Below are 108,663 nucleotides of genomic sequence, written 5' to 3' on the forward strand. Positions count from 1 at the left end.
GCTTCCAGTGGAACTTCACGAACGTGCCCTTGCCCTGCGCGTTCACGAAGCGGAAGGTGTGCACGCCGAACCCCTGCATCGTGCGGTAGCTGCGGGGGATCGCCCGGTCCGACATCAGCCACATGATCGCGTGCAGCGTCTCCGGCTGGAGCGACACGAAGTCCCACAGCGTGTCGTGGGCGGAGGCGCCGGTCGGGATGTCGTTGTGCGGCTCCGGCTTCACCGCGTGCACGAAGTCGGGGAACTTGATGCCGTCCTGGATGAAGAAGACCGGGAAGTTGTTCCCGACCAGGTCGTAGTTCCCCTCCGACGTGTAGAACTTCGTGGCGAAGCCGCGGACGTCCCGCACGGTGTCCGCCGAGCCCTTCGGGCCCTGCACGGTGGAGAACCGCACGAAGACCGGCGTGCGCACCGACGGGTCCTGGAGGAAGGCCGCCCGGGTGAACTCGGCGCAGGACTCGTACGGTTCGAACCAGCCGTACGCGCCCGCGCCCCGCGCGTGGACCACCCGCTCGGGGATCCGCTCGTGGTCGAAGCGGGTCAGCTTCTCCCGGAAGTGGAAGTCCTCCATCAGCGTCGGCCCGCGCTCGCCGGCGGCCAGGGAGTCGTCGGTGTGGTCGACCGTGACGCCCTGGTCGGTGGTGAGCGGCCCGGAGGCCGGGTCCTCGGCGCGGTAGGCCTCCCGCTGCGCCTGCTTGTGGTCGGTCGGGTCGCTCATCAGGCGGACTCCCCGGCGAACACGTCGAGGTACGTCTCGCAGAACGCCTTCAGATCGTCCGGCTTGCGGCTCGTCACCAGCTTGTTCGGCCCGTGGTCGCACACCTGGACCTGCTCGTCGACCCAAGTGGCGCCCGCGTTGCGCAGATCGGTGCGCAGGCTCGGCCACGAGGTCACCACCCGGCCGCGGACGACGTCCGCCTCGACGAGCGTCCACGGGGCGTGGCAGATCGCCGCCACCGGACGGCCCTGCTCGAAGAAGTCCCGGACGAAGGCCACCGCCTTCTCGTCGGTGCGCAGGAAGTCGGGGTTGGCGACGCCGCCCGGCAGGACCAGCCCGCCGAAGGAGTCCGCCGACACCTCGCCGACCACCTCGTCCACCGTGAACGTGTCCGCCTTGTCGAGGTGCTCGAAGGCCTGCACCTCACCTGACTTCGTCGACACCAGGACGGGCTCGTGGCCCGCGTCCAGCGCCGCCTGCCACGGCTGGGTCAGTTCCACCTGCTCGACACCCTCGGGTGCCGTCAGAAAAGCGATGCGCATGTTCGTTCCATGTCCTTTCCTGGCACGCTGTCGGGTCCGGTCACGACTCATCCACTGTCCCTGACCAGCTTCTGGGCCAGCTCCTGCACGGTGGTGTAGCGCTCCTTGTGCGGCAGCCGCCGCACCGCCTCCACGAGGGCGTCCGGCGCGTTCTTGCGGCGCAGGGTCCGGGCGAGCTCCTCGGCGCCCGCGGGGAAGGAGCTGCGGCCCAGGATCCGGGCCAGCTCCAGCCGCACGGTCTCCAGCGACGCCCTGGACGTCCCCGGCACCACCGGACCGCCCCACACCTCCGGGTCGTCCTCGGCGGACGGCTCGGGGTCGTTCCACTCCTCGGTCCGGGTGGGGTGCCCGGACCTGAGCAGACCCTGCAGTTCGTGCTTCATCTCGTCGTCCCGGTGGACACTCAGCCGGTCACTGCCTCGCTGCATGTCTCCCTCCAGATCTTCAGGGGTCGGCCCACCGCGTACCCGTGGTGGGGGAGCCGACACGGGATACCTCCCGCCGATGTCCGTACCGGCCGGGCGCCGCGTCCCGAACCGGCCGGCCGGGGTCTACTGCTCCCTCTCCCGGCCCGGCAGGAACTCCTGCACCTTCGCCTTGAAGCCCTGCTTGATCATGGAGCCCCGGTCCGCGTCGCCCCGCAGGATCGACGCGGCCGTCGCCTCCATCTGCTCCCAGGTCGCGTGCGGCGGGATCGGCGGCACGGCCGGATCGGTGAGGAACTCCACGACCGCGGGGCCGTCCGCCTCCAGCGCGGTGCGCCAGCCCGCCTCGACGTCCTCCGGCTTCTCCACCCGCACCCCGGTCAGACCCAGGGAACGGGCGAACGCCGCGTACGGCACGTCCGGCAGCTCCTGCGAGGGCAGGAAGGACGGGGCGCCCCCCATGGCCCGCATCTCCCACGTCACCTGGTTGAGGTCGCGGTTGTTCCACACGGCGACCACCAGCCGCGGGTCCGGCCAGCGGTCCCGGTACTTCGCCGCCGTGATCAGCTCGGCGAGCCCGTTCATCTGCATCGCCCCGTCCCCGACCAGCGCGATCACCGGCCGGTCCGGATGGGCGAACTTCGCGCCGATCGCGTACGGCACCCCGCAGCCCATCGTCGCCAGCGTCCCCGACAGCGAACCGCGCATCCCGGGCCGCATGGTCAGGTGCCGGGCGTACCAGTTCGCCACCGACCCCGAGTCGGAGGTGACGATGGCGTCGGCCGGCAGCAGCGGGTCCAGGGCCCGGGCGACGTACTCCGGGTTGATCGGGTCGGCGGACTGCTCCGCCCGCCGCTCCATCACCCCGCGCCAGAACCGCACGTTGTCGCAGACCGTCTCGAACCACTCGCGGCCGCGCTCCTCGCCCGAGGTCAGCATCGGGATCAGCCGCCGCAGGGTCTCCCTCGCGTCACCGACCAGGTTCACCTCGTACGGGTAGCGCATCCCGACCATGTGCGGATCGATGTCGATCTGCACCCCCCGCGCCCTGCCGAACTCCGGCAGGAACTGCGTGTACGGGAAGGAGGAGCCGATCGTCAGCAGGGTGTCGCAGTCCCGCATCAGCTCGTACGACGGGCGGGTGCCGAGCAGGCCGATCGAGCCGGTGACGTAGGGGAGTTCGTCACTGAGGACGTCCTTGCCGAGCAGCGCCTTGGCCACGCCCGCGCCGAGCAGCTCGGCGATCCGCTCCACCTCGGCGCGCGCCCCGGCCGCGCCCTGGCCGACCAGGATCGCCACCTTGTCGCCGGAGTCGAGGATCTCCGCGGCCCGCCGCAGCGACTCCTGCGACGGGACGGTCGTCCAGTCGCTGCGGTCGAGGCTGGAGGGCACCATCTTGAACTCGTGCGTGGGCGGCGAGTAGTCCAGTTCCTGCACGTCGCCCGGGATGATGACCGCGGTGGGGCAGCGGCGCGCGTACGCGGTGCGGATCGCCCGGTCCAGCACGTTCGGCAGCTGCTCGGGGACCGTGACCGTCTCCACGAAGTCCGAGGCGACGTCCTTGAACAGGGTGTGCAGGTCGACTTCCTGCTGGTAGGAGCCGCCCATCGCGGTGCGGTGCGTCTGGCCGACGATCGCCAGGACCGGCACGTGGTCCAGCTTGGCGTCGTACAGGCCGTTCAGGAGGTGGACGGCACCCGGTCCGGACGTGGCCGCGCACACGCCGAGACGGCCGCTGAACTTGGCGTAGCCGACCGCCTGGAGCGCCGACATCTCCTCGTGCCGCGACTGCACGAACCGCGGCCGGTCGTCGGCTCGCCCCCAGGCGGCGAGCAGGCCGTTGATGCCGTCGCCGGGGTAGCCGAAGACCTGCTCCACACCCCACTCGCGCAGCCGCTGCAGGACGTGGTCGGAGACCGTGGTGCTCATGAAGGGACCTCCCCGGGCGTCGGGATACGAGGGCATGGGGGCGCTCGTGGTGACCCCTTCCGGGTCACCCCGGGGAGCCGCCGGAAAACCTGGGGGTGTTTGGGGGCAGGGGCCCGGGGCAGGCGCAGCACAGTGCTTCGGACCGGAGGCACGTCCGTGGGGCACCGCACGCAGCGGCCCCGGCAGGCCCGTCCGGCGGCTGTCGCGCGCATCCCGCGCTGACCGGCCGACACACAGCACTTCCAAGGGAGTTGCTACGCATCATGCGAAACCGACCGAGCACGAGGCACCACCCGCACGACGACGCCCCCGACACCGCGCAGGCCTTCCGCCGGCTCGCCGCCCTGCCGCCGGGACCCCGGCGCGACACGCTCCGCGGCGAGATCGTCGAGGCCTGGCTGCCCATGGCCGACCGCCTCGCGGGGCGCTTCCGCAACCGCGGCGAGAACACGGAGGACCTGCGCCAGGTCGCGGCCCTCGGCCTGGTCAAGGCCGTCGACCGCTACGACCCCGACCGCGGCAACGCGTTCGAGAGCTACGCCGTCCCCACCGTCACCGGTGAGATCAAGCGGCACTTCCGCGACCACATGTGGACGCTGCACGTGCCGCGCCGCGTCCAGGAACTGCGCAACCGGGTCCGCCTCGCCGGCCAGGACCTGTCCCGGACCGTCTCCGGGCGCCGCCCCACCGTCGCCGAGATCGCCGAGCACGCGCACCTGGACGAGGACGAGGTGCGGGAAGGACTGGAGGCGCTGGAGAGCTTCACCGCGCTGTCCCTGGACGCGGAGCTGCCGGGCAGCGAGGACGGCTACTCGCTGAGCGACACGCTGGGCTCGGCCGACCCCGCCCTCGACACGGTGGTCGACCGGGAGGCCGTGAAGCCGCGACTCGCCGCCCTGCCGGAACGGGAGCGGGCCATCCTGTACATGCGGTTCTTCGACGACATGACGCAGAGCCGGATCGCCGAGCAGCTGGGGATCTCGCAGATGCACGTGTCCCGGCTGATCAACCGGTGCTGCGGCCGCTTGCGCGAACAGGTGCTGAAGGACGCGGCCTAGCCGGCCGGCCCCCTGCGGCGGCCGGCCGGGGCGGGCGGGGACCGATCGGGGCCAGGACCGGAGTGCTGCGTCACGGCCGCGGGCGTGAAGTCACCCGCTTGGCGGGCCGGTGTCCCGCCAATGGCGGGCGGCCGCGCGCGGTGCGGGACGGCCCGGGCTGTCATGGCTGGGGGCACGGACGTCGTGTCCCGCAGCCGCCGGCCGAAGGAGCCGTCCCATGCGCCGCACCGCCCGTGTCCTGTCCGTCGCCGCCCTGGCCGGTGCCGTGCTGACCGGTGCCGCCCCGGCCGCGCTCGCGGATCCGACGGCGGAGACAGCCCCGGCCACGGCCGCCCCGGACGGCAGCGTCACCGTCTCCGTCCGCTGCGATCCCCTCGGCGCCCCCGCGCCCAAGACCATGAAGGCCGCCTCGGAGGCCTTCGTCGGCGGCACCGTCCAGCTGAGCCTGGTGCCGGGCGGTGACGAACTCTCCGGCCCCGCCTACCGCGGCACCGCCCGGATAGCCCCGGCCGGCGACCTCGACGTGCGGGAGAGCACGGTGGGAGCGGACCAGGCCGCGGACACGGACATCACCGCGGACGCCGCCCCGGACGCGGGCGCGGCCGCGGGCGCGGGCTCCCCCTGGACGGTCGACGGCACCTGCCCGGCGCCACCCGGCGGCCGGGGCGTGCCCTGGCGCGCCGCCCTCGGCGTCCTTGACGGCGAGGGCCCGGCGGCAACCGGGAACGACGACCCCACCGCCGACGGCGACGAGGGTCCCACCACCGAAGGCGACGACGGTCCGGCCGTCGCGGGAGGCGACAGCCCGGGCACGTCCGGGGACGACGGTCCGAGCGCGTCCGAGGACGACGGTCCGAGCGTGCCCGGGGACGACGGTCCGAGCGCGTCCGGGGACGACGGTCCGAGCGCGTCCGGGGACGACGGTCCGAGCGTGCCCGGGGGCGACGGTCCGGACGCGTCCGAGGACGAGGGTCCGGCCGGCTCCGAGGGCGGCGAAGAGGGCTGCGCCCCCTCCCGCGGGCCGAGCTGCGACGGCGGCGTGGACGGCGCCGGGTCCTGCGGGACGGAGCACGAGGGGGGCGCGCGGGCGTCCTGCGCCCAGGACCGGCCGTGCCCGCAGGACCGCGCCGGCGCTCCCTGCTCCGGCGCCGCCGGCAAGCCGTGCCCCCGCGGCCATGACGACTCCGCCTGCGCCACCGCCCCCGTCCAGCGAGGCGTCCACGCCGGAACCGGCGGCACCTTCGACGATTCCGTCCCCGCCCTGGTCGCCGGCGGACTGCTGATCGCCGGGGCGTTCGCCGCGGCCGCGCACCGGCTGTGCCGCCGGAGCACGGCAGGGGACGCCTGACCCCGCCGCGCACCGGTCCGCCCCGCGCTGTGACCGGCGCAACTCCGGCGGACGGCCATGGGAGGACGGCGCACGGGGTACTCAGAGCCTGGGAGCACATCCGGCCCCGTACGAGACGTCACGCACCACCCGGCACACGGGCGGACGGACCGCCCCGGCGCCGCCGGCCGGCGCACCCACCGGCCGGCGACGGCACAGGCCACCAGGCACGGACTGCGCGGAGGACCCCATGCGGCGGACGGCACCGGAAGGGCACGGCCCCGTCCGCTACGGACCGCCGCTCCCCCCGGACGGACTGCCCGTGCCGCCCGAACTCGCCGAGGCCCTCGCCGGGGCCGCCGGCCGCGCCGGCAGCGAGGCGCTCGGCGGCGGCAGCGCCCTGCGGGAGGCCGCCTGCGGCTACTGGGAGCGGCGCGGCATCCCCACCGGGCCCGAGCGGGTCGTGGCCGGCCCCGGCGCCCCCGCCCTGCTCCTCGCGCTGACCGCCGCGCTCGGCGGCGACGTCCTGGTGCCGAAACCCTGCGCGGCCTGGTGGGCGCCGGACGCGCGCCTGCTGGGAAGACCCGTCTTCCACGTCGCGACGCCCGCCGAGTGCGGCGGCGTCCCCGACCCGTACGCCCTGCTGGAGACCGTGCGCCGGGTCCGCGCCGAGGGCGGTGACCCGCGCCTGCTGGTGCTGTCCGTCGCCGACGACCCCACCGCCACCGTCGCCCCGCCCGAGGTGCTGCACGAGGCCGTGGAGGCCGCCGCCGCCGAGGGCCTGCACCTGGTCAGCGACGAGACCTGGCGCGACACCCTGCACGACCCGCACGACACCGTGCTGGTCAGCCCCGCCGAGATGCTGCCGGAGCGGGTCACCGTCGTCAGCGACCTCGCGGGCGCCCTGCTGCCCGCGGGCTGGCCGGCCGCCGTCGCCCGCTTCCCCGCCTCGGCCGCCGGGGACGACCTCCACGCGCGCGTGCTCGACGTTCTCACCGCCCTGGACGCACGGGTCGCCGCGCCGGTCGCCGCGGCCGCCGCCCACGCCCTGACCGAGCCCGAGCCGCTCACCGCACGCGTGCGGGACACCGTGCGCCTGCACGCGCGCGTGGCCGCCGCCGCGCACGCCGCGGTGGAGGCCGCGGGCGCCCTCGCCGTGCCCCCGCGGGCCGGCCGGCACCTGTACGTCGACCTGGCGCCGCTGCGCCCCGCGCTGTCCGCGCGGGGTGTCGGCGACGCCCAGGACCTCGAGGACCTCCTCACCGCCCGGCTCGGCATGCCCGCGCCGGGCGGTCACCGTTTCGGCGACGACCTCGAGGCGCTGCGCGTCCGGCTGTCCACCGGCGCACTGCTGGGCGACACGGACGCGCAGCGCACGGAATGCCTCATGTCGCCCGCTCCATGGGAACTGCCACACGTACGACGCCAGTTGATCCATCTGAGGTCGGTCTTCGACGATCTCCGTGACGACGCTCAGCGATGGGAGCCTCCTCGATGACGCAGCAGTCCGAGTCGACCACCACCACCCGCGCGACCGTGACGAGCGCCCCCACGACGACCCCGGCCACCGTGACGAGCCCGACCCCCCCGACCGCTATGACGCGTCCTGCCACGACGAACCCGCCCGCCGTGACGGGCCCGCCCGTGCGGGAGAGCGACGTCCCCGCGGCAGGGTCCCCCCTCGCGTCCCTCGTCCCGCCGCTCGCCGAGCCCCGTCCGCTGGGGGAGCGGCGAGTGTGGCCGCGCACGTTCCACGACCGGTTGACCGCACCGCTGCCCGGCCTCAAGGCCATCGCCCGCTTCGCCCGGGAGGGTTCCGTCCGGCCCGGCAAGGAGGGCCTCGCCGACATCGCCCGGCTGCCGGTCGCCCCCGGCCCGCTGCCCCGCGTGGACGCCCGCACCGTCGCCGTCACCTGGGCGGGGCACGCCAGTTGGGTGCTGCGCGTCGGCGGTCTGACCGTCCTCACCGACCCGGTGTGGTCCCGCCGCATCCTCGGCACCCCGGCCCGCGTCACCCCCGTCGGCGTCCCCTGGGAGGCGCTGCCGCCCGTCGACGCGGTCGTCATCAGCCACAACCACTACGACCACCTGGACGCCCCCACGCTGCGCCGGCTCCCGCGCGACACGCCCGTGTTCGTGCCGGCCGGGCTCGGCCGCTGGTTCCAGCGCCGCCGCTTCACCCGCGTCACCGAGCTGGACTGGTGGGAGGCGGCCGAACTCTCCGGCGTGCGCTTCGACTTCGTGCCCGCCCACCACTGGTCCAAGCGCACCCTCACCGACACCTGCCGCTCCCTGTGGGGCGGCTGGGTGCTCACCGCCCCCGACGGACAGCGCGTGTACTTCGCGGGCGACACCGGCTACGGCCACTGGTTCTCCCGCATCGGCCGACGCTACCCCGGCATCGACCTCGCCCTGCTGCCCATCGGCGCCTACGACCCGCGCTGGTGGCTCAGCGACGTGCACTGCGACCCGGAGGAGGCGGTGCGCGCGGCCGGGGACCTGGGCGCGCGCCGGATGGCGCCCATGCACTGGGGCACGTTCGTGCTCTCGGCCGAGCCCGTCCTCGAACCCCTCATCCGGGTGCGCGACGCCTGGCAGCGGGCGGGACGCGACCGCGAGGACCTGTGGGACCTGCCGGTGGGGGGCTCACGCGTCCTCGCCTGACGCGTCCCGGCCCCGGACCGGGGGCCGGCGCCCTGCCGGACACGCACCGGACGGCGCCGGCGCGGGCCCCCGCCGGAAGCGGCGCCCGGGCTGCGCCGACGCCCTCACCCTCGCCCGGGGCGGGGCGGATGGCGCAGAGCGGCCCCCGGCACGGGGGCTCGGGCCCTGCGCCGGTCACGCCGTCCTGGTCCCGCGCACGCGACGCCACACGCTCGGGGCCGCGCCGACCAGCACGGTGAGCGCGATCGCGGCGACCACGCCCTCCCAGGGCTCCGGGAACAGCGAGCCGCCCAGGATCCCGATCAGCTGGTAGGTCACCGCCCAGGCCAGACAGGCCGGCAGGTTGCCCCGTGCGAAGCGGCGCATCGGCCACTTCGCGAGCAGGCACGCGAGCATCACCGGGATACGGCCCGCCGGCACCAGCCGGGACAGCACCAGCACCGCCGTGCCGTGGTCGGCGAGCTTCGCCTGGGCCTGCGCGAGCCGCTCCTCCGGCGCCCGGGAGCGGATCGCCTCCAGCCAGCGCGAGCCGTTCTTCGACTTCATGCCGCGCCGCCCCAGCCAGTACAGCGTCACGTCCCCGAGGAACGCCGCCGCCGACGCCGTGACGAACACCAGCGCCAGCGCGAACGGCGCCGTCTGGTGGAAGGCGACCACCGCCGCCGAACTCACCAGCGCCCCGGTCGGCACCACCGGCACCAGCGCCCCGATCAGCACCAGCAGGAACAGCGACGGATAACCGAGCGCCTGCTGCGTGGACTGCGTCGGCAGGACCGTCGTGAGCGTGGCCGACAGCGTCACCGCGCGACCTCCAGGCGCACGCTCTCCCCGTGCCCCAGCCGGTGCACCGCCACCTGCGGCGCCCGCTCGGCCGCCAGCCGCACGAACTCGTCGCCCGGCGCGTGGAATTCGTGGGGGCGCACGGCGTCCATCCCGATCGGCCAGTACGTGCCGTAGTGCACCGGCACCGCGCTGCGCGGCGCCAGCCGGACCAGGGCCTCGGCGGCGCGCCCCGCGTCCAGATGTCCTTCCCCCAGGTACGGTCCCCAGCCGCCCACCGGCAGCAGCGCCACCTCGACCGGCCCGACCTCCTTCGCCATGTCCTCGAACAGGCCCGTGTCCCCGGCGAAGTACGTCCGCGCCTCGCCCTCCACGACGTACCCGAGCGCGGGGGAGCGGTGCGGGCCCACCGGCAGCCGCCGCCCGTCGTGCCGCGCGGGCACGGCCCGTATCCGCACGCCGTCGACGGACGTCTCGTCGCCCGGTGACATCTCGGCGATCCGCAGGTGCCCCAGGCGCCGCAGACCGGGCACGGCGCGCGGCGCGCCCCGGGGCACCAGCAGGCGCGTGCCCGGCGCGAGGCGCGCCAGGGAGGGCACGTGCAGGTGGTCGGCGTGCAGGTGCGAGACGAGCGCCACGTCCGCGTGCCAGGCGTCCGGCGGGGGCAGCGCGCCCCGGCGGCGGCGCAGGTGCGCGAGCCTGCGGGTGAACAGGGGATCGGTGAGCACACGGACGTCCGAATCTGCGACCGTGCAGGTGGCGTGACCCCACCAGGTGATCTCCACCGGCACCTCTTTGCCTCCTTCGCGCGACTCCCCGAAGCCTACGGGCAGGAGTAGGGTCTGCGGCGAAACCCGGAGGTGAGGGGGACGCCATGGGACCGGTGCGGGTCACGGCGATCGCGAGTCTGACGCCGCTGGAGGAACTGGACGCCGAGCCCTTCCTGGTGGACTCCCGCAGCCAGCACGCGATGTGCGCGCGCTGGGCCGCGGAGCGCGGTTACGTCGTCAGCCGCGAGCTGCTCGTACGGGGCCTGCGCGCCGACCACGGGGTGCTGTGGGACGGCGTCCGGCCCGGCGTGGACCTCTTCGTCGCGCCCAGCAGGCGGGTGCTGGAGAGCGCGCTGTCCTCCGTCGAGGAGTTCACCGCCGAGTGCGCCCGGCGCGGGGTGCGGATGGAGACGGTGGGCGTCGCCGAACCCGCCTACGACGCGCAGATGAAGGCCCGCGTGCACCGCAGGCTGTCGATGCCGACGGCCGGCTACGACGGCAGATGACCCCTCGGGGCACGGCGGGCCGGCCTCGGCCCTCGGGGCGCGGGGGGGCGACCCCCGAGGCACGGCGGGCCGGTCTTCGCGCCTTCGGGGCGCGGTGGGTGATCCCCCGCGCGGAGGCACCGGGCCGTCCGGCGTCCGGCGTCGGCGGACGACCCCGAGACCGCGGCCGACGGTCTCCGGGTGCCGCCAGGGACTACCCCGAGGTGCCCGCCGACGCGGTATGACAGGGTGGAGACGGTTCCCACGGACGACGGGGCCGGATCGTGAGGTGTGCGGGGAGTGGGCGGAGGGCGTTGGCGGCGGACCGTCAGTCAGGCCGGGCGGAGCGTCGCGGTGTGGGTCGTGTCCACGGTCACGATGCTCGTGCTCGCGGGCATCCTGCCGGACTTCCGGCTCCAGTCGCCGGACGGCGACAGCGCCACCACCATCGGCGTCACCGCGGCCGTCGGCGCCGGTGTGTTCGGTGTGCTGTCGGCCCTCGTGTGGCCCCTCCTGGTCCGCCTGCTGCTGCTCGTGCCGGCCCTCGTCCTCAGCCTGCTGGTGTTCTTCCTCAACGGCTCGCTGCTGCTGCTCGCCCTGCGGCTGAACCCCTCCGGGCAGAGCGAGGCGGCCCCCGAGACCGCCGTCATCGTCGCGGCCGTCATGTCCGCCGTCGCCTCCGCGACGGGCGGCGCCCTCGCCGTGCGCGACGACGACGCCTACCGGCGCCGCCTGTACCGCCTCGCCGACCGCCGCCGCCGGGGCGGCCCGGCCTGCCCCGCCACCCCCGGCACCGTCTTCGTCCAGCTCGACGGCGTCGGCCACGACGTGCTCCTCACCGCCGTCGGCAAGGGACTCATGCCGACGGCGGCCCGCTGGCTCGGCCACGGCCACGGCCACGGCCAGGACCGGCACGCGGGCGCGACCCACCGCCTCACGCCGTGGCGCACCGACTGGTCCAGCCAGACCGGCGCCAGCCAGCTCGGCATCCTGCACGGCAGCAACCACGACGTCCCCGCCTTCCGCTGGTACGAGAAGGACACCCGGGAGGTGATGGTCTGCAACCGTCCCACCAGCGCCGCCGAACTCCAGCGCCGTGCGGTCGCCCGCACCGGCGACGGCGGACTGCTGGCCGCCGACGGCGCCAGCCGCGGCAACCTCTTCGGCGGCGGCGCCGAGGAACAGGCCCTCGTGCTGTCCATCGCCACCCGGCGGCGCAGCCGCGAGACCCGCTCCCGCGCCGGCTACTTCGCGTACTTCTCCGATCCGGCCAACGCCGTGCGCACCGCCCTGTCGTTCACCGCCGAGGTCGCCCGCGAAGTGGGCCAGTCCACCCGCGCCCGCCTGCGCAAACAGCGCCCGCGCGTCGCCCGCGGCGGCCTCTACCCCTTCGTCCGCGCCTTCGCCACCGTCGTCGAGCGGGACGTCGTGGTCGCCGCGGTCATGGGCGACATGCTCGCCGGCCGCACCGCCGTCTACGCCGACCTCGTCGCCTACGACGAGGTCGCCCACCACTCCGGCCCGCTCAGCCGCGACGCCGAACGGGTCCTCGCCCGCCTCGACCGGGCGCTCGCGCTCATCGAGAACGTCGCCGAACACGCTCCCCGGCCGTACCGGATCGTCGTCCTGTCCGACCACGGCCAGAGCCCCGGGGAGACGTTCCGCGCCCGCTACGGACTCACCCTCGGCGACCTGGTGCGGGCCGGCTGCGGACTGCCCGTGCCGCGCCGCGCCGAGCGCACGCACAGCGGCGCCGAGGCCCGCGCCGCCGTCCGGGCGGCCCTGGGCCGTCCCGTCGAGGAGCGCGGCGAGCGGCACCGCCCGTCCCGCCGCTCGGAGCCGATCGTGCTCGCCTCGGGCAACCTCGGCCTGGTCTCCTTCCCCGACGTGCCGCACCGCATGAGCAAGGAGGAGATCGACGCCCGGCACCCCGCCCTGCTCCCCACGCTCGCCAATCACCCCGGCATCGGCTTCCTCCTCGTCCGCAGCGAGGAGCACGGCGGGCTGGTGCTCGGCGCGTACGGCGCGGAGATACCCGTGGACCGGCTCGACGAGGAGCCGGGCCCGCTGGCCGGGCTCGGCCCGGGCGCCGCCGACGCCGTCCGCCGCACCCACTCCTTCGCGCACACCGCCGACATCATGGTCAACTCCTTCCACGACCCCGCCGACGGCGAGGTCCTCGCCTTCGAGGAGCAGATCGGCTCCCACGGCGGCCTCGGCGGCGCCCAGTCCGAGCCGTTCCTGCTCTCCCCGCTCGCCCTGTCCGCTCCCGTCCCCGACGGCGAGGACCTGACCGGCGCCGAGCACGTGCACCGCGTCCTGCGGCGCTGGCTGAGCGAGTCCGAGGGCCCGCCGGTGCCGCTGGAGACGGCGCGGGAGGAGCGGGCCGCCTGAGGACCGGCCGCGCCCGCGGATCCGCCCCCTCCCGCCGTCCGTACCGGTCGCACGCCCTTCGCGGACGCCCCCCGGCCGGGGGCTGCCGCTGCGCGGGCAGCCGTCACCGTCACGCCCTCCCGCGTTCCCGGACCGCTGCCCGGCCCCGCCGCCCCCGGCCGGTCCTCCCGGGAGGCGCCCCGGCACGGGCACGTCCTCCCCGGCACGGGACGTCGCCGCGTCCCCGGGCGGCCCGCAGCGCGCGGGCCGCCCGGGGACGCGGCCCGCGTCCGAGGAACCCGTCGGCGTCCCGCGGACTCCGCGCGGACGGCCGGTGTCCCGCCCGCCGGGGGCGACCGGCCGAGGACGAAGTCCTCGCGCGACGGGCGCCCTTCGAAGCCCTCGGACGGCGGACGACGAGCCGGCGAGGACGCCGGTCCGCTCCTCCGGGGCGGCCGGCCGCCGTTCACCCCGCACGGGCCGGTCTTCCGGGTGCGGCGAGCGGGAGTGTGATCGGATGGGGCACACGAAACCCGTCCGACGGGAAACTCACGCGAAAGGAAGAACCGTGGCCACCACGCGCTCCGCACACACCGTCTGGGAAGGCAACCTCCTCGAGGGCAACGGCGTCGTCACCTTCGACTCCTCCGGCGCCATCGGCGAGCAGCCGGTCACGTGGGCCGCCCGCAGCCAGGAGCCCAGCGGCAAGACCAGCCCCGAGGAGCTGATCGCGGCCGCCCACTCCAGCTGCTTCTCCATGGCCCTCTCGCACGCCCTCGCCGGCGCCGGCACCCCGCCCACCCGGCTCGTCACCTCCGCCGACGTCACCTTCCAGCCGGGCGAGGGCATCACGGGCATCCACCTCACCGTGGAGGGCACCGTGGAGGGCCTCGACAACGACGGCTTCGTGGCCGCCGCCGAGGAGGCCAAGGTCAACTGCCCCGTCAGCCAGGCACTGAAGGCCGTACCGATCACGCTGTCGGCGAAGCTCGCCTGAGCCGGCCCGCGCGGCGACCGCCCGGCGGGCCGGCCGCCGCCCGGGGCGCGGGGGGGGCCCCCCCCCCGCCCCCCCCCCCCCCCGCGGGGGGGGGGGGCCCGGCCCGGCCCCCCCCGGACGGGGGAACCGCATCGAACGCCGCCGGCGGGGCACCTGTCCTCCTGACCGGCGGCGGCCCGGCCGCCGGGTGCCCGGTGGGGCCACCGGCCCCATTGACAGGAGCCCGCTCGCGTTTTGTGCTGGAAGTCCGAAAAGCGCGGGGCTCCCTGGCGGAAGGGGACAGCGATGGGACGTCCGGTCGGGATCGATCTCGGGACCACGAACTCGGTGGTGGCCGTCCTGGAGGGCGGCGAACCCACGGTCATCGCCAACGCGGAGGGAGCCAGGACCACCCCCTCGGTCGTGGCCTTCGCCAAGAACGGCGAGGTGCTCGTCGGCGAGGTCGCCAAACGGCAGGCCGTCACCAACGTCGACCGCACCGCCCGCTCGGTCAAGCGGCACATGGGCGACGCGCACTGGCGCTTCCCCGAGCGGGGCGACGTGGACGGCACCCGCTACCGCGCCCAGGAACTGTCCGCCCGCGTCCTGCAGAAACTGAAGCGGGACGCCGAGTCCTACCTCGGCGAGGACGTCACCGACGCGGTGATCACCGTGCCCGCCTACTTCGACGACGCCCAGCGGCAGGCCACCAAGGAGGCCGGGGAGATCGCCGGCCTGAAGGTGCTGCGGATCATCAACGAGCCCACCGCCGCCGCCCTCGCCTACGGCCTCGACCGGGGCGAGGAGCAGACCGTCCTCGTCTTCGACCTCGGCGGCGGCACCTTCGACGTGTCCCTGCTGGAGATCGGCGACGGCGTCATCGAGGTCAAGGCCACCAACGGCGACACCCACCTCGGCGGCGACGACTGGGACCAGCGGATCGTCGAACACCTCGTGCGGAAGTTCAAGGGCCAGTACGGCGTCGACCTGGGCAACGACAGGATGGCGCTGCAACGGCTGCGCGAGGGCGCCGAGAAGGCGAAGATCGAACTGTCCAGCTCCTCCGAGACCACGATCAACCTCCCCTACGTCACCGCCTCCGCCGAGGGCCCCCTCCACCTCGACGAGAAACTGACCCGCGCCCAGTTCCAGGAGCTCACCGCCGACCTGCTCGACCGCTGCAGGACGCCCTTCCACCAGGCGGTCAAGGACGCGAACGTCGCACTGTCCGCGATCGACCACGTCATCCTGGTCGGCGGCTCGACCCGGATGCCCGCGGTGACCGACCTGGTGCGCGAGCTGACCGGCAAGGACCCGCACAAGGGCGTCAACCCCGACGAGGTGGTGGCCGTCGGCGCCGCCCTGCAGGCCGGCGTCATCCGCGGCGACGTCAAGGACGTCCTGCTCCTCGACGTCACCCCGCTGTCCCTCGGCATCGAGACCAAGGGCGGCATCATGACCAAGCTCATCGAACGCAACACCACGATCCCCACCCGCCGTTCGGAGATCTTCACCACCGCCGCGGACAACCAGCCCTCGGTCGGCATCCAGGTCTACCAGGGCGAACGCGAGATCGCCGCGTACAACAAGAAGCTCGGCGTCTTCGACCTCACGGGTCTGCCGCCCGCGCCGCGCGGGGTCCCGCAGATCGAGGTCGCCTTCGACATCGACGCCAACGGCATCATGCACGTCTCCGCCAAGGACCTGGCCACCGGCCGCGAGCAGAAGATGACCGTGACCGGCGGCTCCGCCCTCCCCCGGGACGACATCGACCGGATGGTGCGGGAGGCCGAGCAGTACGCCGAGGAGGACCGCAGGCGCCGGGAGGCCGCCGAGACCCGCAACCAGGCCGAGCAGCTCGTCTACCAGACCGAGAAGTTCCTCCACGACAACGCCGGGGAGGAGGCGGGGGTGCCGGCCGGGACCAGGAGCGAGGTCGAGTCGGCGATCGCGGAGCTGAAGACGCTCCTGGAGCAGAACGCCGACACCGACGCCCTGCGCTCCGGCGTCGAGAAGCTCGCCGCCGTCAGCCAGCGGATGGGCCAGGCGATGTACGCCCGGGCTCAGCAGCAGACCCCGCCGGCGGACGGCACGGCGCACGACGGCGGGGGCGCCGGCCCGGCCGGGCAGCAGGACGACGACACGGTCGTCGACGCCGAGATCGTCGACGACGACCGCGACCAGGCCAAGGGAGCCTAGACCGGCACCGGCGCGGACGGCGCACTCCCTGCGGCGCCGGGGGGGGAGCGCTCAGAAGTCCTTGCGGAAGTCCCGCAGGAGCTGCTTGGTGCGCTGCACCGACGCGGCGTGCGCCGTCAGGTGGTCGAGGACCTCCAGGTGCGCGGAGACCTCCTTGCTCGAGTCGAGGTACAGGGCGCCGGACAGGTACTCGGTGACCACCATGTCGGGCAGCTCCGGCTCCGCGAACCGGAACAGCGAGAACGGCGCGCAGGTGCCGGGGTGCGGGCCGGCGGCGAACTCGGCGATCTGCAGGGTGATCCGGTCGCGCTCGGCGAACTCCACGAGCCTGTCGATCTGTTCGTACATCACCGAGGAGTCGGTGCTGACCGGCCGGCGCAGCACCGTCTCGTCCATCACCACCCACAGGTGCGGCGCGTCCGGGCCGTCCAGCAGCCGCTGCCGGGCCAGCCGCAGCGACACGTGCCGCTCCAGCGCCTCCGGACCGGTCTGCCCGACCGTCCCGGCCTCCAGGACGGCCCGCGCGTACGCCTCGGTCTGCAGCAGCCCGGGCACGAAGTGCGGTTCGTAGGAACGGATCAGCCGGGCCGCGCTCTCCAGGCTCACGTACAGGCTGAACCACTCCGGCAGCACGTCGTGGAACCGCTGCCACCAGCCCGGCCGGTTCGCCTCCTCGGCGAGCGCGACGAACACGGCGGTCTCCTCCTCGGACACCCCGTAGGTCTCCAACAGCACCTGCACGTAAGGGATCTTCAGCGCGACCTCGGCCGTCTCCATGCGCCGTACGGTCGCCTGGGCCACGCGCAGCGCACGGGCCGCCTCCTCGCGGCCGAGACCGGCCGCCTCGCGCAGCTCCTGAAGCCGTCTGCCGAGTACCACCTGGCCCACCGTGGGTGCGGGCCGCCGCTCACTCACGTCACGTCTCCCCTACGTGATCGAGGCACGCGGGCCAGTGTGTCATGTCCGGGCCGCGGCCGCACGGGGGCCGCGGCGGGATGATCGCCACGCGGGAGAACGGCGGGGCTTCCCGGCCGCCGGGCATCACGCGGCCGGGCATTACCCCGTGGGTAATCGACCGGACCGGTCGCGGCCGGGATCGTTGGGGCGACGGGTTCCGGTCCGGCGCACTCCGGTCCGGGACCCGCCGTTCCAGCCGCGTCCCGAACCCGACGGAGGGTGATTCGTCATGTCCGCAACCCAGCCCGCAACGCTCACCGCCCTCGCCCGCACCGCCGAGCCGCACAGCGCGCTGCGCCGCTTCCTCGCCCTGGACGCCGTGGTCACCGGCGTCAACGGCGTCGCCTACCTCGCCGCGTCCGGGCCGCTCGGCCGCCTCCTCGGGGTCGGATCGGGCCTGCTGCTCGCACTCGGCGTGTTCCTGACGGTGTACGCGGCCGGTGTGGCCCTGCTCGCCTCCCGTCCGCGGCCGGCCACGCCGGCGGTGCGCGCGGTCGTGGAAGCCAACCTCACCTGGGCGGCGCTGAGCTGCGCGGCCCTCGCGCTGTGGCTGTCACCGACGGCGGTGGGCGCGGTGTGGACCGTCCTCCAGGCCGTCACGGTGGCCGGATTCGCGACGCTCCAGCACCTCGCGCTGAAGGCGCGCCGGGGCTGACGCGGCGGCGGCCGGGCCGGCACCCGGCCGCCCGTCACCTGACGGAACGTCACATCACCACCGTGTGCAGGTACTCGACCGTCGCCGGGTCGGCCGGGAGCAGCGTCTCGATGGCCAGCTCGGCGACGGTCACGTCCATGGGGGTGTTGAACGTGGAGATCGACGAGATGAACGACAGCGTCCGCCCCTCGTGCTCGATCTGCAGCGGCAGCGCGAAGTACGGCACCGGCTCCTCCGGCCCGGCCCCGGCCGCGGTCCCGGGCACCGGATAGGCGGCGACCTCCTCGTACAGCTCCCGCAGCGCGGTGGAGCGGTGCAGGGCGATCTGCCGCTCCATCTGGGCCAGCAGGTGACCGCGCCACTCCGGCAGGTTGCGGATGCGCGGCGCCAGGCCCTCGGGGTGGAGCGTCAGGCGCATCGCGTTCAGCGGGGGAGCGAGCAGGGACTGCGGTACCCCGTCCAGCAGCATCGTGATCCCGCGGTTGGCCGCCATGACGTCGTACCTCGCGTCCACGACCAGCGCCGGGTACGGCTCGTAGCCCTGGATCAGCCGCTCCATGCCGGCGCGCAGCGTGTCGAGGGCCGGGTCGTCCAGCGGGGTCTCGCGGTAGTGCGGGGCGTAACCGGCCGCCAGCAGCAGCGCGTTGCGCTCGCGCACGGGGACGTCGAGGTGCTCGGCGAGCCGCAGCACCATCTCCTCGCTGGGCCGGGAGCGGCCGGTCTCGATGAAGCTGATGTGCCGGGCCGAGGAGTCCGCGCGCAGCGCCAGCTCGAGCTGGCTGACCCGTCGCCGCTCCCGCCAGGCCCGCAGCAACGGGCCGACACCCCGGTCGGAGGGCGGGCCCCCGGCGGCGGAAACGGCTCCGGAACCGGCGGCGGAGCCGGAGGGGAGCGGGGCGGAGGCGAGGGCGCCGGTCGCGACAGTCGTCATACCGTCGACCGTAGTCGAGAAACCGTCGACCGTGGCCGGGGAAATACCGTCGGCCGCAGCCGGGAGAGCGCCGGCCGTGGCCGGGGAACACCGTCGGCCGCAGCCGGGGAGCGGGGTGCGCCGTGCGGCCGGCCGGGAACGGACGCCGGCCCGGCAGGGCGTGGCCCCCGCCTTCCGGGAGTGCTCTGACCAGCGCCGCCGCGCCTTTCCTGTGGCACGCTGGACGGGTACGCGACCCCCAGGAAGGGAGCCGGTCCATGGCCGTCGAACCGCTGTCGCAGAAGGAGATCGAGGACCGGCTGGCCGAGCTCCCCGGCTGGGCCCTCGACGCCGGCCGTCTCACCCGCTCCTACCGGCTCGCCTCCCACTTCGCCGCGGCCGCCCTCGTCGTCCACGTCGCCCAGGTGCAGGAGGAGCTCGACCACCACTCCGAGCTCACCCTCGGGTACCACACGGTCCTGCTGGCGGTGAACACCCACAGCGTGGGCGGCGCCGTCACCGAGCTCGACTTCGAGCTCGCCCGCCGGGTGGAGGACCTGGCCCCGGGCCACGGGGCGCACTGACCCGCGCCACGGAGACGGGCCGGGCGGACGAGGACGGGGGACACGCGGTGCTGGACTACGACGAGGAAGCCGAACGCTACGACGCCTCACGCGGCGGCGAGCCCCGCGCGGCCGCCGCGGCCCGGGCCGTCCTCGGCCTGTTACCGGGCCGCGCGCGCAGTCTGCTCGACGTCGGCTGCGGCACGGGCATCGTCACCCGCAGGCTCGCGGCCGGCCGGGCCGGCCTGCGGGTGACCGGCGTCGACCTGGCGTCCGCGATGGTCCGCCGGGCGTCCCTGCGCCTGCCCGGCGCGGTGGTACGCGCCGACAGCCGCCGACTGCCCTTCCGTGACGGCGAGTTCGACGCCGTCAGCAGCGTGTGGCTGCTGCACCTCGCGGAGAGCGGGGACGACGTGCGGGGGATCGTCGCCGAGTGCGCCCGCGTCCTCAGGCCCGGCGGCGTCTACGTCACCACCGTCGACAAGGCCGCCGCGCACAACGTCGGCAGCGACATCGACGCCGTGCTCGCCTCCCGGCCGCCCCGGGCGGCCCGCGACGCGTCGGCGCTCGTCGGGTCGTACGCCGCCGCGTGCGGCCTCGTCCCCGCCGGACAGGCCCGCTTCCCCGGCCGCGGCCAGGGCCGCAGCCCCCGCCGCACCATCACCGACCTGCGGCGCGGATGGTTCGTCACGCTGCCGCCGGGAGAGCCGCTCGCGGAGCGGTTCGCCGAGCGGCTGGCCGCACTGCCCGACCAGGACCGGCCCCGCCCGGACCCCTGGTTCACGCTCCGCGCGTTCCGCAGACCGCAGGCGCCGCCGGCGGACACGTGAACCCGTGACCGGCAGGGACCGCCCGGACCGGGAACACCGGCCCCGCGCCGGCCGCACCGTGCCGTCGCCCCTCCCGGGAAGCCCGCGCGGCGCGGACCGTGACCGAACCGGCGGCACGCCACCGCCGTACCGCCGCCGGCTCCCCGCACCTGCCTGCCGGCCGACTTCCCACCCGCGGCAACCCGTCGCGCCCCGGCGGCGACTGAAGGAGCGGAACCCGTCCGTCCTTCCCGGGAGGTACGTCTCGTGCAGCACCCGCATCCGCACCCGCCCACCCACCGCAGACGCCGCAAGGCCGCCGTCCTCGCCGCGGTGACCGCCGTGACCGCGCTGGCCGGAGCCGGACTCACCGCGCTCTCCACCGACTCCGCCGAGGCGGCCACCGCCCGCCAGGTCGAGAAGCTCGACCGGGGTGTCGTCAGCGTGCACACCGACAGCGGCAACCTGGTCAGCTGGCGCTGGCTCGGCACCGACCCGGGCGACGTCTCCTTCAACGTCTACCGGGCCGGCACCAAGGTCAACACGACCCCGATCACCGGCTCCACGAACTTCTTCCACTCCGGCGCCCCGGCCCAGGCCGACTACACGGTCCGCGCGGTCGTCGGCGGCGTCGAACAGGCCGACTCCGTCCACGCCGTCCAACTCCGCACCGGCTACAAGGACGTTCCGATCACCCCGCCCGCCGGCGGCACCACCCCCGACGGCGTCGCCTACACCTACGAGGCCAACGACGCCTCCGTCGGCGACCTCGACGGCGACGGCGCCCTGGAGTTCGTCCTCAAGTGGTACCCGACCAACGCCAAGGACAACTCGCAGTCCGGCTACACCGGCAACACGATCATCGACGCCGTCAAGCTCGACGGCACCCGCCTGTGGCGCGTCGACCTGGGCCGCAACATCCGCTCCGGCGCCCACTACACGCAGTTCCAGGTGTACGACTACGACGGCGACGGCAAGGCCGAGGTCGCCATGAAGACCGCCGACGGCACCAAGGACGGCACCGGCGCGGTCATCGGCAGCGCCGGCGCCGACCACCGCAACTCCAGCGGCTACGTGCTGTCCGGCCCCGAGTTCCTCACCATGTTCAACGGGCAGACCGGCAAGGCCATGGGCACCGTCGACTACGTGCCCGCCCGCGGCACCGTCTCCTCCTGGGGCGACTCCTACGGCAACCGCGTCGACCGCTTCCTCGCCGGCACGGCCTACCTGGACGGCACCCGCCCCTCCCTGATCATGGCGCGCGGCTACTACACCCGCACGGTGATCGCCGCCTGGGACTGGCGCGACGGCGCCTTCACCCGCCGCTGGACCTTCGACACCAACTCCTCCACCAACTCCGGCAAGGGCTACGACGGCCAGGGCAACCACGCCCTGTCCGTCGCCGACGTCGACGCCGACGGCAAGGACGAGATCGTCTACGGCGCGATGACCGTCGACGACAACGGCAGCGGCCTGTGGACGACCAAGCTCGGCCACGGCGACGCGGCCCACCTCGGCGACCTCGTGCCGTCCCGGTCCGGACTGGAGTACTTCAAGGTCTCCGAGGACACCAGCAAGCCGGGCTCCTGGATGGCGGACGCCCGCACCGGCCAGATCCTCTGGCAGACGGCGTCCGGCGCGGACAACGGCCGCGGTGTCGCCGCCGACGTCTACGCCGGCAGCGCGGGCGCCGAGGCCTGGTCCGCCTCCGACACCACCCTGCGCTCGGCGACCGGCGCCTCCCTCGGCCGCGAGCCGTCCAGCATCAACTTCGTCACCTGGTGGGACGGCGACCCCGTCCGTGAACTCCTCGACGGCACCCACATCGACAAGTACGGCACCTCCGGCGACACCCGCCTGCTGACCGCCTCCGGCGTCCACTCCAACAACGGCACCAAGTCCACCCCGTCCCTGTCCGGGGACATCCTGGGCGACTGGCGCGAGGAGGTCGTCTGGCCGACCTCGGACAACACGGCCCTGCGCATCTACTCCACCCCGGTGGAGACGAGCACGAAGATCACCACCCTGCTCCACGACACCCAGTACCGCACGGCCCTGGCCTGGCAGAACACCGCCTACAACCAGCCGCCGCACCCGAGCTTCTTCCTCGGCAACGGCATGGCGACGGCACCGCGCCCGGTCGTCTACACGCCGTGATCCTCCGGCTCGCCGATCCCCTCGGACCAGGTCACCCCGAGGGTGTCGGCGAGCCGTTCCAGCGCCCGCCCGCTGCGCCCGTACGCGACGAGGTCCCAGTCGCCCCACCCGGTGTCGCGGCCGACCAGGACGTCGGGGCCGCCGAAGTACTCGGTGCGGGAGCCCAGCTCACGCCACGGCAGCAGTCCCGTCGGCGTCAGGCGTTCACGCAGCAGCGCCTCGGTCCGTTCGGTCGGTCCGTTCAGGCAGGCCGTCCAGCCGAGCGTCGCGGGCAGCCGGCTGACGGCCAGGTGCAGGAAGAACTCCGAGACCGACGGACTCTGCGGCTGCCAGCCGTCCGCGCCGTCGTCGTCCTGCGCCGCGACGAGCACCGGCGGGTCGGCCAGGGCACTGCGGGCCGCCGGATACCCCCATTCGTTGCAGTACTCGTACTCGGCCATGAACACACAGACCCGCAGGTCCTCGTCCGCCCCCACGAACGGGTTGTCGCGCGGCAGCCCTTGGGCGGGCCCGTAGCCGGACGGGTCGGGCCGGACGGTCGGCGGCCACTCGGGGTTGGTCCAGTACCAACGCGGCCGGTCCACGAAGGAGTTGTACGGCAGGTTCCACCACTCGGACAGCGCCGCCGGGACCGGGAGCGAGGGGTCGACGCCCTCCAGCTGTTCCTCGTCCGGTCCGTCCGCCGCCCGTTGCCGGCCGCTCGGCCGGTATCCCCACTCCGTCTGGAACGAGCGCAGCAACTCCCACCGGGCGGCGGTGCCTTCACGGCGGGCGTGCTCCAGCCGGTCGGCGAACAGCCCGTAGTCGATCTCCGTCACGACGCCGATGCTACGCAGGGCGCGCGCCCGGACGGGCACGCGCCCCGCGGCTCAGTTCACCGTGCAGTCCTGCTCGCCCAGCTTGAACGCCGCCGGTTTCGCGTTCGTCCCCGACCAGCTCCCCGTGAAGCCGAAGCCCACCGACGAGCCGGCCGCCACGTTCGCGTTCCAGCCGACGTTCTTCGCCGTCACCGAGGCGCCCGACTGGGTGTGTTCGGTGTTCCAGGCCTGGGAGACGGTCTGGCCGTCGGGGAAGGTCCAGCCGAGGCTCCAGCCGGACCAGGGGCTCGTGCCCGTGTTGACCAGCTTCACGTCCGCCTGGAAGCCGCCCGACCACTGGTTGGTGATCGTGTACGTCACCGCGCAGGCGCCCGTCGGAGTCGGCCCCGGGTCGGTACCGCCGCCACCGCCACCACCGCCGGTGTCGGAGGTGTCGCCGTAGATCACGCCCCGGCCGTTGGTCGCGACGTACACGCGGCCGTAGACCCTCGGGTCGCCCGTGACGGCCGCGCCCGTCCAGCCCCACTGGTGGGCGTCGTCGTTGATCCGCGTCCAGGTGGCGCCCTTGTCCGTGGAGCGGAAGATGCCGCGCACGCCGGCGATCTTCGCGCTGGTGTAGAGCGTCTGGTACGAGGAGCCCGCGGCCGCCTTGCCGAAGCCGACCGTGTCCGCCTGCTCGACGTTCGCCAGCTTCGTGAAGGTCGCGCCGCCGTCCGTCGAGTGCCACAGCCCGTACGCCCCGTCGCTCGCCCCGCCGGCCAGCCACACGTCGCCCTTCACCCCCGGCAGCGCCTTGAAGCGCACGCTGTCGCCGCCGGGCAGCCCCGCCGCCGAGGACGCCGTGAACGTGGCGCCGCCGTCGGAACTGACGTAGAACTTGCCGGACTTGAAGCCGTAGAAGGTCTTCGGGTCGACCCGGTCGGACTCCACGATCGCACCCGCCGGGATGCCGCTCGACGCCGACCAGGACGAGCCGAAGCCCGTCGTGTACTGCACCCCGGTGCCCTGCGGGCTCCACACGAAGCGGCTGCCGTCCGCGGCCGCCGCCACCGTCCCGCCGCCGCTCACCCCGGAGGGGTCGCTGCCCGCGAACCAGTTGGCGCCGTTGTCCGTCGAGAACGCCACGTGCGGACCCGAGTCCAGGTTCCCGACCCGGACCACCGTGTTCGGGTTGGTCTCGGCGAAGTCCAGGCTGGTGGTCGTCGTGAAGTTCGGCGAGGTGAACATCATCGACGGGACCTTCGTCAGATCCGTGTGCCGGAAGCCGCCGATGTCACCGAGCGCGCTCAGCAGCGGCGCGCCCGACGGGGGAGAGGCCAGGTCGTTGACCGCCGTCTCCTCCAGGCCCTGCACCATCGGCCGGATCGTGAACTGCGTGTTCGTGTCCCAGTTCGTGAGGTTCTCGGTGCCGTAGACCGTCGCGCCCGTCCCGTACATCATGCGGTCGGAGTCGAACGGGTCGATCTCCAGCGCCTCCGTCATCCACCCCAGCTTCGGCGTCTGCTCGGGCGGCGTCGGGTTGGCTCCCCAGGTCAGCCACGGCGAGGACGACACGTCCATCGTGTACCGGTTGGCGCGGTTGGGGTACGACGTGTAGTCCCACGCCTTCGTCCAGGTCGCGCCGCTGTCCTTGGACCGGAAGATCTGGGTGTCCGGCCACCAGGAGCTGTAGGCGGTCGCCATGACGGTGCCGGGCTTCAGCCGGTCGACCGTCAGTCCGCTGAAGCCGTAGTACGTGTCGGCCTCCGCGACCGGACTGATGTCCGTCCAGGCGCCGGTCGCCGTCGCGTACCGCCACAGCCGGCCCTTGCCGCCGTCGTACGGGCCGCCCTTGTCGCTGTAGGCGATGTACAGATGACCGTTGACGGTGTCCAGCACGCCCTTGTGCGCCAGGTATCCCGTCGGCTGCCCCGCCAGCCGCGACCAGGTCGCGCCCGCGTCCGTCGAGCGGTACACCGCGTTGTCCTTGTCCGCGACCCCGACGTAGATCGTCCTCGTCGCGCTGCCCGCGGTGCCGGTGGACTCGTCGAAGGTGACCCAGACGATGCCCTGGTTGTCGGAGGCGTAGCCGCTCGTGTCGCTGGGATCCTGGACGTAGGTGCCGACGTTGGGGAAGTTCGTCACCTGCGACCAGGTCGCCCCCGAGTCCGTCGACCGCCACAGGCCCTTGCCGCTGGGCGCGCCCAGGTACAGCACGCTGTTGCGGTTAGGGTCCACCGCCAGCCGCTCGCCCATGCCCCGGCCGGGCATGTTGCCGCCCAGCTTGAACGGCAGGTCCGCCTTCTGCCAGCTCGCCCCCCGGTCCGAGGAGCGCAGCACGGCGCCGTTGCCCGGGTCCCAGCTGTTGGTGTAGGTGCCGACGGCCGCGTACACCTTGTTCGGGTCGACGGAGTCGGAGGCCAGGCTCACCACGCCCGTGTGCCCCCAGTTCGCCCAGCCCACCGAGTCCAGCAGCGGTGTCCACGTCTTGCCGTTCTCCTGCCAGCGGTAGGCGCCGCCGATGTCGGTGCGCGCGTAGGCGAGGTTCTTCTCCTTGCGGTTGAAGACGATGCCCGGCACGAAGCCGCCGCCGTCGATCCGGGCGTTCTTCCAGGTGTACGACTCTGCGGCCAGGGCCGTCCGCGGGCCGCCGTCGGCCGCCAGTGCGGGCGGGGTGCCCGCGAGCAGGCCGGCGGCCAGCGCCAGGACGGCCGTGAGGATGCGGGTTCTTCGCACGGTGGGGGTCCTTCCTCGCGAAACCATGGGGGAGGAATGCGCGGGGTGTGCGGGGGGAGGGGGGATGCGAGGCGTGCGACGACCGGGCGGTCCCCTGTGCGGGTGGGGACCGCCCGGCGCGGTACGCGGAGCCTTAGCGGGGGCTTATTCGAGAAGCTCCGCGTACGAGCCCATGGCCAGGGCGATGTCCGCCTGGGCCCAGAACCGGTGGTACGTGAAGGTGGGCGCGGCACCGCCCGCGAGGTAGGCCTCGATCTTCGACCAGGCCGGGTCGTCCTCGTAGAAGGAGCGGATCGAGTCGAACGTCGACGAGGAGTTGATCGCGTCGCCGTTCGGCATGGTGCCGGTCCAGCCGCTCGGGACGTACACGGCGTCGTCGAAGCGGTTGTAGTCGGTGCGGGTCTCCGGGACCGCGATGCCGAGGGCGTCCTGGTTGTTGTTCCACATGCCGTCCAGGAGGGCCTTCGCCGTGGTCGCGGCCGCGGTGTCACCGGAACGGTCGGCGTAGTACGTCAGGGTCTTGGCGTACGCGGCCGCCACACCGACGTCGTTCGTGTAGTCGGCGACGGTGACGTGGAGTCCCGTGTTGGCGCCGGGGCTCGCGGCGTTCCAGGTGTCGGGCTGGCCCGACCACTGGAGGGTGGAGGGGATCAGGAACGTGCCGTCCGGGTTGACCGTGGTCTTGGACAGCGCCCAGTCGACCCACTTGTCGAGGACGGCCTTGGCGGCCGCGTTCCCCGTCTGCTGGTAGTACTCGGCCACCCGCTCCATCGACCACGCCTGGAAGCCGAACCACTGGTTGGACGGCGGGTCGTGGTAGACGGGCTGCTGGTCGTAGTACATCCCGTAGAACGTCGACTTGCCGGCCGGCGGGGTCGCGTAGCGGCCCGCCCAGCTGTTGGTGGCGCCGCCCGCGATGGCTCCCTCGTTGGACTGGAGCCAGCGGTAGAACTCCACCTGCCGTTCCAGCGACTTGGCCCAGTCGGTCTGGCCGGTCGCCGACTTCGGCTTCAGCGGCGCGTAGGCGCTGAGCGCGTACGCGGCGAGCGGGTTCTGGTAGCCGCCGTGCGCGTGGCTGGAGCCGATGCGCCAGGCCCAGCCCGCCGAGGTGTCGGTGGCGCCGCCCCAGGCGTAGTACCAGGAGAGCAGGTAGTGCGAGGCGTCCTTGCCGGTGCCGGCCGGGCAGGCGGAGGGACCGACACAGTTGCCGATCTTCTTGAAGTACTTGTCGTACATCGCGTACCGCAGGTAGTCGCCCATCTTCGCGGCCTTGCCGACGGTCGCGGAGACGTCACCGCCCTTGCCCTGCTGCTTGGCCCAGACGTCCGCCCAGTACGCCGCCTGCACGGCCCGCGCGTCGGCGTCCGGCGCGTTGGTGAACTTCCACTGCTTGGCGTAAGAAGAGTCGCCCGTGAACAGGTCCAGGTACCCGTTCTTGCCGCCGTACTTGAAGGCGTCGCAGGTCGGCTGCGGCACCGTCTCCCACACCGACTCCTGCGCGCCGCGCTGGAAGGTGTTGATGTACGACGGGCCGGTGTCCGCCGGGCCGGCCTCGCACTTGCCGGGCGAGTTGCCGTAGCCGTAGACGTTGTCGACGTCCTGCAGCCAGTGCATGCCGTAGACGTCGTCGGTGCCGTAGGCGGTCTTCAGTTCACCGGCGATCGGATCCGGTCCCACCGACACCCCGCTGTCCAGCTTCGCCGGGTACTCGTCGGGCGTGTCCAGCTCGGGCGCGTACGTCGCCGGCTTCGAGGCGTTGTAGAAGGAGTTCGTCGGCTGGTCGGCGTGGGTCGGGATCATGTACTTCTCCATGATCTCCCAGGCGCCGTTGAACTTGGTCCAGTCGCCCGTGACCTTGCCGTACATGGCCTGCAGCCACAGGAGGTAGCTGTAGGCCTCCGACGTGGTCTCGTGGCCGTGGTCCGGGGCCTCGACGATCAGCGTCTCCACCGAGTGGTAGGGGATGCCCTCGGGCGAGAAGTAACCGTTCGCCGGGTTGGTGATCTTGCCGTAGAGCTCCAGGAAGCGGGCGTCGTACACCTTCGACGCGGCGATCTGGGTGACCGTGACCGAGGCCTTGCCGTGACCGGCGGCCGTCGAGTCGAAGGTCGCCGAGCCGGTGCCGGTGGCGTTGCCCGTGACGGTCACCTTCTGGGCGGTGTTCCAGTTCGACGGGGTGAAGGTGAGGGTCGCGCCGCCGGTCACCGTCAGGCCCGTGTTCCCGCTGGTGCGGGCGGTGGTGACGGTCACGTTCGCGGACGGCTGGGTCGACAGCTTCACCTCGTACGAACCCGTCTTGCCCTGCTGCACCGCGAGCTGGCCGGTGGAGGCCACCACGGCCGGTCCCGAGGCGACCGTGATGCCGACCGGCGTGGACGACGCGGACGCGCCCAGGCTGTCGTACGCCTTCGCCACCAAGGAATGACTGCCCACGGTCAAACCTGTGGCCGACAGGGAGTACGGCGAGCTGGTGTCGGTGCCCAGCAGCGTCGTGTCGTCGTAGAACTCGACCTTGGTGACGGTCGCGTTGTCGGCGGCCGCGGCGGTCGCCGCGAGCGGCACCGCGTCACCCTGCGTGTAGACGCTCCCCGGCGCCGGGCTGGTCAGCACGGTGGCGGGGGGCTGATGGGCGCCCGTGCACGGGGTGCCGTTGACGGAGAAGGAGGCGGGGGCGGCGTTGCTGCCGCTGTAGGTGAACTGCGCGCCCGTGCTGACCGCCGCGCCCACGGCGATCGTCCCGTTGTACGAGGCGTTCTTCACGGTGATCTGCTGCCCGGACTGCGACCAGGTGCCGTTCCAGCCGTTGGTCAGCTTCTGGTTGCCGGCGTACGCGTACGTCAGGGTCCAGCCGCTGATCGGGTCCGTGCCGCGGTTGGTGAGGGTCAGGTCGGCGGTGAAGCCGGAGCCCCAGTCGTTGGTCTTGTAGTCGACGCTGCACTGGAGTGCCGCCGCCTGAGCGGGAGTCGAGCTCGTGCCGAGCATGGCCACGGGGAGGGCGAGGGCCGCCACGACGGCGGTCCACAGCCGCCGCGCCGCGCGACGTCTGCGTGAGGGATCCATGGTGCTGGTTCCTCCTTGCGGCTCGGAGATGTGGGGAGGAGCAACAAGCCTTGAACCAGTGGGAGCGCTCCCATAGTGGGGAGGGGGTCGAGTGCGGTCAAGGTGCTTGAAGAGTCGAAAAGATTCGACGTGAAAAGTTGAGGGAAAGTCAGCGGCTCCCCTGTTCTTTGCCCACGCTTGGCGCTAGCGTCACTGACACCAGTGGGAGCGGTTCCACCAGTCGACGCGTCCGTCACGACGCGCCCGAGCTGCAAGGAGTCGCTCATGCGCCACCCCCCGCGTTCAGTACTTTTAGCCGTCGCCGACACGGTCGCCCAGACGTAGCAGTGCCGGCGCGACGGCGGCACCTGCCCGGGCAACGGGTACGAGGTCGCCGGTATGCAGGATCTCGTCGACGCCGTACGGTCCACCGGCGCCACGAACGTGATCCTCGCCGGCGGGCTCGCGTACTCCGACGACCTCGGTCAGTGGCCGGCGTACCAGCCCACCGACCCGGCGGGCAGTCTCGCCGCCGCCCGGCACGTGTACCACTCCAGCACCTGCTCCGACGCGAGCTGCTGGAACCCCACGCTCGCCCCCGTCACCGCCCGGGTCCCGCTGGTGGCAGGGGAGATCGGGGAGAACACCTGCTCCCACGGGTTCGTCGACCAGGTCGTGCGGTGGTCCGACGAGCGCCGCCTGTCGTACCCGGGCTGGACCTGGAACACCTGGGACTGCTCCACCGGCCCGTCCCCGATCCCGGACCACGACGGGACGCCCACGGCGTACGGCACCGGGCTGCGCGACCACCTGCGCGCCCTCGGCACCCCGCACCCCGAGCCGGCCCACCCCCGACCCCTGTCCGAGCCGACTCCTGCCTGAACCGACCCTCATCCGAACCGACCCTCATCCGAACCGACCGAGACCGGAACACACCGACACCCGCAACAGAGAGGGAAACCCGCACTCATGAGCCGCAGCAGAACAGCGATACTCGCCGCGATGGCGCTGGTCGCCGGCGCCTCCGGGACGGCGCTCGCGGTCGTCCCCGGTGACGCCGGCATCGCCGCCGTGCCCTGCACCGTCGACTACAAGGTGCAGAACGACTGGGGCACCGGCTTCACCGCCAACGTCACCGTCACCAACAACTCGGCCGCGAAGTCGAGCTGGGCGGTGAAGTGGTCGTACGCCGGGAACCAGAAGATCACCAACGGCTGGAACGCGAAGGTCACCCAGTCCGGGGCGGCCGTCACCGCCGCCAACGAGAGCTACAACGGCACGCTGGCGAACGGCGGTTCGGTCAGCTTCGGGTTCCAGGGCACCTACAGCGGCAGCAACGCCGTCCCGGCCACCTTCACCCTCGACGGCGTGACCTGCAACGTCGACGGCGGCGGCCCCACCGACCCGGGCCCGACCGACCCGGGCCCGACCGACCCCGGCACCCCCGGCACCCGGGTCGACAACCCCTACGCCGGCGCCAAGGTGTACGTGAACCCCGAGTGGTCGGCGAAGGCCGCGGCCGAACCGGGCGGCAGCCGCATCTCCAACCAGCCCACCGGCGTCTGGCTCGACCGCATCGCCGCGATCAACGGCGTCAACGGCGGCATGGGCCTGCGCGCCCACCTCGACGAGGCGCTGAAGCAGAAGGGCTCCGGCGAGCTCGTCGTCCAGCTGGTCATCTACAACCTGCCCGGACGTGACTGCGCCGCCCTCGCCTCCAACGGCGAGCTGGGCCCGACGGAGATCGACAAGTACAAGACGCAGTACATCGACCCGATCAAGGCCATCCTCGCCGACTCCAAGTACGCCGGGCTGCGCATCGTCACCACCATCGAGATCGACTCGCTGCCCAACCTCGTCACCAACACCGGCAGCCGCGCGACGGCCACCCCGCAGTGCGACGTGATGAAGGCCAACGGCAACTACCAGAAGGGCATCGGCTACGCCCTGAACAAGCTCGGTGACGTGCCCAACGTCTACAACTACATCGACGCCGGACACCACGGCTGGATCGGCTGGGACGACAACTTCGCCCCCACCGCGACCCTGATGAAGGAGGCGGCGACCACCGAGGGCGCCACCGTCAACGACGTCCACGGCTTCATCACCAACACGGCCAACTACAGTGCCCTGAAGGAGAACAACTTCACCATCAACGACTCGGTGGCCGGCAAGTCGGTCCGCGAGTCGAAGTGGGTCGACTGGAACCGCTACGTCGACGAGCTGTCCTTCGCCCAGGCCTTCCGCAACCAGTTGGTCACCGCCGGCTTCAACTCCGGCATCGGCATGCTGATCGACACCTCCCGCAACGGCTGGGGCGGCACCGCCCGGCCCACCGGTCCGGGCGCCACGACCAACGTGGACACCTACGTCGACGGCGGCCGCTACGACCGCCGTCTCAACACCGGCAACTGGTGCAACCAGTCCGGTGCCGGCCTCGGCGAACGCCCGCAGGCCGCTCCGGCGACCGGGATCGACGCCTACGTCTGGATGAAGCCGCCGGGCGAGTCCGACGGCTCCAGCAGCGCCATCCCGAACGACGAGGGCAAGGGCTTCGACCGGATGTGCGACCCGACGTACACCGGCAACCCGCGCAACAACAACAACATGTCGGGCGCCCTGCCGAACGCGCCGGTCTCCGGGCACTGGTTCTCCGCCCAGTTCCAGCAGCTGATGCAGAACGCCTACCCGCCGCTGTCCTGACCGGGTGACACCGGGGCGGAGCCCCGCCGGAACCGTGTCGGCCACGACCGCGTTCCGGCGGGGTTCCGCCCTGCCGTTTTTTGCCGTCCCGGCAACAGCGGTGGCCTCGGTCCGGTGCGTCGGCGCACGCTGGCGGCATCACGGACGAAAGGGCGACCACGATGGCGCACCAGCAGCAGGAACACCACGGCGACCAGGACGGCGCCCTTGGCCGACCCGGCCACCATCACGGCCACGGCCACCGCCATGGTCACGGTCCCGGTCCTGGCCACGGTCACGCTCACGGCGACGTCCAGGAGACCGACATCGACTGGGCCGAGATGGGCCCGCACCTGGAGGCCCAGGCCGAGCTGTTCACGCCCCTGTACGAGCGGGCCCTGTCCTGGCTGGGGCAGGAGGTGACCGAGCCGGGTCTGATCGTCGACGCGGGCAGCGGCCCCGGGGTGGTCTCCTGTCTGTTCGCCGAGACGTTCCCCGGCGCGCGGGTCCTGGCGGTCGACGGCTCCGAGCCGCTCCTGGAGCGGGCCCGGGACCGGGCCGCCCGGCTCGGGTACGGCGACCGCTTCGGCACGCTCGCCGGAGAGCTCCCCGGCGTCCTCGACGAGCTGGACTACCCGGCGGACCTGCTGTGGGCCGGCCGCAGCCTGCACCACCTCGGCGACCAGCGGGCCGCTCTCGCCGCGTTCGCCGGGCGACTGGCGCCCGGCGGCACCCTGGCGATCATGGAGGGCGGTCTGCCGTCCCGGTTCCTGCCGCGCGACCTCGGACTCGGCCGCCCCGGCCTCCAGGCCCGGCTCGACGTCCTGGAAGCGGAGTGGTTCGCCCGGATGCGGGCCGACCTGCCGGGTTCCGTCGCGGAGACCGAGGACTGGCCGGCGCTGCTGAACGCGGTCGGCCTCGAGCGCGCCCGTACCCGCAGCTTCCTGCTCGACCTGCCCGCCCCCGCCTCCGACCGGGCCCGCGCGCACATCGCCACCTTCCTCGGCCGGCTGCGCGAGGGCTTCGGCGACGCCCTCGACGCCGACGACCGGGCCGTGCTGGACCGGCTGCTCGACCCGCAGGACCCGGCGGGCGTGCACCGCAGGCCGGACGTCTTCGTCCTGGCGGCCCACACCGTGCACACCGCGGTCAAGCCGGCCTAGGGCCCGCCCCGGACGGACGCCGGACGGGCGCCCGTCCGGCGGATGCCCGTACCGGTCATCCGCCGGACCCCTCCCGGGCCGGCGAGGTGACCCCGAGGACACCGAGCACGGCCCGGGTCGCCGGGCTGGGGTTGAAACGGCTCCACGCCAGGTACTCGAGCCGGCGCGGACCGTCGACGACCGGGACCAGCGCCAGTTCCGGATCGCCGGCGGCCAGCGGGCCGACGAACGCCGACGGCATCAGCGCGACACCGAGCCCCCGCGCGATCAGCCGGGTCATCAACTCCACCACGCCGGCCTCGTACGCGACGTCGCGGACCAGGCCGGCGGCGGTGAACGCCCGGTCGGACTGCGCGCGGGCGGGCGTTCCGGCCACGAAGTCCACGAAGGTCTCCCCGGCGATCTCCTCCAGCGTGACCCGGGAGGCGCCCGCGAGCCGGTGCCCGGACGGCACCACCAGCACGTGCCGGTCGTGATCGAGGACGACGGTCTCCACCCCGGAGGGCCGTTCGCCCTCCGGCAGGCCGAGGAAGGCGATGTCCAGATCGCCCGCGCGGAGCGCCGCCACCAGGTCGTCACTGCGTCCCGACCGCAGGACGACCCGGACCTCCGGGTACCGGGCGCGGTACCGCTGGAGCAGTTCGGGCACGTCCACGGCGGCCGCGGTCACGATGACGCCGACGGCGAGCCGGCCCCGCACCACGCCGGCCGCGGCGGCGGCGTCGGTGACCGCGCGGTCGGCGGCGGCCAGGCACTCGCGGGCGGCGGCGACGAACGCGGCCCCGGCGCCGGTCGGCTCGACGCGTCGGCTGGTCCGGGCGAAGAGCCGGACCCCGAGCTCCCGCTCCAGGCCGGCGATCCGGTGGCTGAGCGAGGACTGCACGACCGCACAGCGCTCGGCGGCGCGGGTGAAGTTCCGGGTCTCGGCGAGGGCGACGGCGTAGCGCATCTGCTGGAGGTCCACCCATCCATCGTCGTCGTTCATGGCTGGCATGACAAGCATGCTTTGGAGTCATGAACGGCGGCGGCGAGACTGCCGTGCATGCAGACCTTGACCGAACGGTCGCCGGGACCGCCGCGGACGGCGTCCGCGCAGCGGGCGGCGACCGTCGCGCTCACCGCGCTCGCCCCGGCCTCCTGGGGCACCACGTACGCCGTGACCACGGAGCTCCTCCCGCCCGGGCATCCCCTGTTCGCCGGACTGATGCGCGCCCTGCCCGCCGGGCTCGCCGGACTGGCGATCACCCGCGTGCTCCCGCGCGGAGACTGGTGGTGGAAGGCCGCCGTCCTCGGCGTGCTCAACATCGGTGCGCTGTTCCCCCTGCTGTTCCTGGCGGCGGAACGGCTCCCCGGCGGGGCCGCCGCCACCCTCAGCGCCACCCAGCCGCTGCTGGTCGCCGGACTGGCCATCGCGGTGCTGCACGACCGGCCGACGGCGTGGAGGTGGACCTGGGGGGTGCTGGGCGTGCTCGGCGTCGGGCTCGTCGTCCTCGGACCGGAGGCACACCTGGACGCCGTCGGGGTGCTCGCCGGCCTCGGCGGTACGGCCACGATGGCCGGCGGAGTCGTCCTCACCAAGCGCTGGGGCCGCCCCGCGGGAGTGGGCCCCCTGACCCTGGCGGGCTGGCAACTGACGGCCGGGGGACTGCTGTTGCTCCCGCTCACGCTCGCGCTCGAAGGGGTGCCGCAGCGGATCGACGCCGCGGCGGCCGGCGGTTACCTGTGGCTCGGCGGCATGGGCGGGCTGATCGCCTACACGGTGTGGTTCCGCGGGCTCGGGCGGCTGCCGGTCGGCGCGTCCGCACCGCTGGTGCTGCTGTCCCCGCTGGTCGCGACCGTCGTCGGTCTCGGACTGGGCGAGTCGCTGAACCTCCCGCAGACCCTGGGGTTCGTCCTGGCCCTGGCCGCGTTGCTCGCCGCACAGTTCAACTCCCCGCTCCCGCCCCGCCGTACGGCGCGCGGCGGGCGCACGGAGGAGGCCGACGGCCGAAAGGAGCGGAACCGATGACGACCGGTTCGACGGAGAACGGTTCGACCGGGAGGGGCTCGGCGGAGCCCGGCCTCCTGGCGCCCCGCAGGACGATCGCCGTGCTCGGAGCCACCGGCATGGTGGGCAGCCGGGTGACCGAGGAGGCCGTGGGACGTGGGCACCGGGTGCTCGCCCTGTCCCGGAAGCCCGGGGGAGGGGACCCGGACGTGAGGCCGGTCGCGGTCGACGCGCACGACCCGCGCGCCCTGCGTGACGCGCTGGCCGGCGCCGCGGCTCACGGCGCCGTCCCGGACGCCGTCGTGGTGACCGTGCGGACCTTTCCGGCCGACCCGGAGTTCCTGGTCGGCGCCACCCGCACGGTGCTGGACGTCGCCGCCGGGCACGGGATGCGCGTCCTCGTGGTCGGCGGCGCCGGTGCCCTGCGCAGTCCCGGCGACCGGGACCTGCTGGTCGCGGACGATCCGGCCCACGTGCCCGCCGAGCACCGGGCCGTCGCCGCCGCCGGGCTCGCCCAGTTGCGGGCCTGCCGGGCCCACGCCTTCGGGGACTGGGTGTACCTGAGCCCGCCGGCGCTGCTCGAACCCGGCACCCGCACCGGCCGCTACCGGCGCGGCACCGACACCCTGCTCACCGCCGCCGACGGCCGCTCGTGGATCAGCGCCGAGGACCTGGCCGTCGCCGTGGTCGACGAACTCGAGGATCCCGGCCCCGAGCGGCACATCACGGTCGTCCACCGGGACGACGCGCACGGGTCGGTGTGAGCCGGGCGCGGACCGACGGAAGACGGGTCCCGCTGGTGCGCCCCGGTGCGGCCGGCCCCTCGCCGAGGACCGTGCCGGCACTCAACTCCCCCTGAACGGGGTTGACTTGGAGAGAGCTCCAAGTGGTTGACTGCCGCGCAGTTCACGCACCGCACAGGGGGTACCACCATGGGCAACTCACCCGGCTCGCCGGACGCGCCGGTCGCTCTGATCACCGGCGGCGGCAGCGGCATCGGCGCCGCCGTCGCACGGCGACTGCTGGACGCCGGCCACCGGGTCACCGTCACCGGCCGGAGCGAGGAGCGGCTGCGCTCCTTCGCCGCCGAACGGGGGGACCCCGGGACACTGCTGACGGTCGCCGGCAGCACGACCGACTACGACTGCGTACAGTCGGCGGTCGACCGCACGCTCGAGCGGTACGGCCGACTGGACACCGTCGTCGCCAACGCCGGCACCGCCACCCACGACTCCGTCGCCGAAGGCGACCCGGCCGGCTGGACCGACATGGTCCTGACCAACGTGCTGGGTCCCGCCTTCCTCGTCCGCGCCTCCGTCGACGCCCTCAAGGAGAGTCGGGGCCGGATCGTGCTCGTCGGCAGCGTCGCCGGCTTCGTGCCCACCCCGGGCAACCTCTACGGGGCGACGAAGTGGGCGGTGACCGGCCTCGCGGAGAACACGCGCCGGCAGGTCACCGAGTGGGGCGTCGGGGTGACCCTGATCGCGCCCGGCCGGGTGGAGACCCCGTTCTGGGACGGCTACGGCAGCCTGCCGCCCGGGCATCTGCTGACCGCCGACCAGATCGCCGACTCCGTGGTCTGGGCGATCCGGCAGCCCGAGGGCGTCGACGTGAACACCGTCGTCGTACGGCCGATCGGCCAGCCCAACTGACACGTCGAGGGCGCCCCCCCCCGCGACGGGAAGGCGCCCTCGACGGAGGCCGAAAGGCTCAGACGACGTCGAACGCGGCCGGGTCCGGGCCGATGCGCCGGTCCTCGTTCAGCGCGCTGATCGCGGCCAGGTCCTCGGCGTCCAGGCTGAAGTCGAACACCTCGATGTTCTCCTTGATCCGGGACGGCGTCACCGACTTGGGGATCACGACGTTGCCGAGCTGGAGGTGCCAGCGCAGCACGACCTGGGCCGGGGTGCGGCCGTGCTTCCGGGCGATGGCGACGATCGCCGGGACCTCCAGCAGGCCCTTGCCCTGGCCGAGCGGGGACCAGGCCTCCGTGGCGATGCCCCGTTCGGCGTGGAACTCGCGGGCGGCCTGCTGCTGGAGGTGCGGGTGCAGCTCGATCTGGTTGACCGCCGGGATGACCGACGTCTCGCCGATCAGCCGCTCGAGGTGCTCCGGCAGGAAGTTCGAGACGCCGATGGCCCGCGCGCGGCCGTCCGACAGGAGCTTCTCGAACGCCTTGTAGGTGTCGACGTAGGTGTCCCGGGCCGGCAGCGGCCAGTGGATGAGGTACAGGTCGACGTAGTCCAGGCCCAGCTTCTCCAGCGAGGCGTCGAACGCGCGCAGCGTCGCGTCGTACCCCTGGTCGCTGTTCCAGAGCTTGGTGGTGACGAAGACGTCCTCGCGGGGCACGCCGGAGGTGGCGATCGCCCGGCCGGTGCCCTCCTCGTTGCCGTAGATCGCCGCTGTGTCGATGCTGCGGTACCCGGCCTCCAGCGCGGTGCTGACCGCCCGCGCCGCCTCGTCGTCCGGCACCTGCCAGACGCCGAAGCCCAGCTGGGGCATCTCGACGCCGTTGTTGAGGGTGATCGGGGGGACCTTGCTGCTCACGAGCTCTCGATCCTTCGGTTGTCCGTCAAGTGTTCTCCACCATCGTCAACGATCACGACGCGTGATGCATTCCTGACCCCCGAATTCGAACCACGGAGCCTCACAAAAGGTCACGACCGATCGCGTGTTGTCGGACTCCGTCGAGCGCTGTCGCATGCCTGTCGCGTGCCTGCCCCGTGCCGTCAGGTCCGGTACAACGCGTCGACCTCGTCGGCGTAGGCGTTCTCGATGGCCCTGCGTTTCAGCTTCAGCGACGGGGTGAGCAGGCCGTGCTCCTCCGTGAAGGGCTGGGCGAGGATGCGGAAGGTGCGGATCGACTCCGCCTGCGAGACCAGGGTGTTCGCGGCGACCACGGCGCGGCGCACCTCCGCCTCCAGGTCCGGGTCGCGCACCAGCTGCGCCGGCGTCATCGCGGGCTTCTTGCGCATCTGCAGCCAGTGCTCGACGGCCTCCTGGTCGAGGGTGACCAGGGCGGCCACGAACGGCCGGTCGTTGCCGACGACGATGCACTGGTGGACCAGCGGATGGTCGCGCACCCGCTCCTCCAGCAGCCCCGGCGAGACGCTCTTGCCGCCGGAGGTGACCAGGATCTCCTTCTTGCGGCCGGTGATGGTGAGGTAGCCGTCCTCGTCGAGGGAGCCGAGGTCGCCGGTGGCCAGCCAGCCGTCGTGCAGGGTCTCGTCGGTGGCCTTGGGGTTGTTCAGGTACCCCTGGAAGACGTTGTCGCCGTGCAGCCAGATCTCGCCGTCGTCCGCGATGTGCACGGTCACGCCCGGGATGGGCCGGCCGACGGTGCCGTAGCGGGTGCGTCCGGGCGGGTTGGCGGTCGCGGCCGCCGTCGACTCCGTCAGGCCGTAGCCCTCGTAGACCTGCACGCCCGCGCCGGCGAAGAACAGGCCCAGCCTGCGGTCCATCGCGGAGCCGCCGGACATGGCGTGCCGCACCCGGCCGCCCATCGCGGCGCGCATCCTGGAGTAGACGAGCCTGTCGAACAGCTGGTGCTGCACGCGCAGCCCCGCGGAGGGGCCGGGCCCTGTGCCCCAGGCCTTGGCCTCCACCGCCTCCGCGTAGTTCACGGCGACGTCCACGGCCTTCTCGAACGGCCCGGACTTCCCCTCCCGCTCCGCCTTGCGGCGGGCGGCGTTGAACACCTTCTCGAAGATGTACGGCACGGCCAGGAAGAACGTCGGCCGGAACGCGGCCAGGTCGGGCAGCAGGGCGGACGCGTGCAGCTGGGGCTGGTGGCCGAGGCGGACCTTGCCGCGGATCGCGGCGATCTCCACCATCCGCCCGAAGACGTGGGCGAGCGGCAGGAACAGCAGGGTCGCCGCCTCGTCACCCTTCTTGGAGCGGAACACCGGCTCCCAGCGCTCGATGACGGTGTCCGCCTCGAACATGAAGTTGCCGTGCGAGACGACACAGCCCTTGGGCCGGCCGGTCGTGCCGGAGGTGTAGATGACCGTGGCGACCGAGTCGGGCGTGACCGCCTCCCGGTGCCGGTGCACCACGTCGTCCTCGATGGAGGCGCCCGCGTCGTACAGCTCCTGCACGCAGCCCGAGTCCAGCTGCCACAGGCGGCGCAGCCGCGGCAGGCGGTCGATGACGGTGGCGATCGTCATCGCGTGGTCCTCGTGCTCCACCACCGCGGCCGTGGCCTCCGCGTCGTACAGCATCCAGAAGCACTGCTCGGCCGAGGAGGTCGGGTAGACGGGGACCACCTGGGCGCCGATGGTCCACAGGGCGAAGTCGAACAGGGTCCACTCGTAGCGGGTGCGGGACATGATCGCGACGCGGTCGCCGAAGCGGACGCCCTGCGCGAGCAGGCCCTTGGCCAGCGCGAGGACCTCGTCGCGGAACCCGGCGGCGGTCACGTCCCGCCACTCGCCGTGCTCGTCCTTGCGGCCGAGCGCGACATGGTGGGGGTCCTCCTGGGCGTGCCGGTAGACGACGTCGGCCAGTCCGCCCACCGGCGGTGCCGGCGCCGACGCAGGAGTGGTGAACTCGCGCAAACCCGCACCCCGCTTCTCGTGGCCGCACAGCGCCGTGAAAGCTACCCCACGCGCGCGCGGGGCGGGAGAGGGGCGGAAAAGCGGACGATGCTCCCGTCCGCGCTGGTCAGCGCAGGAAGACGAGCTCACATGGGGAAGGGCCGGACGGAAATCCGACGGTCGGGTACGTCCCGGTGCCGTAATCTCCACCGAATCTGCCCGACCCGCTCACCCCGCCCGGCCCCTCGACGGGGGCGGGTCAGCCGCGCGCCGACGCCCGCGGTCCGGCCGGGGCCGCGGCGGCCGGTTCCGGCACCGCCACCCGCTCCCCGCGCGCCGGCCGGAGCAGGACGACGACGAGCACACCGGCCACCAGACCGGTGACGCCCGCCGCGACCAGCGCGCCGTCCAGCCCGGTGGCGAACGCGTCCCGCAGGGCGTGCTCGCCGTACGTGCCGCGCAGCGCCCCGGCGCCGCCGCCCGCCAGCGTGTGGGCCGCCCCGTGCGGGAGCGCGTCCGCCATCCGCGAGGTCAGGACGGTGCCGAAGACGGCGACCCCCAGCGCGTAGCCGAGCTGGCGGACCGTGCTCACCGCGCCGCCCGCCATGCCGGACCGCTCGGCCGGCACCGCGGCCAGCGCCGCGCCCGCCACGGTCGGCGCCACGAACCCGGTCCCGATCCCCACCAGCACGAACCCGGGCGCCAGCGCCGTCCAGCCGGACCCCGCGTCCAGCACCGCCTGGCACAGGCAGCCCGCACCGATCAGCAGCAGCCCGCCACCGACCGTCCACCGGGCCGGCACCCCGTGCAGCAGCTTGCCGACCAGCACCGCGACCACCATGGCGGCCACCGTCATCGGCAGCAGCGTGAGCCCGCCGCGCACCGGGCTCATGCCCAGCAGCGTCTGCATCCAGATCGACAGGTACGGCGTCACCCCGAACGCCACCCCGTTGAAGGCGAACGCGCCCGCCATCACCCCCACGAAGGCGGGCACCCGCAGCAGCCGCAGGTCGAGCAGCGGATGGGCCGCGCGCCGCTCCGCCAGCACGAAGCCCACCAGCGCGAGCGCGGCCACCGCGAACGACACCGGCGTCGCCGGCGCCGTCCACCCGTCCGCCCCGGCCCGCACCACCGCGTACGTCGTACCGCCCGCGAACCCGGCGAACGCCACCGTGCCCGCCCAGTCCACCCGCATGCCCCGCGGACCCTTCGACTCCGGCACCACCCTCAGCGTCAGCCACACCGCCAGCACGCTCACCGGAAGGTTCACCAGGAAGATCCACCGCCAGCCCGGCCCCGCGGTGAGCAGCCCGCCCAGCACCGGCCCCACCGCCGCCGCGCCACCGCTGACCGCGCCCCACACGCCGAGCGCGGCCGACCGGCGCCGCCCCTGGTAGACGGAGCCGAGCAGCGGCAGCGTCGTGGCGAACACCGCGGCCGCCCCCACGCCCTGCACGGCCCGCGCCACGACCAGCGCCTGCGGCCCGGACGCCAGCCCGCACCACAGCGACGCCGCCGCGAACACCACCACGCCCGCCACGTGCACCCGCCGCCGCCCGAGGACGTCGGCCGCGGCCCCCGCCCCCAGCAGCAGCGCGGCCAGCGCGAGCGCGTACCCGTCCACCACCCACTGCAGATCGCTCAGCGACGCGTCCAGCGCCCGCGCCATGTCCGGCAGCGCCACCACCACGATCGTCACGTCCAGCAACAGCATGAACGTCCCCAGGCACACCGCCGTCAGCGGCCCCCATCTGCGCATCTGCCCAACTCCTCTTTTCCGTACGGGGATTGCCGGCCGCTCCGTACGATGGGCGAGGGACGGCCGATCGCCGCGGAAACCGGCGCCGGACCGACGGGATCCGACGGGGGAGAAGCCGATGGCGAGGGAAACCCACACCTTCGACGAGCTGGACGTGCAACTGCTGTCGGCGCTCGAGATCGACGGCCGGGCCCCCTTCAGCCGGATCGGCGCGGTCCTCGGCGTCTCCGACCAGACGATCGCGCGCCGCTACCGCAGACTGACCGCCGAGGCCGGCCTGCGCGTGGTCGCCGTACGGGACGCCGAACGCCTCGGCCAGGACCAGTGGATGCTCCGGCTGCGCTGCGTCCCCGACAGCGCCGCCGTCATCGCCGACGCCCTCGCCAAGCGCCACGACACCCACTGGATCGGCCTCGGCTCCGGCGGCACCGAGATCGTCTGCATGACCCGCCCCCGGCACCCCGGCGACCACGACGACCTCATCCTCGGCAAGCTGCCCCGCACCCCCAGCGTCGTGGAGATCCGCGCCCAGCAGCTCCTCCACCGCTTCTACGGCGGACCCACCGGCTGGCTGCGCAAGTTCACCGCCCTCGACCGGGACCAGATCGCCGCCCTCGCGCCCCGCCCCGCACCACCCGCCGGGCCGGCCCGCATCGACCCCGAGGACGAACCGCTCCTCGCCGTCCTCGAACGCGACGGCCGCGCCGGCCACCCCGAGCTCCAGCGCGCCACCGGCCGCTCCGAGTCCGCCGTCAAGCGCCGCCTCGCCTCCCTGCTCGCCTCCGGCGCCGTCTACATCGACGTCGAGTACCACTCCGAGATCCTCGGCCACCCCCTCGCCGCCGCCCTGTGGATCACCACCGCGCCCTCCGCCCTGCACGAGGTCGGCGAGGCCCTCGCCACCCACGACGAGGTCGCCTTCGCCTCCGCCACGGCCGGCCCCTCCCACATCGTCGTCACCGCCGTCGTCCGCGACACGGCGGGCCTGTACGCCTACCTCAGCGGCCCCCTCGGCCGCCTGCCGGGCGTCCGGCACGTGGAGACGACGCCGTTCCTGCGGCGGATCAAACAACTCACCTACCAGCCCCCGGGCCGCTGAGGCGGTCCGGCGCGGCGGCCCGCGCCCCGGGCCCCCGCCGGTGCAGCCGGTCGCCGCCCGCCAGGATCGCCGCCGCCAGCGCGTCCGCCGCGCCCTGGGCGGAGGGCCGGCGCCGGCCGTGCACCAGCACGAAGTCCACCCGGCCCAGCTCGGGCAGACCCGACCGGTCCGGGACCCGCACCAGGCCGGGCGGGATCAGGCCGCGCGAGTGCGCCATCACGCCCAGGCCGGCGCGGGCCGCCGCCACCAGACCGTTCAGGCTGCCGCTCGTGCACGCGATCCGCCACGGCCGCCCCTGCCGCTCCAGCGCCTCCATGGCGAGCGCGCGGGTGATGCCGGGCGGCGGGAAGACGATCAGCGGGACCGGGCGTTCCGGATCCAGCCGCAGCCGCTGCGCGCCGATCCACACGAGCTCGTCGTGCCAGACCAGCTCGCCCCGCGCGTCCTCCGGGCGCCGCTTGGCCAGCACCAGGTCCAGCTTCCCGGCCGCCAGCCGCTCGTGCAGCGTCCCGGACAGCTCCACCGTCAGTTCCAGGTCCACCTCGGGGTGGTCGTGCCGGAAGCCCTCCAGGATCTCCGGCAGCCGGGTCAGCACGAAGTCCTCCGAGGCGCCGAACCGCAGCCGGCCGCGCAGCCGGGTGCCGGTGAAGAACGCCGCGGCCTGCTCGTGCACCTCCAGGATCCGGCGGGCGAAACCGAGCATCGCCTCGCCGTCCTCGGTCAGCTCCACCGAGTGCGTGTCCCGGGAGAACAGCGTCCGCCCGGTCGCGTCCTCCAGCCGCCGCACGTGCTGGCTGACCGTGGACTGGCGCAGCCCGAGCCGCCGGGCGGCCTGGGTGAAACTCAGGGTCTGCGCGACGGCCAGAAAAGTCCGCAGGTGAGAGGGGTCGTACACGCCGTCCACGGTACCCGGTCATCACGATGCGCGATGACAGTCAGAGCGGTAGGACGGATTCCCGATCACGGGGCCGGGGAGGACCATGGAGGGGCACCCTCCGGGCCCGTGGCACGGCGGACGGACCGCGGACGGACGACGTGCCCGAGCGCGCCGAACGCCGCACACCCGGCGGAACGAACGACGTACCCCGAGCAAGTGGAGCACCGTGAAACGCCTGCGCCGGCCGAGCCGGATGCCGATCGACCCGTACATCCTCCTGCTGCTGGGGACGGTGGGCCTCGCGGCGCTCCTCCCGGCCCGCGGCGCCGCCGCCGACGTGGCCTCCGGCGCCTCCACGGCCGCGATCGCCTTCCTCTTCTTCCTCTACGGCGCCCGCCTGTCCACCGCGGAGGCGCTGGACGGACTGCGGCACTGGCGGCTGCACGTCACCGTCCTCGCCTGCACCTTCGTGATCTTCCCGCTGCTGGGCCTGGCCGCCCGCGGAGTCGTCCCGGTGCTGCTCACCGAGCCGCTCTACCAGGGACTGCTGTTCCTCACCCTCGTCCCCTCCACCATCCAGTCCTCGATCGCCTTCACCTCGATCGCCCGGGGCAACGTGCCCGCCGCGATCTGCGCGGGCTCCTTCTCCTCCCTCGCCGGCATCGTCGTCACGCCGCTGCTCGCGGCCGCGCTGCTCGGCAGCACCGGCGGCGGCTTCTCCGCGGACTCCCTCGTCCGGATCGTGCTGCAGCTCCTGGTGCCGTTCGTCTCCGGGCAACTCCTGCGGCGCTGGATCGGCGGCTTCGTCGCCTGGCACAAGAAGGGCCTCGGCCACGTCGACCGCGGCTCCATCCTCCTCGTCGTCTACACCGCGTTCAGCGAGGGCGTGGTCCAGGGCATCTGGCACCAGGTCAGCGCCGTCCGGCTCGCGGGGCTGCTCGCCGTCGAGGCCGTGCTGCTCGCCGTGATGCTCGCGCTGACCTGGTACGGGGCGAAGGCCCTGCGCTTCGGCCGGGAGGACCGGATCGCGATCCAGTTCGCCGGCTCCAAGAAGTCGCTCGCCTCCGGACTGCCCATGGCGAGCGTCCTGTTCGGCGCGCACGCCTCACTGGCGGTGCTGCCGCTGATGCTCTTCCACCAGATGCAGCTCATGGTGTGCGCGGTGATCGCCAAACGCCGCTCGCACGACCCGCGGCCGGAGCCGGTCACCGCCGGCGGGGCGCCGGGCGCGGCGTCCCGGACCGCGGTCGACACGGGGCCGCGGTCGCCCTGACCCCGCCGCCGCGGACGCCGGATCCGGCCGGGGCGGACGCCGGATCCGGCCGGGGCGTCGTCCACCGGCGACGGTATGCGATACGCGGTCGGCGGTGTGTCCGACCAATTACCGGGACGGACGGTCAACGAGGGATAACGTTCCGTCATGACCGCAGTCGCACTCGCACCCGCTCCCCGCGTGCTCGATCCGGCGCGCACCGCATTCGCACCCGTTCCCCTCGCGCTCGATCCCGCGCGCACCGCACTCGTCCTCGTCGACCTGATGGACCGGATGGTCGCGCTGCCCCTCGCCCCCCACAAGGGCAGCGACGTCCTGGCGGTCGCCGAGCACCTCGCGGACGCCTTCCGGGCCGCCGGCGCCCCCGTCGTCCTGGTCCGCGTGGAACGCCCCGGCATCGCCAAGCAGCCGCCCGGCAGCGGTCTGGTGCCCGGCCTGCTGCACGACGGCGACATCGAGGTCGTCAAGCGCACCATCGGCGGCTTCCAGGGCACCGGCCTCGACGAGCAGCTGCGCCGGCGCGGCGTCACCACGCTGGTGTTCGGCGGCATCGCCACCAACCTCGGCGTGGAGTCCACGGCGCGCGCCGCCGCCGACCTCGGCTACGACCTCGTCCTCGTCGAGGACGCCATGGCCGCGCTCATCGGCGCCGAGCACGAGGCGTCGGTGCGGTTCGACTTCCCGCGCCTGGGCACGGTCGTCCGCTCGGACGCCGTGCGGTTCGCGTCCGCGAGCGCCCCGGACGGGTACTCCACGGACTGAGACGCGACGGTACGAGACGCGAGGGGCCCGGGACGGGGACCCCGCGGCGCAGCGGCGCTCCCCGCCGGCCGGGGGCCCGCCGCCGTGCCGCGGGCGGCCGCCTCAGTCCCGGGCGGCCGCGGCCCGCAGGGCGACGCGGTCCTCACCCGCGTACACGTTCATGGAGCTGCCCCGCAGGAAGCCCACCAGCGTCAGTCCCGTCTCCGCGGCCAGGTCCACCGCCAGCGACGAGGGCGCCGACACCGCCGCGAGCACCGGGACGCCCGCCATCACGGCCTTCTGCGCCAGCTCGAACGAGGCCCGGCCCGACACCAGCAGGATCGTGCGGGACAGGGGCAGTTCCGCGTTCTGCAGGGCGCGCCCGACCAGTTTGTCGACGGCGTTGTGCCGGCCCACGTCCTCCCGGACGTCCAGCAGCTCGCCGTCCTCGGAGAACAGGGCCGCCGCGTGCAGCCCGCCGGTCCGGTCGAAGACCCGCTGGGCCGCGCGCAGCCGGTCGGGCAGGCTCGCGAGCAGCTCCGGCGCGACCCGCACCGGGGGAGTGTCGGCGATGGGCCAGCGGGCCGTCGTACGGACCGCGTCCAGGCTCGCCTTGCCGCACAGGCCGCACGACGAGGTGGTGTAGACGTTCCGCTCGAGGGTGATGTCGGGGACCGTGACGCCGGGGGCGGTCCTCACGTCGACGACGTTGTAGGTGTTCGAGCCGTCCGCCGTCGCCCCGGCGCAGTAGACGATGTTCAGCAGATCGGACGCGGCGGCCAGGACGCCCTCGCTGACCAGGAATCCGGCGGCCAGCGCGAAGTCGTCACCGGGCGTGCGCATGGTGATGGCGAGCGGCTTGCCGTTCAGCCGGATCTCCAGCGGCTCCTCGGCCACCAGGGTGTCCGGCCGGCTGGAGACGGCGCCGTCGCGTATGCGGAGCACCTTGCGTCGTTCGGTGACTCGTCCCATGTGGTGATCAGCCCCGGTTCTGTACGTGCCGGCAGTCGAAGCGGTCCTCGCTGCGGAGGTCGCCGTGGGTCACCGGGCCGTGGTGCGGCGAGGTGACCTTCACGATCTCATTGTCCTGCACGGGGAGCGCGGGGCCGCATCCCGTGCGGCGGCACGCGCGCACGGTCGTCGTCCGCGTCCGCGACGGTCCGTCCCGGTGCCCGCCCGGCGCTCGCCCGACCCCCGTCGCACGGCCGGGCGAAGGACTGCTCGGGTGTCCGAGGGTTAGCGGGAAGCCGACAAGCCCGACGCCCGTTTCCTGTCGCTTCACGCGCCCTCGTACCCGTGAGTCACTGATCAGACTGGGCCATCCCGCTACCCACGGCACCGAGGGGATCACCCAATGAACGGCTCGCGCATCGTCGCCGTCGGCCACTACCAGCCCGCCCGCGTCCTCACCAACGCCGACCTGGCGGGCATGGTCGACACCAGTGACGAATGGATCACGAGTCGGGTGGGCATCCGCACGCGCCACATCGCCGGACCCGACGAACCCGTGGACGAACTGGCGGCGCACGCCGCCGCCAAGGCGCTCGCGACGGCCGGACTCGCACCCGCCGACATCGACCTGGTGCTGGTCGCGACCTCCACGGCCGTCGACCGCTCACCCAACATGGCCGCCCGGGTCGCCGCCCGCCTCGGCGTGCCGCGGCCCGCGACGATGGACCTCAACGTCGTGTGCGCCGGGTTCACCCACGCGCTGGCCACCGCCGACCACACCGTGCGGGCGGGCGCCGCGCGCCGGGCGCTGGTCATCGGCGCCGACAAGATGTCCGAGGTGACCGACTGGAGCGACCGCACCACCTGCGTCCTCGTCGGCGACGGAGCCGGCGCCGCCGTGATCGAGGCGTGCCCCGACGGAGCCGAACCCGGTATCGCCCCCGTGCTGTGGGGATCGGTGCCGGAGATGGGGCACGCGGTGCGCATCGAGGGCGAGCCCGCCCGGTTCGCCCAGGAGGGCCAGAGCGTCTACCGCTGGGCCACCACCCGGCTGCCGCCGCTCGCGCGGGAGACGTGCGAGCGCGCCGGCCTCACCCCGGCGGACCTCGCCGCCGTCGTCCTGCACCAGGCGAACCTGCGCATCATCGAGCCCCTCGCGCAGAAGATCGGCGCCGTCAACGCCGTCGTCGCCCGCGATGTCACCGAATCGGGGAACACCTCCGCGGCCAGCATCCCGCTCGCCTTCTCCAAGCTGGTCGAGCAGGGCGCCGTCTCCAGCGGCGATCCGGTGCTCCTGTTCGGCTTCGGCGGCAACCTCTCCTACGCCGGCCAGGTCGTACGCTGCCCGTGAACGGACGGTGGGCGGGACCGGGGCCGACGGGGGCGCCGGTCGGGCGCACCGGCCCTGGCCACAGTGAGCCGCGGACGGCGGACGCGGGACGATCGACACCGGCTGTCCGGCCGCGGGCGCCCGTCGCCGCCCAGGAGGGGGACCGACCGATGTCGTCGACAGGACTGCCGCAGGGTGCGGTGCCCAGGCTCGAACGCCCGGGCCCCCTGCGCGAGCGTGTCTACGAGGCGCTGCTCGAGCTCATCACCACCCGCGCGCTGCGGCCCGGCCGGCACCTCGTCGAGAGCGAACTCGCCGGGCACCTCGGCGTCTCCCGCCAGCCGGTCCGCGAGGCGCTGCAGCGGCTGAACACCGAGGGCTGGGTCGACCTGCGGCCCGCCCAGGGCGCGTTCGTGCACGAGCCCACCGACGAGGAGGCCGACCAACTCCTCACCGTGCGCACCCTGCTGGAGACCGAGGCCGCACGGCTCGCCGCCTCGCACGCCGACCGGGCCGGCATCGAGGCGCTGGACGAGATCCTGGCGCAGGGCACGCTGGCCGTCGCCTCCGACGACGTGGACGCCGCCGTCGCCCTCGACGCCCGCTTCCACGCCAAGATCATGGAGCTGGCGGGCAACGCGGTCCTCGCCCAGCTCGCCGCGCAGGTCGACCGACGGGTGCGCTGGTACTGCACGCCTGTCGCGCGGCAGCGCGGACACCAGTCGTGGATCGAGCACCGGGACCTCGTCGCCGCCCTCGTGGAGGGGGACGAGCAGCGCGCCACGCGGCTCATGCGGGAGCACACCGAGCACACGCGCCGCTCCTACCACGCGCGTCAGGGGGCGTAGCCCGGAAGACGGTTCCGGGCACGCCCGCTGTACATCGTCCGTGGTGCGTCGTCCGGGGCGCATCGTCAGGGGGCTCGCCCGCGGTGCACCGCCCACGGGTGAGAGGTGCTCCGGGCGGCAGCGCCGACCGCCAGCCATCGCGTGTGGCCCGGGCTGCCACCGGTCCCCGTACGCCCTGCCCGGCGAACCCGGTGCCGCCTCCCGGCCCCGGCACGGACCCACGCCGGGGGGGCTCTACGGCGACCGTGACCGCACGGTCGCTTCTCGTCACCCCTCGGCCCCTTCGCGGAGCGGTCCCCGGCCGGGCGTCCGGCCAGCGGATATGCGGGTGAGAGGCACTCCGAAAGCTTGGTATTGTTGTCCATGTCGCCGCGGGGAACACCTCCGCATGACGGCATACACCTGGTCCGGGTGGCGGAATGGCAGACGCGCTAGCTTGAGGTGCTAGTGCCCTTTATCGGGCGTGGGGGTTCAAGTCCCCCCTCGGACACTCAGTTTGACGATACGCCTTGAGGCCTCGACCTGACGGTCGGGGCCTTCGCGGTGTTTTCGTGGCTGATCGTGGTGCCCGGAGCTTCCCGGAGTGAGGCTTCCGCGCCGGCCCCGGTGTTCCGGAGCCGATACGCGGCCTCTCCGTTCGCTTCTTCGTTACTTCGGCTCCTCGGCCTGCAGGCTGCCGTCGCGCAGGGCCTTGTCCGTGGCCCGTCCGATGACAGCGGTCGCTCCCGCGTCCACAGCCCCTCCGACAATGCCCCCCAGGATCGGGATCCCCTTGGCGAGCGTGATCGCGGCGCGCTTGGTCCCGAACTTCGCGACGAGGTGGAACCCGGCCTTCTTGTTGATCGCATGGATCACCGCCACCGGGATCTTCTTGATCATCTGCTCGCCGAGTTTCTGACTGACCTTCACCCCGAAGGCCGCCAGGACGTTCTGCGCGCTCATCCCGATCGCGAGCATCATCACGACGGTCCGCACGTGCGGATCACGGATGTCCCATCCCCGCAGGTGCGCGATGGAACCGGCCATCCGCATGTTGATGGCGATGGACGCGGCCACGTTCGCAGGGATCGTCACGCCCGCGGTGATCAGACCTCCGAGTCCGGTGACGAACCCCTGAGTGCCGGCCGCGGCCACGGACTCCTTGATGAGGCGGGCTATGACCGCGTCGATGTCGTCCTTCATGTCTTCGGGGGAACGGCGCTCATCGTCATCAGGTGCTTTGTAGTCGGCGCCCTGCCGACGCGAAAGACGGTCCTCGGCCCAGGTCACCGATCCCGTGACCGGCCCCACGCCGTTCACCATGACCTTCTCCGCGAGATCGGCGATCCACCGCCCGGCCTTCTCGACCGCTCCCTCGTCAGGAGTCTTCCCGTCGGCCATCACACACCCCTTCCGCGAGCGCTCCACCGGGAGCGTCCCGCACTGCTGCGGGCAGGAGAAGGATTCCGGTCGCCGGCATCCCCGGCAAGACGGTGGGCAGTTGAAGCCACATCCCCCTCGCTACCGCCCGCCCACCCCTCACGTCGCGACGTCCTTCGCCGCGCCGTCCTTCACGAGCTGAAGCGGCTACACCTTCCCATAAGAGTGAAAGCGCCGTCAAACTGCTTCCGTTTGCTTATGTGCGCTCGATTCAGGGAAGTTGAGTGGACTGCGTCGGCTGTCCCGCTCCACAGCCGGCCTCCACCAGGAAGGGGCTCGGCTGCCCGGTCCATGAGACGTACAGGCCGTCCCGGGCCCGAGTGCAGGCGACGAACAGCAGGCAGCGTTCCGCGGCGAGGTCGGCCTCGTGCTGGAGCCGGTCGACCTCCTTCGGGGTGATGGCCGAAGGGTTCGGCACGGCACGGTCGTTGACGCCGACGACGGCGGTGTAGCGGTACTCGAGACCCTTGAAGGTGTGCATGGTGCCCACGTTGACCGCGTCGTCGGTGCGGGCGACTCCCGCGCGGACCCGGCTGGCGGGGACGCCGGCCGCGATCAGACGGTCCTTGGCCCTCTCGCAGGTCTTGTTGAACCGCGCGCAGATCCCGATCTCCCCGTACGCGGCGCCGCCGTCCACCCACGCACGCACCTGCTCGACCAGGGCGTCGAGTTCGGCCTCCTCCGTCTCCGCGGCGTGGACGCGCGGCCCGGAGCCGTGCAGGGCGGAGCTGTACCCGATCAGGGTGTCGTGCCGCCCGCTGTCGGCCAGTTCGGCGTAGGGGCGGCCGAGCAGGAGCCCCGTCGCCCAGCTGAGGATCTCCTGGGTGGAGCGGTAGTTCTTGCGCAGCTTGGTCGAACGGCCGGAGACGTTGATGCCGAGGGACTTCAGCGACACCCGGTTGTCGTAGATCCGCTGGTGCGGGTCGCCCGCGACGAACAGGTCGTCGGGGCGCCGCGGGGCGGCCGCGCGCAGCATCCGCCACTGGGCCGGGTGGAGGTCCTGGGCCTCGTCGACGACGACGTGCCGGTAGCACGGCCCCTGTTCGGTCAGCAGGTCGGTGGCCTCCCCGCAGGTGCCGAGGTAGGTGCGCAGCCCGTCCTCGGCCAGCCGCCGGGTGAATTCCTCCACGGTCCGCCACACCAGCGGTCGGGCGGAGGACGGCAGCGCGCTGCCGCGGCCCCGGCGCTCGCAGCCCTCGTACTCCTCCCGGCCGCGGATGTCCTGGGCGAGGACGACGTGCTTGTACTCCTGGGCGAGGAACTGCGGGGTGCCGGTGAAGCCGGTGGCCTCCGCGGCCTGCTCCCACCGGGCGGTCTCCTCGTACCCGGTGAGCGGCCGGCGCGAGGTGTTGACCACGCGTCCGGCGAAGGCGTCGACGGTCATGACGTCGACCCGGTCGCGCAGGTCCGGGTCGTCGACGAGCAGGCAGAGCCCTTCGGTGAGGGAGTCCACGAGGGCGTTGGTGAAGGTGGTGAGCAGGATGCGGTCGCCGTCGCGCAGGTGCCGCAGCAGGTGCCGCACCCGGTGGAGGGCGACGACGGACTTCCCGGTGCCGGGCCCGCCGGTCACCTGCGCGGGGCCGGAGTACGACGGGCGGTAGGCGACCTTGTGCTGGGCGGGGTGCAGGAAGATCCGCCAGGCGGCGAACGGCTTGTCGAGGATGTCGCGCAGTTCGTCGGCGTCCGCGACGACGGCGATCCGGGTGCGGGTGTGCGCGATGGCGGTCGCGAAGTCGATGGTGTCGACGGGCTCCTGTGAAGCCGCGTCGGCCAGCGCCGGCACGACGACCTCCTGCCACGTCTGCTCGACGCTCGCGCCGAGGGCCAGGTGCTCCAGCACCTTGTACTGGTCCGGCGGGAAGAACGGCCCGAAGACGTCGAGCTGTTCCAGGCTGGTCAGCACGCGTGCCTGCGCGAGGGTGGTGGCGTCGATGCCGAGCGCGGCCATCTCGCCGTCGGAGACCTTCGCGAAGAGCCGCCGCTCCTCTGCGGGCGCGATGCGCTCGTAGGCGGGGGTCAGTTCTTCCAGGGTGGCGATCTCGCGGAGTTCCACGGCGCCGGTGACGGTGTTGATGGTCGCCTTCTGCTTCACCGCCCACCCGGTGGCCTCGTCGTGCGGACCGACCCGGAGCAGCACGAAGGTGTCGCCCGTCTCGGGCGCGAGGACCACGCCGCGGTACCCCTGGGTGATCCGGATGGTCCGGATCTGCCGGTCCTTGGCGCCCTTCAGGGATTCCAGCTTCAGGCCCGGGTCCTTGAAGAGCTGGTCTAGGGTGAGCCGCTCGAACTTCTCCCAGGCGTCGAACACGCCGTTCCTGACGTGCTTCTCGAGCTTCTCCAGCTGCTGGCAGAAGGCCTTGTCGAGGGCGAGGTGCGGCATGCCGGGATTTTAAGGCCGTCCCGGCGCGACCGCGGGCCGTGGACGAGTCGGCGGTCAGCCGACGGTGAGGGCCGTGATGTACGGACCGACGGGATGACGGAGCGGCCATCGCCAGAGGGCAGGGCGCGGCTCGCCGTAGCAGCCGGAGCACAGGCTCCCTCGAGCGGTGCCGTGCCGAGCCCGTGCGCTGAGTGACCGCGCGTTCCTGCTACTGCCGGCGGATGGTGATCACTTCCACCTCGGCGTTCATCGCGCGGAGCCGCCTGACGTGCTGCAGGAGGGAGACCTGGGCGAACGCGAAGAGAGAGGTGACGGTGATGTCCTCCCCGTCCTTGAGGAGTATCCCCAGAACCACATGGAAGGCTCCGCTGTCCGGAGCCTGTTCATCGGCCGCGCGATCCGCAACCTGCTGCTGGAACGCCGCTCGCATCTCAGGATCGGTCCGAAGGGCCTCGACGGCCACGGACGCCTGGGCGAAGAGGTGGTTCAGCGGTGACGTCTTGCTGTCCGCCTTCTTGATGCAGATCAACTGGCCCTCGGGGCCGAGTACGTCGCAGATCTCCAGGCCGCCACCTCGGAACTTCTTGGTGACCGGGTTCGACTTGTCGAAGAGCGTGTAACCCTCCTGCTTGGCGACCTGCTTGTTGTACCAGTCCTCGTCGTGGGAGTCCCGGTTCTTGACCTTCGTCCCCTTCGACCACGGCGGGAGAGACACCGTCGGGGCCTTCCCCAGAAGTTGCCGCAACTCGTCCTCGAGTGTCTCGACGAAGATGGCACCCACCTCGTACCACTGTCCGTGGCTGTAGAAGAAGCGAGCGGATCCCACCGGAACATCGGCCAGGAGCCAGTGCGTCCCCTTGACGGCGCTGCTGGCCGGGGTCTGGCAGTCCTCATCGCTGAAGAGCGTGACACGTACGTGTTCCAAGGCCTCCAGGCGGGTGCCGGCCGGCTTGCCGCGGACGTACTCCAGCAGGTCGGAGAGTTCGAGATCCGCCACCTCCACGCGGGGACGGCCGGGGCCCTTGATCCGGAAGCACTGAGCCGAGTTGACGCTGTCCAGGCACTGTTCTGGAACGCCCAGGGCCAATCGCTCACCCGCCGGATTCGCCAGCAACTCGTCGAGGACCTGCCGGGCCTTTTCAACCTTCGGGCTGGAGGCGGGCAGAGCCCTGATCCGGTCGATGAAGAGCAGGTCCGGATGGGGCTGCCCTGCACAGACCTCCTCGATGGCCCTGAGGTCGCTGAGGAAGTCGTCGACCTGGGTTGCGAGTGGCAGCTTGATGGCACTGTCGGCGCACTCGACGCGAATCTGACTCTTCCGCCCTTCCCTGACAGAAGTCAGCGCGATGTCGCTCACCGTGCCGCTCAACCGCTTGACGATGGCTCCGTAGCGATCGATGCCGAACCCGTCGATTCGGTCTCCCCGGGAGACGGACGATTCGTCCACTCGTCCTCGGCCGTCCATGATCAGGTTTCGGATCCGTATGACGCCGTCCTCGTCCAGACTCCGGGTGGCGAACTCCAGCCCGAAGCCGTCGTCCTTGTAATCCGATTCGAGCATGTGGTGGCCCACCCCGTACGTCAGGGCGTAGACCGCGGTCGGGGTTCGCGTGATGACAAGTCCGGCCGCGGCCTGGCTGGCCACGTCCACATCGACCCCCGTGATCGTCTGGACCGCGTCGCACCAGTCCGCGCGACCTTTCCGGACACCGCCGGTGACCACCAAACCGTCGACGGCACCGCGGGCGAAGGCCGCGACCGAGTGGTTGTCGCTCTTCAGGTATCGGTCGCGTACGTACGTCCGGAGGTCGGTCTCACCCCGGTCCGGGAGGGTGAGCCGGTAGAGAGTCGACTTCCGGGTCGCCTTCCTGTTGCTCATGACTGGCTCCTTTTCTCTGCGCGACGGCAGGACTCGTCCGTGCCGGCCATCAGCCTGTGCTCTTCCGGCTCGGGCAACCGCTGGCCGGCCGGAGGCGTGTTCCTCCGGGCAGGCCCTTACTTGCGGAAGAGCGTTCACGATGGAAGCTTCCTCAAAGTCCCGTATGAACGAAAGCCCTGTCAAGCACAAAATGGAGATGTGGCGTTGTTGGTGCGAGGGGTTGGTGTGTCGTGCCGACGACTGCCAGAGGTGGCTAACATGGCTGCAAAGCGCTCAAATCGGTGGGGGAGAGTGTGAAGCAGTCCAACGAGCCGGTCGTCTCTCCGGTGGAAGATCTGCTGCAGGGCAAGATCGTCATCCCGTCCATCCAGCGTGACTTCGTCTGGATGCGCACCGATGTACGTGACCTCTTCGACTCCCTCTACCGGGGTTACCCCGTGGGAGCGTTGCTCCTGTGGGAGACGAATCTGGAGGTGCCCTTCCGGACCGCGGCAGTCGTCCAGTCCGCCAAGTCCTCCCGGAAACCGCTGTATCTCCTGGACGGGCAGCAGCGGCTCACCTCGCTCGCATGGGTCTACCGGCCCGAGTCGAAGGCCGACGGCCGTTTCATCGACCTCCGCTTCGACGTGCGGACCGAGGAGTTCGTCAACCCGAGCGCGGTGCAGCGCAAGGACCCGCTCCTCATCCCCGTTTCTACGATCCTGCAGGAAGGCGTCCAGTTCTACGAGCTCCTCATGGACGCCGGTGTCGAAATGGGGCACCCCGATTTCAGGGAGTGGACCAAGCGGCTTCAGCGGGTCAACGACATCCGCAAGCAGCAGATCGTGGTGATCACCTACAGCTCCGACGACTACGAGGAGGTCGCCGAGGTCTTCGCTCGTCTCAACAAGGGCGGGCGCCGGCTGTCCAAGGGGGACCTCGTCTACAGCGCGATCGCCGCCCGTTGGGCGGAGGGCCTGCAGACGATGGATGCCTTCCATGACGAGTTGAGGGACGTCGGTTTCGGACTCGACCGGGAGGCGGTCCTGCGTCTCATGAGTCTGCTCGCGGGGACTACAGCTCGCCACATCAAGCTGATCGGCTCCACCATGGACGGGGCCGCCCTCAAGGAGGCGTGGCAGGCCACGGAAACAGCCTTGCGTCTCGCCGTCGACTTCCTTCGCGGAGAGTGCGGTATTCCCCGGTCGGACGTACTCACGTCACCGAACGTCGTGGTGGTTCCTGCGCTGCTCCTGCATCATCGCCAGGGGAAGCTGCAGCCCGAGGAGGCTGGACTGCTGCGCCGGTGGGTCTACACCGCGATGGCCTTCAGCCACTATTCCCTGCAGGTGGAGGGGAAACTCGACGCCGAGGCGCGGCTGGTCAAGGAGCGGACAGGGGAGCATCTGTTCACTGAGCTCATCCGCCGTGCCTTCGGTCCGCGCTCCGTGGACAGTCCGATCCACCCGCGGGACCTGGAGCAGAAGTACTCGACCCATCCTTTCTTCCGTCTCCTCTACATCGCCGCACTCGAGATGAGGGCCAAGGACTGGGCGACCAACACCGCGATCAACGACCGGCCCGTCAACTCCCGCGCCAAGATTGAGTTTCACCATGTCTTTCCTCAAGCGCGCGTCCAGTCGACGTTCCCCAAGGAAGAGTGGAACAGCCTGGCCAACCTCGCCTTTGTGACGGGCCATACCAACAAGGTGATCTCCTCCAAGCTGCCTGCGGAGTACATGGTCGGGATCGCGGCGGAGCGGCTGGCCGAGCAGTGGATTCCCGAAGACCAGGAACTGCGTTCCCTGGACCGCTTCCCCGAATTCCTGGCTGTCCGGAGGCATCTGATGGCCAACGCCCTCAATCGGTTGCTGGGCCTGCCCGACTACACGGGTCAGGCTGTCCGCCAGGAGATCGATGAGCCGCCGGCCGACGAAGAAGTGATCGCGGAGGAAACGAACGCGCCGACACCGACTCGGAGCTGATGCCGACAGGCTCCGCAGGGAGCCGCGTGGACCTGTCACCGGCTCCTCACGACTGCTGCTGCCTACAGTCGGCCCTGTTCCCGCAGGAGGAACGGGCTGGGCTGTCCCGTCAGCGAGGCGTACAACTGGTCTCATGCCCGGGTGCGGGTGGCGAACTGGCTAGGCCGCGGGCGTCCGTTCACCGGCTCTCGCGGCCGGGCTGCGCCGGTCACGCGCCGTCGAGTTCCCGGCGGAGCATGGCCAGGACCTCCGCGGCCTCGACCGCCACGTCGTGGTGCGGGCCGTGGACGAGCACGACGTCCTCGTACAGGGCCTCCAGGCAGGCCCGGGCCTCCCGCGGGTTGCCCTGGCCGATCAGCAGCACGCCGATGTCGCGGCGCAGCTCCACGGCCGCGTCGCTGACGTCGCTCTCGACGGCCCGTTCCACCTCGAGGACCCTCCGCAGCTCCGCCAGCGCCTCGGTCACCTGGCCGAGTTCGCCGCGACAGCGGGCGGCCTGGGCGCGGCAGTCACGGGCGGCCTCGTCGGTCGGCCCGTTGATGCGGCCGTACGCCTCGGCCAGCGCCTCGAACTCGGGCAGGGCCGCCCGGTGGTCGCCCGCCAGCTGACGGCTGACCGCCCGGCGGCGCCGCAGCCGCAGGACGGCCTTGTTCTCGGCGCCCAGGGCCCGCGCCAGCGGCTCGATCATCTCGCCCGCGACCTCGGCGGCCTGCGTGTAGCGCTCCTCCTCCATGAGGGCGATGTAGTGCTCGTCGACCTCCCGCAACTGTGCCCGCAGCAGCTCCCGCTCGGGCGGCGAGACCACGTGCTCGGCGACCCGGCCGGGCGCCGCCGCGTCCGGGGCGGCCCCGGGACGGCTCTCGACCCGGGCGCGGGGCGCGTAGGGACGGCGGTAGAGCCCGGTCGGGTCCGGCGCCCCGGGCGGCCCCGCCTCCCCGAGGGCGGAGGACTCCCCGGGCGCGGGCAGGAAGGGCATCAACCGCTCGTACACCTCCTGCACGTCCACCGGCCGGCTCTCCGGGGTCTTGCGGAGCAGGTGCAGGACCAGCGCCTCCAGCTCCTCCGGCACGTCGGCGCGCAGCCGCCGCAGCGGGGTGGGCGCGGCCCGGACGTGCCGGTCCATCAGCTCGAAGTCGCTGTGCGCGCTGAACAGCGGCGTGCCGCAGAGGAGTTCGTGGAGCACGCAGCCGAGGGCGTAGAGGTCGGTGCGCGGGGTGACTCGGGTGCCGCGCACCTGCTCGGGCGCCATGTACTGGTGTGTGCCGATGGGCCGGCCGGAGGCCGTCAGCCTGGTGACGTCGGTCTGCAGGATCGCCGCGACGCCGAAGTCGAGGACCTTCACCGTGCCGTCCCGCGCGACCAGGATGTTGGACGGCTTGAGGTCGCGGTGCACCACGGGCACGTCGTGCGCGTACGACAGCACGGTGGCGACCTGCGCGGCGACCGCCACCGCCCAGCTGACCGGGAGGGGCCGCTCCTGGTGCACGTACCGGGTGAGGGGGACGCCCTCCACCAGCTCCATGACGAGGAACAGGTGCTCGTGGCCGCTGTCGAGGACGGCGTCGTACACCTGCGGCACACCCGGGTGCTGGATGCGGGCGGTGATCCGCGCCTCGCGGCGGAAACGCCGCTCGAACTCCTCGGCCAGCTGCGGTGTGGCGGCGACGGCCTGCGGCCGGATCCGCTTCACGGCGACGGGCCGGTCCAGCACCGCGTCGTAGCCCCGCCACACATCGCCCATGCCGCCGTGGCCGAGCCGCTCCAGCAGCTCGTAGCGGCCCGCGATCGGTCTGTCCGGCACCTGTCCCCGCCCCGCGTCCTCACTGGTGCTCGCTCGTTCTCCCGAGCCCCGTCGGTCGCGGCCAGTTTCCCCGGAAAGGGATTACTGCGTCCAGCCGGGTCCTATGAGGACGCGGTGGACGGGCCGGATCGCGCCACCATGTCCAGCGTGTCCACCGTGTGTTCGGCCCAGACTGTTTTACCCGGGCCGTCCGGGCGTGGTGCGCAGCCCCAGCGGTCGGCCAGTGCCGCGACGAGCAGCAGACCGCGTCCGCCCTCGCCGTCGTCCGTCGCGGTGGCGGGGAGGCGGGGGAGGCTCTCGCCCCGGGTGTCGGTGACCTCGATCCGCACGGTGCGGGTGGCCGGGGTGGCGGTCAGGCACAGGCGGAAGTCCCGGCCCGCGACGTGCCCGTGCCGCACGGCGTTGGCGCACAGCTCCGCGGCCACGAGCGTGAGGGCGTCGTGCGCGTCGCTGTCGTACGGGACGCCCCAGGCGTCGAGGCAGTGCTCGCACATGCGCCGGGCGAGGCGGGCGCCGCGCGGGGTGGAGCTGAAGCGCATCGTGAACCGGTGCACCGTGACGGGTGATTGTGTTGCGGTCATGCACTCACGGTGGCGTGATGTGGCCTAGCGTGACCAGTGGTGACGCGCTGCTTCCGGGGGTTCGTACGGAGTGGGCGCGGGCGCTGTACGGGACGGTACGCGGGGAGAGGCGGCGAGACGGTGACCGAGGTGCGGGACGAGGAGACGGTACGGCAGCAGCGGCGGCCGGAGGACGAGCCCGGGACGGGCGTGGTGACGGCGTTCGGACGGCAGTTGAAGCTGCTGCGGACGCGGGCGGGGCTGGAGCGGGCGGAGTTCGGGAAGCGGCTGGGGTACTCGGCGGACACCGTGGCTTCGATCGAGCAGGGGAGGCGGATTCCGCAGGCGTCGTTCATCGACAAGGCGGATGAAGTGCTGGGGGCAGGGGGTGTGCTTCGTGCGCTGAAGGAAGAGGTGGGGAAGGCCCAGTACCCGGCAATGTTCCGAGACATGGCTCGGATTGAGGCCAAAGCCACGGCCTTGAACCTGTACGCCATGTACGCCGTGCCTGGTCTGTTGCAGACCGAAGGCTACGCACGTGCGGTCTTCCACATGCAGCGGCCGTTGCTGGAAGACGACGTGATCGAGCAGCGGCTTGAGGCACGCATGGCGCGTCAGGAGATCTTCCTCCGTCGCCCCGCACCCTTGATGAGCTTCGTGATCGAGGAAGCCGTGCTGCGCAGGCCGTTCGGCGGCGCGAAAGTCATGCGCGAGACACTGGAACACATCCTCGTTACGGGCCAGTCTAGGAACGTGGAGGTGCAGGTCATGCCGATCGAACGGGAAGACAACGGCGCGCTGGGCGGTCCCTTCTCGTTGATCGACACCGACAGGGGACAGCGGATCGCGTACGCGGAAGTACAGGATCACAGCAGCATCTACACCGACGCTGGATACGTGCGTACGTTGGAAGCACGCTATGGCATCCTCCGATCACAAGCCCTGACACCGAGCGAGTCAGCGGCGTTCATCAAGCAACTGATGGGAGAGACATGAGCGTGCAGCACAGCAAGGCGGCTGTGCCCGAGGCCGCATGGACCAAGAGCAGCTACAGCACGGGTAACGGTGGCGAATGCATCGAGGTCGCTGTTGCGCCTGGCGCCGTTCTTGTCAGGGACTCGAAGCAGCCCGCAGCGGCCAGGCTCGCGTTCGGCTGCGAAGCATGGGACGGCTTCGTGCGGATGGCCGCCGAGCGCTGAACGGGCGGACGTAAGGCGAGCGGGCCCGGGGCGCACGTCGCCCCGGGCCCGCTCGCCTTGTCAGAAGTCGTCCAGCCCTTCTTCGCGGCGGATCATCCGCCAGGCCGCGCGGCGAGCGCTCCGGTCGAGGTTGGACTTGAAGTCCCGGTCCGTGCCGAAGTACCGCTTGCCGAGCGTGTCGATCGTGGAGACATGGTCCATCATGTTCTCCTCGAACTTCTTGTCGAAGACGACGCCGAAGTTCTCCTCGTCGTTGACGAGGGCGGCGGCCCGGACCTTCGGGTCCTTCTTCGTCGCGTTGAAGGCCGGGAGGACGTCCTCCTCGGTGAACTCCGTGCCGAACTTCGCGTTGAACTTCTCGATCAGATCGGACAGCAGCGACTTCTCGGCGTCCTTGCCACCGCCGACCCCGTCGCCGAACCCCTTGAGTTCGGCGGGGCCGTCGGGCACGAGGGACTTGTCGTGCTCGCCGGTCTTCTCGACGCGCAGGTGGCTGAGGTCGACCTCGCCTATGTCGACGCCGCCGTCTGCGAGGCGGGGGAGCCGGTTGAGCAGGTAACGCCCGTACAGGTACAGCCGCTCCAGGTCGGCGTCCTGGTAGGGAACGATCTGCGCGAGGAAGCCGTACTTGCGGACGTAGTCGTTGAGGTTGGCCCGGAACTCCTCGGCCGTCTCTACGTCGTCCTCCTCCTCGCTCTCCAGGAGGTGGGTGAAGCGGGTGACGGCGGGGGAGAGGAGCCGGTACAGCTCGGCGTGCAGCTTCTCCCACTTGGCCTGGGAACCGCCGGCCTTCTCCTGCGCCTCGAAGTACGCGGCGACGAACCCGTCCATGTCCTGCTCCGAGATGATCGGCGCGGACATGACCCGGCTCTGGGCCGTGTAGAGGAGGTTCGGGTCGGAGGGCAGGGTGTGCGCCTCCTCGAAGTACGGGCGGAACGCGTCCTGGATGTCCTCGGCGTCGTTGACGAAGTCCAGGACGGCCAGGTCGGCCTGCGACTTGCGGTCGGCGGTGCGGTTGAGGCGCGAGAGCGTCTGCACGGCGGCTATGCCGGTCAGCGTCTTGTTGACGTACATCGTCGTGAGGAGCGGCTGGTCGAAGCCGGTCTGGTACTTCTCGGCGACGACGAGGATCCGGTACTCCTGCTGCCCCTTGCCGCCGGCCTTCGCGGCCTTGTCGTCGGCGCGGGTGTAGCCGAACGCCTTGGGCAGCGCGCTCTCCGACAGACCGCCGTTCTCCTTGCTCTCGGTGGTCTCCTCGCCGTCGATGGTGAGGGAGCCGGAGAAGGCGACCAGGACGCCGAGGTCCGGGTACTTGGTGTCGTAGTCGCGGTCCTTAATGTAACTCTGGATGGCGCGGGCCATCTGCACGGCGGAGTGGCGGGACGCCGTGACCACCATGGCCTTGGCCCGTCCGCCGAGCCGGCCGCGGGTGTGGGCGACGAAGTGCTCGACGATCACCTGGGCGTGTTGGGACACCGTGTGCTCGTGCATGAGCGCGAACCGGGCGAGCAGGCTGTTCGCCTTGGAGGGGTCGACCTCCTTCTCGTCGTGGTTGAGGTTCGCGAGCTTCCAGTAGGTGTTATAGGTGACGTAGTTGCGCAAGGGGTCGAGGATGAAGCCCTCCTCGATGGCCTGGCGCATGGAGTAGGTGTGGAAGGGGCGGTAGACGGTCTTGCCGTTCTCCACGCCTTCCGTGCCGAAGAGTTCGAGGGTCTTGGACTTGGGGGTGGCGGTGAAGGCGAAGTAGGAGAGGTTGGCGGCCCGGGAGCGCTCGACCGCCTTCGCCTTCAACTTGTCCTCCACGGTGACCTTGGTCGCGCCCTCGTCGTCCGAGTCGGCGTCCAGGCCGAGGTCGCGCAGGGCCGACTTCACGGCGGTGGCGGCGTCGCCGGACTGGGAGGAGTGCGCCTCGTCGACGATGATCGCGAAGCGGGTGCCCTTGATCTCGGTCGGGTTGTCCTTGATGTAGTTCAGCAGCGCCGGGAACGAGTGCAGGGTGACCGTGACGATCTTGCCGGTGTCCCGGGAGAGGGCACGGGCGAGCTGCTCGCTCTTCGCCCCGTGCTTCTCGTCGATCTTCACGACCAGGCCGTCGGTCTGCGAGAAGCTGCCGACGGTCGCCGAGAGCTGGGCGTCCAGGGCTCGGCGGTCGGTGATGACGATGACCTTATCGAAGACGGGCTCGCCCGGCTTGATGCGGCCGTCGGCGAGGGCGTCGGGTCGCAGGACGGCAGGATCCCGGCGGGCGTGCAGGTCGCTGAGGCGGTGGGCCAGCCAGCCGATGGTGTTCGACTTGCCGGAGCCGGCGGAGGCCATGATCAGGTAGTTCTGGCCGGCGCCGTGCACGGAGGCGTGCGCGGTGAGCTTCCGGACCACGTCCCACTGGTGGAAGCGGGGGAAGATCGTCGACTTGGTGGTGCCGCCGCCGGGCGTCTTCTCCTTCTGCTGGTGCACAAAACGCTGGAGGAGGTCGAGCCAGTTGTCCCGCTGCCAGACCTGCTCCCAGAGGTACGAGGTGGCGTACGTGCCGTGGGCGGTGGGCGCCGGGTTCCCGGCTCCACCGGGCTGGCCGGCGCCGTTCGAGCCGGTGTTGAACGGCAGGAAACGGGTGCTCTTGCCACGGAGTTGTGTCGTGACGAAGACCAGGTCCGGGTCGACCGCGAAGTTGGCGATGACGCGCCGCGTGAAGATCAGCTCGGTCGGGTCGCGGTCGGTCCGGTACTGCTCCTTGGCCTGCTCGACGCCCTGACCGGTGAGCGGGTTCTTCAGCTCGGCGGTGGCGACGGGGATGCCGTTGAGGAACAGGGCCAGGTCGAGGCGGTGGCCCCAGTCCGCCTGCTTGGTGGCGTAGGGGAGCTCCCGGACGACGGTGAGACGGTTGGCCCGGTAGCCGTCGAGGACCGAGTCCGCGGAGATGAGGTTGGGCTTGAAGTAGGCGACGCGGAGCAGGACCCCGCGGTCCTTCACGCCGTTGCGGAGGACGTGGAGGAGACCGTCATCGGCGATGGCCCGGTCGAGGCGCTGCGCGAAACCACGCTGCGCCTCGTTGGGGTTGCCGCCGTAGACGGTGAGGAGTTCGTCCCACTCGTCGGGCTGAGTCGCGCCGATGAAGGTGAACAGCTCGTTGGTGTCTAGGCCGAGGTCGGCCTGGTAGTCCTCCGGGTTCGCCTCCCGCCAGCCGCGCTCGCAGAGCGCGGCAACGATGGCGGAGCCGAAGGACGACTCGTCGTGCACGGGGCTCATGTGGAGACTCCTTCGGAGACGTTGCGGCCGCTGGCGGTGGATACGTCGAACTGGCCGGTTACGGCGGCGGTGATGAGGGCTTGGCGGCGCTCGGCGAGTAGCTTGATCGACCGCTGCAAAGCGTTGCGTACGCGCGCCGTTCGCGAGAAATCTTCATCGAGCTTCCGCGCCGTTGACGCTTGCACACTCAGGGAAGCCTTGGGCAGAACGCAGTCCTTTACAACGGCTGTGGGTAGGTTGTTGGCCATACCCTCTCCCCCGGAGATTCCCATCTTGATGTGTTCACGCACCATGTGACTGCGAAGCATGTGGGCAACGAAGTCGGTCCGTCCTAGCCTGGAATCCAAGCCGAGTCGATAGACCTTGTCGCACAGGAGCAAGTTGTACTCGAGCTCAGGAACAATGCCAATGCTGCCAATGAGTTCCGTTGAACCGCTTGCTCGCGACATGAGAAGGTCCCCCTCCTTCAAGGCGTATTCTTGGCGCGGCGGCACTTGATCCGGAAGCGCCTTGTGTTGTGCAGGATCGAAGATTCCTCCGTTTACGCAACCGGCCTTTATCACTCCCCATTCGCGGCCGGAAACTTGCCGATCCTCGCACTGAGGGGACCAGCCCTGCTCGATGCGCACCAACATGTGGCGGAGTCGAATCGCGCCGTACTCCTGCATCAGGTTTTGGTAGACCTCAGAAAGATCGCTGACGTCCCTGTCGGCCAGGAGTTGTGACTGGATGGATTGCTTGGCGGCGAGGCCATCGATACGCGCGGTCTCGGTGTCGAGGAAGTCGGCGATGCGGCGCTGCTCCTCCTTCTCAGGGAAGGCCCAACGCGACGCGAAAAATGCCCCAGTGTCGAGGTTCTGGATGCCGGTAGTCTGCTTAATCGCGGCTTGAGTCAGTCCTTGCCCGTATGCGGCGGCGAACACGTAGCTCAGGAACCTGGAGTCGACGTCGGCAGATGGTTTGATGCGTGCACAGAAGTTAGAGCTGACTGCTGCGTCTGTGCCAGTGAACAGTACAGCCATGCCCACGGGCTGCTTTTCGCCGCCACCGGACTTCTCAAGAACAAGGTCACCGGGACGCAGAAGGTGCTGACGGAGTGACGACGGCTCCACATAGCGCAATGGCGCGTTAGAGAGTTCTGCGCGACGGCTCACACGATCGAAGTCTGCGGCACGAATGCAGCGGACGTTGTCACCATTTTCGACCGGGTCACTGCCCCAGGTGCCGTTAGACGAAGAGGAAATGAGATCCTTGAGACGTCCACGAGTCCAGTGAGCGGGTGCTGAGCGAAGCCACTGTTCTGCGCCAATCATTCCGTGACCTCCCCCAGAAGCCCCTGAATCTCCGCCTCCAGCGCCTTCAACTCCGCGTCGATCTCCGTCAACGGCCGCGGCGGCGTGTAAACATAGAAGTGCCGCGTGAACGGAATCTCGTACCCGATCTTCGTTTTGCTGTGGTCGATCCACGCGTCCGGCACGTGCGGGTGGACCTCCCGCGCCAGGTACTCCTCGATGTCCTCGCCCAGTGGCACGTTCTCGTAGTCCCGCAGCTCCGCGTCCGGCTCGGACTGGTCCTTGAAGAGCTGGACCTCCCCCTCCGGGTCCCGGACGCCGATCACCTCGCGCAGTGCCTTGTTGAACGGCGCCCCCGTGGGCCATGTCCCGCCGCCCTGGACCACCGCGTCCTTCAAGGCCAGCCAGGCCTCCTGCTTCGTGGCCCAGCTCGTGCCCATCAGGGACTTGAAGGCGTCCGCCAGGGCCGGGGCCTGCGGAAGTTTCTGGATCGCCTTGGACGCCTCCAGTGCCGCCAGCGTCTCCTCCGTGATCTCGAACCGCAGCTTCAGTGGGCGTTCCACCGTGATCCGCTGGTAGCCGAAGTCCTCGTTGCGGAAGACCTTCACCTTGCCGTGCAGCGGGTGCTCCGGGTCGCCCGCCACCGCCAGGGCCTCGCCGTACAGCTTGACCACCGTGGCGATGTGGTCCTTGCCCAGCTGCTTGCGCTTGTCGCCGAGCGACTTCCGCATCTTCTGCCACTGGTCGCGGGCGTCCAGCAGGACGACCTTGCCCTTGTGGTCCGGGTTCTTCCTGTTGGTCAGGATCCAGAAGTACGTCGAGATGCCGGTGTTGTAGAAGAGCTGGTCCGGCAGGGCGACGATGCCCTCCAGCCAGTCGTTCTCCAGGATCCAGCGGCGGATCTCCGACTCGCCTGAGCCGGCCGCGCCGGTGAACAGCGGCGAGCCGTTGAAGACGATCGCGAGGCGTGAGCCGCCCCCGCCGTCCACGTCGACCGGCTTCATCTTGTCGATCATGTGCTGGAGGAACAGCAGCGAACCGTCGTTGATGCGCGGCAGGCCCGCGCCGAAGCGGCCGGCCTCGCCGAGTTCCCTGTGTTCGCGCTCGACCTCGTCCTTGACCTTCTTCCACTCCACGCCGAACGGCGGGTTGGCCAGCATGTAGTCGAAGGTCTTGCGCTTGTGGCCGTCGTCGGAGAAGGAGTTGCCGAAGGCGATGTTCTCCGGGTCCTGGCCCTTGATCATGAGGTCGGACCGGCAGATCGCCCACGACTCGGGGTTGAGCTCCTGCCCGTACACCTCCACCGTGGCGTCCGGGTTCAGCTCCGTGATCAGGTCGTCCATCGCGGAGAGCATGCCGCCCGTGCCGCAGGCCGGGTCGAGGACCGTGCGCACCGCACCCGGAAGCTGGAGCGCGTCGCCGTCCGGGGCGACGAGCAGCCGCACCATGAGCTGGATGACCTCGCGCGGGGTGAAGTGCTCACCGGCCGTCTCGTTGGACTGCTCTGCGAAGCGGCGGATCAGTTCCTCGAAGATGTAGCCCATGTTGTGGTTGGGCACGACCTCGGGACGCAGGTCCAGGTCGGTGAACTTGCCGATGACCTGGTAGAGCAGCCCCGCGCTGTCCAGCCGCTTGATCTGCTGGGCGAACTCGAAGCGGTCCAGCACGCCGCGGGCGTTGTCGGAGAACGCGCCCACGTACACCGCGAGGTTCTTAGCCGCGTTCTGCGGGTCCGCCGCGATCTTCTTCAGGGTCAGGCCAGACCGGTTGTAGAAGGAGTGGCCCGAGGCCCGGCGCAGGAAGCGGTCCGGGTCGATGTCGCCGTCCTTGTACTGCTCCGCGATTTCGGCGACCTTCTCGCGGGTCGGCTCCAGAACGCACTCCAGCCGCCGTAGCACCGTGAACGGCAGGATGACCTTGCCGTAGTCGGACTGCTTGTAGTCCCCCCGCAGGAGGTCGGCGACGGACCACGCGTGGTTCGCCAACTCCGTGTGCTTGCTGCTGTTCAAGACTTCTTCCGTTTCCCTTCCGGGGCCGGTACGGATGACTGTGGACGCGGAGGGAGGGATAGTGGTTCCTCGTCCGTCCGCGTCACAAAGTGGGGGTGGCTCCGGAGCCTAGGTCGGCTCCGGCACCAGTTGTCCGCCCGTGAGCCCCCCGCTCACGAGACGTGCCGTCTCCTCGGCCAAGTCCCGCGCGAGCCGCGCCTGTTCGCGCAGCGCCTCCACGTGCCGGAAGGCCTCGCCGTACCGGCGCTGCTCCGCCAGCGGCAGCAGCGGTACGCGCAGCCGCCCCGGGGTGAGGTGGAGCGTCGAGCTGCCGGTCGAGGCGCCGGCCAGGTTGGCCTCGGAGCTCAGGAAACCGAGGAGGAACCAGGGGTCCAGCCGCGCCGGGTCCGGCCGGAACAGATGGACGCCGGCTCCCAGCAGGGCGCCGGCCTCCGCCTCGCCCGCGACCCGGGCCACGGGGCCGGTGCCGCCGACCAGGTTGCGGACCAGGACGTCGCCCTCGGCGATCTCCGGCGTCTGTTCGGCCCGCACGTCCAGGAGCTGTCCCGTCGGCCCGGTCCCGCGGGCGATGTCGCCACCCGTCAGAGCGGGCCGGCGTTCCCCGTCGTAGGTGCCCTCCGTCGCGGCCTCCGCCTCGGCGGCCGTCGCCCGCGGCGGAACCGGAACCGCGCGCAGCACCTTCAGCGCCCCGCCCCGGGCCAGGTCCGCCACCGTGGCCGTGCGCCACTCGCGGGCCGATGCCCCCGCGGCGTCCCACGACGCCGTGCCGGCCAGTTCGGCCACCGTCCGCACCGCCGCCGCCAGCCCTTCGCGGGCCGCCGTGGCCTCGCGGGCCAGTTCCTGCGGGTCGACGTCCGCCTGGGAGGCACGCACCTGCCGGGCCGGGGTCACGTCGACCACCTCGTCGAGCAGGTCGACCACGCCCACCGCCCGCGCCACACCGGCCCGCGCCTCGAACCCGTCCGGGTCCTCGGCGTACGCCGTCCACGCGGACACGATCTGTTCGGTCACCCGCGCCCAGTCCACCGAACCCGAACGGGTACCGCCGCGCCCCGGAGCCGAGGGCTCGCCCACGGTGTCGACGAAGAGCACCGTCTGGTACGCCGGCCGGGCCGGCTCCGGGCGTTGCAGCACCCACACCTGCAGGCCGATGTGGAGCGGGATCGCCGCCCCCGGCGGCAGGGCCGCCACCGCCCGCAGCGCGCCGCTGCGGATCAGCTCGGCGCGGATGCGGCGGCCGGAGGAACGGGACGCCGTCGCCGGCGGGAGGAGCAGCACGGCGTGGCCGCCCGGTTCGAGGTGGGACAACGCGTGCTGGACCCAGGCCAGTTCGGACTCGGCGCGGGGCGGGAAACCGTACGCCCAGCGCGAGTCGTAGGCCAGTTCGTCGTGGCCCCAGTCGCGGTCGCCGTAGGGCGGGTTGCACAGCACGGCGTCGACGACGAGGTCGGGGAAGGCGTCGGCGCGCAGGCTGTCGCCCGTGCGCACGGTGACGTCCGCGCCCTCCCCGGCCGTCAGGGTCAGGCCGACCGCGGTGCGCCGCGCCTGGACGGGGACGCTGTCCTGCCCGTACAGCTCGCGCGCGCCGCACGCGGCGGCGGCCGTCAGCAGGGTGCCGCTGCCGCAGGCGGGGTCGAGGACGCGGGCCGGGGAGCCCGGGACCAGGCGGGCCAGCAGGTCGGCGAGCGGGGCCGGGGTGCGGTAGGCGCCGCTGGCGGCGCTGTCCTCCAGCTCCCGCTCCGCCAGGACGCCCAGCGCCGTCTGCGCGCCCTCGTCGCGGACGCAGAGCAGCAGGGCGCGCAGGACCGTGGTGTCGGCGTCGGTGAACCGGACGGGTTCCGTGTCCGGCACCACGTCCGCGACTCCGGCCGCCGCGTCGTTCGCCTGCTTCACCAGGTCGGCGTCGGGCAGCCCAAGCAGACCGGTGAGGTCGTCGGCGGGGCGGCGGGCCGCCGCCAGGACCAGCAGGAGCAGGTCGGACGCGCCGGCGCCGGCCCGCTCGCGCAGGCGCAGGGTCGTGCGCAGTTCCCCGCTGGGCGTGGCCGCCGTGTGCTGTCCGCGCGAGGCGAGCCAGGCGCGGACCTCCTCCAAGTCGTAGAGCGGACTGCTGTCCGTGCCGCCCGAGGGGGCGGGGAAGTCGTCGTGCCGGCGGCGCCAGTTGCTGACGGTGGCGCGCGTGACACCCGCGATGCGGGAGATCTCGGCGGCTGTCACCTGGGCGGACGGTGGAGGTGGCTGCGGCATGGATGAGTCCTGGCTTCGGTGGTCGGCGTGGTAACACCCTACAGCACGCGTCAACTCCCGTGAGTCGTTGGACAACGCTTTCACGTACGTGCTTACATGTGGTCGCTTCCGCTGGTGAGCGACTCTCCCCGGCATGAAGCGTCACTCTTCTTGCCACAGCCATGTCCTTGAGCGCCCGACCTCTCGTTCTGCCCCGCCTCCTCTCGGCGGGACGCCGGACGGAGGGCGTACGGCGCCCCGAGGCCGGGCGGCGGCCGATCGCCCACCACCGAGGGGGAAACCCATGCGCCTGACCATGCCGAGCGGCACCCCGGAAGGAATCCCGCTCACCGTCATGCCGTTCCGCGAGGACGCGGTCATCGGCACCCTGTCCCTCGCGACGCTGGTGCGCCTCGTGCCGTCACCGCGTCAGGAGGAGGACCCGCGCGTCCTCAAGGCCGCGTCCGGGCACGACCGGCGCCGCGCCGAACTGCGCGCGACCGTGCAGCGGACGCTGAAGTCCCAGAAGGGCAAGAACATCCCGGACTACGCCGAGTACATCGCCGCAGGCATCCTCGGCAAGCACGGCTCCGCCTGGTCCACGCCCCCGATCACGCTCTGGCACGCGGGCGAGATCGCCGCGATGAGCGACGAGCTGGTCCCCGGCTCGGGCCTGCGGACGCTGACCGTCGCACCGGACGCCATGGTGATCGCCGTCGACGGCGAGACCCAGACCACCGCCTGGCACGACATCTACCGGGACCCGGAGTCCTTCGGCCTCACCTACGCCGAGCTCAGCCGACGGATCCGCATCCCCTTCGAGCTCTACCTGGGGATCTCCCCGGCGGACGCGCGGCAGATCTTCTACGACCGCAACGTCAAGGGTGTCGACGTCGCCAAGAACCTGGCCATGTCCATGGACCAGCGCGACCTCGCCACCCGTCTCTCCCACACCGTCGGCGAGAAGCTCGAGGTCGAGTCGGACAGTCGGCGGGTGCCGTTCGGCACGCTGGTCAACGCCGGCAAGCGGCAGCTCACCAGGACCGACAAGGAGGTCGTGACGCTGTCCGCGCTGCGGGCGCTGATCGTCACCACCGTCTTCGGCGGCAAGGGCGTGGAGTACTCGGCGGCCAACGTCCACGAGGGCGACCTGCCGTCCCACACCGACGCCGACGAGGTGGAGACGGTCGTCGTCCGTCTGGTGTCCCGGCTGATCGGGGGTCGCTTCCCGGAGTTCGCCCGGCGCAGCGCGATCACCGCCCCGGCCGTGATGGCGGGCCTCGGCATCCTGCTGCACCGCGCGACCCCCTGGTGCGACCCCGGCAAGGCCATGAGCTACGAGACGGTCGAGCACCTGCTCGCCGACGTCCGCTGGGAGCGCGAACCCGTCTACTGGGACGGCGTCTGCGCCAGCATCGGCTCCACCGGCCGGCTCAACTTCAGCGGCGGCGTGAAGGACTCCGCCGGTCGCGTCGCGGGCGCGCTCCTCGACCCGCACAGCGAGTCGGGTCGAAGGATCCGGGGAGTGCGGAGCTGAACAGCCCCGCGGCGCGGGTTCCTTGACGCCGGGACCTTCTCAGCGGAACACCCCTCCCCGGACGAGACCCCGCCTGCGGGGCACGGCCCACGGTTCCCGCACCCCCGTATCCGTGGTGTCCGAGCTGTGACGCCGCCCGGGGCCGGCCGGTCCGGACCCGGGCGCGGCGGGGCGTCTCCGCCTCCGTCGGCAGGCGCGCCTCCTCCTCACGCCACCCGTCAGCCCCCTTCCCTCCCCATCGACACGAGGAATGACCTCATGAGCTACCCGAACATCTCCGGCACGTCGTCCTCTCCCTCCCCTTCGTCCCCGTCCCCCGCCTCCACGCAGCCGTCGGCCGGGAGGAAGCCGTCATGGCGCGGAGCACGGCTCACCCACGGTGCCTCGACGCTCCTCACGCTGATCGTGGCGCACCTGGCCCGCCCGCGCAGGACCGTCCTCGCCGTGGCCGCGGCAGCCGTGGGCTGCTCCCTGAGCGCCTGCTCCACCACCGGCGGAGCCCAGACCGACACCGCGCCGTCGGCGGCCACCGTCAGCGCCTCGCAGGACACCCGCAGCGCCGAGGACGCGCAGGACACGCAGGACGACTCCGACAGCGACACCTTCACCGTCGCGCTGGACAAGACCGCCACGTGGAACAACGGCGTCAAGGCGCACCTGAGCGGCTTCAGCCGGGGCACCTCCGGCGAGTACGCCAGCCCGTCCGGCAAGGCCTACCTGGCCTTCTCCGTCACCGTGCAGAACGACTCCAAGTCCACGATCGACCTGACCATGGTCAGCCTGTCCTGTCCGGACGGTGCCGAGGAGGTCTTCGACACGGACGCGGGCTTCAGCGGCACGCCGGACGCGCACCTGCTGCCGGGCAAGTCGCAGACCTGGAAGGCGGCCTGCGTGTTCCCCAAGACGGCCAGGAGCGCCCAGATCGAGATCACGCCGACCGACACCTCCGGCTCCGGCTGGTACCGCACGGCCATCTTCACCGGCCAGGTGCAGTAGCCCGGACCGCGGGCGGGACCCTGCCGGGTGCCGTCGTCCCCGCACGGCGGCGGCTCACGCCGCCGCCGGCACCGGGTGCACTCCGGTGCCGGGCCCACGGGCCCGCCGCACACACGCCCGGTCACACCTGTGCGGCCCCGCTCACCACCACTCGCGACCTGGGAGGGCATCGTGACGATCACCGAGCACACCGAGCTGATCCGTCGCTTCGCCGACGACTTCACCGCCCTGCAGGAGGCCGTCCTCGCCCGCATGAACGGCATCCGTACTCCGGAGACTGCCGCGGCCCTGGAACACGCCTCGCTCGCCGGTCCCGTCGCCGTCGTTCTCGCCCACGCCGACGTCCTCGCTCGCGGGGCCGTCCGGCGCGCGGAACTCTCGCTGCAGCCCCCCGAGCGGCTGCGGCGGCTGCGGGCACACGCGCGCAGGGTGCGACGGGCCCGGTCGCAGGCGGAGGTCGCGTACAAGGAGCAGTGCGCCCGTCGCCTCGCCGGCCGCTCCCGGCCGGTGGAGGCGCTGGAGCTGAGGTTGGCGCGCACGGCGTTCGCGGCGGCCTTCGGTGAGGCCCTGCGGCACGAACTCCGCGACAGGGGACTGCCGGACGGCACACCGCAGGCGCCGGAGAGCGACCTCGCCCAGTGGGCCTGGGACCGGAAAGCGACAGACGGCGAACTGCCGGCACCGGTGCGTGAACTGCGGGACTGCGACGACGACGCCTTCGTCCAGGCCCTTCTGCACGATGCCCGGGAGGAAGAGAATCCCCACCTCCCGCACGACGCGGTGGCCGAACGGTGGAGCCGCCACGCCCGTGCCGCGCTGGCCTGGGGCCGCTACGCGATCGGCCAGGCCGAGCGGGACGCACTCGCCTGCGCCCCTTCCGTACGGCGCGCCCGACTCGACGCCCTGGACGACGCCTACCAGGACACCGCGGTTCTCGCCGCCCGCGCACGCGAAGCCCTGCTCCGGTCCACGGACCTCCACGACCGGATGCGGGCCTGTGTCACCACGGGGCCCTTCGCGGAGCTCGTCGCGCAGTGCCGCGCCGCGGCTCTGGCACGCTTCGCCGACGCCGAGCCCGAATCGTGGCACGCCGTGCGCGAGCTGACCGTGAGGCACCGGGCGCACTGTCCCGAGCGGGCCGACGGCTGCCAGTACTGTCACCGCGTTCTCGCGGCCGTCCTCGCCGGCGCCCCTCCGGCCGACACTGACGAGGAAGGGGACGGGGAACATCCGGCGGCAACGGCTCCGGCCGACGGGGACCGCTACGCCCTGCTCGCCGACCTTCCCGACACCGCCGTCGTGGCCGTCGCCGACGCCGCCATCGGTGACGAGTCCGCCCTGTGCGGCTACGGCTGGGCCGCCGAGGACGGGACCACCGGACACGGCGACTCCCTGGCCTCGAGCAGCGGCGAAGCCGAAGTCATCGGTGTCTGCGCCGCCGCCCTCAGCCTCCTCGAGCGCCACGAGGACGCGCCCGTGGTCCTGTTGTGCGACAGCACCGAGGCGGTCGACGCGGTCGACACGGCCCTGAGCTCCGCCGACCCGGCAGCCGCTCACCGCACCCTCCTCTTCCCGGAGAGCCGACAGTTGATGGACCGCCTGGTCCGCCACCGCCACCGCCACCGCGTCCAGGTCCGCTGGCTGAAAGGCCACATCGGACACGACCTCAACGAAACCGCCGACGCCTTCGCCGGCCTCGCCCTCCGCCGTGCCACCGGCCGCATCTCTCTCGCCGCCGCCCGGAAGGAGGAGGCGCGGATCCTGCGCTCGCTCGGCTCCGGGATCGACTCCCTCTCGGTCGCTGCCTGAGTTCATGACCCGTCCCCGTGGCACGACTTCCGCCGCTTCCCTACCCGCATGCACAAGGCCCGGCGAGCAACTGCCTTACCGAATAAGCGCATTCGGAAAAAACGAGGAGAGAGGGAAGTCGCTGGGGATCCGTCCGGTCCAAGGCTCCGGCAATCCTTGCGCCACCGTCGCCAGGTACTGCTCGTACAACGAAGCCTTCGACCAATACGTCTCCACTCAGGCATGGATAAAGAGGACCCTTGAGGAGGTCGGGATGATGGAGAAGCGCTGCGCGTTCTTCTGCGGGGAGTCGCGCGTGAAGACGGGGCTGCCACGCCGAAGGGGGCGGCTTGGGGGAGGGCGTCGCGTGCCCGATCAGGTCGGACGGGTGGGACGGCACAAGCCGGGGCGATCGCCGCCGCAGGTGCGGGCGGTGCCTGTCGCAGTGGTGTGGCGCGTGCATCCGGAGGGCACCACCCGAACGACAGTCCCATTGACGGCCCCCTATCCCGCTCGCATCCCTTGCGCGGATAACCTTTCGCTGCAGGTTGCATTGATTGATGCGCCTGGGGTGTCGTGACCGCTGCGGATGCGTCGCCTTTGGTGAAGCTCTGGCCATGTCTTCCGGATGGTCGTGCGATTGCTGCAAGGGACGCTTGTGGAAACGGTGGGGGATGAGTGGGACGTCTCTGTGTGATGCGCGCCGTTGGGTTATGCCGGGCGGTGTCAGTGGAGGGCTGCGCTCGAGGGGGCGTTCGGTAGGAGCCCGTTGTCAGTGGCGGGTTCAGGGTGACGCGGAAGACCGTTCCATGCCGGGGATTTCACGAACAGGGCATTGGAACCTCTCTTTTGGGGACAGGGTGGATCATTCTTACCAGGTGTGGCAGGAAGTGCTGGCCGAGGAGTTCTTCGGACGGCAGCACGCAGGCCACCCGACGCTGTTCTACGTCGACGACGACGTGGAGCGGGAGCTCAGGCACGGATACGGCATCGAGGAGCCCCTCGCCCGGTGCGTGGGCAGGTTCCTGCGGCTGGGGACCGCGGACCCGTACAGCGCGCTGGAGGACTACCGCTGGCGCAAGCGGCAGCAGGACAAGGACGGCGTGCCCGCCTTCCTGCCGCTGCTGGCCTGCTCGGTGATGGCCGCGTCCCGGATGGTGAACGACCGGAACCACCGGGCCACCGCCTACCACGCCCGCTTCTCGGAACTGCTGACCGGAGACGAGAAGCAATTGGGCAGCCAGCACTACGAGCCCGTCTCCCGCATGTGGCAGGTGCTGGCCTCCTGGCAGCACAGCCAGAAGGGCGCGCGGGGTCTCTGCACCCTTCCCGCCCCCGCCGACCTGCCCTCCAACCGCAGCATGATCGGGTTCGCCCAGTCCCAGGCGCTCCTCAGCGGCGCGGACCGGTCCTTCATGCCGAAGTTCTTCCGCTCGCTGCGGGAGTACGGCACCACCTGGCCGCTGCCGGGGGAGACGCTGCTGGCCCAGATCGAGATCCGGGGCATGGAGCAGTACTTCTCCAAGGGCTTCCGCAACGCCCTGCAGGAGGAGGAGTTCCGCCCCTTCCTCGCCAAGCTGATCGGCAACTACGCCGCCTCGTGGGACGGTTCGGACGAGTTGGTGCCCACCGGTGTCACCCGGGCGGAACTCCTGGTGCGGCTGGACGCGGGGCGTCTCGGCTGGGTGGCGCGCCTGCGGTCCGCGGAGCAGAGGAAGCGCATCGAGCTCAAGGGCGGCGTCGTCCTCGAGCAGCTCGGCGACACCGCCTACTACGAGGTGACGGGCCTGCCCGCACCGAGCGCGGACACCCTCACCAGGGGCATCCGCCGCGACGGGGACAACCTGGTGCTCAGCCGCCCCTCCTGTTCCGTCCTGGTGCTCGCACGGGACGACGTTCTCGGCGTCTGGGCCGGCACCGACGGTTTTCGCCCGGGAGAGGCACACGTGGTGCTCGCCGCCCCGACCGCTCAGCGGGACGTGCAGCGGTTGCTGGACAAGGCCGCGACCACGGGCCGGAGCGCCGACACCGGCAAGCTGGCCTGGGTGCCACAGGGCTGGTCCCTGCACAAGCCCGTCACCTTCGACGACGCGGTCACCCTGCGCCGGGCGCTCCAGGAGGTCCAGGGCGCGGTCGTCCTCCTGCAGCCCCCGGCCCAGTTCAAGCTCCGCCTCGAGGGCGGGCTGAAGCTCGCGCCTTCGCTCGATCCCCACCTGTACCTGCGGGGAGGTGAGCCCCAGGTGGTCCTCCCGGACGCCACGGAGGGCACGGGCACCCTCCTGGTCGACGGGGAGGAGCGGCCCGAGCTCAGGAAGGCGATCGCCGCGGGCCGCCCCGTCCCCCTGGCCGTGCTCCGGCTGGAGCCGGGCCGCCACACGGTGAGCTGTGCGGGCGTGGAGATCGGCTTCGCCACCGCGGACCAGGCGGTCGTCGAGCCGAAGACGACCAAGGTCTGCGGCTTCACCGTCGTGGACGGCAAGGCGTCGGTGTCGCCCTCCCTCCTCGACGAGCAGACCCTGCCGACCGGCATTACCGGTGCCGACTGCACGAGCGCGGTCACGCAGGACGCGGCAGCCGTCATGGAGTTGTGCCGTCGGGACGCGGACGAGGTGCTGTTCGCGTCGGCCGACGGACGGCTGTGGACGCTCCAGGCCCCGGAGCAACCGGACTGGTGGACAGAGCGCCTCCCCGACACCCCGGTCCCGCTCCGTTTCGAGGCCGGTTTCCACGGCATCGGCGGCTGGCTCCTGGAGCGCCGCAGCGGACGCTGGAAGGGCCGCCCGGTGAACCCCGGAACGCCGAAGCCGAAGAGTGCCGGCAGCCAGCGGGCCTGGGCCCGCGCCGTCCTCAACGCCCAGCAGGCGTCCGTCGAGCCCTCGTGGGCCGCGTACGTGCAGGCAGCGAAGGAGCTGGACCGATGACGGGACCGATGAGCTGCACCGAGTTCGGCGGGATCCTCCTGCGCTGGCTGAGCGAGAGTCGCAGCGGCAAGGCGTCCGTGCTGCGCGACGGGATTCGCAGCCAGGCCCAGGCGCGGGGCCTGGAGCTGAAGGAGTACGCCGACTGGGACTGGACGCGCAAGGCCGCCGCCCTCGGCTTCATCGACGTGGACCCGCGGGCCGACCGGTGGTCGGTGGCCCCGCCGGTACTGACCCGGCTGCCCCACGCCGACGGACTCGCGCTGCTGACCGGTGCGCGCACCGCGCGGATGAGCGCGCGCGTCGAGGAGGCGGCACAGGAGTGGATGGAGCTGATCACCGTCCCGCACCGGCCGGAGGCCGGTGAGGCGCCGCTGCCCGACACCCTCCTGTTCCAGTACGAGGACCCGCGGACCCTGCAGGAAGCCGCGAAGTTCCTCAGGGTCCGCTACGTTCCCTGTGCCGCCCTGCAGTTGACGGAGCTGCTTCCGCAGGCGGCGCCGGGCCCCGAGTCCGCACCGCCCGGTGGGAGCACCGCCAGCACACTGGAGAAGTACGAACTGCACCTCCAGCGGTTCGTCCCCGTGGCACGGGACGACGAGGACGGCCTGTACCGGTGGCGCGGAGCCGACTACGCACGCCTGACCCGCGTCCGCCGCAACGGCGTCTTCCACGCGGTGGAACGCGAGACGGGCGTCTACCTGGAGCTCGCCCGCCACCGCACCGGCGCGATGCGCTGGCGGCCGGAATCCGGCACGGGCCGGGCCGGCATCGGCCGGCTCTTCGTCGACCGGTACGCGCCCCTGCCCGCCCTGCACGAGCGCGCGGCCGTCCTGTGCAGCGGCTTTCCGCCCTCGGCGGGCAAGCAGACGCAGACCCGGGCGTACGACAACGTGCCGAGGGCGCTCGCCGAGGCGATCGCGGCCTCACTGCGACAGAACCTGGAGATCATGCCGCGACCGGTGGCGGCCACCGGCGGGAGGACCGAATGAGCGTCGAACAGCAGACAGCGGCGGTGACGGACACCGACGTCCAGGACGTCATGGGCACGTTCGACGACCTGCGCAGCGCACTCTTCCGCTACTACGACACCCCGTTCGGCGTCGACGACCGTTCCGTCATGGAGGAACGGCGCAACCTCCTGGACCGGGACAACGGGGCCTGGCGCGACCCGCTGATCGAGCTGCGCCCGCAGTACGCCTCCCGGGGCGTCGGCATCGCGGAGTCCTTCGCCGAAGCGGGGGCGCACCCCGACGCGGCCGAGTTCGCCCGCTTCACCCTCCCCGACGGCGTGACCAGCCTCTACCAGCACCAGCACGACGCCCTGGTCGCCGCCTGCCAGGGCAAGGACTTCGTGGTCACCGCGGGCACCGGTTCCGGCAAGACGGAGTCCTTCCTGCTGCCGGTCCTCGCCGACCTGGTCGCCGAGTCCGCCCACTGGCAGGGAACCCGCGCCGTGCAGCGGGAATGGTGGCAGACAGACGGCGACCACGTGCCCAGCCGACAGGGCGAACACGGGCACCCCGCCGCCCTGCGTGTGCTGATCCTCTACCCCACCAACGCCCTCGCCGACGACCAGCTGGTCCGGCTCCGCAAGTCGCTGGACAGCCGCGAGGCCCACGCATGGCTGGACCGCAAGCGCAACGGGCACCGCTTCTACTTCGGCCGCTACACCGGAGCCACCCCCGTCTCCGGCAGCCGCGACTCCGAGCCGGCGACCTTCCGTTTGAGGCAGTACCTGCGGGAGGTCCAGGAACGGCAGCGCAAGGCCGACGAGAAGCTCGACGAGGAGCTGCGGCCCTTCGTCCCGCGCCTCGGCGGAGCGGAGATGCACGCCCGCTGGGACATGCAGGCCGCACCGCCGGACATCATGGTCACCAACTACTCGATGCTGAACATCATGCTGCTCCGCAAGCAGGAGGAGCACATCTTCAGCGCCACGAGGACGTGGCTGGAGCAGACCCCGGGTGCCCGTCTCACCCTGATCCTCGACGAGCTCCACATGTACCGCGGCACGGCCGGCACCGAGGTGGCCTACCTGCTGCGCAACCTCCGCCACCGCCTCGGCCTCGACGAGAACCCCGAGAAACTGAGGGTGCTCGCCGCCTCCGCCTCCCTGGAGGCCGGCCGGGACGACGAGTTCCTCGACGGGTTCTTCGCCCTGCCCGGTTCCCGGCGCGTGATCATCCCCGGAAGGACGAAGGAGATCCGCGGCGGGGGCGACCTGGCTGCCCACACCGAACGCCTCGCGCAGGCCGCGAAGGCCCCCGTCACCCAGGACGAAGCCGTCGCCCTGGCCCGGGAGACCGGCCTCGGCCCGGCGCTCCAGCACGCCCTCACCCCCGGCGGCAGGCCCCGCGCCCTGCCCGCCCCCGAACTGGCGAAGAACCTCTTCCCGGACATCCCGAAGGAACGGCGCCAGGACGCCCTCCACGGAGTCCTGCGCGTACTCGGCTCCGCCCAGGACCCCGAACTCCCTCAGCTCCGCGCCCATTTCTTCTTCCGGAACATCGAGGGCATCTGGGCCTGCTCCGACCCGAACTGCCCCGACACCCCCGTGGAGCACGGCCCCGAACGCCGGGTCGGCCGGCTCTTCGCCGAGCCCACCTCCCGCTGCACCTGCGGCGCCCGCGTACTGGATCTCCTCTCCTGCCAGGCATGCGGCGACCTCATGCTCGGCGGGTACGCCAGCCCCAAGGACACCCAGCGGCGAAAGTTCACCGGCGCCCTCCACACCGACTTCCCGGACCTCGACCTGCTCCCCGACGAGGCCAGTGGCGCACCCACCGCGGCGAACTACGTCGTGTACTGGCCGCGCACCAAGGGCCTCGGCCTCGACGACCCCGACTGGCACGCGGGCCTGTCCGACGGCGGACCGCAGGTCGAGTTCGCGTTCCGCCGCAGCGCCTACCAGCCCGCCACCGGCCGCCTGGAGAACCGGGACCTCCAGCACACCGGATGGTCGTTCCACATCTCCGTGCCCCTGGACAAGGAGAGCAAGAAGCCCGCCTACGACCCGGCCCGGCTGCAGGCCTTCCCCACCCGCTGCCCCGCCTGCGGAGACGACTGGGAGATCAAGCACGACCGGGACGGCCGTTTCATCCCGCTGGAATCCCCGGACCGGCTGCGCAACGCGCCGGTCCGGCGCATGCGCACCGGTTTCTACAAGATCAACCAGGTGCTGGTGACCGAAGCCCTCGGCCACCTTCCCGACGGCCGGCGCAAGGCGATCGCCTTCTCCGACAGCCGTGACGACGCCTCCGAACTCGCCAGCGGTCTCGCCCTGCGCCACCACCAGGACCTTCTCCGCCTGCTCAGCGCCCAGGCCGTCGAGAACCAGGGAGATCCGTTCGGAGACCTCCAGTTGGTGAAGGCCCACTACGCCGGAGAGCCGGTCGATCGTGCGGCTGCCCGTGCCGCCATGGCACGGCTGCGCGACCGTGACCCGGCGGACTGGGGGCGTCTGAAGGCGATCCTCGCCGACGACCTCGACGCGGAACCGGAACTCCTGCCCGACCTGGAGCGGAAGTTCTCCGAACTGCCCTCCCTGGACGACCTCGCCTCCGACCTCGAAGGCATGCTGCTGACGTACGGCACCAACCCCGCCGGCCCCGCGGCCTCGCTCCAGCAGACCTCGGCCGGACAGCCCTGGACCGCGCTCTACCACTGGGAGCGGGACCGGGAAGCGGTGGTGGAGACCCAGGCGCAGGAGGAACTCCTCGACCGCATCCGCTCCCGCCTCCGCCTCGAGACCGTCGGAAGCCTCTTCTCCGGCGGCGGCCGTGACTTCGAATCGCTCGGACTCGGCTGGCTCTGCCTGCGTGACGACCGCTCGCCCCTGGACATCGGCCCGGACAGCGATCAGGCCGTGGCACGTGCCAGTCTGCGCATCCTCGGCCTGATGCGGCGCTTCACCCGGATACGCGCCTCCCTGCAGAGGCCGCCCGCACCTCTGAAGCGTTTCTGGAAGCAGGTCGCCGAACGCCAGGGCACCGATGTGCGCACGGTCGAGGACCGGGTGCTCGGCGTCTGGAAGGACGCCGTGGTCGACTACGTCATCAAGCCGGAGAAGGTGGCGCTCCGCCCCGGCGAGAACAAGACCTGGACGTGCCGCTCCTGCCACCGGCCGCACCTCCACCCGGGCGCGGGGGTGTGCACCAAGTGCCTGATCCCGCTGCCCGCCGCGCCCCGGCAGTACAGCGGAGTCCTCGAAAACGACTACTACGCGTGGAAGGCCGCCCACCTCACCGGTGACTTCCCCCTGCGCACGGCGGAGCTGACCGGCCAGACGGACCGGCTGGAGGCCCAGCGCCGGCAGAGCCTCTTCCAGGACGTCTTCCTCGGCGACGACGACGTCCCGCAGGCGGACGGCCTGGAACTGCTCTCCGTGACCACGACCATGGAGGCCGGTGTCGACATCGGCCCCCTCAACACCGTGATCATGGCCAACATGCCGCCCACCCGCTTCAACTACCAGCAGCGGGTGGGACGCGCCGGCCGGCGCAACAGCCCGGTCGCGGTGGCCCTCACCGTCTGCCGCGGCCGCAGCCACGACGAGCACTACTTCGCCCGCCCGGAAGCCATCACCAACGATCCGACCCCGCCGCCCTACCTGGTCCTCGGCATGGTCTCCGTCTTCCGGCGGGTCCTGCTGGGAGAAGTCCTGCGCCAGGCCTTCGAGCCCCTTCAGCCCGAGGACCGTCGGAAGGGGCCGGACATGACGAGCAACGTGCACGGACAGTTCGGCCTCGCCGCCGACTGGCCGACGCACCGTGGCGCCGTCCGCCGCTGGATCGCCGGGCATCCGGACCGCGTCAGGGCCGCTGCCGCCGCCTTCCAGTCCGGAACGCCGCAGAGCATCGCCGCCCTCGATCCGGTGGCCGCCGTCGATGAACTCCTCGGCCAGGTCGACGAGGTGGCAGCCCGGTCGGTCGGCCACCCCGACCTCAGCCAGCGTCTGGCGGAGGCGGGCCTCCTGCCCATGTTCGGTTTCCCCACCCGCTCGCGCCTCCTCTACCGGAGCATCCCGCGGAAGACCTTCCCCTGGCCGCCGGCCGACTCCGTCAACCGCGACCTGGCTGTCGCCCTCAGCAAGTTCGCACCGGGCAGCGAAACCCCGCAGGACGGCCGTCTGCTCCGCTCCAACGGAGTGGTCTCCCTCGTCCCGAGCGGCCGCGGAGTGCAGGCCGCCGAGGACCCGTTCGGGCCGGAACAGCTGGTCGCCATGTGCCGTATCTGCTCCCACGTGGACCCGCAGGCCGTCGTCGACCCGGACACCGGGAGCGCCGGCACCTGCCCCGCCTGCGGCGCGGAAAGCAAGTACTACAGAGCCGTCCCCTTCCGGGAACCCGCAGGTTTCCGGGCTGCCCGCGACGCACGTGACTACGACGGCTACCGGGAGCTCGGCTCCAACGCCACCAGCGCACGGACCGCCACCGACCTGGAGAAGACCGCCCCACGTATCCACCGTGCCGCCGACGACTGGATGGTCGTCCACACCGGCAGCGGCGACCGCTACATCGTCAACACCAACGCCGGAAAGCTCTTCCGGTTCGTCAAGAACAGCGGCCCGTGGCGCGGATACCTCGCTCTGGACAATCCCAAGGCGGAAGCCGACCTGGAGATCGCCCTCGGTGCCACCCAGCACACCGACATGCTCTTCATCGGGGCCAAGGGCGCCCTCGACAACAGCCGGGGGCTCCGCTTCGACATCTCGAAGTCCCAGCAGATCGACGGCTTCCCCGAGGCCTACCACGGCCGGCGCGCCGCCTGGTACTCGCTGGCTGCTCTGCTGCGCCGGGCAGCCGCCCCGCACCTGGACGTGCAGCCGGAGGAACTCCTCAGCGGCATCCACGGCTCGGACGCCCCGGTCGCCGCTCCCGTCATGGCCTACCTGGCGGACAGCCTCGACAACGGTGCGGGCTTCAGCACCCACCTCGGTTCGGAGGAACACATCGAGGAGTTTCTCCGGGCGGTCGACCGCTACGTGTACGACCTGGAGGCCGACCATCATGCGCGGAACTGCCGCAGCTCCTGCTACGCCTGTCTGCGCGACTACTCCAACATGCGCCTCCACCCGCTGTACGACTGGCGGCTCGCCCGCGACCTGACCGACGCCCTGCGCGGCCGGAAACTGCGGATCGAGCCGGACGAGCACGCTGTCCTGCTGAAGGGCTGGGCGGACGAGGAGCCCACCGTCAGCCTCAAAGAGACCGCCGCCGGACCGGTGGCGCTCTTCACCTCGGACTTCACCGGCGAGCCCGTCGCGGTCGCCGTCAAGCACCCGCTGGAGTCCGCCGCCGAGGAGTGCGGGAACGAACGGCTCCAGGCCCTGCGTCACGAGGTCCGTGCCGCAGGCCTTGCCGCCAGGATCGCCTTCGCCGACTCCTACGGCCTCGACCGGACCCCTGCCGCAGTGATCGAGCAGGTGCACATCTTCGCGGAGGAGCTCTGATGACGGCAGGAATCCCGCTGGGAGCGGGCCAGGACGAGCAGGCCCGTGTGGAGGAGTTGCGGCAGCGTGAGATCGCCCGCCGCCTCGCCCTCCGCCAGGCCCGGACCGTCGGGAAGGCTCCGCAGGCCGCGGAAGCCGCCGACAGCCCCACTCCGGTCGTTCCGCCGCAGAAGCAGCCCGAACCGGAACCGGCCGTGCCCCAGCCGGTCCCCGAAGGGTTCGCCGACCGGGAGGCCTGGGAGCGCGCCCGCTCCTTCGCCGAACTCATGCTGCCCGACGCGCTGAAGGCGGAGACCGGGACGCTCTCCGCGCAGAAGCTGGCCCGGGCCGCGGCCGACGCGGCGTCCCGGCAGGACGACCCGGTCAAGGGCGTCTCCCTGCTCGTCGTGGCACAGGACCACGGCTTGGACGTCCTCAACGGCAGGCTCGACGACCGCGCCCGCGCCCTGCTGGAGGACGAGCCGCTGCCGCTCCTGGGGGAGCCGGGCAGCATGTGGCAGATCTACCAGGACGACCGCCGTCTGGCGGAGACCAACCTGCCGGCCCCCCGACAGAAGGCGCTCCTGGCGAAGCTTCCCCGGCCGCTCCTCGACGACTACATCGACGAGGAGTGGATCGGCGCGGTCCCCGAGCGCGACGGCACCTCCCGTGCCGCCTACTTCCGCGCCCGCCTGGACCCGGCATCCCTCACCGACGAGGAGATGGACCTGTTGGCCTGGCCCCTGGAACGGGAGCGCCGGGAGGCCGGCCCGGGAACGGAACCCGGCCGTGACTGGCCACAGGACTGGCGCCTGCTGGTGAGGCTGCAGGCCGGTGAGGCCAAGGCCCTCGTCGAGGAGTGGACCGACCTCCTGCCGCCGACGCAGAAGCTCCTGGACGCCCTGCGCGAGGTGCGGCGGACCGGAGAGGTCCCGGACGACCTCCTCGCCGACGAGCGGCTGTGGGTCCTCCTCGAGCGGATCCATCCCGGTGTGCGCAGCGCGACCAACAAGAGGTTCAACGGCTGGATCGGTGTGCGAACCCTGATCAGAGCCGTGCGGCAGATGCACCGTGCCCTCCTCCACGGGGACGACGAGACGGCGGAGCAGCGGAGGAGGGCAGCGCTCACCATGGCCATGAGGCTCCGGCACCACTCACAGCCTGTGCGCTGGGAGGCCCAGAACGTCCAGGCCTACCTGCGCGCCGGCCAGGAGGCGACGGAGTCCCTCGGATTTCTGGAGCAGGACGCCGAAGGCCGTCCGCCGGTGCCGGACCAGCTCGGCGGAGGCGCCGTGGCCACGCTGCGGAAGAATCGGAGCTTCCTGGAGGGCCGACCCGGCGGAGAACGGGACCAGCCGCTCAACCCTTATCTGGTGCTCGGCGTGCCCGACGGGGCGGACGACTGGAAGAAGGCCTGGCGAGCACTGAGGAAGGAGCTCGACGACAGCGGCCGCGCCCGGATCAACCGCGTCAAGGACATGATCGAGAAGGCCGAGCGGGAGCAGCAGGAAGTACCCCGGTTCGCCGTCCCGCTCGCCCCGCACCGCTGGAATGATCCCGCCGGCACGAGCCACCGGCTGGAACTCCCGCCCGAGCCTCTGCAGAGGCTCACCGAACCGCCCACGGACAGCGACCGCGCATGGTCCCGCACCGAGGCGGCCCGAGAAATAATCACCAGGGCGACAGAACGCCTTTCCCCGGCTGCCGAAGACACCGCAGCCCTTGTAGACCCAGAGAGCAGCACATCGTGAGCAGCAAAGTCGGTAAAGGCGACCGTGGTTCCGGCCCCCGTGACGACGCCCAGCAGAACCAGGAACACGAATCGACGGACGGGAGCGTACGGAGCCTCGGCGAGGTCAGGGCTGCGGAGAAGAAGCCCTGGAGGCACGCTGACAGCGGTATCCCGGAGTTCACTTCGGGGACCTTGGACGCGGTCGCGATCCTGAAGTCGGTCAACGAGACGCTCCTGCCCGTGGTGGAGAAGGAGCTGGAGGCGGCGATGGGCAAGTTGAGCGCTGCTCTGGCCGACAAGGAGACCGAAGCCGATCTGGTCGCTGCCTTCCGGACCGAGCTGATGCGCCGAGTGCTTCCCCAGTTCACCGAAGCAGTGCGCAAGGGCGTGCTGGAAAGCATCCGCACGCGCCAGATGCACTTGGCCCAGCTGGCCGTCCTGCACCGGCAGGCGCTGGAAGCGAAGAAGCTGACGGCAGTGGTGACCCGCCTCGACCACGAGGCGGCGAAGGCCGGCCTGCAGATCGTCGGCGACACCGGCGATCAGTCGCTGTTCAACGTTGTGGAGGATCAACCCGGCGTGATGAAGGCAGGCCCGGTCACCCTGGAGCTTGTCGCGCCGGCCTACGTCGACAAGGAGTCCGGAAAGGTCGTCGAACGCGGCTGGCTGCGGGCCGTTGCCGGGCAGGAAGCTCCGGCACCGGGGATCGTCGATCCTCGTGCTGCAACAGGCGTGGAGGACCCGGCTCCGGCGCCGACCTACAGGCAGACGCTGCGTGCTGCGGTGAGCAAACGACTTGGCATGACGCAAAGGGGAACGTGATGACCTTCGGTATCGACTTCGGCACCAGCAACTCCGTGGTGGCGCACTGGAACGGGCACACCACCGAAGTGCTGCCGGTCGACGGCGACAACGTGCCCGCCCAGTGGCAGATGTCGGAGTTCGAGCAGCTCTTCCCCTCCGTGCTGTCCGTCCGTGACCTTCAGCGCACCCTGTGCTTCGGCTGGGAGGCGAAGACCGGCACCAGCGAGCCGCTCGACGCCGTCAAGCGCATGCTCGGCACCCGCTCCGGTGCTGAGCAGGACGGCGATGTCGACGGCATCGAGGTCGCCGCCCAGCTCGAGGAGCACCACGCCTGGGTCGGCTCGGAGAAGTTCCACAGCACGGTCGCGGCCGCCTCCCTCTTCAGCCGTATGAAGGAAGGTGTCTCCGCCCAGCTGCTCGACCTCTCCGACGCGGTCGTCACCGTCCCCGCCAAGGCGACGGGCGGCGCCCGCTACCGCACCCGTGCCGCGGCAGCGCTCGGCGGAGTGAAGGTCCGGGCCTTGCTCAACGAGCCCACCGCGGCTGCGATCTCGTACGTCCGCGACGTCCCGATCCCCGGCCGTTTCCTCGTCTTCGACTGGGGCGGCGGCACCATCGACGTCACCGTCCTGGAGTACGACGACGGCCTCTTCGAGGAGCAGACCTCCCGCGGCATCACCGCCCTCGGAGGCCTGGAGTTCGACAACGCGCTGGCCCAGCTGATCCAGCAGAAGATCGGTCTGACCGCGGACCAGCTCACCAAGGCCGAACGGCGCCGGTGGCGCCGGTCGGTCGAGCTGACGAAGATCGCCCTGTCGTCCGTGCCGATGGACGGCGCGCTCTACTTCGACCTCCCGGTCGGCCTCGCCCCCTCGGTCTCGAAGCGTGAGGTCAGGATCACCGCGGCCGAGTACACCGAGGTGATCACCCCGCTCATCACCCGCGCCCTGGAGGCGGTCCAGCAGGCTCTGGAAGACCTGGCCATCACCCCGGACGACATCGACTCCGTTCTGATGATCGGCGGCACCTCGCAGATCCCCCAGGTGCGTCACGCCCTCGGTGAGCTCCTCGGTCACGACCGCGTCGTCGACAGCGGCCTGTGCCGGCCCATGACCGCCGTCGCCCGGGGTGCAGCCATCTACGCGGCCTCCCTCGACGGCGAACTCGGCGACGACAGCGATTTCTCCCTGGTGACCAGCTACGACCTGGGCACGGCCGTGAGCGCGGGCGAACAGAAGGGCTTCCGCGCCATCATCCGACGCAATGCCACGCTCCCCGCGGAGGGCTCGGCCAACTTCTACCCGGACACGCCGGGTGCTTCCTTCGTGCGCGTACCGGTGATCGAGGGCGAGGTCGGCTATCCGGCCGACAGCGACCGTGCCTTCCCCCTGGCCAAGATCGAGGTACCTCTCCCGACCCGGGAACAGGACATCCGCCGGAACAAGATCGAGATCAAGTTCCGCTACAACGAGAGCGGCATCCTGCGCTTCACCGCCACCCACGTGGCCACCGGCAAGCAGCTCGCCGAGCGCGAGATCGACTCCTTCGGCCCCGACGGCACCCCCCTGCAGCACGGCCTCGACGATGAGCTGACCCGCCTCTTGGCCCACACCGTCCGCCCGTTCGCCGACGGCTCCTCCAGCGTCCGACATCTTTCGGCAGCCGAAACGGCCAACGCCCGCCCCGCACCGATCGACATGTCCGTGCGCGTGGTGGAGGCGGACCCCGCGGTGACGGTCAACGGCGAGCCGCAGGGAGTGGTGGCGGGAGGACTTTGACCAGCCTCTGAACGCCCGTTCAGGTCGAAAGGCCCTGAGACGGTCAGGCGTGCACCACCGCGACCTGTGGCCTCCTTCAGAAACTCATCACTCTCCGCACCGAGTCGATTCCGTTCGATGAGGAACGTGCCGACCGGGCGTGACCCGCATCCGGGATTCCGGGTGCGGGTTCTTTCGTTTTCCCGGCTGCGGATTTCCCGGAACGTTCCGAACGCCTTGATTGCAGCCCTGATGTCGCGGAAGCCCGTTTATCGCTTCCGCCGGATCCAGGTCTTCCCGTGGTGTCGGAAGCAGGTCCTCCGGTCATGGCTGACGATTCGTCAATGACTGCTTACGCCCAGTACGTTGGCGGTCTGTGAAGGCTTCGTGTGGTGATACGATCACCGCGCTTGTAGAGCGGGCGGATGGGTGCAGGACGACATCTCCGACTACGGGGACAGTCCGGGCGGTAACCCCGCCCCGGTGCGGGCGGTCCGCCGGTCCACCCGCATTGACGGGAATTCAGCAACTGGCCGTCAGTCGCCTGAAGAGAGTCTTATGACTGATTACATACAGAACCCGGTACTCTGGGCTCTCCTCGTCGCCGTACTCGCCGCGGTCGCCGTCATTGTTCGTCAGCGCAGGGCGACACGGACGTTAAGGCAGGAGTTCGCAGACCTCCGGGATCGGCACGCCGAGCTGGAGAACGGGTACGCGAAATCCGTCGAGGCAGCCCAGGACAGGGCCGACGAGGCAACGAAAACGGTCCTGAAGTCCGCCATGCGGACGCTTCAGGGCCTCGCCGCGGAACAGCAGTTGATCGTCTCCCGGCTCCAGAACAAGTACGGCGAGTCGGTCATCCTCCAGGACCTCCTGGAGATCGACCACACGAACTCGCAGTTCGGCCGCCGTGCCCAGTCCATCGCCGTGCTCTGCGACGGCTGGCTGGGCCGCCAGCGCGAGGTGGCCTCGGTGTACGACGTGGTCCGCAGCGCGCAGGGCAGGATCCGCCACTACCGGCGGGTGGAGATCCTCTCGCAGGTCGACTTCGGCATCACCAGCCGCGCCGTCGAACCGGTGGCCCTGGCCCTCGCCGAACTCCTCGACAACGCCACCAGCTATTCGAGCCCGGACACCGTTGTCGAGATCAACATCCGCACCGTGCCCAAGGGCATCTGCATCGTCGTGGACGACGCCGGTGTCGGCATGAACGACGAGGAGCGCGTCCGCGCCGAGAAGCTCCTCTCCACCGAACGCGTCTCCGGCGTCTCCGGGCTGGGCAATCCGCCCCAGTTCGGCTTCGCGGTGATCGGTGTGCTGGCCGAGCGCTTCGGCTTCGAGGTGTCCGTGGACTCCACCTCGCCCTACGGCGGCGTGCGCGCGGTCCTCCTCCTGCCGCACGACCTGCTCACCAACGCACCCGAGCAGAAGGAGCCGGCCCCGGTCGTCCCCGCCGCGGCGGCCCCCGCCCGCAGCGGCCCCGAACCCGCGCCGGTGTCGAGCACCACCACCGCCGACGGCCTGCCCAAGCGCCGTCGCAAGCGGCCGATGGCCATCGTGCCCGGCACCGCGTCGCCCGCCCCTTCCCCCGCCCGCTCGGGCGTGGAACGGGCGTCGATCATGGGCGCCTTCCAGCGCGGCACCCAGTCCGGCCGGGCCACGCAGGCGGACCCCGCGGAACAGTCGAGCAGCACACGTGGTGCGAGCAGTGAAGGACATGAGGTCTCGTGAACGACGATCTGTCATGGATGCTGGACAGCGCCCTGGAGATTCCCGGGGCCCTGCACGCCGTCCTGATCTCCGCCGACGGCCTGTTGATGGCCCGGACGCAGGACTTCGACAAGGACGACGCCGACCGCGTGGCCGCCGCGATGAGCGGTGTGCAGTCGCTCAGCCGCTCCCTCGCCTTCTTCTGTGAGGACGCGCAGCAGCGGTGGCGGCAGACGCTGGTCGAGTTCGACGGGGGCTGGGTCTTCCTGATCTCCGCCGGCGAGGGCGCCTACCTCGGCGTCTCCGCCTCCCCGGACGTCGACATGCAGGACATCACCTTCCGGATGCAGCAGCTCGTCGGCCAGCTCGGCAAGGCCCTGACGACGCCGCCGCGCGAGAACCTCGGCGTACGGTCATGACCGGTTACGACGAACTGGAGCCGCAGACACCGGAGTTAGTGCGCCCGTACGTCATCACCAAAGGGCGCGGGCTGCCCGACGAGGAGCAGCTCTCCCTCATCACGCTGGTCACGGCGTCCGCCGACCACCAGCAGCGGCCCACCCGGCTGTCCCCCGAGGAGCAGAACCTGCTCGACCTGTGCTCCGCCGGCTACCTCTCGGTCGCCGAGATCGCGGGGCACACCCAGCTGCCCCTCGGCGTGGTGAAGATCCTCCTCGCCGCCCTCACCGAGGGCGGCTACCTCATCACCCGCCCGCCCGTGCAGCGGGCCCCCCTCGCCGACCGGGAGATCCTGGAGGAGGTGCTGAATGGTCTCAGGGCCAAGTTTGGATGAGAAGGCGTACGTCCGCGGCGGCGCCACACAGACGGCCGTGAAGATCCTCGTCGTCGGTCACTTCGCGGTGGGCAAGACCACCTTCATCGGGGCGATCTCCGAGATCGAACCGCTGTCCACCGAGGAGACGATGACGCGGGCCGCCGAGTCCGTCGACGACCTCAAGGGCGTCCAGGGCAAGACCACCACCACGGTCGCCATGGACTTCGGCCGCCTCACCATCAGCGACCGCGTCGTGCTGTACCTGTTCGGAACGCCCGGCCAGCAGCGGTTCGTGCAGATGTGGGAGGACATGGCCCGCGGCGCGCTCGGCGCCCTGGTCCTCGTCGACCCCGAGCGGCTCGCGGACTCCTTCGCCGTGATCGACCTGATCGAACAGTACGGACTCGACTACGCCATCGCCGTCAACCACTTCGACGGCACCCCCCTGCGGGACGAGAGGGCCCTGCGCGAGGCACTCGACCTGCTCGACGACACCCCCGTCGTCACCTGCGACGCGCGAGACGAGCGGTCCTCGGCCGATGCGCTCATCACCCTCGTCCGCCACCTGCAGGACCGTGCCCACTAGGAGCAGACATGGACCAACCCACGGCTCCCGTGCCCCCACCCGGGTGCCCGGCGCACCACACCGGCGGCCGAGTGCCGCTGTACGGACCGGAGTTCGCCGCCGACCCGCAGGCCTACTACACCTACCTGCGGCACTTCGGGCCGACGGCGCCGGTCGAACTCGCCCCCGGCGTCGAGGCGACCCTCGTCACCGACTACGCCGCCGCACTGCAACTCCTGCAGGACTCCGGCTCGTTCCGCAAGGACGCGCGCCGCTGGCGTGACTTCAACGAGGGCAGGATCGCCCCGGACAGCCCGGTCGCGCCCGTCCTGGCCTACCGCCCCAACTGCATGTTCAGCGACGGCGCCGAGCACCTGAGGCTGCGCCAGGCCGTCACGGACAGCATGGCCCGCGTCGACTCCCGCCGGGTCAGCCAGAGCACCGAACAGGTCTCCGACTACCTCATCTCCCAGTTCGGCTCGCGCGGTTCGGTGGACCTGCTCGGCGACTACGCCAAGCAGCTGCCGCTGTTCGTGTTCAACGAGATCTTCGGCTGCCCCGCCGACATCGGCGACCGCGTCGTGTACGGCATCAACGGCATGTTCGACGGCGTCAACGCCGAACAGGCGATGGGGGTGCTGTTCGAGGCGGTCGGCCAGCTGGTGGCGCTCAAGCGCGCCAGGCCCGGCGACGACGTGACCTCCTGGCTGATGGAGCACCCCGCCCGGCTCACCGACGAGGAGATGGTCCATCAGCTCGCCCTGCTGCTGGTGGGCGGCAACGAACCGCTGCGCAACCTCATCGGCAACACCCTGCACCGCCTGCTCACCCACGACGCGTACGCCCACCAGGGCGGTCTGATCGACGAGGCGATCGACGACACGCTGTGGGAGAACCCGCCCATGCAGAACCTGGCCCCCCACTACCCGGCCTCCGACATGGAGTTCGCCGGGCAGAAGCTGCAGGCGGGCGACCTGGTGCTGGTCAGCTTCGCCGCCGCCAACACCGGCCCGGCGCTGACGGCCGCGCGCCAGGCGGGCAGCAACCGGGCCCACCTCGCGTGGAGCGCGGGCCCGCACGCCTGCCCCTCGAAGGACCCCGCCCGGCAGATCACGGTGACCGCCATCGAGAACCTGCTCAACAAGCTGCCCGACGTCGAACTGGCCGTACCGGAGGCCAGCCTGGTCTGGCGTCCCGGCCCCTTCAACCGGGGGCTCACGGCGCTGCCCGCCCGCTTCACGCCCGTCGCGGCCGCGCCCCGGCCCGCCGCCCGGGCGCGCACCGAGGCGCCCGCACGCCCCGAACCCGCCCAGCAGTCCGGCCGCAGGGCCGAGCGCGGTGTGTGGAGCCAGTTCCTCAACTGGCTGACGAGGTGATGCACACAACATCTCCCAACTACGCACTTCTGTATGAAGGTTCAACCGTGAGGGTAATGAGCCATGCGGTAATCCGTGATGCTCACGAGCCGAAGGAGGTGCCGTGGACCCCCTGTCCCACGATGCCCGTCCCCTGCAACACCCGACCGTGTTGAACCTTCTGATACCCGCCTCCGCAGGCGGGTATCTTCTTGTCCGCCCCGGCCCGCGGCGGGAGGGCCGGTGAGCGCCCACCGGTCCGGGCCGCCGAGGACACCCGGCGCCGGCACCCTGGGCGGCCTTGCCGCACACCAGTTGCTCCGGCTGTGCGAGGTCGCGGGGCTGGACGACGCGGACGCCGAGGTCTACGCGCGTACGCTCACCGGGATGCTGGGAACCGTCGCCGAGCGGCCGCTGGACCTGCCGCCCGCCACGCCGACCTTCCTGTCCGACGACCACACACCGGTCGAGTTCTCCCTCGCCTTCGTACCGGGCGCGGAACCGTCCCTGCGGGTCCTGCTGGAGCCCGGCGGCGGCGCCGGAGGCCCGGCGCGGAGCGGACGCGCCGGCCTGCGGATCGTCCGGGAGGCCGCGCGGCGCTGGGGATTCACCACCGACCGGCTCGACGAGCTGGAGGACCTGTTCTTCCCGCCCGCGCCCGAGGGGCCGCTGGCCCTGTGGTGCGCGCTGGAACTGCGGCCCGGCGGCGTCCCCAAGGTCAAGGTGTACGTGAACCCCGCGGCCTCCGGGCAGGAACGGGCCGCCGCGACCGTGCGGGAGGCCCTGCGCCGGCTCGGCCACCACCAGGCGTTCGACGCGCTGCCGCCCGGCGACCGCCTCCTCTTCTTCGCCCTGGACCTGGGCGACTGGGAGGACCCCCGGGTGAAGGTCTACCTCGCCCACCACGACCTGCCGGCGACACGGGCGGCCGCCCTGACCCGGATGCGCGGCGGGCCCTCGCCCGCCGAGACCGAGGCCTTCTTCCGCATCGCGACCGGCGACGACGCCGCACCGGCCGCGCCCGGGGACCGGGACGGCCCGCGCCCGGCACGCCGGCCCGTCCAGTCCTGCCACGCCTTCACCGAGACGGCGACCGGCCTGCCCAGCGGCTTCACCCTCTACGTCCCGGTCCGCGACCACGCCCCGCACGACGGCGAGGCCCTGGCCCGCGCCACGGCCCTGCTCACACACCACGGACTGGACCCCGCGCCCCTGGCGCGGGCGCTGGCCGCGGTCACCTCGCGGCGGTTGGAGGACGGCGTGGGACTGATCGCCTACCTGGCGCTCACCCACCAGCAGGGCCGCCCGCCCCGCGTGACCACCTACATCTCCTCGGAGGCGTACGCGGTCCGCCCGCCCGTCGGCCTCCTGCCGGCCGGGGCCGCGGGCGTGCGGTAACGACGGACAGGAGCAGGAAGGTACGGGGGAGCCGTACGCCGACGTCGCCGGACCGCTCCCCCCGGATCCTCCGGATCCCCGGGCCACGGCGACGCCCGGGAGAAGTTCCCCCGACGGCCGGCAGGGCAGCGGCACGACGAAAGGGGCCGGCCCCGCGGAGGGATCCTCCGTGCGCGCCGACCCCCCGCACCGGACGCCGTCACCGACGCGCCGCTCTCACTCCTCGCCGAGTTCCCGCAGGTAGGGCGCCACGTTCACCTGGATCGAGGCCCCTTCCCTCCCGCCGTACTGACCCGCGATGCCGCTCAGGTACCCGGCGATCTCCTTGCGCATGACCTCGGGCTCGGGCAGCACCGCCTCGCCCGTGACGATCCGGGCGATCCAGCGCGACTGCGCCTCCACGAGCCGGGTGACGGAACCGTGCGGGCGGACCAGGCCGACGAAGTACAGGCCCGGATGCCCGGGCGCGACGACCCGCTTGTACAACTCGACCGACCCCGCCGGCCCGACCGGGCAGCCGGCGGGCAGGAACGGGAAGGCCATGCGGTAGCCGGTGCAGTGGACGATCGCGTCGGCCCGGGCGGAGGTGCCGTCCGTGAAGACCACCCGGTCGCCGTCGAGGAAGTCGATGGCGGGCTTGGGCGTGACCCCGCCGTGGCGGATGCGGCTGAGGATGTCGTCCGAGATGGTCACGGCCGAGGCGAAGAGCGGGTGGTCCGGTTCCGGCAGGCCGTAGTCGGAGAGCTTGCCCCGGGCGACGAACAGGGCCTGTTCGATGAAACGGCGCTGCTCCTCGAGCGACATGCTCGTCCACCACGGTGCCTCGGCGACCTCGTCGAGCGGTGTGCCGTAGAGCTGCTTGGGCAGGATGTGCAGGCCGCGGCGCACGGACAGCAGGGTCTGCCCGGCGTGCCGGGAGAGGTCCACGGCGATGTCCACCGCCGAGGCGCCGAGCCCCACGACGACGACGTCACGCCCGGCGTAGTCACTGCCGTCGCGGTAGTCGATGGCGTGCAGGATCGTTCCTGTGAACGTCTCGGAACCGGCGGGCGGCTCGGGCATCGACGGTTCGGTGTTGTGTCCCGAGGCCACGATCACCTGAGCGAAGCTGCGGGACGTGCGGTGGCCGCGGGCGTCCGCGCTGACGACCGTCCACGAACCGTCGGCCTCCGCGCGCACGGACTCGACGGACGTCTCCAGCTCGATGTGGTCCAGGACGTCCGCCCACTCGGCGAACGACCGCAGGTACGACGCCATCTGACTGTGCCGCGGGTAGACCGGGTACGAGGCCGGCATCGGGTGGTCGGCGTAACCCGTCAGATCCTTGGTGGTGTTGAGGTGGAGGGACAGATACCCCGGACCGCGCTCACCGGCCTGCGGGCGGCGCCAGATCCCGCCGACGTCACGGGCCCGCTCGAGGCAGACGAAGTCGACCCCCCTGCTCCGCAGGGCGTGCGCCGCCGCCAGTCCCGACAGGCCCGCACCGATCAGGCACACGCTCACGAATTCCCCCACAGCACGCACGACACCTTTTCGAACACCCGCAGTGCCTGCCCGTCCGGCACACCCCTCACACCACGACAAAGATCACAGAGGCCGCCGGTTGCGCCGGAACGCCCCCGGGTCCCTGTGGTCGTGCCGAGGTCCGCCGTCCCCGTAGGGGTGTGACCCGGATACGCGTCAAAGGGGCAATGAGTTGATCTTGAAGCCGTGAGCGTCCGGCTCGTCACCTGTTCGGCTCAGCGTCGTTGGTGGTGATGTCGACCATCGTCCTGGGGCCTGGGGTGGGTTGTGACCTCGATCGAGCGGACCGCGTATCCGCGGTTCAAGCGGCTGATCACCGCGCATGAGCCGCATCTGTTCTTCTCGCCGACTCGTGACGAGCTGGAGTGGGCGGCCGGGCGACGGACGGGGATGAGCATCTGCTGGCCTTGTCGCTGATGCTGAAGTCGTATCAGAGCATGGGGTGCTTTTCGGCGCTGGAGGACGTGCCGGAGCAGGTGGTGGAGTTCGTGCGGCGGCAGGTGGAGCTGCCGGAGGGCACGCTGCCGGTGCACCGGGCGAAGCGGACCGCCAAGCATCACCGGGGCCTGGTCCGCAAGCGGGTCGGCGTGGCGTACGGCCAGGCGGAGGCCCGGCGGATCGCCGAGGCGTCGATCCGCAAGGAGGCCGCGGCGAAGAACCGGCCGGCGGACCTGATCAACATCGCGCTGGAGGAGGTCGTGGAGGCCGGGCTGGAGCTGCCGGGGTTCTCCACCTTCGACAAGATGGCCTCGAAGATCCGCACCGAGGTGGACGCCCCGATCTGCGAGGACATCCACGACCGCATGAGCCCCCTTCAGCGCACCGAGCTCGCGCGGCTGCTGGAGGAGCGCGACAGCGACGGCACGACGCTGTTCAACCGGCTGAAGAAGCCCGCCAAGGGGCCGAGCTGGTCGCACTTCAAGAACCTGACCCGGCGCATGGAGTGGCTGGACGGCCTTGGCGACAGTGCGGTGTGGATGGACGGCGTCGCCGCACGGAAGATCACCGACTTCGCCGGGGAGGCGGACGCGGGGACGCGCCGGCGCTTCGGGACTGCACGCCCATCAAGCGCCTCGCGCTGATCGCGTGCCTGGTCCACAAGGCCAGGATGCGGGTCCGTGACGACCTGGCGACGATGTTCTGCAAGCGCGTCGCCACGAAGATCAAGAAGGCCAAGACGGAGCTGGAGGAGATCCGGCTCGCCGAGCGGGGGATCACCGAGGCCCTGATCGGGAACTACCGCGTCGTGCTCAAGGACATCGACGCGGACGGCCCGGCCCAGCCGGCGCTGGCGAAAGCCGCGGAGATGACCGCCGAGACCAGGGTGGCCCTTGAGGGGCTGGACGAGGAGGCGTCGGCCGACGAGGTGGTCCGGCGGCTGGGCGGCAAGGTCTCCCCGGCCCTGCTCGCCTCGTCAAGGCCCTGGTCGTGCAGGCCGGGGGCCTGGGCGCGGTGACGGAGACGGCGGAGGGCTTGGGCGGGGTCGCCCAGCTGATCAAAGAGGCCGGCGAGGTGCCGCGAGTACGTCCCTGAGTACCTTCTCGAGCGTGACGCGGGCCAGTTCGTGTCTCAGGGTCTCCTCGATGCCCTCGTAGATGCCCCGCATCGTCGGCTGGATGCCGTGACCCACCACGCATCCCCGGTCCGGGGTGGTGCGGTGCATCGCGAACAGTGGGCCGGGTTCCACTGCCTCGTACACGTCGAGCAGGGTGATCGACTCCAGTTCGCGTGCCAGCGACCAGCCCGCGCCCGCGCCCCGCCGGGAGTCCACGAGCCCGGCCCTGCGCAGTTCGCCGAGCAGCCGTCTGATCACCACGGGGTTGGTGTTCGCGCTGGTCGCGATCTGCTCGGAGGTGGCGACCTCATGGCCCTGGCGCTGGTAGAGACCGATCCAGGCCAGCGCGTGGGCGGCGATGGTCAGCCTGCTGTTGGCGCTCATGATCCCTCCTCCGGTCGCAACGCTCCATGTTACGACAGCGCAGTCGTAACAGTGAAAGTTGCGACAGTCTGTCGTAACGATTATCATTACGACAGTCGGGAGGGGTCAATCAAAGGCAAGCGCGGATCGTGAGCGTGTTGCGAACTCAAAGGAGAACAGGAATGGAAAGTAACGAAAGGATCATTCGCGAGGCTTACCGGCTCGCGGAAGGGAACGTTCTCGACGGTGACGGTTTCCTGGCCTTGTTCACCGAGGACGGGTCGTTCAACGACATGTCGACCTCGCAGAGTTTCCGCGGAGAGCAGATTCCTCAGGTGATCGCGGGTCTCGCCCGCTCGTTCCCCGATGTGCACCGTGAGCTGCTCGAGGTACACGCGTTCGGTGATGTCGTCGCCGTCGAGTTGCGAATCCAGGGCACGCATCTCGGAGGGTTTCCGACTCCGGTCGGCGAGATCCCACCGACCGGGAACCGGATCGACGTGCCGGCGGCGGACCTCTGGTACCTCCGTGACGGAAAGATCGAAAGGTTCAATTGCTACAACTTGATGAGCGTGTGGCTTGATCAAATCGGGGTCCACCCCGACTTCAAGTCCGCAGTCGAAGCCACCGAGACAGCAGCCACGACGGCGTAACTCTGCCGGTCAGCGCCGAGTATGCGACAAGACGCTCCCTTCTTCGGGCCGCATACCCGGCGCTGCTTCTCGAACAAAGTTGTCGTTCGCACCCGACCGCCGACACGACCCGGCAGGCCGACTCATCGAGTATCGGCAGCCCTGGCCGGCAGGTAGGGCAACGACCCACATCGAGTGACGTTCTCCGGGCCCGCCTCCACGAGGCACACGGCTGCGACGAGACCCCACCCCAAAGATCATCGAGGTACGCGGGGCCGGACTGCCCTTCCCATGCCGCCAAGCCCTGCGCATCCGACGCTGACCGTGGACGAGTTCCACGCGTGCGCGGACCGTGGAGGGCTCGGCCTGCCATGAGTCCGTGACGATCACGAGAACCGGCGCGGAGGCCGGCGTAAGAGACGGCACCACCCGCGCCCCTTGCTCCGCCCTTGGGTAGGACGACGACTCCCGGCTCGACGCCTTGCGGGCCACGGCATCCCGAGGGACAAGATCTTCAGCGAGAAGATCAGCACCCGCGTCCGCGGAGGGCCCAGTTCGAGGAGGCGCTCGTACGGCGCGGGAGGCCAAGGTCCACGCCCCGCACTGCAGCGTCGTCTTCACCGTGTACGAGACGAAGCGGTTCGGCCGCGACGCCGCCGAACTCACCGCGCTCGCCGACCGCCTCACCGCCCACGGCCTGGTCCTGGAGATGCTCGCCGGGTCCCTGCCCGGCATCCACGACCCCACCGGCCCCGGCAAGCCGCTGTTCGCGTTCTTCGCGGCGATGGCGGAGACCGAACGGGAGAACATCCGGGAGCCGACGCTGGAGGGGCTCGACACCGCGGCCCCGCCTTCCACATCGCGTAGTCGGCGGCACGCTACCGGGACTGTGCCCACCCAGGGGAGCAAGGGCCAGAGGAGCGTCACCCTCGTACGAGGCTGTGGCCTCTCCGGGGCACTCAGGCTACCCGTCAGGGCTTCAAGATCAACTCATTGCCCCTTTGGCGCGTATCCGGGTCACACCCCCGTACGTGTCCCAGGCGCCGGGGCGTGCGCCGGTACCCACCGCTCCTTCCCGGCTCCCTCCCTTCCCCGGCCCGCGCGCGAGGCCGGAGGGCGAACCCGCCCGGGAACGGGTCCGTCGGATCGAGGAGGTGCCGGGCCGTGCGGACGGGGCGGGCGAGCAGGCGTCGCGCGGGGGTGGCCGTCGCGGCCCGCGACGGCCACCCCGGTTCGCGCATCCGGCCCCGGCGCCGGCCCGGTGACACGTCACGTGGTGCCCGTGCGGGGAACAGGCCGTACGCGCCGCGGAGTCGGCCCGGCGCGGCCCGGTCAGCCGGACTGGCTCGGCGTGGGCGAGGGCGTCCGCCCGGCCGTCACGTCCTCCAGCCGCTGGGCGCCCTGCTGCACCGCGGTCTTGGTGCTGTCGTGGTCGGCGCCGTCGAGCCCGCCGTTGGTGACCGTGATCGCGTCGGTGCCGACGCGCACGGCGGCGACGTCCAGGGTGAGCGTCACCGGGTTCCCGTCCGAGGTGCCCTTCACCGTCACCGTCATTCCCTGCCGGGCGTCGCCCGCGTCGGGCAGTGACGCCTCCACGACCTGAACGGTGCGCTGGCCGCTGTCGCCGCCGGTCACGGTGAACTGGTCGCACGTGTCGGGCAGCGACCGGAGCCAGTCCCACGCCTGGTCCAGGTCGGCCTGCTGGTAGGCGGCCACCTGGTAGAGGAGCCGGGACTGGCCCTCCTGGAACCCGGTCAGCGCCGACGTCCCGGACGGCTTCCCCAGGAGGGTGTCGTCGTAGAGCGCGTCGAGGAGGCGCTGGCAGTCGGCGGCGTCCGTCTTGCCCGTGAGGAAGTCGGCCGTGTCCACCTGGCCGATGACCAGCGAGTCCTTCCAGGTGTCCGCGTTCTGCACCTGCGTCCAGTCGTCCTCCAGGTCCGCCGCGGTGATCAGCGCGGTCTGCGCGCCCGCCTCGGTCAGCGGCGACGCGGACGCGGACGGGGACGGGGAACCGGACGGAGAGCCGGACGGGGAACCGGACGGGGAGGCGGGGGCCGTGGGGGTCATGGGGGTCATGGTCTGCCGGCCGGCGGGCCGCTCGGGGACGGCCCGCTCGGCGTGCGTGGACGCGGCGGTGTCCGTGTCGGCCGTCGCGCTGTCTCCTCCGGCGGCGCAGGCCGCCGTGGCGAGCAGGGCTCCGGTGGCCAGGGCGGCGGCCAGGACACGGCCGGTTCGCATCGCACGGTCCGGGCGGGCCGCACGGTCCGAGCGGGCCGCGGGGGTCGGGTGGGACGGGGGACGGGTGTTCACGAAGGCCTCCTGAGGACGGGACGGTTCCCCGGTGCGTGCGTGCCCCGGGCGGCTGCCCCCCTGTCCCTCCACCGCACCACCGGCCCGGTCGTGTGACCAGCGCACTGACCCGGACGGGTGAACGCGCCCGGCCTCCCGAAAGCGCGCCCCGTCCCCTCCGGGAGCGGGAAAATGCGAGGTGACGGGCCGTTCCGCCGAGGCATCATGACGGCTGCGCCGCCCCGCCGGAGAGGCGGCGGATCACCACAGATCACCACCGGGGGCCCCTGTGACCGTCCAGAACGTCCTGCTGTCCGGGATCGTCGGCTCGACCGCCTACGGACTCGCCCGCGAGGGGTCCGACGTGGACCGCCTCGGTCTCTTCGCGGCCCCCACCGAGGCGCTGCACGGGCTGCACCCGCCGAAGGAGTCCCACGTCAGCACCGCACCGGACCGCACCCTGCACGAGGCCGCGAAGTGGTGCCGGCTCGCCCTGGGCGGCAACCCCACCGTGATGGAACTCGTCTGGCTCCCCGACGACCTGTACGAGGTGCGCACCCCGCTGGGTGACGAACTGCGCGCCATACGGACGACGTTCCTCAGCGCACGCCGGGTCCGCGACGCCTATCTCGGGTACGCCACCCAGCAGTTCAGGAAGCTGCAGAGCCGCGGCGACGGCTCCTTCTCCGCGGACACCCGCAAGCGCACGGCCAAGCACGCCCGTCACCTCAAACGGCTGTGCCGGCAGGGTTACGACCTGTACGCGACGGGGCGGTTGACCATCCGGGTCGAGGACCCGGAGAGCTACCACCGGTTCGGCGAGGAGGTGGCCGCGGATCCCGGGGCCGCGCTGCCGCTGCTGCGCTGGTTCGAGACGGCGTTCGAGGAGACGCGCAGCGTGCTGCCGGAACGCCCCGACGAGACGGCCGCCGACGCGTGGCTGCGACGGGTGCGGCGGCACTTCTACACGGCACGGGAGGCGGAGGCGGACGCGCCCGCCCGGCAGCGGCCGGCGTGAGGGGGAAAACCCCGCGCCACCGCCGCCCGTCTCCCCCTACACTCGTGCCACGTCCTGCGCCGCCCACGACCCGGAGGCAGCGCGTCACCGCGACGACCGAGGGGAGCCCGCCATGCGTGACCGTACCGCTGCCGCCGCTCCCCGTTCCCGCTACGAGGTGATCCTCGTGTCCTCGTCGGTCCGGTGTCCGCTGCGCGGCCGGCACCGGATGGCCTGACGAGCCACCCTCCAGCACACCGACAGCGCCCCCTCGCGAACCCGGCCGGTCCTCGGTCCATGGGTGCTGTCGGTGTGTCACCTCTTCCCTTCCGTCGCATCGCGCTGCCCGTTTCCCGGAAACACCACGAAAGGCCAAGGGCCGTGCGCAACAACCTCGACCGTCACCTCGCCGCCGTGCGCAACCTGGGCATCCTCGCCCACGTCGACGCGGGCAAGACCACCGTCACGGAGCGGATCCTGTACGCCACCGGCGCCACGCACCGGCGCGGCGAGGTCCACGACGGCACGACCGTCACCGACTTCGACCCCCAGGAACGCGACCGCGGGATCACCATCTTCGCCGCGGCCGTCAGCTGCGCCTGGAACGGTCACCGCGTCAACCTGATCGACACCCCCGGCCACGTCGACTTCGCCGACGAGGTGGAGCGTGCGCTGCGGGTGCTCGACGGGGCGGTCGCCGTGTTCGACGCCGTCGCCGGCGTGGAACCGCAGAGCGAGTCGGTGTGGCGGCAGGCCGACCGGCACGGCGTGCCGAGGATCGCGTTCGTCAACAAGATGGACCGGGCGGGCGCCGACCTCGACACGGCCGTGGCGTCGATCCGCGAACGGCTCCACCCGGCGCCGCTGGTCGTCCAGCTGCCCATCGGCGCGGAGGACGCCTTCACCGGGGTCGTCGACCTGCTGCGGATGCGTGCCCTGACCTGGGAGGACGGCGCCGATGCGGGGGTGGGGGGTCCCGTGCCGGAGGAACTGCGGGAGGAAGCGCTGCGCCGGCGCCGACTGCTGGAGGAAGCCGTGGCGGAACGCCACCCGGCCGCGCTGGAGGAGTTCTGCGACCGGGAGACGCTCTCCGCCGAGACCCTCGCGACCGCTCTGCGCGACCTGACCCGCACCGGAGACGGGGTGGTCGTGCTGTGCGGCTCGGCCTACCGCAACCGGGGGATCGAACCGCTGCTCGACGCGGTGGTCGACTGGCTGCCGTCGCCGTCGGACGTGCCGGCGGTACGCGGCGTGCCGGCCGCATCCGGCAGCCCGCACACGGCCGACGAGCGGCGCCCCGCCGACCCCGCCGCCCCCTTCGCGGCCCTCGCCTTCAAGGTGAGCGTCACCTCCACCGGCCGGCTCACCTACCTGCGGGTGTACTCCGGAACGATCGAGAAGGGAGACACGGTGTGGGACGCGACCGCCGGGCGCGCCGAGCGGATCGGCCGCATCCTGCGGGTCCAGGCCGACCGGCACGCCCAGCTGGAACGCGCCGTCGCGGGCGACATCGTCGCCGTGGTGGGGCTGAAGTCCGCTCGCGCGGGCTCGACCCTGTGCGCGCCCGACGCCCCGATCGTCCTGGAGCCGCCCGGTGTCGCCGAGCCGGTCGTCTCCGTGGCGGTCGAGCCGCGCCGGAGCACCGACGCCGAACGGCTGGTCGGCGCGCTCGCCCGGCTGGCCGAGGAGGACCCGTCGCTGACCGTCCGGACCGACCCCGAGACCGGTCAGACGGTGCTGTCGGGCATGGGCGAGCTCCATCTGGAGGTGGCGGTGGAGAAGATCCGGCGCGATCTCGGGCTGGAGGCCAACGTCGGCCGGCCGCGGGTCACCTACCGCGAGACGGTTGCGCGCGGGGTGTCCCAGGTGGTGTTCCGGCACGTCAAACAGGACGGCGGGGCGGGGCAGTTCGCGCACGTCGTCCTCGACGTGGAGCCGCTGGAGGACGGGTTCGACTTCCGGTCCACCGTCGTCGGCGGCCGGGTGCCGCGGGAGTACGTCCGTGCCGTCGAGGCCGGCTGCCGGGACGCCCTCGCCGAGGGTCCCCTCGGCGGGCACCCGGTCACCGGGCTGCGGGTCACCCTGACGGACGGGGCGACCCACGTGAAGGACTCCTCGGAGACGGCCTTCCGGGCGGCGGGCCGCTTCGGACTCCGGGACGCCCTGCGCGGCTGCGCGATGCTGTTGCTGGAACCGGTCGTCGAGGTCACCGTCACCGTGCCCGAGGACGCCGTCGGCGGAGTCCTCGGAGACCTCGCCGCCCGGCGCGGCCGGGTCACCGGGTCGTCGGTGCGCGGCGGCGCGGCGGTGGTGACCGCCACCGTGCCGTTGGCGGAACTGTTCGGCTACGCGACCCGGTTGCGCAGCCGCACCCAGGGCCGGGGCACCTTCACCGCCCGGCCCACGGGCTACGCGCCGGCGCCGGCGCCGGCGGTGGTGCCGACGCCGTGACCGCCTTACCCGGGTGAGCCGGTGACGGTCCGTCGGCCGCGGTCCGCACCGCGAACGCACGATGTCCGCGGTGCGGACAGCGCGGTGCGGACCGGGCGGGAGGGATCCGTCTCAGGGGTACGACACCACGGTCGACGGCACCGTGGACGTCCCCGACGTCGGCGCGCCGATGTCGTTGATCACGTGCTCGTACTGGCCGTTGCCGCCGAGGGAGACCACCAGCAGGTCGTGGAACTTCACGCCGGGCCTGTTCGGGGCGGCGAAGCCGTGGTGCTGGACGATGGTCGGGTCGACGTTGTAGTAGCAGTAGCTGCCCAGGCCCCAGCCCTCGTGCGCGGTGACGCCGTCGCCCACCCGGTAGGCGGCGTAGCCCTTGAGGGCGCCGTTCTGGACGGCGGCCTGGTTCGGGGCGTCGTAGGCCTTCTCGTTCTGGAAGAAGATCGTGCGGCCGCGCTGGCCGAACCACTGGACGTCGTACTTGTTGAAGTGTTCCACGAACAGGCCGGTGGCCAGCACGTCGTGGCCGTTGACGACGACGCCGTAGTCGGCCCGGTTGGTCTCCCAGCCGACGCCGTCGCCGTGGTCGGCGCGCCAGATCCAGGTGTGGTCGACGATCGTGTGGCGGCTGTTGACGACGAGGCTGGTGGTGGCCTTGCCGGGGCCGGCCCCGCCGATGCGGACGAACACGTCCTGCACGGTGGTCGGATCGGCCGAGTGGTCGCGCCACGCGCCGCGCGGACCGATCTCCACCAGGGTCGCCGAGTTGACCGGCCCGGCGTCGACGAGGAAGCCCGCGAGCCGGATCCCGTCGACGTCGGCGGTCCTCAGCGCGGTGACGCCGTTGTCGGGGATGAGGGTGGCGTAGCCCAGGCCCAGGACGACGGTGCCGGCGCGGTCGACCCGGATCGGCTGGTCCAGGTGGTAGATGCCGGGGGTCAGCAGCAGGTGCAGGCCCTGGGCGAGCGCCCGGTTGAGGGTGGCCGCCGAGACGCCCGGCCGGGCGACGTAGAACGCGGACAGGGGCAGTGAGGTGCCGCGCGGGGTGCCGTTGCCCCAGGTGACGCCGCGGGCGTTGGTCCGCTTCGCCGGCAGGAAGACCCGGTACTCGTTCCCGCTGAGGTAGAGGAACGGCTTCTCGCGGGAGACGGGGGTCGTGTCGAGCGTGGTGTACGGCGGGTCGGGGAAGCTCTGGGCCGGGGCGCCCTCGACACCGGAGAAGACCATGTTCCACACGCCGTTGAGCCAGCTGCCGATGGCGCTGTCCCGGGTGTACCACTGCTGCTGCGAGTACGGGCCGACCTGGCCCTCGATGCGGCTGTCGGCGATGTAGCCGCCGCTGGCCCAGCCGTAGCCGGTGGGCGCGAGGTCGAGGCCGCCGCGTACGTGCATCCGGCGGAAGGGGGCGGCCTGCGCGACCGCCCACCGGTTGGTGCCGTTCGCCGGGACGAGGGCGAGGTTCTCCGCCGAACGCCAGAAGTTCTGCGTGGCGTTGCCGTTGAACCAGCCGGCGTCGACCGTCACGTCGCCGTTGAGGGTGGTGTCGTCGGGGGAGAGGCCGAGGCCGGCGACCGAGGTGTAGAAGCCGAGCTGGACATTGAGGCCGTGGTAGGCGCCGGGCTTGAACAGCAGCGCGTAGCGGCCGGTGCCGAACTGGGCGGACTCCTGCTGCCGGAAGACCGCGTCGACCCTGGCCTGGATGTCCGGGGTGGACGGGTCGAAGACGAGGACGTTCGGGCCGAGGTCGCCGCCGCCCGGCAGGGCGCGCGGCCGCCGGGCGCGTCCGGTGGCCGCGCGGGCCGCGGCGCCGGCGGGGGAGGGCGACGCGGCGGCCGGCGACGCGCTCAGTCCGGCCACGACGGGCGCGGCCGCGGCCGCCGTGGCCGCCGCGATGACGGCTCTGCGGCGCACGCTCGCGGGGACCGGGGCGTCCGGGGAGGTCTGGGGCATGGGGCGGCTCTCCTGGTTCAGGAAGTGAACGGTCGTGGGGTCGGGAGCGCTCTCTCGCCGCTGAATGCTTCAACTCCCCGAACGTGTACGTCAAGAGGCGCGACCGACTTGGGCGAGCCTCGTCCGAACTCTTGACGCCGCTCTTTTCCCCGGATTAAGTCACGTCCTAAATTAAGCCCTGATGACAACTGGGAGCCGACCCATGCGTACCATCCGAGCCGCGGCCGCAGGAGCCGTCGTGATGTCACTCGCCCTGGCCGCGACGGCCTGCGGCGGGGGTTCCTCGACCGACGGCGGCGGGTCCGACGACTCGCCGAAGACGCTGACGTACTGGGCCTCCAACCAGGGCGCGAGCATCGAGATCGACAAGAAGGTCCTCCAGCCGGAGCTCGACAAGTTCGAGAAGCAGACCGGGATCGAGGTGAAGCTGGAGGTCGTCCCCTGGTCCGACCTGCTCAACCGGATCCTCACCGCGACCACCTCCGGCCAGGGCCCCGACGTCCTCAACATCGGCAACACCTGGTCGTCCTCGCTCCAGGCGACCGGCGCGCTGCTGCCCTGGGACGACGCGAACTTCGCGAAGATCGGCGGCCGGGACCGCTTCGTCGCGTCGGCGCTCGGCTCGACCGGGACCGAGGGCCAGGACCCGGCGGCGGTGCCGCTGTACTCGATGGCGTACGCGCTGTACTACAACAAGCAGATCTTCGCCGACGCCGGCATCTCCGCACCGCCGGCCACCTGGGCGGAGCTCGTCGCCGACGGGCGGAAGATCCAGGCGAAGGGCAAGCAGGTCCTGGGCGCCGAGGGCGCGAACGTCTCGGAGAACGTCCACCACGTCTTCGTCTTCGCCAAGCAGCACGGCGTCGACTTCTTCACCGCCGACGGCAGGCCCGACTTCACCTCCGACGGCGCCGTCGCCGCGGTCAAGCAGTACGTCGACCTGATGGCCGAGGACAAGGTCATCCCGCAGGGCAACGCGGAGTACGCGCAGAACCAGTCCGTCAGCGACTTCGCCAAGGGCAGGACGGCGATGCTGCTGTGGCAGTCCGCGTCCGCCAACCTCGCCTCCCAGGGCATGAGCGAGGACGCCTACGGCGTCGCGCCCGTCCCCGTGCAGTCCGGCGCCCCCGGCGCCGGCACCCAGGTCAACTCCATGGTCGCCGGCATCAACCTGGCCGTGTTCAAGAACACCGACAACCTCAGCGGCGCCACGCAGTTCGTGAAGTTCATGACGAGCGACGAGGAACAGAAGATCCTCAACAAGGCCTACAGCTCGATCCCGCCGGTCGCCGCCGCGCAGTCGGACGCCGCCTTCAACGCCACCGACACCGCCGTCCTGAAGGACACCCTCGCCAAGAGCGCCGCCGCGCTGCCCCAGGTCGCCGACGAGTCGCAGTTCGAGACCGCGGTCGGCACGGCCGTGAAGGAGCTGTTCGCCGACGCGGCCGCCGGGCGCCCGGTGACCACGGAGTCGGTCAAGGCCCGCCTGGAGAAGGCCCAGCAGCAGATGCCGGCGAAGTGAGCACGATGACGACCACGGTCTCCGCAGAGGCCGCTGTGCGCAAGAGCCCCCCCGGTGCGGCGAGCGGTCCCCGCCGCCGCACCGGGCGGATCCGCCGCGCCGGACTGCCCTACCTGCTGCTCCTGCCCGCCCTGGTCCTCGAACTCCTGGTCCATCTGGTGCCGATGGTGATCGGCGTCGTGATGAGCTTCAAGGAGCTCACCCAGTTCCACATCCGCGACTGGGGCGCGGCCCCCTGGGCCGGCCTCGACAACTACGCGATGTCGGTGGACTTCGACGCCCCCGTCGGCGAGGCCCTGCTGCACTCGTTCGTCGTCACGGTCGCCTTCACCCTCCTGTCGGTGGCCCTGTGCTGGCTGATCGGCACGGCGGCCGCGATCTGCATGCAGGACGCCTTCCGCGGCCGCGGACTGCTGCGGGCGTTGTTCCTCGTGCCGTACGCCCTGCCGGTCTACGCGGCCGTCATCACCTGGGTGTTCATGTTCCAGCACGACAACGGCCTGGTGAACCACGTCCTGCACGACCAGCTCCACCTCACCGACAAGCCGTCGTTCTGGCTGATCGGCGACAACAGCTTCTGGGCCCTGCTGACCGTGTCGGTGTGGAAGGGATGGCCGTTCGCCTTCCTCATCGTGATGGCCGGCCTGCAGAACATCCCGCGCGAGCTGTACGAGGCGGCCGCCCTGGACGGCGCCGGGATGTGGCAGCAGATCCGCCGCATCACCCTGCCGTCGCTGCGCCCCGTCAACCAGGTGCTGGTCCTGGTGCTGTTCCTGTGGACGTTCAACGACTTCAACACCCCGTACGTCCTGTTCGGCAAGGCCGCGCCGGAGGCCGCGGACCTCATCTCGGTCCACATCTACCAGGCCTCCTTCGTCACCTGGAACTTCGGCGCCGGTTCCGCGATGTCCGTCCTGCTGCTGCTCTTCCTGCTGGCCGTGACCGGCGTGTACCTCGCCGTCACCTCGCGTGGACGGAGGTCCGCCGATGCCTGACTCCCCGACGGCCCTCCCGCCGCGCACCTCGCCCATGGCGCCCCCGCGGTCGTTCCTGTGGTCGCGGAGGATCTTCCTCACCCTGCTCGCCGGGTTCGTCCTGGTGCCGGTGTACGTGATGGTCTCCAGCTCGCTGAAGCCCCTCTCGGACGTCTCGGGGAAGTTCCGCTGGCTGCCGAGCGGCCTGACGGTCCGCCCGTACGTCGACATCTGGTCGACGGTCCCGCTCGCGAAGTACTTCGTGAACTCGCTGATCGTGGCGGGCGCGGCGACGGTCTGCTCGGTCGTCATCGCCGTGTTCAGCGCGTACGCGGTCAGCCGCTACCGCTTCCGCGGCAAGCGCGTCTTCACGGTCACCGTGCTGTCCACGCAGATGTTCCCCGGCATCCTGTTCCTGCTGCCGCTGTTCCTCCTGTACGTCAACATCGGCAACGCCACCGGCATCGCCCTGTTCGGTTCGCGCGGCGGGCTGATCCTGACGTACCTGACCTTCTCGCTGCCCTTCTCCGTCTGGATGCTGATCGGCTACTTCGACTCGGTGCCGCGCGACCTGGACGAGGCGGCGCTGGTCGACGGCTGCGGCCCGCTCGGCGCCCTGTTCCGGGTCGTGGTGCCGGCCGCGGTCCCCGGCATCGTGGCGGTCGCCGTGTACGCCTTCATGACCGCCTGGGGCGAGGTGCTGTTCGCGTCCGTCATGACCAACGACACCACGCGCACGCTCGCCGTCGGCCTCCAGGGCTACTCCACCCTCAACGACGTGTACTGGAACCAGATCATGGCCGCCTCGCTGGTCGTCAGCGTGCCCGTGGTGGCCGGCTTCCTCCTCCTGCAGCGCTACCTCGTCACCGGGCTGACCGCGGGAGCGGTGAAGTGACCCCCTCGCCCGGTTTCTCGCGTGATCCCGAAAGGACTTCCGTGACCATCGACCTCACCGCTCTCCCGCACGACTTCCTGTGGGGCACGGCCACTTCCGCGTACCAGATCGAGGGGGCCGTGGCGGAGGACGGCCGCTCGCCGTCGATCTGGGACACCTTCTCGCACACCCCGGGCAGGATCGCCGGCGACGACCACGGCGACGTCGCCTGCGACCACTACCACCGCTGGCGCGAGGACATCGAGCTGATGCGCCGGCTCGGCACCAACGCCTACCGGCTGTCGATCGCCTGGCCGCGCGTGGTGCCGGGCGGCGACGGCCCGGCCAACCCCAAGGGCCTGGCCTTCTACGACGAACTGGTCGACGGCCTGCTGGCGGCCGGCATCACCCCGTCCGTCACCCTCTACCACTGGGACCTGCCCCAGGTGCTCCAGGACCGCGGCGGCTGGCCCGAACGCGACACGGCCGAGCACTTCGCCGCGTACGCGGCGGTCGTGGCGGAGCGCCTCGGCGACCGGGTGACCCACTGGGCCACCCTCAACGAACCCCTCTGCTCGGCGTGGATCGGCCACCTGGAGGGCACCATGGCCCCCGGCTGGACCGACCTGACCGCCGCCGTGCGCGCCTCCTACCACCTGCTCCTCGGCCACGGCCTCGCCGTCCAGGCGGTGCGGGCGGCGGCGCCCGGCGCCGAGATCGGCATCGTCAACAACCTCTCCACGGTTCACCCCGCGAGCGAGAGCCCCGAGGACGCGGCCGCCGCCCGCCGGATGGACGGTCACACCAACCGCTGGTGGCTGGACCCGGTCCACGGCCGCGGCTTCCCCGCCGACATGCGGGAGGTCTACGGCGTCGAACTCCCCGAGAAGCCGGGGGACATGGAGACGATCGCCACGCCGCTGGACTGGCTTGGCCTGAACTACTACTTCCCGGCGACGGTCGCCGACGACCCCGACGGGCCCGCCCCGCACGCCCGTTCCGTGCGGCGCGCCGGGGTCCCGCGCACCGGCATGGACTGGGAGGTCGACCCGAGCGGCATCGAGGCGCTGCTGCTGCGCCTGACCGACGAGTACGGCGCCCGCCGCCTGTACGTCACCGAGAACGGCTCGGCCTACCCGGACGTCGTCCGCCCCGACGGCACGGTCGACGACCCCGAGCGCCAGGCCTACCTGACCGGTCACCTCGCCGCCTGCGCCGCCGCCGCCCGCAAGGGCGCCCCGCTGGCCGGCTACTTCGCCTGGTCGCTGCTGGACAACTTCGAGTGGGCGTACGGCTACGACAAGCGCTTCGGCCTGGTCCACGTCGACTACCGCACCCAGGCCCGCACCATCAAGGGCACCGGACGCCACTACGCGGACCTCATCCGCAGGCACCGGGAGGGGACGGCGAAGGCGGCCTGACCCGACCGGCGGGGGCGGCCGGGTCGGGCCGCCTTCCGGCCGCCGACGCGGACGCCTCCCGGTCGTCGGCCCGTGCGCTCCCCGCAGGCGTGCCCTGGGGCGGCCCGGGCATACCCGCGGCCGCCGGGGGCGACCGCGCGGCGGGGGGGGCCCGCCCCCCCCCCCGGGCGGGCCCCCCCCCCCCCGCCCGCCCGGGGGGGGGGGCCCCCGCCCCCCCGCCCCCGCCGCCCCCCCCCCCCGGCCCCCCGGGCGGAAACCACCGG

79 protein-coding genes, 1 tRNA gene and 2 pseudogenes (1 of these 82 running past the window's edge) are annotated in these 108,663 nt (G+C 71.8%); 52 read left to right on the forward strand and 30 right to left on the reverse strand.

From position 1 onward, the window contains the following. The 4 genes from ACH4F6_RS04870 to ACH4F6_RS04885 all read right to left on the reverse strand — a co-directional run. Positions 1-718 carry the start of a catalase gene (locus tag ACH4F6_RS04870; protein WP_397958452.1) on the reverse strand. Its footprint begins 1,385 nt before the window's first position, so only the first 718 of its 2,103 coding nucleotides appear in the window; the start codon lies at positions 716-718; its stop codon lies off the left edge, out of view. Then, entirely contained in the window at positions 718-1,260 is a 543-nt protein-coding gene (locus tag ACH4F6_RS04875; protein ID WP_397958453.1) for a type 1 glutamine amidotransferase domain-containing protein, read from the reverse strand. Before ACH4F6_RS04875 ends, ACH4F6_RS04870 begins: the two co-directional genes overlap by 1 nt. Before the next feature lie 47 nt (positions 1,261-1,307). Continuing rightward, positions 1,308-1,688, reverse strand: a complete 381-nt coding sequence (locus ACH4F6_RS04880) for a DUF2795 domain-containing protein (RefSeq protein WP_397958454.1) — start codon at positions 1,686-1,688, stop codon at positions 1,308-1,310. A 123-nt stretch (positions 1,689-1,811) separates the two neighbouring features. Further along, a complete protein-coding gene (locus ACH4F6_RS04885) occupies positions 1,812-3,614 on the reverse strand; it encodes a thiamine pyrophosphate-requiring protein (protein WP_397958455.1) in 1,803 nt (600 codons plus the stop codon). Positions 3,615-3,877: 263 nt separating this feature from the next. On the opposite strand from ACH4F6_RS04885, the gene ACH4F6_RS04890 reads away from it, so the two are divergent. The 4 genes from ACH4F6_RS04890 (at position 3,878) to ACH4F6_RS04905 (ending at position 8,663) form a co-directional block, all read left to right on the forward strand. Continuing rightward, positions 3,878-4,672, forward strand: a complete 795-nt coding sequence (locus ACH4F6_RS04890) for an RNA polymerase sigma factor SigF (RefSeq protein ID WP_397958456.1) — start codon at positions 3,878-3,880, stop codon at positions 4,670-4,672. 217 nt (positions 4,673-4,889) lie between these two features. Then, positions 4,890-6,020, forward strand: a complete 1,131-nt coding sequence (locus tag ACH4F6_RS04895) for a hypothetical protein (RefSeq protein ID WP_397958457.1) — start codon at positions 4,890-4,892, stop codon at positions 6,018-6,020. 229 nt (positions 6,021-6,249) lie between these two features. Next, positions 6,250-7,497: an aminotransferase class I/II-fold pyridoxal phosphate-dependent enzyme gene (locus tag ACH4F6_RS04900; protein WP_397958458.1), complete on the forward strand. Its 1,248-nt coding sequence runs from the start codon at positions 6,250-6,252 to the stop codon at positions 7,495-7,497. Positions 7,498-7,595: 98 nt separating this feature from the next. Beyond that, positions 7,596-8,663 carry an MBL fold metallo-hydrolase gene (locus tag ACH4F6_RS04905; protein WP_397958784.1) on the forward strand — a complete coding sequence of 356 codons (1,068 nt, stop codon included), beginning with the start codon at positions 7,596-7,598 and terminating at the stop codon, positions 8,661-8,663. 174 nt (positions 8,664-8,837) lie between these two features. Here ACH4F6_RS04905 and ACH4F6_RS04910 read toward each other — a convergent pair whose 3' ends face one another. Continuing rightward, a complete protein-coding gene (locus ACH4F6_RS04910; RefSeq protein ID WP_397958459.1) occupies positions 8,838-9,464 on the reverse strand; it encodes a DedA family protein in 627 nt (208 codons plus the stop codon). Beyond that, positions 9,461-10,234 carry an MBL fold metallo-hydrolase gene (locus ACH4F6_RS04915; protein ID WP_397958460.1) on the reverse strand — a complete coding sequence of 258 codons (774 nt, stop codon included), beginning with the start codon at positions 10,232-10,234 and terminating at the stop codon, positions 9,461-9,463. The genes ACH4F6_RS04910 and ACH4F6_RS04915 overlap by 4 nt, the downstream gene beginning before the upstream one ends. A gap of 83 nt (positions 10,235-10,317) precedes the next feature. Between ACH4F6_RS04915 and ACH4F6_RS04920 the strand changes: the two genes are divergently transcribed. From ACH4F6_RS04920 to dnaK, 4 genes are all read left to right on the forward strand, one after another. Then, positions 10,318-10,719 (forward strand): hypothetical protein, encoded by a 402-nt coding sequence (locus ACH4F6_RS04920; protein ID WP_397958461.1) that lies wholly within the window; start codon positions 10,318-10,320, stop codon positions 10,717-10,719. A gap of 270 nt (positions 10,720-10,989) precedes the next feature. Further along, entirely contained in the window at positions 10,990-13,092 is a 2,103-nt protein-coding gene (locus tag ACH4F6_RS04925) for a phage holin family protein (RefSeq protein WP_397958462.1), read from the forward strand. Positions 13,093-13,639: 547 nt separating this feature from the next. Then, positions 13,640-14,068: an OsmC family protein gene (locus tag ACH4F6_RS04930; protein WP_397958463.1), complete on the forward strand. Its 429-nt coding sequence runs from the start codon at positions 13,640-13,642 to the stop codon at positions 14,066-14,068. 285 nt (positions 14,069-14,353) lie between these two features. Further along, complete coding sequence (dnaK, locus tag ACH4F6_RS04935) at positions 14,354-16,246, forward strand: molecular chaperone DnaK (protein ID WP_397958464.1); 1,893 nt, start codon at positions 14,354-14,356, stop codon at positions 16,244-16,246. Between the two features lie 51 nt (positions 16,247-16,297). Here dnaK and ACH4F6_RS04940 read toward each other — a convergent pair whose 3' ends face one another. Beyond that, a complete protein-coding gene (locus tag ACH4F6_RS04940; protein WP_397958465.1) occupies positions 16,298-17,161 on the reverse strand; it encodes a helix-turn-helix domain-containing protein in 864 nt (287 codons plus the stop codon). A gap of 271 nt (positions 17,162-17,432) precedes the next feature. On the opposite strand from ACH4F6_RS04940, the gene ACH4F6_RS04945 reads away from it, so the two are divergent. Then, positions 17,433-17,858 carry a hypothetical protein gene (locus tag ACH4F6_RS04945; protein WP_397958466.1) on the forward strand — a complete coding sequence of 142 codons (426 nt, stop codon included), beginning with the start codon at positions 17,433-17,435 and terminating at the stop codon, positions 17,856-17,858. Positions 17,859-17,907: 49 nt separating this feature from the next. Here the strand turns inward: ACH4F6_RS04945 and ACH4F6_RS04950 are convergent, their stop codons facing one another. Beyond that, positions 17,908-18,789 carry a helix-turn-helix domain-containing protein gene (locus ACH4F6_RS04950; RefSeq protein WP_397958467.1) on the reverse strand — a complete coding sequence of 294 codons (882 nt, stop codon included), beginning with the start codon at positions 18,787-18,789 and terminating at the stop codon, positions 17,908-17,910. A 257-nt stretch (positions 18,790-19,046) separates the two neighbouring features. Here ACH4F6_RS04950 and ACH4F6_RS04955 point away from each other — a divergent pair, with 257 nt between their 5' ends. From ACH4F6_RS04955 to ACH4F6_RS04965, 3 genes are all read left to right on the forward strand, one after another. Next, complete coding sequence (locus tag ACH4F6_RS04955; RefSeq protein ID WP_397958468.1) at positions 19,047-19,352, forward strand: 4a-hydroxytetrahydrobiopterin dehydratase; 306 nt, start codon at positions 19,047-19,049, stop codon at positions 19,350-19,352. A 47-nt stretch (positions 19,353-19,399) separates the two neighbouring features. Next, positions 19,400-20,161 (forward strand): class I SAM-dependent methyltransferase, encoded by a 762-nt coding sequence (locus ACH4F6_RS04960; RefSeq protein WP_397958469.1) that lies wholly within the window; start codon positions 19,400-19,402, stop codon positions 20,159-20,161. A 246-nt stretch (positions 20,162-20,407) separates the two neighbouring features. Further along, positions 20,408-22,297, forward strand: coding sequence for a rhamnogalacturonan lyase (locus tag ACH4F6_RS04965; protein ID WP_397958470.1), 1,890 nt, complete (start codon positions 20,408-20,410; stop codon positions 22,295-22,297). Here the strand turns inward: ACH4F6_RS04965 and ACH4F6_RS04970 are convergent. The 3 genes from ACH4F6_RS04970 to ACH4F6_RS04980 all read right to left on the reverse strand — a co-directional run bounded on the left by ACH4F6_RS04970 (position 22,285) and on the right by ACH4F6_RS04980 (position 28,890). After that, positions 22,285-23,115, reverse strand: a complete 831-nt coding sequence (locus tag ACH4F6_RS04970; RefSeq protein WP_397958471.1) for a hypothetical protein — start codon at positions 23,113-23,115, stop codon at positions 22,285-22,287. The two genes, ACH4F6_RS04965 and ACH4F6_RS04970, sit on opposite strands and share 13 nt — an antisense overlap. A gap of 51 nt (positions 23,116-23,166) precedes the next feature. Beyond that, positions 23,167-25,830, reverse strand: coding sequence for a cellulose binding domain-containing protein (locus tag ACH4F6_RS04975; RefSeq protein ID WP_397958472.1), 2,664 nt, complete (start codon positions 25,828-25,830; stop codon positions 23,167-23,169). A 144-nt stretch (positions 25,831-25,974) separates the two neighbouring features. After that, positions 25,975-28,890: a glycoside hydrolase family 48 protein gene (locus ACH4F6_RS04980; RefSeq protein ID WP_397958473.1), complete on the reverse strand. Its 2,916-nt coding sequence runs from the start codon at positions 28,888-28,890 to the stop codon at positions 25,975-25,977. Positions 28,891-29,214: 324 nt separating this feature from the next. On the opposite strand from ACH4F6_RS04980, the pseudogene ACH4F6_RS04985 reads away from it, so the two are divergent. From ACH4F6_RS04985 to ACH4F6_RS04995, 3 genes and pseudogenes are all read left to right on the forward strand, one after another. After that, positions 29,215-29,751: pseudogene (locus ACH4F6_RS04985) on the forward strand (cellulase family glycosylhydrolase); the annotation flags it as partial. 87 nt (positions 29,752-29,838) lie between these two features. Beyond that, positions 29,839-31,572 (forward strand): glycoside hydrolase family 6 protein, encoded by a 1,734-nt coding sequence (locus tag ACH4F6_RS04990; RefSeq protein WP_397958474.1) that lies wholly within the window; start codon positions 29,839-29,841, stop codon positions 31,570-31,572. Between the two features lie 161 nt (positions 31,573-31,733). Next, a complete protein-coding gene (locus tag ACH4F6_RS04995) occupies positions 31,734-32,714 on the forward strand; it encodes a class I SAM-dependent methyltransferase (RefSeq protein WP_397958475.1) in 981 nt (326 codons plus the stop codon). Positions 32,715-32,769: 55 nt separating this feature from the next. Here ACH4F6_RS04995 and ACH4F6_RS05000 read toward each other — a convergent pair whose 3' ends face one another. Continuing rightward, entirely contained in the window at positions 32,770-33,678 is a 909-nt protein-coding gene (locus ACH4F6_RS05000) for a LysR family transcriptional regulator (RefSeq protein WP_397958785.1), read from the reverse strand. A 78-nt stretch (positions 33,679-33,756) separates the two neighbouring features. On the opposite strand from ACH4F6_RS05000, the gene ACH4F6_RS05005 reads away from it, so the two are divergent. The 3 genes from ACH4F6_RS05005 to ACH4F6_RS05015 all read left to right on the forward strand — a co-directional run bounded on the left by ACH4F6_RS05005 (position 33,757) and on the right by ACH4F6_RS05015 (position 36,353). Beyond that, positions 33,757-34,722 carry an EamA family transporter gene (locus ACH4F6_RS05005; protein ID WP_397958476.1) on the forward strand — a complete coding sequence of 322 codons (966 nt, stop codon included), beginning with the start codon at positions 33,757-33,759 and terminating at the stop codon, positions 34,720-34,722. A gap of 80 nt (positions 34,723-34,802) precedes the next feature. Next, positions 34,803-35,465, forward strand: a complete 663-nt coding sequence (locus ACH4F6_RS05010; RefSeq protein ID WP_397958786.1) for an NAD(P)-dependent oxidoreductase — start codon at positions 34,803-34,805, stop codon at positions 35,463-35,465. 168 nt (positions 35,466-35,633) lie between these two features. Next, positions 35,634-36,353 (forward strand): SDR family oxidoreductase, encoded by a 720-nt coding sequence (locus ACH4F6_RS05015; protein ID WP_397958477.1) that lies wholly within the window; start codon positions 35,634-35,636, stop codon positions 36,351-36,353. Positions 36,354-36,411: 58 nt separating this feature from the next. Here ACH4F6_RS05015 and ACH4F6_RS05020 read toward each other — a convergent pair whose 3' ends face one another. From ACH4F6_RS05020 to ACH4F6_RS05030, 3 genes are all read right to left on the reverse strand, one after another. Further along, a complete protein-coding gene (locus ACH4F6_RS05020; protein ID WP_397958478.1) occupies positions 36,412-37,248 on the reverse strand; it encodes an aldo/keto reductase in 837 nt (278 codons plus the stop codon). A gap of 182 nt (positions 37,249-37,430) precedes the next feature. Continuing rightward, positions 37,431-39,257: an AMP-dependent synthetase/ligase gene (locus ACH4F6_RS05025; RefSeq protein WP_397958479.1), complete on the reverse strand. Its 1,827-nt coding sequence runs from the start codon at positions 39,255-39,257 to the stop codon at positions 37,431-37,433. 238 nt (positions 39,258-39,495) lie between these two features. Continuing rightward, positions 39,496-40,995 carry an MFS transporter gene (locus ACH4F6_RS05030; RefSeq protein WP_397958480.1) on the reverse strand — a complete coding sequence of 500 codons (1,500 nt, stop codon included), beginning with the start codon at positions 40,993-40,995 and terminating at the stop codon, positions 39,496-39,498. Between the two features lie 118 nt (positions 40,996-41,113). Between ACH4F6_RS05030 and ACH4F6_RS05035 the strand changes: the two genes are divergently transcribed. Continuing rightward, complete coding sequence (locus ACH4F6_RS05035) at positions 41,114-42,094, forward strand: Lrp/AsnC family transcriptional regulator (RefSeq protein ID WP_397958481.1); 981 nt, start codon at positions 41,114-41,116, stop codon at positions 42,092-42,094. Here ACH4F6_RS05035 and ACH4F6_RS05040 read toward each other — a convergent pair. After that, the gene (locus ACH4F6_RS05040; RefSeq protein WP_397958482.1) at positions 42,069-42,989 is read right to left on the reverse strand and encodes a LysR substrate-binding domain-containing protein; all 921 of its coding nucleotides are present in this window, start codon (positions 42,987-42,989) and stop codon (positions 42,069-42,071) included. The two genes, ACH4F6_RS05035 and ACH4F6_RS05040, sit on opposite strands and share 26 nt — an antisense overlap. A 235-nt stretch (positions 42,990-43,224) precedes the next feature. Between ACH4F6_RS05040 and ACH4F6_RS05045 the strand changes: the two genes are divergently transcribed. After that, on the forward strand, positions 43,225-44,244 hold the full coding sequence (locus ACH4F6_RS05045) for a bile acid:sodium symporter family protein (RefSeq protein ID WP_397958787.1): 1,020 nt from the start codon (positions 43,225-43,227) through the stop codon (positions 44,242-44,244). A 147-nt stretch (positions 44,245-44,391) separates the two neighbouring features. Next, complete coding sequence (locus tag ACH4F6_RS05050) at positions 44,392-45,006, forward strand: isochorismatase family protein (RefSeq protein ID WP_397958483.1); 615 nt, start codon at positions 44,392-44,394, stop codon at positions 45,004-45,006. 102 nt (positions 45,007-45,108) lie between these two features. Here ACH4F6_RS05050 and fdhD read toward each other — a convergent pair whose 3' ends face one another. Continuing rightward, positions 45,109-45,957, reverse strand: a complete 849-nt coding sequence (gene fdhD, locus ACH4F6_RS05055; protein ID WP_397958484.1) for a formate dehydrogenase accessory sulfurtransferase FdhD — start codon at positions 45,955-45,957, stop codon at positions 45,109-45,111. A 382-nt stretch (positions 45,958-46,339) separates the two neighbouring features. Between fdhD and ACH4F6_RS05060 the strand changes: the two genes are divergently transcribed. The 3 genes from ACH4F6_RS05060 (at position 46,340) to ACH4F6_RS05070 (ending at position 48,604) form a co-directional block, all read left to right on the forward strand. Continuing rightward, a complete protein-coding gene (locus ACH4F6_RS05060) occupies positions 46,340-47,287 on the forward strand; it encodes a beta-ketoacyl-ACP synthase III (protein ID WP_397958485.1) in 948 nt (315 codons plus the stop codon). 149 nt (positions 47,288-47,436) lie between these two features. Beyond that, positions 47,437-48,114, forward strand: a complete 678-nt coding sequence (locus ACH4F6_RS05065; protein ID WP_397958486.1) for a GntR family transcriptional regulator — start codon at positions 47,437-47,439, stop codon at positions 48,112-48,114. Positions 48,115-48,519: 405 nt separating this feature from the next. Further along, positions 48,520-48,604, forward strand: a tRNA-Leu gene (locus tag ACH4F6_RS05070). A 158-nt stretch (positions 48,605-48,762) separates the two neighbouring features. On the opposite strand, the gene ACH4F6_RS05075 is transcribed toward ACH4F6_RS05070, so the two are convergent. The 3 genes from ACH4F6_RS05075 to ACH4F6_RS05085 all read right to left on the reverse strand — a co-directional run bounded on the left by ACH4F6_RS05075 (position 48,763) and on the right by ACH4F6_RS05085 (position 53,792). Further along, positions 48,763-49,494 (reverse strand): EcsC family protein, encoded by a 732-nt coding sequence (locus tag ACH4F6_RS05075; protein ID WP_397958487.1) that lies wholly within the window; start codon positions 49,492-49,494, stop codon positions 48,763-48,765. Positions 49,495-49,744: 250 nt separating this feature from the next. Continuing rightward, positions 49,745-51,913, reverse strand: coding sequence for a UvrD-helicase domain-containing protein (locus ACH4F6_RS05080; RefSeq protein ID WP_397958488.1), 2,169 nt, complete (start codon positions 51,911-51,913; stop codon positions 49,745-49,747). Positions 51,914-52,121: 208 nt separating this feature from the next. Further along, on the reverse strand, positions 52,122-53,792 hold the full coding sequence (locus ACH4F6_RS05085; RefSeq protein ID WP_397958489.1) for a DUF6119 family protein: 1,671 nt from the start codon (positions 53,790-53,792) through the stop codon (positions 52,122-52,124). A 293-nt stretch (positions 53,793-54,085) separates the two neighbouring features. Here ACH4F6_RS05085 and ACH4F6_RS05090 point away from each other — a divergent pair, with 293 nt between their 5' ends. Next, positions 54,086-55,756, forward strand: a complete 1,671-nt coding sequence (locus ACH4F6_RS05090) for a DUF262 domain-containing protein (protein ID WP_397958490.1) — start codon at positions 54,086-54,088, stop codon at positions 55,754-55,756. A gap of 208 nt (positions 55,757-55,964) precedes the next feature. Here ACH4F6_RS05090 and ACH4F6_RS05095 read toward each other — a convergent pair whose 3' ends face one another. Together ACH4F6_RS05095 and ACH4F6_RS05100 are read right to left on the reverse strand one after the other, a co-directional pair. Continuing rightward, entirely contained in the window at positions 55,965-57,557 is a 1,593-nt protein-coding gene (locus tag ACH4F6_RS05095; protein WP_397958491.1) for a protein kinase, read from the reverse strand. Between the two features lie 101 nt (positions 57,558-57,658). Further along, positions 57,659-58,138, reverse strand: coding sequence for an ATP-binding protein (locus tag ACH4F6_RS05100; RefSeq protein ID WP_397958492.1), 480 nt, complete (start codon positions 58,136-58,138; stop codon positions 57,659-57,661). Between the two features lie 120 nt (positions 58,139-58,258). Here ACH4F6_RS05100 and ACH4F6_RS05105 point away from each other — a divergent pair, with 120 nt between their 5' ends. Together ACH4F6_RS05105 and ACH4F6_RS05110 are read left to right on the forward strand one after the other, a co-directional pair. Continuing rightward, positions 58,259-59,113, forward strand: coding sequence for a helix-turn-helix domain-containing protein (locus ACH4F6_RS05105; RefSeq protein ID WP_397958493.1), 855 nt, complete (start codon positions 58,259-58,261; stop codon positions 59,111-59,113). Continuing rightward, positions 59,110-59,316: a DUF397 domain-containing protein gene (locus tag ACH4F6_RS05110; RefSeq protein WP_397958494.1), complete on the forward strand. Its 207-nt coding sequence runs from the start codon at positions 59,110-59,112 to the stop codon at positions 59,314-59,316. The genes ACH4F6_RS05105 and ACH4F6_RS05110 overlap by 4 nt, the downstream gene beginning before the upstream one ends. 60 nt (positions 59,317-59,376) lie before the next feature. Here the strand turns inward: ACH4F6_RS05110 and ACH4F6_RS05115 are convergent, their stop codons facing one another. The 4 genes from ACH4F6_RS05115 to ACH4F6_RS05130 form a co-directional block, all read right to left on the reverse strand. After that, the gene (locus tag ACH4F6_RS05115; RefSeq protein ID WP_397958495.1) at positions 59,377-62,559 is read right to left on the reverse strand and encodes a type I restriction endonuclease subunit R; all 3,183 of its coding nucleotides are present in this window, start codon (positions 62,557-62,559) and stop codon (positions 59,377-59,379) included. Beyond that, positions 62,556-63,872, reverse strand: coding sequence for a hypothetical protein (locus ACH4F6_RS05120; RefSeq protein WP_397958496.1), 1,317 nt, complete (start codon positions 63,870-63,872; stop codon positions 62,556-62,558). The genes ACH4F6_RS05115 and ACH4F6_RS05120 overlap by 4 nt, the downstream gene beginning before the upstream one ends. Beyond that, positions 63,869-65,860 carry an N-6 DNA methylase gene (locus ACH4F6_RS05125; RefSeq protein ID WP_397958497.1) on the reverse strand — a complete coding sequence of 664 codons (1,992 nt, stop codon included), beginning with the start codon at positions 65,858-65,860 and terminating at the stop codon, positions 63,869-63,871. Before ACH4F6_RS05125 ends, ACH4F6_RS05120 begins: the two co-directional genes overlap by 4 nt. A 108-nt stretch (positions 65,861-65,968) precedes the next feature. Continuing rightward, positions 65,969-68,104, reverse strand: coding sequence for an N-6 DNA methylase (locus ACH4F6_RS05130; RefSeq protein ID WP_397958498.1), 2,136 nt, complete (start codon positions 68,102-68,104; stop codon positions 65,969-65,971). Positions 68,105-68,387: 283 nt separating this feature from the next. Here ACH4F6_RS05130 and ACH4F6_RS05135 point away from each other — a divergent pair, with 283 nt between their 5' ends. The 15 genes from ACH4F6_RS05135 (at position 68,388) to ACH4F6_RS05205 (ending at position 91,851) form a co-directional block, all read left to right on the forward strand. Further along, the gene (locus tag ACH4F6_RS05135) at positions 68,388-69,620 is read left to right on the forward strand and encodes a DNA sulfur modification protein DndB (protein WP_397958499.1); all 1,233 of its coding nucleotides are present in this window, start codon (positions 68,388-68,390) and stop codon (positions 69,618-69,620) included. Positions 69,621-69,878: 258 nt separating this feature from the next. Next, positions 69,879-70,616 (forward strand): hypothetical protein, encoded by a 738-nt coding sequence (locus ACH4F6_RS05140; protein WP_397958500.1) that lies wholly within the window; start codon positions 69,879-69,881, stop codon positions 70,614-70,616. A 171-nt stretch (positions 70,617-70,787) separates the two neighbouring features. Then, positions 70,788-72,425 (forward strand): RNase H family protein, encoded by a 1,638-nt coding sequence (locus ACH4F6_RS05145; protein ID WP_397958501.1) that lies wholly within the window; start codon positions 70,788-70,790, stop codon positions 72,423-72,425. Between the two features lie 839 nt (positions 72,426-73,264). After that, positions 73,265-75,325, forward strand: coding sequence for a hypothetical protein (locus ACH4F6_RS05150; protein WP_397958502.1), 2,061 nt, complete (start codon positions 73,265-73,267; stop codon positions 75,323-75,325). Beyond that, positions 75,322-76,314, forward strand: coding sequence for a hypothetical protein (locus tag ACH4F6_RS05155; protein WP_397958503.1), 993 nt, complete (start codon positions 75,322-75,324; stop codon positions 76,312-76,314). Before ACH4F6_RS05150 ends, ACH4F6_RS05155 begins: the two co-directional genes overlap by 4 nt. Next, positions 76,311-81,776: a DEAD/DEAH box helicase gene (locus ACH4F6_RS05160; protein ID WP_397958504.1), complete on the forward strand. Its 5,466-nt coding sequence runs from the start codon at positions 76,311-76,313 to the stop codon at positions 81,774-81,776. The genes ACH4F6_RS05155 and ACH4F6_RS05160 overlap by 4 nt, the downstream gene beginning before the upstream one ends. Continuing rightward, positions 81,776-83,506, forward strand: a complete 1,731-nt coding sequence (locus ACH4F6_RS05165; RefSeq protein WP_397958505.1) for a hypothetical protein — start codon at positions 81,776-81,778, stop codon at positions 83,504-83,506. The genes ACH4F6_RS05160 and ACH4F6_RS05165 overlap by 1 nt, the downstream gene beginning before the upstream one ends. Beyond that, positions 83,503-84,309, forward strand: coding sequence for a hypothetical protein (locus ACH4F6_RS05170; protein ID WP_397958506.1), 807 nt, complete (start codon positions 83,503-83,505; stop codon positions 84,307-84,309). The genes ACH4F6_RS05165 and ACH4F6_RS05170 overlap by 4 nt, the downstream gene beginning before the upstream one ends. Then, positions 84,309-86,069 (forward strand): Hsp70 family protein, encoded by a 1,761-nt coding sequence (locus ACH4F6_RS05175; RefSeq protein ID WP_397958507.1) that lies wholly within the window; start codon positions 84,309-84,311, stop codon positions 86,067-86,069. Before ACH4F6_RS05170 ends, ACH4F6_RS05175 begins: the two co-directional genes overlap by 1 nt. A 537-nt stretch (positions 86,070-86,606) precedes the next feature. After that, complete coding sequence (locus ACH4F6_RS05180; RefSeq protein WP_397958508.1) at positions 86,607-87,779, forward strand: ATP-binding protein; 1,173 nt, start codon at positions 86,607-86,609, stop codon at positions 87,777-87,779. Then, complete coding sequence (locus tag ACH4F6_RS05185) at positions 87,776-88,177, forward strand: roadblock/LC7 domain-containing protein (protein WP_397958509.1); 402 nt, start codon at positions 87,776-87,778, stop codon at positions 88,175-88,177. Before ACH4F6_RS05180 ends, ACH4F6_RS05185 begins: the two co-directional genes overlap by 4 nt. Next, complete coding sequence (locus ACH4F6_RS05190) at positions 88,174-88,551, forward strand: DUF742 domain-containing protein (RefSeq protein WP_397958510.1); 378 nt, start codon at positions 88,174-88,176, stop codon at positions 88,549-88,551. The genes ACH4F6_RS05185 and ACH4F6_RS05190 overlap by 4 nt, the downstream gene beginning before the upstream one ends. Beyond that, positions 88,526-89,119: a GTP-binding protein gene (locus tag ACH4F6_RS05195; RefSeq protein WP_397958511.1), complete on the forward strand. Its 594-nt coding sequence runs from the start codon at positions 88,526-88,528 to the stop codon at positions 89,117-89,119. The genes ACH4F6_RS05190 and ACH4F6_RS05195 overlap by 26 nt, the downstream gene beginning before the upstream one ends. An 8-nt stretch (positions 89,120-89,127) precedes the next feature. After that, on the forward strand, positions 89,128-90,474 hold the full coding sequence (locus ACH4F6_RS05200; RefSeq protein ID WP_397958512.1) for a cytochrome P450: 1,347 nt from the start codon (positions 89,128-89,130) through the stop codon (positions 90,472-90,474). 222 nt (positions 90,475-90,696) lie between these two features. Beyond that, positions 90,697-91,851 (forward strand): tryptophan dimethylallyltransferase family protein, encoded by a 1,155-nt coding sequence (locus ACH4F6_RS05205; protein WP_397958513.1) that lies wholly within the window; start codon positions 90,697-90,699, stop codon positions 91,849-91,851. A 216-nt stretch (positions 91,852-92,067) separates the two neighbouring features. Here the strand turns inward: ACH4F6_RS05205 and ACH4F6_RS05210 are convergent, their stop codons facing one another. Then, a complete protein-coding gene (locus ACH4F6_RS05210) occupies positions 92,068-93,354 on the reverse strand; it encodes a flavin-containing monooxygenase (RefSeq protein WP_397958788.1) in 1,287 nt (428 codons plus the stop codon). Between the two features lie 458 nt (positions 93,355-93,812). On the opposite strand from ACH4F6_RS05210, the gene ACH4F6_RS05215 reads away from it, so the two are divergent. Together ACH4F6_RS05215 and ACH4F6_RS05220 are read left to right on the forward strand one after the other, a co-directional pair. Beyond that, the gene (locus ACH4F6_RS05215; protein WP_397958514.1) at positions 93,813-94,457 is read left to right on the forward strand and encodes a DUF4158 domain-containing protein; all 645 of its coding nucleotides are present in this window, start codon (positions 93,813-93,815) and stop codon (positions 94,455-94,457) included. Positions 94,458-94,483: 26 nt separating this feature from the next. Beyond that, positions 94,484-94,831, forward strand: coding sequence for a hypothetical protein (locus tag ACH4F6_RS05220; RefSeq protein ID WP_397958515.1), 348 nt, complete (start codon positions 94,484-94,486; stop codon positions 94,829-94,831). Between the two features lie 39 nt (positions 94,832-94,870). Here ACH4F6_RS05220 and ACH4F6_RS05225 read toward each other — a convergent pair whose 3' ends face one another. Then, positions 94,871-95,314, reverse strand: coding sequence for an Rrf2 family transcriptional regulator (locus ACH4F6_RS05225; RefSeq protein ID WP_397958516.1), 444 nt, complete (start codon positions 95,312-95,314; stop codon positions 94,871-94,873). A gap of 161 nt (positions 95,315-95,475) precedes the next feature. Here ACH4F6_RS05225 and ACH4F6_RS05230 point away from each other — a divergent pair, with 161 nt between their 5' ends. Both ACH4F6_RS05230 and ACH4F6_RS05235 read left to right on the forward strand, forming a co-directional pair. Continuing rightward, entirely contained in the window at positions 95,476-95,946 is a 471-nt protein-coding gene (locus ACH4F6_RS05230) for a nuclear transport factor 2 family protein (RefSeq protein WP_397958517.1), read from the forward strand. A 460-nt stretch (positions 95,947-96,406) separates the two neighbouring features. Continuing rightward, positions 96,407-96,712: pseudogene (locus tag ACH4F6_RS05235) on the forward strand (hypothetical protein); the annotation flags it as partial. 545 nt (positions 96,713-97,257) lie between these two features. On the opposite strand, the gene ACH4F6_RS05240 reads toward ACH4F6_RS05235, so the two are convergent. Further along, positions 97,258-98,163, reverse strand: a complete 906-nt coding sequence (locus ACH4F6_RS05240; protein WP_397958789.1) for a hypothetical protein — start codon at positions 98,161-98,163, stop codon at positions 97,258-97,260. A 340-nt stretch (positions 98,164-98,503) separates the two neighbouring features. Here ACH4F6_RS05240 and ACH4F6_RS05245 point away from each other — a divergent pair, with 340 nt between their 5' ends. Both ACH4F6_RS05245 and fusA read left to right on the forward strand, forming a co-directional pair. Continuing rightward, the gene (locus tag ACH4F6_RS05245) at positions 98,504-99,232 is read left to right on the forward strand and encodes a DNA polymerase beta superfamily protein (RefSeq protein ID WP_397958518.1); all 729 of its coding nucleotides are present in this window, start codon (positions 98,504-98,506) and stop codon (positions 99,230-99,232) included. A gap of 360 nt (positions 99,233-99,592) precedes the next feature. Beyond that, positions 99,593-101,662: an elongation factor G gene (fusA, locus tag ACH4F6_RS05250; protein ID WP_397958519.1), complete on the forward strand. Its 2,070-nt coding sequence runs from the start codon at positions 99,593-99,595 to the stop codon at positions 101,660-101,662. Positions 101,663-101,773: 111 nt separating this feature from the next. On the opposite strand, the gene ACH4F6_RS05255 is transcribed toward fusA, so the two are convergent. Continuing rightward, positions 101,774-103,609 carry a coagulation factor 5/8 type domain-containing protein gene (locus ACH4F6_RS05255; RefSeq protein ID WP_397958520.1) on the reverse strand — a complete coding sequence of 612 codons (1,836 nt, stop codon included), beginning with the start codon at positions 103,607-103,609 and terminating at the stop codon, positions 101,774-101,776. Positions 103,610-103,811: 202 nt separating this feature from the next. Here ACH4F6_RS05255 and ACH4F6_RS05260 point away from each other — a divergent pair, with 202 nt between their 5' ends. From ACH4F6_RS05260 to ACH4F6_RS05275, 4 genes are read left to right on the forward strand one after another with little or no spacing between them, the layout of a single operon-like run. Further along, positions 103,812-105,131: an ABC transporter substrate-binding protein gene (locus tag ACH4F6_RS05260; protein ID WP_397958521.1), complete on the forward strand. Its 1,320-nt coding sequence runs from the start codon at positions 103,812-103,814 to the stop codon at positions 105,129-105,131. A gap of 5 nt (positions 105,132-105,136) precedes the next feature. After that, positions 105,137-106,126 carry a carbohydrate ABC transporter permease gene (locus ACH4F6_RS05265; RefSeq protein WP_397958790.1) on the forward strand — a complete coding sequence of 330 codons (990 nt, stop codon included), beginning with the start codon at positions 105,137-105,139 and terminating at the stop codon, positions 106,124-106,126. Beyond that, positions 106,119-107,000 (forward strand): carbohydrate ABC transporter permease, encoded by an 882-nt coding sequence (locus ACH4F6_RS05270; RefSeq protein ID WP_397958522.1) that lies wholly within the window; start codon positions 106,119-106,121, stop codon positions 106,998-107,000. Before ACH4F6_RS05265 ends, ACH4F6_RS05270 begins: the two co-directional genes overlap by 8 nt. Positions 107,001-107,041: 41 nt before the next feature. Beyond that, positions 107,042-108,400, forward strand: coding sequence for a GH1 family beta-glucosidase (locus ACH4F6_RS05275; protein ID WP_397958523.1), 1,359 nt, complete (start codon positions 107,042-107,044; stop codon positions 108,398-108,400). Positions 108,401-108,663: the final 263 nt, after the last annotated feature.

It is taken from the genome of Streptomyces sp. NPDC017936, assembly GCF_044328485.1.
Lineage (GTDB): Bacteria > Actinomycetota > Actinomycetes > Streptomycetales > Streptomycetaceae > Streptomyces.

Coding starts and splice junctions, on each gene's coding strand:
- ACH4F6_RS04875 (WP_397958453.1), bottom strand. CDS start 1,260: ATGCGCATCGCTTTTCTGACGGCACCCGAGGGTGTCGAGCAGGTGGAA.
- ACH4F6_RS04880 (WP_397958454.1), bottom strand. CDS start 1,688: ATGCAGCGAGGCAGTGACCGGCTGAGTGTCCACCGGGACGACGAGATG.
- ACH4F6_RS04885 (WP_397958455.1), bottom strand. CDS start 3,614: ATGAGCACCACGGTCTCCGACCACGTCCTGCAGCGGCTGCGCGAGTGG.
- ACH4F6_RS04890 (WP_397958456.1), top strand. CDS start 3,878: ATGCGAAACCGACCGAGCACGAGGCACCACCCGCACGACGACGCCCCC.
- ACH4F6_RS04895 (WP_397958457.1), top strand. CDS start 4,890: ATGCGCCGCACCGCCCGTGTCCTGTCCGTCGCCGCCCTGGCCGGTGCC.
- ACH4F6_RS04900 (WP_397958458.1), top strand. CDS start 6,250: ATGCGGCGGACGGCACCGGAAGGGCACGGCCCCGTCCGCTACGGACCG.
- ACH4F6_RS04905 (WP_397958784.1), top strand. CDS start 7,596: ATGACGCGTCCTGCCACGACGAACCCGCCCGCCGTGACGGGCCCGCCC.
- ACH4F6_RS04920 (WP_397958461.1), top strand. CDS start 10,318: ATGGGACCGGTGCGGGTCACGGCGATCGCGAGTCTGACGCCGCTGGAG.
- dnaK (WP_397958464.1), top strand. CDS start 14,354: ATGGGACGTCCGGTCGGGATCGATCTCGGGACCACGAACTCGGTGGTG.
- ACH4F6_RS04945 (WP_397958466.1), top strand. CDS start 17,433: ATGTCCGCAACCCAGCCCGCAACGCTCACCGCCCTCGCCCGCACCGCC.
- ACH4F6_RS04950 (WP_397958467.1), bottom strand. CDS start 18,789: ATGACGACTGTCGCGACCGGCGCCCTCGCCTCCGCCCCGCTCCCCTCC.
- ACH4F6_RS04955 (WP_397958468.1), top strand. CDS start 19,047: ATGGCCGTCGAACCGCTGTCGCAGAAGGAGATCGAGGACCGGCTGGCC.
- ACH4F6_RS04980 (WP_397958473.1), bottom strand. CDS start 28,890: ATGGATCCCTCACGCAGACGTCGCGCGGCGCGGCGGCTGTGGACCGCC.
- ACH4F6_RS04990 (WP_397958474.1), top strand. CDS start 29,839: ATGAGCCGCAGCAGAACAGCGATACTCGCCGCGATGGCGCTGGTCGCC.
- ACH4F6_RS04995 (WP_397958475.1), top strand. CDS start 31,734: ATGGCGCACCAGCAGCAGGAACACCACGGCGACCAGGACGGCGCCCTT.
- ACH4F6_RS05005 (WP_397958476.1), top strand. CDS start 33,757: ATGCAGACCTTGACCGAACGGTCGCCGGGACCGCCGCGGACGGCGTCC.
- ACH4F6_RS05015 (WP_397958477.1), top strand. CDS start 35,634: ATGGGCAACTCACCCGGCTCGCCGGACGCGCCGGTCGCTCTGATCACC.
- ACH4F6_RS05030 (WP_397958480.1), bottom strand. CDS start 40,995: ATGCGCAGATGGGGGCCGCTGACGGCGGTGTGCCTGGGGACGTTCATG.
- ACH4F6_RS05035 (WP_397958481.1), top strand. CDS start 41,114: ATGGCGAGGGAAACCCACACCTTCGACGAGCTGGACGTGCAACTGCTG.
- ACH4F6_RS05045 (WP_397958787.1), top strand. CDS start 43,225: ATGCCGATCGACCCGTACATCCTCCTGCTGCTGGGGACGGTGGGCCTC.
- ACH4F6_RS05050 (WP_397958483.1), top strand. CDS start 44,392: ATGACCGCAGTCGCACTCGCACCCGCTCCCCGCGTGCTCGATCCGGCG.
- fdhD (WP_397958484.1), bottom strand. CDS start 45,957: ATGGGACGAGTCACCGAACGACGCAAGGTGCTCCGCATACGCGACGGC.
- ACH4F6_RS05060 (WP_397958485.1), top strand. CDS start 46,340: ATGAACGGCTCGCGCATCGTCGCCGTCGGCCACTACCAGCCCGCCCGC.
- ACH4F6_RS05065 (WP_397958486.1), top strand. CDS start 47,437: ATGTCGTCGACAGGACTGCCGCAGGGTGCGGTGCCCAGGCTCGAACGC.
- ACH4F6_RS05075 (WP_397958487.1), bottom strand. CDS start 49,494: ATGGCCGACGGGAAGACTCCTGACGAGGGAGCGGTCGAGAAGGCCGGG.
- ACH4F6_RS05080 (WP_397958488.1), bottom strand. CDS start 51,913: ATGCCGCACCTCGCCCTCGACAAGGCCTTCTGCCAGCAGCTGGAGAAG.
- ACH4F6_RS05085 (WP_397958489.1), bottom strand. CDS start 53,792: ATGAGCAACAGGAAGGCGACCCGGAAGTCGACTCTCTACCGGCTCACC.
- ACH4F6_RS05100 (WP_397958492.1), bottom strand. CDS start 58,138: ATGACCGCAACACAATCACCCGTCACGGTGCACCGGTTCACGATGCGC.
- ACH4F6_RS05110 (WP_397958494.1), top strand. CDS start 59,110: ATGAGCGTGCAGCACAGCAAGGCGGCTGTGCCCGAGGCCGCATGGACC.
- ACH4F6_RS05115 (WP_397958495.1), bottom strand. CDS start 62,559: ATGAGCCCCGTGCACGACGAGTCGTCCTTCGGCTCCGCCATCGTTGCC.
- ACH4F6_RS05120 (WP_397958496.1), bottom strand. CDS start 63,872: ATGATTGGCGCAGAACAGTGGCTTCGCTCAGCACCCGCTCACTGGACT.
- ACH4F6_RS05130 (WP_397958498.1), bottom strand. CDS start 68,104: ATGCCGCAGCCACCTCCACCGTCCGCCCAGGTGACAGCCGCCGAGATC.
- ACH4F6_RS05135 (WP_397958499.1), top strand. CDS start 68,388: ATGCGCCTGACCATGCCGAGCGGCACCCCGGAAGGAATCCCGCTCACC.
- ACH4F6_RS05140 (WP_397958500.1), top strand. CDS start 69,879: ATGAGCTACCCGAACATCTCCGGCACGTCGTCCTCTCCCTCCCCTTCG.
- ACH4F6_RS05155 (WP_397958503.1), top strand. CDS start 75,322: ATGACGGGACCGATGAGCTGCACCGAGTTCGGCGGGATCCTCCTGCGC.
- ACH4F6_RS05160 (WP_397958504.1), top strand. CDS start 76,311: ATGAGCGTCGAACAGCAGACAGCGGCGGTGACGGACACCGACGTCCAG.
- ACH4F6_RS05165 (WP_397958505.1), top strand. CDS start 81,776: ATGACGGCAGGAATCCCGCTGGGAGCGGGCCAGGACGAGCAGGCCCGT.
- ACH4F6_RS05175 (WP_397958507.1), top strand. CDS start 84,309: ATGACCTTCGGTATCGACTTCGGCACCAGCAACTCCGTGGTGGCGCAC.
- ACH4F6_RS05180 (WP_397958508.1), top strand. CDS start 86,607: ATGACTGATTACATACAGAACCCGGTACTCTGGGCTCTCCTCGTCGCC.
- ACH4F6_RS05190 (WP_397958510.1), top strand. CDS start 88,174: ATGACCGGTTACGACGAACTGGAGCCGCAGACACCGGAGTTAGTGCGC.
- ACH4F6_RS05195 (WP_397958511.1), top strand. CDS start 88,526: ATGGTCTCAGGGCCAAGTTTGGATGAGAAGGCGTACGTCCGCGGCGGC.
- ACH4F6_RS05200 (WP_397958512.1), top strand. CDS start 89,128: ATGGACCAACCCACGGCTCCCGTGCCCCCACCCGGGTGCCCGGCGCAC.
- ACH4F6_RS05215 (WP_397958514.1), top strand. CDS start 93,813: ATGGGGTGCTTTTCGGCGCTGGAGGACGTGCCGGAGCAGGTGGTGGAG.
- ACH4F6_RS05220 (WP_397958515.1), top strand. CDS start 94,484: ATGCGGGTCCGTGACGACCTGGCGACGATGTTCTGCAAGCGCGTCGCC.
- ACH4F6_RS05225 (WP_397958516.1), bottom strand. CDS start 95,314: ATGAGCGCCAACAGCAGGCTGACCATCGCCGCCCACGCGCTGGCCTGG.
- ACH4F6_RS05230 (WP_397958517.1), top strand. CDS start 95,476: ATGGAAAGTAACGAAAGGATCATTCGCGAGGCTTACCGGCTCGCGGAA.
- ACH4F6_RS05240 (WP_397958789.1), bottom strand. CDS start 98,163: ATGCGAACCGGCCGTGTCCTGGCCGCCGCCCTGGCCACCGGAGCCCTG.
- ACH4F6_RS05255 (WP_397958520.1), bottom strand. CDS start 103,609: ATGCCCCAGACCTCCCCGGACGCCCCGGTCCCCGCGAGCGTGCGCCGC.
- ACH4F6_RS05260 (WP_397958521.1), top strand. CDS start 103,812: ATGCGTACCATCCGAGCCGCGGCCGCAGGAGCCGTCGTGATGTCACTC.
- ACH4F6_RS05265 (WP_397958790.1), top strand. CDS start 105,137: ATGACGACCACGGTCTCCGCAGAGGCCGCTGTGCGCAAGAGCCCCCCC.
- ACH4F6_RS05270 (WP_397958522.1), top strand. CDS start 106,119: ATGCCTGACTCCCCGACGGCCCTCCCGCCGCGCACCTCGCCCATGGCG.